A 115,343-nucleotide genomic window follows, 5' to 3' on the forward strand; every position below is an offset into this window, starting at 1 on the left:
GGAATGGTAATACTTCTACCGGCTAAATCGTTGAAATAGGGAAGTGCAATTACTGCAACGATTACGGCTATAATCATGGATGCAAAGGATATCAAACTAGATTCTGTCAGAAATTGAACGATCAGTTGGAATCTATTTGATCCTAGTGTTTTACGTATTCCTACTTCTTTGGCTCTTTTAAGAGAATGTGCCGTGGATAGGTTCATGAAATTTACACAGGCTAGGAAAATCAGAAAAAAGCCTATAAAAGATAAAATATAGACGTTTTGGATCGTTCCTCGTTCGCCCATTTCATTCTGATTATCAGAATAAAGGTGAATGTCTGTTAGTGGTATGGTGTGGTATCTTATATAATTTCCAGAAGCAGCAAAAGATTCTGCGGTCATACCGGGAAATGTTCTTTGAGCCCATGGCAGTACGTACTTTTCCAGGAGCCCATCCAATTGAACCTGAAATTGATCCATGCGCGTTTCTGGCATTAGCTTTACAAAAGTGTAATAGTTGTTGCTGCCCCAGATGTTTTCTCTGGAAGCTACATTCCCTGCCATTGCCATGAATATGCTGTAATCTTTCAAAAGGGAGTTTTTAGGTAAATCCTCCATGACGCCGGTAACGATATACGTATCCTCATTATTCAATAAGAGACTTTTTCCAACCACCTCAATACTGCCAAAATGATTTTCAGCAGCCGTTCTTGTCATCACTAATGTGTTGGTTTCTTTTAGCGCTGTTTTTTCATTACCATCAATAAGTTGAAGACCGAACATTTCAAAAAATGTAGAATCTACATAAGTTGTTGAAAGCTCTTTAATGTTGGCCGTTTTATCAGTACTTCTAAATAAATTGCTGCCTAGAGTTCTAAAGCGCACTGTGTTTTCAACTTCAGCAAAATCTCTTTGTAGAGCCTCGGCCATTGGTGGAGCAGCTTCGGCACTTTTTACTTCTGCACCGCCAAATTTGATTTCCATATCAATACGGTAAATCCGGTCTGAGTCGGCATACATATTGTCATAGTTCAGTTCTTCATGGATGTATAGAGCGATCAATAAACTACCCGCCATACCTATTGCTAGTCCCATTGTGTTGATCAGGGAAAAGAAAGGTTGTTTCTTCAAGCTTCTAAATGCGATTTTGATATAATTCTTGAACATGGTTTATTGTTTAAATGATTGCTTCTATTCCGCTTTCGCGAAAGCATAATTGTACCAGACTTTCTTACACCTCTACTTTAGATTTGTAATCTGATAATATATTTTCTGTCACTTTCTGACCGTCCAGCATTCTGATGATTCTGTGGCTGTATTTGGCATCGTGCTCACTGTGCGTCACCATGATGATCGTGGTGCCTGCAGCATTAAGTTCTGTCAATAAATCCATAACCTCGTTACCATTGCTGCTGTCCAGGTTTCCTGTAGGCTCATCTGCAAGAATAAGTTTAGGTTTATTAACGACCGCTCTTGCCACTGCGACTCGTTGTTGCTGTCCACCAGAAAGTTGTTGTGGGAAGTGCTTGCGACGGTGCATGATCTGCATTTTTTCCAGCACTTCTTCCACACGCTGTTTGCGCTCTGCTGTTTTAACACCGGTATAAATCAAAGGCAATTCGACATTTTCAAAAACGGTCAATTCGTCAATCAGATTAAAACTCTGAAATACAAATCCTATGTTGTGTTTTCTTAGGTCTGCCCGTTTGCGTTCATTAAAACCGGCGACTTCAATTCCATTGAATAAAAAGCTACCGCCATCTGGATCGTCCAGCAATCCTAATATATTTAGCAAGGTGGATTTTCCACAACCAGAAGGTCCCATAATAGCGACGAATTCGCCCTCATTAACAGTAAATGATAGTTTATTGAGAGCAACGGTACGCACTTCTTCTGTTGCGTAGTATTTTTCTAAGTCTGTAATTGTGATCATAAGTAATGTTTTATATTGTTTTTTAACTGCGAGCTGTGAGCTGTTAGCTGTTAGCTGTGAGCTGTGAGCGTTTAGCTTGTTAATTTTTCAATTACCGAGAGCCCCTTTGTCCTGCGGACATTTCCCCAGAGGGGAAAGTCTTGGTAATTATTTCAAGTTTTGTAATAGATTGATTATTGTTTTTTTTAAATTTTACCTCATACCTCATACCTCATACCTCATACCTCATACCTCATCCCTCATCCCTCATTCTTTAAGAACCAACTCCTGTACGTCACCATAATTATCATAACTGCTAGTGATGACTTTATCTCCAGGTTGTAAACCACTTAGGACTTCATAATATTCTGTGTTTTGGCTGCCTAATCTGATGTCCACTTTGTAGGCGGTGGTGCCATCTTCACTTACTTTAAAGATCCAGTTCCCTCCAGTTTGTTGGAAGAAGCCTCCCTTAGGAATGAGCATTGCTTGTTTTTCCTGGCTTAAAGCAAGACGTATTTGTAGGGTTTGACCACGTCTTATACCTTCAGGAATCTCTTGTGTAAATTGCATATCGACTTGAAATCGACCATTCGTCACTTGAGTAAAAACCTTTTTAATTTCTAGCGTGTAACTTTTACCATTAAATTCAAAAGATCCCGTTTGTCCATTGTAAATACGGGAAATGTAGTGCTCGTCAATATCTGCCCGCACCTTAAAGCCGCTCAGGACATCAATTTGTCCTAGACGTTCGCCTTTGTTTTTTGATTGGCCTATTTCTGCATCCAGCGACGTCAATTGTCCATCTACTGGAGCGCGTACAATTAGGTCTGCAACTTTTCTACGCATTAGCTCGAGGGCATTTCGAGTTCGCGCATACGAGTTTTGAGCCTGACCGCTTTCCTGCCGCACAGATAAAGTATCCTGTTTAAGGATTTCTTTTGAAAGTCGCATGCGTTCTTTTTGATAGTTGTAATCATTCTCTGCTTGAATAAATTCTTGTCTAGCAATGACCCCTTTTTCTACCAGCCCTTTGTTGAGATCATACAGACGTTTAGCTTCTATAAGATTACTTTCCACATCTGTAAACTGGTTGACGCGATTAATTGTATTGGTACGAGCGGCATTTTGCGAGATTTGCATTTGGGTCAAAAGGTTATATACCTGCGTTTCTTGATTTACAAGACTCAATTCAAGATCTGTGTTAGAAAGTCTGAGAATAGGATCACCTTTTTTCATTACAGCGCCATCCTCTACAAATTTTTCCTCCACACGACCGCCTTCCAGTGCATCTAGATAAATGGTGGTAATAGGAAGTATAATCCCATTCACGGGAATATTTTCTTGAAAAACCCCTTGAGTAGCGGTATTTATACTAATACGTTCTTTTTCTACATTCAATTTTGAGCCTCCAGAGGAAGCTAAAATCACATAAATTATAAGGGCGATCAAAACAACGGCACCAGCAATTGTCATTATCATTTTTGTACTAAAGCGTTTTTTTTCTAATGGGATGTCCATGGAATGGTATTGGTTTTCAATAATAGATAGCACAATAGTGCCATAATATTAAATAACTGATTGACAGCTAATTATGTAAGTATAAAAAATTATAGGTGTACGATTTTGATACACATACTGTGCGCTGTTGATACACTGATAGGTGTTAGGAATAAATGGGTTTCCGCTTTCGCGAAAGCGGAATAACTATTTGTATTATTGCAGGTATGCAACTTAAGAACGCCTCTATTTTAGTGATTGATGATGATGAAGACGTATTGATCGCCATGCGTCTATTACTTAAATCTAAGGTTAAAGAAGTCGTCGTGAACAAGAATCCGAACACGATCCAAAACCTCATGAAAGGCCAGAATTTTGATCTGGTAATTCTGGATATGAACTTTAACGGACTAGTGAATACGGGTAATGAGGGTATTTTCTGGCTTAACCGTATTAAGGAAGATTTCCCCCTAGTTGACGTTATTCTATTTACCGCTTATGCTGATATCGACCTTGCTATTCGCTCCTTGAAACAAGGCGCTTCTGATTTCATGATCAAGCCCTGGAAGAACGAAAAACTGCTGACTAATATCACGGAATTACTCAACAAAAAAAGCAGCGGCAAGCCCAAAAAGATCAAGCTGGAATCAGAAACTCAAATTGTAGGAGAAAGCAACTCCATGCAGGAGGTTTTTATGAAAGTAACGAAAGTAGCTCCCACAGATGCTAATATTTTAATTTTGGGAGAAAATGGAACTGGCAAGGAACTAATTGCGCAAGCACTGCACGAACAGTCTCATCGCAGTCATATGCCTTTTGTGAAGGTCGATGTAGGCGCATTGACATCGAGCTTGTTTGAAAGTGAGTTGTTTGGTTATAAAAAGGGAGCCTTTACAGACGCTCGCGAAGACCGTAAAGGAAGATTTGAATCTGCTCAGGGAGGAACACTTTTTCTGGACGAAATAGGTAATATAACCTTGCAACAACAGGCAAGATTGCTATCTGTTTTACAAAATAGAAGAGTTACTCCGCTAGGATCTAACGAGTCTATTCCTATTGATATTCGTTTGATTTGCGCTACTAACTTGAATATGCAACATCTTTCTGATGAAGAGCGGTTTCGCAAGGATTTGATGTATAGAATTAATACGGTGGATATACTGGTACCACCATTAAGAGATAGAGAGCGGGACATTGATTTATTAGCAGATCATTTTATAAATCAATATGCAGAAAAGTATGGAAAAGATGTTCCTGAAATGACTCCTAGTTTTTTGAAACGATTGCATTCCCATTCTTTTCCCGGAAATGTGCGCGAACTTCAATACGCTTTAGAACGAGCAATTATTATGTGCGATGGAGCCACGATGGATGCAGATGATTTGACTTTCTCTGCAATGGAAGTTGAGCACAATGTGAGTGAAACTCACAAAATCAGCAATCTGGAAGAACTAGAAAAGGTCACCATTCTCAAGGTGATTGATAAGAATAATGGGAACATTTCTAAAAGTGCTAAAGAGTTAGGACTCACCAGAACGGCACTATACCGTAGATTAAATAAGTATGACTTATAAAGGCTACTCATTTTCTCTTTTTTTAAGAACTCTAGCTATTGTAGGCGCAGCGTTCCTGCTATCCTATGGCTTTCTTAAAGATCATCTTTATTTTAGCATCGGCGGTTCTATAGTTTTAGTGATTGTTTCCATCAACACCTATAAATTTGTTACGCGTCGTTTTATTGAAATGGACGATTTTTTTGAATCGGTTAAATATCGAGATTTTTCAAGATGGTTTGTGGAAGATCGAGGCTCACAGGATATCAGAAAACTTCATAAGGGATTTAACCTGGTAAATGCGACTATAAAGTCCATAAATAACGAACGACAGGCGCAATTTGTCTACCTACAAAAAATTCTTGCTATGGTAGACGTTGGAATTATTGCCTACAACGTGGAGGATGGCGTTGTTTTATGGGCAAATGATTCTTTTTTGAAATTACTGGATTTCCCGGCTTTTAAGAATATTAGTTTTGTGGAAAGTAGAAGACCAGAAACTTATGAAGTGCTCTTTGAACAATATCACGCAACCGTAACTTCCACAACACTTCACCTGCGTCAGGAAGATATAAAAATCCTGATTTCAGACACATTGTTTGAAGTTTCCGAGAATTCTTTCAAGCTTATTGTTGTTCAAAATATTGATGATACACTCAATCATAATGAGAGCGAGGCTTGGAAAAAATTGTTGAGTGTCATGACTCACGAGATCATGAACAGTATTGCACCTATATCATCCCTTGCCGAAACTTTAGAGCAGAGTCTTCTAACAGGAATAGGAGACGAGCAATGTAATACCGCAGACTATGATGATTTGCTCTCCGGAATCCAAAGTATTAAGCGTCGCAGTGAGGGACTAATGAAATTTGCTCAGACCTACCGCAGTTTGAATAAGGTTACACACATTAACAGGACAGAAATACGTGCAGTAGATCTTTTTTCTAGTATTGAAAACCTCCTATTGCCTTCTTTAACAGAGCGGAATATTTCATTGAATTTTAACCTGGCTGATCGGGATTTGATTCTTAAAATAGATAGCTACCTCATCGAGCAAGTGTTGATCAATTTGATCTTGAACGCCATTGAAGCTACAGAAAAAATGACTAATCCGGAAGTGGTAGTCACTGCAAAAGCCTTTTCACAAGATAAAGTTCAAATAACTGTTGCAGATAATGGCTCTGGAATTCCCGACGAGGTTTTAGAAAAGATATTCATCCCGTTTTTTAGTACTAAAAAACGCGGTAGCGGCATAGGTTTGAGTCTTTGTAAACAGATCATGACGTTACATCAAGGTAAGATTCAATTGCGCAATATGGAATCAGGAGGAGTTGAAGCGAGACTTATGTTTTAAATTTTTTTAGGCATGGGTTTTACCATGCTTTGGTTCCTGCGTACTTTATCTACTTATCTAAAACCTCTTTAATAGAATTAACTCAAAAAATCATTTGCAGGGATGGGATCAATACATTTCCACGCTTCTATTAATCAGATTTATCTTGAATATTATCAATTATCTAATTGGAAACCTCTCTATTGGGTATTTGGTCGATCTTTAAACAAGATTATTATTGCCATTTTAAATACATTAAACGTCTTATTTATTAAAGCTAATACATTGATATATAGTTGATAATAAATTATGAATTTGAAAAATTCATGCATTTAAAATCTTCCAGTTATTGAATATTATATTAATTTGAGTTATGTTTAAGTAGTTTCTAGCAATTTTTGATACTCCCATAGTGAACAGTAATTGCGTGTATTCTTTTGTAGATTAAATTGAATTTATATTCTTAGAAAAAATTTGATGCGTAAACTTTTATTATTTTTTAGTTTATCATTATTTCTGTGCGCAAATTTATTTGCTCAGGAAAAACCTCAAGAAGTAATACTTCCAGACCCACCCTACGATTATGCGTTGGAAGAAATGGATTCTATTACAGGGATTGCTATCAAATATTTCTACAACGGGAATTATGAAAAAATAGTAGATCAGGTTCCTGCACTTATAGAGAACGCTACTGCTTTAAAATCTGATAAATATCAAAGTACTTTAAGAGGACTCTTGGGAAATGCTTTTATGCAAATTGATGAATTAGTCAGCGCGGAAGCACTTTTTAATCTTCAACTGGAAACGGCTAAACAAAATAATGATACGGCTGAAGTTTTAAAGTCTTACAATAATTTAGGAATTGTTTATTTCTATACGGATCCACATAAAAGCATTAATTATTTTGAAAAAGGATTAGAGTTTAATGAAGAAAATATTTCTGACAAAGCATTTATCATCGTCACAATCATTAATTACAATCTAGCAGAACTTCACGTAAATACTAAAAACCCGAATCGAGCACAGTACTATCTTAATATTGTAAAAAAGAGACTAAAAGGATCTATCCTTTCTTCTCGAGCTGAAGAGTTTGCAGCCACTTTGAACTTTGTACAAGCAGGAATTTATCTCTTAAGAAAGGAATATGAAAAGTCTATAGAGTATAGTTTATTGTCTCTAGAGACGGGAAAGGGAAACTTAGATCAAAACTATCTTACTGACAATTATAAAAACCTTATTGACGCATACGATAAAACAGGCCAGTATGAAAAGTTGAATGAAGTTCGTAAACCTTATGACTCCCTCAGAGACATTCGCTATGAACAGGAAAAAATAAAGCAGCAACAAATTTCAAGAATACGGTTCAAGATTGAAAGTGTCGAGCAAGAGTTACAGGAGTCAAAAATAGAAAATGAACGTGTCAAAGAAAAGGTAAAACGAGATGGCGCAACACTTCTTGTTTTTGCAATCTTGGGGATCCTTTTAATCGCTTTACTTGTCACTTTACTATATACCAGAGCAAAAAGAAACAAGTTGCTCAAAGACCTAAGAGACAAGAATACGCAATACCTAGAAGCTAAGGAGACTTCAGAAAAATTAGCTAGGAAAAACACTAAGTTCTTATCCACCATAAGTCATGAACTTCGAACTCCGCTTTACGGTATTATAGGTTTGTCATCTGTTTTTCTGAAAAATCCTAAACTTTTAGAATTTTCTGAGGATTTCAAATCACTAAAATTTTCTGCAGATTATCTGTTAGCACTTGTAAATGATGTGTTGAATATCAATAAATATGAATCAAAACAAGGACAAGAATTGCAAGAAAGCTTTTTTAATATTAAACAGTTGAGCACTAGTATTTTACAAACCTTTGTTTTTCTAAATGAAAAGAATAATAATGAAGTTAAATTACACATAGGTTCGTCTGTACCTCAAGTTCTTTACGGAGATAAAACAAAATTATCTCAGGTGATTATGAATTTGCTTAGCAATGCCAGCAAGTTCACCCAGGATGGAACTATAGAATTTTCCATAAAACAGCATAACAACAACGGCAAATCTGCAGAGTTATTTTTCGAAATAAAAGATACGGGAAGGGGAATTCAACCAGAAAATCAAAACACCATCTTCGAGGAGTTTAATCAAGTACCTACGGACATTTATGAGGGTGGAACCGGTCTTGGATTGCCCATATCAAATAAACTTTTAAAAATTTTGGGAAGTAAGTTAAATATGGAAAGCGATTACGGTACGGGTACCATATTTTCATTTCTTATCATGTTAAAAACAGGTTCCCAAAAAGATCTAAAGACAGTTGTAGACCAGGCAGATATTAAAGAATTGAAAGGCAAAAAAATTCTTGTGGTAGATGACAATAAAATCAATCAACTCGTTACTCAAAAGGTGCTGGAGCATTATTTAATGACGCATAATACTGCAAATAATGGTCAAGAAGCAGTCGATATGGTGAAAGACAATAGTTATGATTTCATACTGATGGACATAAATATGCCTGTCATGAACGGAATACAAGCGAGTGGAATCATCCGCGAAATGAATATCGCAACTCCCATTTTAGCCCTTACAGCAGCAGATGATCTCAATCTAGAAAAAGATGTCTACGGTCATGGCATCAATGCTATTTTGGTAAAACCTTATCAGACAGAGCAATTACTTCAACTCATGTTGCAGTTCAATTCTTGATTTAATCGTTCATTACGGCTGTATTCCGCTTTCGCGAAAGCGGCTTCCTAAACTCTCAGGAAAATTGACGTCAAAAACCATATTCAAGAAATCTTCAAAATTGTATGAATCAAGGGTTTTCCTACTTTAATCAATATATTTTTTTAAAAAAACCAGTCTAGAGTGTAGTTTGTCGATGCTTTGCTCTACAAGATTTAAAATCAGTTTTACCTCAATATATAAGATTTCAATTATAACTGTTTAAGGTATAGTCTTTTGAATTGTTGGTATTTAAATTAACAGAGTCAAAACATTAAAATGATATCGTTGAGGTTGTTTATTTTTGACGCGTCCTCTTTTGATCAGCATTTGTAAAGTCTTTAAAAGGAGGATTTAACCCCTAAATGTGGCCAGACCAACAAACGTCTTCTGATACACTTAAATTGCGCCTTACTAGAAATTAAAAAATTCAAAACCCTTGTGTTTTTGCGCTCGCTTATCTTATTAGTTGTGGTTATGTTTGGTTCTTGTGTATCCCTATATGCACAGAAACAAGACCTCGATAAAACTGAATTAATTCCAGACCCTCCTTATCATTTTAAAAAAGGGGAAATGGATTCAGTATACATGGTAGCGCGTAAATATTTCTATGATGGGAATTATGAGCAGGTGATTGAAAAATTTCCAGCGTTGATGGAATATGCACATATGGTAGGTGCAGACGTTGCAGAAACGAGACTGCGAGGGACCTTGGGTGCTGCTTTTGCACAACTAAACGACACGGATAGAGCGGAAGACTTGTATCTAGGAGCCCTAGAAGAAGCAAAAAAGCGAAAAGATACTTTTGAAATATTAAGCTCTTACATCAACCTAGGAAACACTTACTTTCTAAGTGATGGAGATCGGGCGATCAAATATTTAAATGAAGGTTTTGAATACATAGGTGAATATGAACTAGGCGATCGGGCTTTTGTAATTATGCAAAATATACTCGCATCTATCTATGTTCTAAAGGAAGAACCAGAGATGGCCCAAAAGCACGTTGACCTAGCTATGAGTAAATTGGGTATTACCTCGACGGATGCTAGAAGAGATGAAAACCTATCCAACTCTTACCAATCTCAGGGAAGCATTTACCTACTTCAAGGATTGAACTATAAATCTATAGAAAGCACTTTAAAATCTTTAGAGTTGGGTAAGAACATTACCGAAGAAACTTACTTGATCAATAATTATAAAACCTTGATAGAAGCCTATGATAAAACCAATCAGTATGAAAAGCTCAATCAAGTTCGCAAGCCTTATGATTCATTGCGAGATAGACGCTATGAAAAAGAAAAAATCAAACAAGAGCAAATAGCTAGGTTTAAATTTAACGTTGAAAAGTACCAACAAGAACTGCGGGAATCCCAGCTTGAAAATTTACTAGTAGTACAAAAAGCAGATCAAGATAGAATGATCATTATCGGTTTTGCCATCGTTGGAATCATTTTAATTGGGTTGTTGGGGAGTTTATTATTTGCGAGAAACAAGCGAAATAAATTATTGAGAATTCTGAGACAAAAAAACTCTCAATATTTACGGGCAAAAGAAACTTCAGAGAAACTTTCACGTAAAAACACCAAGTTTCTCTCCACAATTAGTCATGAGTTGCGCACACCACTTTACGGTATTATTGGATTGTCTTCTGTGTTTTTAAAGAATCCAAAACTTAAGGATTTTAGTGATGATTTTAATTCGCTCAAATTTTCCGCTGATTATTTATTAGCGTTAATAAACGATGTTTTGAACCTTAATAAGTATGAGTCTAAAAAAGGTCGCGAGCTACAGCCAGAGCATTTTGATTTAAGGAGTCTGGTAAATAGCATCCTACAAACTTTTCAATTTCTCAATGAAAAAAACAACAATAAGGTAGCCTTACATATTGATCCTGATGTTCCTAAGGTGCTTCACGGTGATAAAACTAAATTATCACAGGTGCTAATGAACCTGTTGAGCAATGCCAGCAAATTTACAGTAGATGGGAATATTGATTTTTCAATTAATCAACATAATAATAATGGTAAGTTAGTTGAGTTGTTTTTCTGCATAAAGGATACGGGCAGCGGAATCAAGGAGGAACATCAAAATGAGATTTTTGAGGAATTTATCCAGGTTCCAAATAACATTTCTGATGGCGGTACCGGTTTAGGCCTACCTATTGTAAATAAACTACTCAAGATTCTGGGCTGTCAGCTATTATTAGAGAGTGCCTATGGCGTGGGAACTACTTTTTCATTTTTACTTCCCATGCAATTGGGTTCTCAGAAAAATTTGCAGACTAAAGATGTGGAAGCTGATGTCGATCGCCTTATCAATAAGAAACTGCTCATTGTAGATGATAACAAAATCAATCAACTTGTCACCCAGAAAGTGCTTGAACAATATGGTATGACTCACGACACTGTAAATAATGGTCAAGAAGCAGTAGATATTGTGAAGCATAAAACCTATGATTTTATTCTAATGGATATCAACATGCCTGTAATGAATGGTTTAGAAGCGAGCATGATCATTAGAGAGATGGGGATTGAGACGCCTATTCTTGCGCTGACTGCTGCACATGATCTCAATCTCAAGAAAGAGGTTCATGGCCAGAGAATCAATGATATTCTCGTAAAGCCCTACCACAACGAGCAGCTTTTGAATATGTTAGTCAGTTATTTAGATGACTAGTTAAAACATTTAAATAATTCCGCTTTCGCGAAAGCGAGCTCTCCTCATCACTCATCTTTGACTTCAAAATAGAGCTCATAATGACTTTTTTTGCTTTTCTATAGAGCTAAACTAGTTTCTTTGATGGAACTTTTTGTCACGAGTCACCTCTCACATTTATAGCTAAATATGTATCTTTTACTGCTTTAAAATGATGCTATGAAATTCTTTATTACCGGAATGTTATTCTGTTTAAGTTCAACACTTTTTGCGCAACAGAATGCAGGATGGTTGAGACACAACGCTATTTCACCAGATGGTTCACAGATCGTATTTACATTTAAGGGAGACCTGTATAAAGTAAACGCAAATGGAGGAAATGCTCAGCAATTGACGTTTCATGAAGCCCATGACTACAAAGCAGTATGGAGCCATGACGGCAAGCAAATTGCATTTGCGTCTAATAGGTATGGAAACTTTGATGTGTACGTTATGGACGCAAATGGTGGCAGCGCACAAAGATTGACCTTTCATTCTAATGATGAAGAACCATACACTTTTAATAATGATGATTCTGAGGTAATTTTTGGTGGTGTTCGCATGGATATTGCTAATCACCGTCAGTTTCCTACAGCTTCCCAGCCAGAAGTCTATAGTGTTCCCGCTCGTGGAGGACGTATCGATCAAGTATTTGCCATTCCAGCTGAAGAGTTGACCACTAGTAAGGATGGTAAAACGATTTTGTACCAGGATAAAAAGGGAGGTGAGAATGAATGGCGCAAGCATCATACTTCTAGTATTACCAGAGATTTGTGGTCTTATGATGTGGCTTCTAAAACCCACAAAATGCTAACTAATTTTAACGGTGAAGACCGTCAGCCTGTTTATGGTGCAGATGATAAGACAGTTTATTATTTAAGTGAGAAAAGCGGGAGTTTTAATGTTTATAAAATGGACTTAAACAACCCGACTAAGTCCACTCAAGTTACTTATTTCAAAACACATCCAGTCCGGTTTTTATCTTATGGGAATGGTATTATAAGTTTTGGACATGATGGTAAACTCTACACTATGAAAGAAGGTGAGCAACCTGAAAAACTGATGGTGAACATAACAACACAACAAATAAGTAATAGTGATCAATTTATCTCAGTCAATGGTGGTGTAGGAGAGATGGCCGTTTCACCTAACGGAAAAGAAATTGCATTTATCGCCAGGGGAGAGGTTTTCGTAACTTCTACAGAAGAGTCATTTACAAAGCGCATAACAAACACACCAGAAGCAGAAAAATTTGTTTCGTGGGGACCTGAAGGCAAGTCTGTAGTTTATAGCAGTGAACGCAATGGTAAATGGAGTATTTACAAAAGTGAAATAACCAGAGCTGAAGAGCCGTTCTTTTTTGCTTCAACATTAATTAATGAAACTCCTGTAATAGAAAATGAGAAAGATAATTATCTGGCTCTCTATTCTCCAGATGGTAATAAAATGGGATTCATTGAAGATCGTCGTACTTTGAAAGTAAAGGATTTTAAAACAGGAGAGGAAGTGACTTTATTGACACCCGAGGAATTATTTCACATGAGTGATGGTGACCAGTATTTCAAATGGAGTCCTGACAGTAAATGGTTGTTAGTAGATTGGGGAATAACGTTGAGCAATAGCGACGTTTTACTGATGGCTGCAGATGGATCTAAAAGGATGAATTTAAATGAAAGTGGATATTCTGATTTTCAACCTATCTGGGTCAATGAGGGTAAACAAATGCTATGGTTTTCTAATAGAGATGGCTTGAGATCCTATGCGACAAGCGGTTCTACTCAAAGTGATGTTTACAGTATGTTTTTTACTCAGGATGCGTGGGATGAGTTCAATCTGAGCAAAGAGGAATATGCGTTAGTGAAGGAAATAAAAAAACTATCTGAAAAGGAAGAAGAAGAGGAAAAAGATAAAAATGCCGACGATAAGAAAGGCAAAAAAGACAATAAAAAAGAAGAAATTAAAGAGCTAACATTTGATTGGGAAGAAATGAAAGAGCGTGTCAAACGATTCACGATTCACTCTTCTGATATCAGTGATGCTGTTCTTTCAAAGGATGCCAGTAAACTCTACTACCTCACGAGTTTTGAAGACAAAGTAGATTTGTGGGAAACAGATTTGCGCACAAAGGAAACAAAAATGACCATGAAATTAGGTACCTCCTCAGGAAGTCTGGAGTGGGACCAAGACCGTGAAAATCTCTATTTGTTAAGTGGTGGGAAAATTTTTAAGATTGATCCAGAAAAGCAAAAAAAGGAAGCAGTTGAGATTTCAGGCGAAATGGAATATGATGAAATAGCAGAGCGCCAGGCAATGTTCGATCATGTATGGTTGCGTACTAATAAAGTATTTTACACTTCAAATTTCCACGGTATTGACTGGAACCTGATGAAAAGAGAGTATCAAAAACACCTGCCATACATAGGAAATAGTAATGAGTTTGCAGAGATGCTTTCTGAAATGTTAGGGGAACTCAACGTTTCACACGCTGGTGCCACCGCATCAAATTATTCTATCGATAACGAGGATGCTACGGCAACCTTGGGAATTTTTATGGATTATAATCATAAGGGTAACGGTATCAAAATTACAGAAGTTTTGAATGGCGGACCATTAGATAAAGCCAAGTTTGACATCAAACCAGGAATGATCATTGAAAAAATTGACGGTCAAGAAATAAAAGCAGATACAGATATCGCTCAGTATTTCAATAGAAAAGCTGATAAGTTCACATTACTCGAGTTAATCGATGCTAATTCAAAGAAAAACGTAGTGATTACGGTAAAGCCTATTTCGCTAGGGGAGGAACGCGGACTCCTTTACAAACGATGGGTCAAACAGAATGAAAAAGAGGTCGAGGATAAAAGTAATGGTCAACTGGGATATGTTCACATTCCCGGTATGGGAGATGGGCCATATCGTGATGTATATGAGAAAATGATGGGTAAATATTACAACCGTAAAGGCGTTATCGTGGATACTAGATTCAACGGTGGAGGAGATCTTGTTGCAGACCTTGCAGCATTTTTTACTGGAACCCCTTTTATTAGTTATGAGACGGAGCAGAAAGCTGTAGGCGGTGAACCTACGTCACGATGGACAAAACCTACACTTGCTATAATTAATGAAGCGCAGTACAGCGACGGCCACTGTTTCGCATGTGGTTACACCGATCTAAAAATAGGAAAAACAGTGGGGATGCCTACTCCCGGAACATGTAGCTTTGCCGGGTGGGAACGTCTTCCAGATGGTTCTAGATGGGGAGTTGTTCCTATAAGTGCCAAAGATATCAACGGTAACTGGATGGAAAACAATCAGACAGAGCCTACGATTCAGGTAAAAAATATACCCGGAAAAATTGATAAAGGTATCGATCAGCAACTGGATCGCGCCATTGAGGAATTGCTTAAAGAGGTATAGTAGTAATACCTCCAAAAGAGATACTTCAAATTCTCCCTGTTGGAAAGCAGGAAGAATTTTTTAATAAAAGTCTGTTGTTATACGAGTAGCGTAAAATGGATTAACCATTCCCATTGCTTTCATTCAGAGTCTTAAAATGGATAACACGACACGATGGTATGATTCTCATCTAAAAATATACATATTTAGAGTTGATAGCGCTCATCTCGATGTTTACAATCGATACATCGGGAATGTCTTTTTTTGAACTACCCTCAACACTTGATTACACAACTATCGTCGTAATTACAAGTCTCATTGTTTTTAAATGATTTTAGGTTCTCAGATAATTTGCGAGGTTTTACGAGGTTATTTAATGTTTTAATTTGAAAACCTTTTAGGTCTTTATTTTATTAAGGTCACGTATTTCTTGAAATAAAACAATATATCTAAACGACCATGGTTTTATTCTAAGACAATGTAAGTACTACCTTTATCAAACTCTAGTATATTTACGTGACTTGCTTTTATATCGTATTTCAATTATTTTAAAAAACCTCATTAATATAAATGGATCTCATTTACCAGAATGCTCTAGAAGAAAGTAATATTCATCTTACTGATTTTAATTGTTTACAGAGTTATAAGCTCTTAAAGGCTGGAGAATTTTACAAGATCATATGGGCAAAAGATAAGATAAGTGATATTGAAATTGATGGTTGTTCCTTTGACCTTGAGAAAAACCAAGTCGTATTCTGCACGCCGCTTAACCATATTTATATTCCAAAAAAGCAAGACGGGATTATAGCTATTATTTTTAATAGAGAGTTTTATTGTATCAGAGACAATGATGAAGAAGTTTCTTGCAACGGGTTTCTGTTTTACGGTTCGTCACATCCTGTAATAGTAGATTTAAATGAAAAAGAAATTAATGACTTTGAAATGCTTTATGGAATCTTTCAGGAGGAATTTAGAGTTAAAGATAAATCTCAAGGTGAAATGATTCGCGCAATGCTTAAACGTCTCATAATAAAAGGAACACGTTTGGCCATTATAAAAGATGATAACGAAGACTTATCTACCGAAAAATTTGACTTGATGCGCAAAATGCATTTGCTGGTCGAAAAGAATTTTAAACAGAAACACAAAGTAAGTGAATACGCTGATCTATTGAACAAATCACCCAAAACGCTAGCAAACGTTTTCAAAAAACATGGTAATCAAACTCCTTTGCAAATAATTAATGAACGGCTGGTACTTGAGGCACGTCGTTTATTGCTCTTCTCTGATATGAGTTCTGGGGAAATTGCATTTGAAATCGGCTTTACTGATCCAGGTCATTTTACTACATTTTTCAAAAAAAATGTTAACAGTACTCCCATGAATTTTAAAAAGAACGCCCGCTTAGAGGGCGATTGGTAAAATCTACAATAGTTAGGGAAAGATCTTCATAAGTCCAAAAGGTTCTACTTTATACTTTTGGAAAAATTGCTATCGGAATTGAGATGAGCCGTTTAATGGAACAATTGTTCATAATTGAACGGGAGAAATCAAATCAAATAATCTGATGGTTTAAGAAATCTTAAAAAAAATTACCATGAAAAAATCAATTCTTTCGCTATTCTGCGGGATAGCAATTGTTTTAGCAACCAGTTGTTCAAACAATGACGATTACAATGACAATAATAGCAATACCGTTGCTGGATATCTTTACACTACTACTAACGGCCAGTCCACAAATCAGGTTATTAGGTTTGACCGAATGGATAATGGAATGTTAGCTAATGAAACAGCTTATATTACGAATAGTTTAGGAGGATCTAATGTGTCGGTCGGTGGTGATGCACATGGTGATTTTGACGCACAAGGCGCCATTAAGATCATCGATAACTACCTTTTGAACGTCAATGCTGGCGGTAATACGGTTTCCGTTTTTTCATTGGATAAAAGTAATGGGGATTTATCATTAATAGGTAATACAGATTCGGGTGGAACGCGTCCTGTAAGTATAACAAGTACTCCAGTCAGTGGCAGCACTACAGAGTTTTGGGTTATGGTGGGAAATCAATGGAACAATCCAAACGTTCAGAAAAATGCTCCTAATGTAGAACGTTATCCAAATGATGCATTTCACGCGATGGATCTTACACAGCCCGACGCCTCTGATGCCGAAAGAAATATTGCTTTATTTAGATTCAATACGGCTGATGGAAGTTTGAATTTTCAAGGTGTGATGGACAACTTTGTCCGTGAAAATGGCGGGCCAGTGGAAGTTCTTTTTAGTGAGGACGGGTCAAAACTAGCCGTGTCTTTATGGGGCATCGCTCACTTTTTGAACGATGGCCCTTCATTGGAAGAGCAACATCCTAGTCGTGTTTACATTTATGATTTCTCAAACGGAGTGGTATCTAACCCACGATTTTTTGAAGAAGAAGGTATAGCGGGAACCATAGGTATTAGTTGGGCTCCTAATAGCAACACTACATTATACTCTACCAACTTTAATGTTACTGCTGCAAAAGCAGAAAACAGTATGGTAGTTCTTACTGATACAGGTTCTGCTGTAAATAAAATGGCTAATTTTAATACAGGAAATGGCAGCGATCTTGACGAAGCTTGTTGGACGGTTGTAAGTCCCACTGGCGATAGATTGTATGTTTCAAGTTTCAAAGGAAATATAGTGACTCCTTTTTCTATAGGTTCTGGTGGATCAATTACGGGAACACTTCCTTTTGAAACAAGAAAGGGAGTTATGCCACCGGGAGACTCAAAAGATGTTTACGTGACTGCAGACAATAGGTTCTTATATAATACAGGAGCGTTCCAGTCCTTCTCTATGAATATTTTTGATGTCACAAATGGTGGACTTGAATTTAGACAACAAATATTCTTAGACAATACTCAAAGTGGGTCAGGACAACCAGGAGCATTTAACTTTTTAGGTCTTACAGGTTTCGATTTATAAACCTGGAAAAAAAACAAAAATTTCAAATATGGAAAAGATAACAGGAAAACGATTAACTGAAATTGGAGCCTTTATTATCAGATATGGTTTAGTAATGGTATTGCTATATGTAGGAGCATTAAAATTCACCACCTACGAGGCGGAAGGTATTAAACCACTTATAGAAAATAGTTTTTTGATGTCTTGGGGATATGATATAATGAGCGTTCAAGGATTTTCTATTCTAATAGGTGCCATTGAAATAGTTTTAGGATTGCTTATTGCATTAAGGGAATTTAGCCCAAAATTATCTGCTTTTGGTAGTCTGGGAGCTGCTTTAATGTTTGTGTGCACCCTGAGTTTTCTAATTACTACTCCTGCGGCATGGCAAGCAGGCTATGGTTTTCCATTTGCCTCTCCTATGCCTGGACAATTTATTTTAAAAGATATATTGTCTATAGGGGCAGCACTTTGGACTGCTGGCGAGGCACTCATTGCTTGTAGAAAAATAAACCCCTGAGAGTCTAGATAAATTTTGTAGATGATCTAATCTACAGTTTTCAAAATGGTAAATGAGCCTGAAACAGGTGGGATTCAACCCAGCTGTTTTGGGCTCTTTGCATTTATGCGTGCTGATAATTCACACACTTAAGTAAATTATTCTTGAGACCTAATTCACGTTCCTCATAGCCTTATTGTTTATTTTAATGAATAGATGGAGAACTGAGCACTTTAGCAGTCCAGCATTTATAGCAGTGGCTAACAATAGAATCTTTAGTATAATATCCGCTTTCGCGAAAAAATAAAATTATCAAATTCTAAACGATTAATTGTCACGAGGGATGGAAGAGAAGTTCAAATATGAAATCGTAGGATTAGTTCGACTCAATATAAACACCGTTAATCTGATTTTTAGCATGTATTTCGACGATTAAAAGCAGTAATCAGCGATTTAAAATTCTTATTAGAATAGTTTTGTGTAGATAATAAAAAACACTGCCCCCATAGTCTAACGCAATGAACTTCAATCGCTTTACAAAATCATATCTTTTTTTATGGATGCTGTCATTCTGTTTAGCGGTGGTTCCAATTGAGAAAACGATCCCAAAAGCTAAAGAGGTTACAGCCATTTCGTTGAACACTGAAAGTAAACACCCACGAATTGACGTAAATGTAAATGTTAATTCAGCAGATTTAGTTTGTCCTGAAGATATTATAGTGGATGCGGCAGCGGGAGAATGTGGAGCGGTCGTTCGGTTTGAAGATGCATTTTTTCCTGGCACTCCAGTACTAGAAGAAATCGTTATGCTATTTGATGGGCCTAACGTCAACAGCTCACCCTATATGGAGAAGGGAATGCGATTAGATGGTGTAGGGCGCAGCCATATTGATGCACCTTCCAGCGTTTGTGAAAACCGGGAAGGTGCTTTGATTCACCAGTCTACCTCTAATACCTGGTCTTACAACGACGGACAGCCGTTTACACCCACACGGTTTTATGCATGTTCTACAAATATGCGTTTTACAACTGGAGATTGCGGGACAGAATTTATTCCTACAGAAACTGGAGAGGTCAACTTTCCAGATACACCAGAGTGGAAAAATATCACATCGATGACCTGGGAGGAAACCAGCGGTGAGGCAGATACCAGCATGGATCTTTTTAGATTTATTCCTTCATCAATAAAACAAACCGAAGGGCTAGAGTCCAGTTGTTTCTTTCCAGTTGGAATTACGCCGGTAACTTACACGGCTACTGATGAGAATGGTGTGGTAACCAGCTGTACTTTTAATGTCATCGTAAAAGATGTTGAAAACCCAATAGTCATAACAAAGAATTTCACAATAGCTTTAGATGAAAGCCAACTCGCAGAAATTACAATTGCCGATATAACAGAATCTCTTCCCACCGATAATTGTGGGATTGAATCTTTCACTTTAAGTAAAAATGTTTTCACGTGTTCTAATGTTGGTATGAATACAATTACACTCACGGTAACTGATGTCAACGGTAACATAACTGAAGAAACAGTAAATGTCGCCATAACTGGTAGCGAGACTAACTCAGGAATTGACCCGATTGATGATACAGCGGTGTGTGTGTCTCTGGAGCTGCCTATAATTACAGGTTCAAATCTTTCTGGAAGTCAGCAATACTATACACAGCCTAATGGGGCAGGAGATACTTTTGAAGAAGGTGATGTTCTGCATTTTTCAGATTTCTCATCTTATCCCACTACTTTATATGCATTCGATTCAAAATCTTTAGAAGATTGCAAACCTCAAACTTCATTTAAATTAACAATCAATCAAGCGCCACAGCTGGATGTTCCGTCTCCTATTGAAGCTTGTGATACCTTTACCTTTCCCGCAATTTCAGGAAGAAATCTATCTGGTGCTGAGTCTTATTATACCCAGCCTAATGGTAAGGGAATTGCTTATAATGAAGGTGATGTAATATCTAGGGATGCCTTCTCAAATTATCCCGCTACCATTTACATATACGATGTCACTGCAAAAGCTGGATGCAAAGAAGCCGTTTCCTTTGAGCTCGATCTCACTGTTTGCCCGATGCAAATAACGATTATAACAAGTCAAACAGAAATTTGTGATAATGATTTGACTCCTATAGTCTTGACCGCTATTACAAACCCTGAAAAATCAAAAGGAAGATTTAGTTATAAATGGCGAGAAGTGGGCGGTACAACTGTGCTCGCGAGCAGTAAAGCTTATGAAGTCTTACCAGAAAATTCTACAAATTATGAAGTTACCGTTATAGATGATGGTGAAAGAAATCCAATTAACACCGCTACGGCAACGTTGAATATCGTAGTAAATGAAGCTCCCGTAGTTACAGCACCTTTTAGTATTGAAATTTGCGACAACCCTCAAGATGGTGTAGGTTTAGAATTCATAGACCTCTCCACTTATAATCAAAGAGTGTCGATGAACGCTGCTAATGTCAAAGTTTCATATCACTCCACACAAGAAGAAGCAGACTCAGGCAGCAATGCTTTACCTGATTCTCATCAATTTTCAGTGGGCGAGAGCATCATATTTGTTAGAATAGCTAGTGAATCCACTGGCTGTTTTGAAACTACATATATAAAATTCAACCTCAATGGTTTACCAGAAATATTGTTAGAACCAGAATATGTACTTTGTAAATCAGCAAACAAAAATCAACCCGTAACCACAGCAATATCAACCGGATTAACCGTCTCTAATTATCAATTTTCATGGACTATTGATCAAGGGAACGGGCCCCAAGAACTAGAGGCAAGTCAGGGATCTATTGCCCTGACAGAAATTGGAGATTACACGGTTACCGTTATCGATCGCAACACGGGATGTAGCATTACAGCGACTACCAGCGTTAAGTCAGGCAGTGAGCCTTTAAGTTACGGCGCTACTGCAGATGTATCTGATGTATGGAACTCGCACACGATAACCGCAACTCTAAAAAATAATTTAAACGTACAGAATACTCAATATCAGGTAAGACTGGATAATGGATTATGGTATGATATGGCTCCTAACGGTGACGGTTTAGAGTACAAGTTCCAGAGTGTGGAAACTGGTAATGGGATACATCAGGTGTACTTTAGAGACGTTGGCGGTTGCTGGTCTGACCAGGCTGAAATTATTTTAATAGGGGTTCCTCAATTTTTCACTCCTAATGGTGATGGATTCAACGATCACTGGAATGTTTATGGTCCTACAAATTTATTGCAGGACTCCAGAATATTCATTTTTGATCGATATGGCAAACTTCTAGCACAGATTGAGGGGAATTCTGCTGGTTGGAATGGTACATTTAATGGCGAGCAACTTCCTTCCACAGATTATTGGTTTACGGTCGATCTTCCGGATGGCCATAACTTCAAAGGACATTTTGCAATGAAACGTTAAAATGGTTTAGTAAATGAATGCTATTCCGCTTTCGCGAAAGCGTGCTTATTTAATTTTATAACGTAGATTTTATATCACGGTTACATTAAATAAATTCTACACGTTAAATGAAACCGAACGACGTTTTTTGTTAAACAGCAGATCATAGAAGTAAAGAAAAAGACTTTCATATATTTACTTCACCACCAAAACATTATTTGTGAAAAATTTCCTCGTTGCTTTATTATTTACTCTATTAGGATGTCAGGAAAAATCATCAACGTTTAATATTGAAAATAAAAAGGAGGCAAGCCTAGTGGATCAAATAGATACACCGCAGCTCACGTTAGAAGAAGCTAATAACCTTGCATTGCTGCCGCTTCATTGTGTCGATCAGGAATACCCCAACAAAATGGGGCATGTGACTGCTGCACCAGAAGATCAAAAACGTCCTACAGTTCAACATCCAGTGTTTTATGGCTGTTTTGACTGGCACAGTGCCGTTCATGGACACTGGAGCGCTGTAGCATTGCTTAAAAAGTTTCCAGAAGTAAATAATGCAGCAGCATTAATGGAAAAGCTCAAAGCAAATATTACCTCGGCAAATGTTGCAGTTGAGGTAGCTTATCTAAACACCGAAAATAATACCACATTTGAACGCACTTATGGTTGGGCATGGCTTCTGAAGCTCCAGCAAGAACTGGATACCTGGCAAACACCAGACGGTCAGAATATGGCGGCAGACTTACAGCCGCTGACAGATATAGTGGTGGAGCGTTATGTAGAGTATTTACCTAAACTCAATTATGCCATACGGGTAGGGGAGCATTCAAATACAGCTTTTGGGATGGTCTTTGCCTGGGATTATGCGCTACATGCAAAAGCCGACAATTTAAAAAATGCAATAGAAACCAAAGCACTGGAATTTTATAAAAATGATGTAGACTGCCCGATTTCCTGGGAACCCAGCGGCTATGATTTTCTATCGCCTTGTCTGGAAGAAGTAGATATTATGAGGCGTATCCTTCCCGCGGCAGAATTTCATCCTTGGCTTCAAAAGTTTTTACCTGAAATAGAAAAAGGGAAGCTCGCTATAGAAATAGGAAAAGTTAGTGATCGCAGCGATGGTAAATTAGTTCATATTGATGGGTTAAACCTGAGCCGTTCCTGGGTTCTTTATGGTCTTGCTGCACAGTATGAGCAGTATCAACCCCTCATTGAAATTGCAGATGCACATATTACAAATACATTACCTAATCTAGTGGCAGACGATTATGCAGGCGGTCACTGGCTGGGAAGTTTTGGTATCTATGCCTTACAACAAGCTGGAACCCTTGAAAAAAATCTTTAAAAATATAGGGCCAGGTACATTAGTCGCCGCTGCTTTTATAGGCCCTGGAACCATTACCATTTGTACTAAAGGCGGAGCCACATATGGTTACAGCCTACTCTGGGCCATGTTACTTTCTATGGTAGCAACGATCGTATTGCAGGAAATGGCGGCAAGACTGGGGTTGATTACTGGCAATGGCTTGTCTAAAATTGTTAGAAATAAACTGGAGAACAAAACGGCCCGTATTGCAATGATCTTATTGATGATCAGTGCCATATTTATAGGTAATGCGGCCTATGAAGCAGGTAACATTTCAGGTGGTGTAATTGGAATACAAGTATTAACCAGCGCTGCCTGGTATCATCCTTTGATAATTGGATTGTGTGCGTTTATCCTTTTATTCATTGGGAACTATAAAATTCTCGAAAAAGTACTGATAGGCATGGTACTATTGATGGGAATATCTTTTGTAGCTGTTGCAGTTGCCATTAAACCCGACTTTAATCTAATCCTTGACGGACTTCTTTCTCCCAGTTTTGAGGACGATCAATTATTATTAATTCTGGGATTGATTGGAACCACAGTGGTACCTTATAATTTATTTCTACACGCATCTCTAGTTAAAGAAAAATGGAAACATAACACCGACTTAAAATATGCACGGTGGGATACTATTATTTCTGTTAATTTAGGTGGTATTGTTTCCATGGCGATAATCATTGCCGCAACCGGTTTGCAAGGCCAGGGAATATCATCGCCTGCAGATCTCGCGATGTCGTTGGAGCCTATTTATGGTAGATTTTCCTCTTCCGTTTTTGCTGTTGGAATTATTGCTGCAGGAATCACTAGTGCTATTACAGCGCCATTAGCTGCGGCATACGTTGTTCAAGGCTGTCTAGGCTGGGAAGCTGATCTAAAAAATTGGAAGTTCCGTGCCGTATGGATGGTGGTACTTTGTGTGGGTGTGTTGTTTTCTTCTATAGGATTTAAGCCGTTGAAGGTAATCACCTTTGCTCAAGTGGCAAATGGTTTACTACTCCCCATCATGGCAATTATACTTCTCTGGCTCGTAAATACAAATGTTTTGGGTAGGTTCAAAAACAATTGGATTCTCAACCTGATTGCAGTAGCAGTCGTTTTAATTAGCTTATTTTTAGGTGCCAAAACACTGGCAATTGTTACTGGAATGCTATGAATTATACCATTGATCTCAACTGCGATTTAGGAGAGGGAATGGGCAATGATACCCAAATCATGCCTTACATATCCTCTTGTAACATTGCTTGCGGTGGGCATTTTGGAACGATAGAAAGCATAAAGCAAGCCTTACAATTAGCATTAAAATTCAATGTAAAGGCGGGTGCTCATCCCTCTTTTGAGGATGCCAAAAATTTTGGAAGAGTACAGATGCAATGGTCTCGAGTCCGCTTTCGCGAAAGCGTACTAAAACAACTTCAGCAATTCCAGACAGCAGCGGTAGATATAGGTTCTGAGCTGCACCATATAAAAATGCATGGCGCTTTATATCACGCCACTGCCCATGTACCTGAATATGCTAACTGGACTGTTGAATTATTGCAGGAATTTTACCCTAGTACGCCCATTTATAGTCTTCCAGATTCCTTTTTACATCAAAAGTGTAAACAGCATGGGCAACCATTTATGAAAGAAGCTTTTGCAGATCGAGCTTATAAAGCAGATGGTTTTTTAATTCCCAGAGCTGATGCGGGCGGTGTCTTTACAACTATAAATCAGGTAAAACAGCAGTTAATAGAGCTCATCAAAAATAAAAGGATAGTTGCTAGTGATGGTACTATTATACCGATGGTAGCAGATTCCTTTTGCATTCACGGAGATAATATTGAAATAATCAAACAATTGCCAGAGCTTATTAAGCTACTTGATCAAAATGACATTAGCATTGCATAAACCCTCAATGCAATACAGGTTAGTAGGTACAAAAGCAATTGAGATTTATTGGAAAGAAACCAATCAAGATCTATTATCAGAGCGGCACGCTGCCGCTCAAAGCATTCAAGATTATTATGGCCATAAAGTAGCGGTCAATGAAGGTTACCAAACGATTCTCATTTTATTATTATCTAGTAAATTGAATACAAATACTGTTATACTTGAAGTGAAGGACCTATTGAGTGTTTTGAAAACCAATTTTATATCAAAACCTCAAACCTGGAAGCTACCTGTTTATTATGATGTAGACGGACAAGATTTAATTGAACTAAGCACCTCCTGTCATCTTTCTAGAGAATCTGTTATTGAAAAGCATTTGTTAGGATTGTATCAGGTAGAATTTATAGGCTTTCTACCAGGATTTCCTTATTTATCAGGCTTGTCACAAGAGTTGCAGATTCCAAGAAAACAAACACCTTCCAGATCAATACCCGCAGGAAGTGTAGCCGTTGCGGCTGGGCAGTGCGGTATATATCCACAAGAATCTCCAGGTGGGTGGTATGTTTTAGGGAGAACCCCAGTATCACTTTTTGATGTAAACAGGGCGCAACCTGGATTTTTAGAAATAGCAGATAACGTGAGTTTCTATAAAATAGATAAAGCAGAATTTGAATTTCTAAAGAGTGAAAATCTTAATCCTGAAAAATTCTTAAATGGCTAAAGCAACTATTTTAGAAACAGGATTTTATACCAGCATACAAGATGAAGGTAGATTTCACTATAGACATTTGGGAATACCTCATTCTGGTTGTATGGATCAAGATATGGCAGGTAACGCTAATGCTCTTTTAGGCAACCCAGCGGAATCCGCTATACTTGAAATGATTATTGAGGGCGCTACCATAAAATTTCAAGAGCCTACTCATATAATTGTTATGGGTAAAATTGATACACTTTTATTGAATAATCTAAAAATTAATGCAAACCAACTCATCAAAATTAATGCACTTGACATTTTGAATATAGGACGCGTGACACACGGTCATTTTATCTATCTCGCGATCCAAGGAGGATGGCAAACTCAAATGGTTTTGGGTAGTAGATCCATGTATAGTGGTATTACTTCTAATGGTTTTTTAAAAAAAGATCAGACATTAGAATATCACAGTACTTTAAATACTTCAAAATCTTTTCCAATCAAAGCATTAAACGAAGGTGGTACGATTAAGGTATTTCCTGGTCCTGAATATGCGGACCTGCCAGACTCCTGGAAAGAACGTCTAAAGTTTGAAGAATTTGAACTGTCTGCTTCATGGAACCGGATGGCTTATTCTTTTGCAACCAACGTGTCCGTTGATATTCCTCAAATTAAAACAGCGCCAGTATTGCCAGGAACAGTTCAATTAACTCCCACTGGCAATCTAAATGTTCTAATGCGAGATGCTCAATCTACAGGAGGCTATCCTAGAATTTTACAAATTGCAGATAATGATTTAAATCGTTTATGTAGAATTCAAACTGGTGATAAGATATTCTTAGAAATAGAAAATTATACGGTATAGATTAATCAAATTTACGTAGGGTAAGTAAGATTGTAAAACCATTAATTCAAGTATTCGCATTGTAGAATGAAATCTATCAGTATTCCCTAAATTATCAGATTACTTACTCAACTTGTCGCTTAATCATCTAACCCAACCATCCTAATAAAACTGAATTTTAAGAAGATGATAATAGATTTGCGGTTAAGGTTTATAGAATGAAAAATGAAAATAAACCAACTCTGAAAACTACGTACGACCTCTCATGATTTTAGGTTTTGAGTTCACATAAGGAAAAAGGTAAAATAATTGATCAACCTGAGAAATTTATTAATTGAAATCATGATAATTTAGCTAGGAGTAGAGTGCATGGTTGGTAGTTGACAGTCGGGCATCTAAGAATAGTAAAGATTATTTCTGCACTAGATTGCATGGTATAAAAATGATCTGCAACGATTATTTTGCTGAAGCTATTTATGTTTCAAATATCTTCAATGAAAATGCAGCATACATCTTTTTTAAAGAAAATCTCTTGCCTAAAAATCAGTGAATTAGATGTGCAAATGGTAGCGACTATCTTGTGTGCGGGAATTAAAACTTTCTCTCCGTTAAATTATTGGGTAGCACAAAAGTGGATACAGTCACTATTTTAAGAATTTGCAGATTACGTCACATAGATGTGAAAATAGCAAAAGCTATGTGAGCAAAGAGCGCGGTAATTTCAATGGAAAAGTTCAAGTATTCCAACACAACTAATCATAAATCCATAGTTTCATTGCTTCACAAGAGACGCTAGTGACGGTAAGATTTTAAGAAGTCTAAAATATCTAATCAACAATGTGAGATGTTAAAAAATTCTAGGTTAGTTACAGGTTCTATATTCGGTAGTAATAAGGAATCTCAAATAGTAATGGTTTTCAGTTCAGAGTATGATATATTTCAAGATATTGAAATGATATAGATCAATAAGTTAAAGATACTTTTCAGAAAGTCAAAGTTGACGTGAGATTCAGATATGTTATTAATATGAAATTTAGGTTTTTTGATTAGCTTTTGAATATCAAATCAAAAGCATTAAATTGAGACAAATAAGTGGTTTAAAGTTTGACTAGTTTTTGAACTATTTTTTGCTGGTAATATATATATATTAAAATTTATAGAATTAAAAGGAGATCCGATTATGAAAGATGAAACCTATCATTTTATTGTAGTGGAAAGTTATAGACCTCACAACATGAACGGTCTTTATGGCGAGGTTTTGATTAGACCTATAGCAGGTGAGGAACCATTTACCCAAGACATGCCTGTAGAATGCCCTGATGCATTAAGTCGGGATTATGAGGTAGGAACGCTATTTAAAATTAAAGCCAAAATTGTAAAAAATGAAAATGAAAGACCTTTTATCAAACATGATAGCAATTCGCCATTTGATATATTGCGGATAGAGTAAAACACAAATTGGGCGAACTCTTGTTTATTCAGATTAACTCATAAGACTTCTTTCCCGTTAACCTACGTTATCATCAAAGTGCCGTAAATTTTAATGAAACAGTTCAAAATGCCTATGAAAAACAAAACCACCTTCGCAGATAGAATGATTGCATTTAACAAGCAATTAAATTTACAAGTGAAGTTACCCAAGGACATCAAGGTTATGAATCCGTTTAAGGAAAATAAGGATGCATTATCATTATCCAGTACTTTTTATAAAAAATTCTATGACGATGATGATAAGCGCAGGATGGTTATAGGAATTAACCCTGGACGACATGGTGCCGCTATCACAGGTGTGCCCTTCACTGATCCTAAAAGATTACGAAGTGTTTGTGGCATAAACAGTGACTATCACAATCACGAGCCTTCCAGCGTGTTTATTTACGATATGATTGAGAAGTACGGTGGTGTAGACCAGTTCTACAAAAACTTTTATATCAACTCAGTTTCACCGTTGGGTTTTATCCACAAAAAGAATGATAAATGGCTCAATTATAATTATTATGATAGTAAAGAACTACAAAAGCTAGTGACTCCTTTCATAATCTCAACTTTGCAAAAACAGTTAAACTTGGGAATTGATAGCGAGACTTGCTTTTGTTTAGGGTCTGGAAAAAATCTCAAATTTTTACATCAAATTAATGAAAAGCATTCCTTTTTTAAATCAATTATTCCACTAGAGCATCCCAGATATATACAGCAATACAAGTCAAAATATAAGTCCGATTACATTGATAAATACGTTTCCGCTTTCGCGAAAGGTTAAAGCGTAAAAATTCCTATACTTCCTTTAAACGCAGAGTTTGGCTCACGGTTTTATCAACCTTATGGAATAGTAGTCTAATGGTTTGACACTTTAAGTTTGAGCTTTGAAATACTAAAGTATCCCTGAGTCTAGAAGAATTATTATTAAAGTCGATGGAGGTTTTTGTTTTACAAGTAGATGTATTTATAACGATGTTGAGATATAATATCAATCCATAATTACATAGCTAATCTATTAGCCAAGGAAAATATCTAATTTCAATTCACACAAAACCTGGATCTATGTAAGTTTAAGTCGGCGTTTGAATTCTTACAAATCGAATTATCAGTTGATTTTAGAGACAATATTTCTATAGAAACAACTGTTTATCGATAAAAAATTTCTTATTAGAATCTAGTTCTGATACGATTAAGTATAAGTATCTATATTTCAGCATAATAGGATTTTATAAAATCTTTGATACTTGTCAATCAGATACTTTTAAAATACATTTGATTACCGTTAAATGGTTCTCTTTTGAAGGCATACTACACTTTTTTATTTATCTTCCTATTCTCTTTTACAATTACTGCACAAGTCGGCATTAATACATTCAAGTTGTCACCAGGTTCTGCTTTGCAAATTGACAGCACAACGGGAGGTCTTGTTCCCCCTAGAATGAATACCGAGGAAATGGAGAATATTCCAACACCTCTAACTGGTTCACTTATTTATAACTCGGATACGGGATCATTATGGTCGTACCGGATAACCAGGTGGGTAAATCTCGCTCAAATAGATATTCCCTCGATAGTTTTGAATGCTACCTATGAGACGGGAAACAATTTAATAAATACTCAAACAAACACCTATTATAACTTTCCGTTAGATGCTACTGATGCTATTACCGATGTTGATCCAGTCTTTTTTAAGGTAACTAAGCCGGGTGAGATAACTATTAAGCAGGATGGAATATATCTGATTACTGCAAGTTTTTCGATAGATAATTTCCCTGGAGGATCTCATAAATACATTATTGGTTTATTCATTGATGGTGTAGCGGCTAAAGATTTGAGAGGGTACCTCTCCCGCGGTAATGTTACTTTTCCTCTACCAGATGGCGTTGACTCAACAACTCCTGCAGATAATCAATGGGGAACCAGTGGAGTAATTACTTATCCTGTAATGAAAGATCAAAAAATATCCCTCCGTTATGTTATAAATAATAATTTAGTTAAACTGGACGCGAAAATTATGAATATCGCCATAACAAAGTTGCAATAGCATGCGTCTCTATTTAAACTGCATATCAATCATATTCCTAACAATTGGAGGATTGTCATCTTTCGCCATGAGCGGTCAAAATGCTGTTGGAATTCTTGTAGAAGCAAATGATATCGACGATGGATCTGCACTGGAAATAGGAGGGATCAGTGGGTCCTTAGTTCCACCACGAATGACGGAAGGTCAAATGCGTGCAATTACAGACGTATTAGATGGAACCATGGTATACAACAGCACTGTTGATCTTTATTTTATCAGAACAAATGGTGCATGGAGCCTGTTTGAATATGCCACGGTAAATACGTTGATTTTAAATAAAGTGGGCGGTAATTTACCCACATTAAAAGAAGAATTTTTGAACCTTCCTATAGGTTCAGGAAATGTACTGGTGGGGAATGATAAATTTTATGAAGTATTAGGTGATGGAAAAATTAAAGTTTTACGCACTGGGAATTACATCATAAATGCGGAATTATCAGTAACCAATTTTCCATTTACAAATAGAAACTTCTCTCTTATCGTGAATAAAAATAATGACTTGGTAGGCTATCTCAATAGAGCTCAAGTTAAATTAGAGCCGAACGAACCAAAACAAACAAGAGATTTTTTCGGTGCTACAGGAACTGTAATTATAAACGCAGTAGCCGGTGATGTTTTTGACGTGATGTACAATTTTGACTATGACAGTATGGATTTAATCGTAAAATTCCTCAACATTGGTATCTCTAAGACACTGTAGTTTAATTGTGGATACCGCCAGCGCTAAATCTTCATAGTTATCTTTCTCATCTATTAACCTAAATGGTTTTTTGGGCTAGAATATTGTAATCACATTTAAAACGTAATGGTTTAAAACGATCTAATTTAAGTTTGTGTAATGTGGAAAATTTATGATAATCTAATCCCATAATTTCCCCTCGTAAATAAGGCCTATGGAAGACTTAAAAATGACTTGTCCTTGCCATTCAGCTTATCTATACAAGAACTGCTGCTCCATAGCACACAAGAATATCAAAGCGGTAAGAACAGCAGAGCAATTGATGCGTTCTAGATATAGTGCTTTTGTTCTAGGCAATACCAACTATCTATCACGCAGTCATCATAGTTCACAGAAACCGACAAATGAGGAAATGCGAGAAATTGAATTATGGACTAAGTCCGTTACATGGATCAAGTTAGAAATTACGCAAACGAGCATGGGATTAGAGAATGATGTACTTGGAACCGTTGAATTTACTGCTCATTTTAAAGAAGCAGGGAAGCTACAAACCATTCAGGAACACTCACGATTTTGTAAAGAAAATGGACACTGGGTTTATTTTGACGCTATCGAAAATTAACCCTTTTGAGGGAAACTATGAAACCTTATGCGCCTTGGAAGCTTTAATTATTTCCTTCAAACGTTGCGTGCGTAATTCCTTTTCTGCTCGCAATTTATTTTTCTTTCGATCCATTAGTTTGGAGTGTTTACTCTTGTTCTTGGTATTTTTTTGTTTTCCAGCTTTTGCCATGACGCAAATGTAATTCAAAAGAAAAAAAGACTTGTCTCTAGTAGTTTGAATCATTTATCTTGGTTGGTAACTTTACAGTAGCCGTTTGGTTTGAATATTTTAGCAAACCTTTAAAATAAAGGTTTTAAATTAAAATCAATATCATGCCCTTGATCAGAATCGTCGATTAAATGTTCAACACTTGTGAGATGTAATTGCTGGCTAGAAACAAGTTTATAAAATCTAAGCAATCAATAAAAACTCAAGAAATACCAACATCCAGAAACCCTATCGAAACCGCATTATATCTCATTTTACGAGTTGCCATACTTAGATTCATAAATGGTATTGAAACTTAAAATCATTGTCAAGACTTGTTTGGCCTCGACAGTGATTTAATAAATTAGGTCACCTATAAATTGTGACGGAATAACATAATCGTAATGAAAAATAAGAATCGAACTAAACAAAATAAAATACGTGCTTCTAGAAGTAATATCTAAACTCTAGAATTATAATACTTAAAATTTTATGAGTAATGAGAAACCGATTTACTGAGAATCAACCTTTACCGACGAGAGCTTGCAATCACTAAACGGATTTGAAAAACGCTTATTTCCGTTGATAATTAGAGAGAATCAGATATACGTTATTTTTAAGTTGACGAAATTCCGTAATCAACATCATATACTGATCTCTTCTCTTTTCATGCTCTTTCGCTCTAGCAATATCATAATCTCGCTTACCAAATTCAATTTCTTTTTTAAGCTCTTGTTCGTATTGACAAAGTGAACCCATGACCAGAGTATTTTTTCTGCGCATTCCTTGCAGCTGATTTTCAATGGATACAGTTTTCAGAAGTTGTTTTTCGATAAGTTTCAAATGATCCATTTCTATATTGAAATGTTCAATGCTATCCATCCACTGACTCAGTTCAATCAGGTCTTTTTTAATGCAAAGCCTTCTATAAGCGTCAATTTTATACTGCGATTCAGTTTCCAATAAGTAGTCTTATTATGGTTTGTTGTTGACAAGGCTAAACTTTCCTTGAGCTTTATTGAAGAATTCATCCTTCAATCTTCTGTATTTATCTAAATGATATAGATAACTACGTCTATAGCTCTCATGCTCTGTAATGAAAACCATATCACAATGCGTGTCTTCACATTCAATAATGTCCCTCCTGGAATCCATGTATCTGTGAAGCGCGCTGATCAAATTCTCATTCTCTGAATCTTTCTTTTGAAACTTTTCTAGAACGCTTTGATCTTGCATTTTAGCAATAAGATCGTCACCATACAAACCTATCAAGTTTTGTAATTCTTTCTTGATGTATTTTAAGTGATTGATCCAGTTATCCAGCTCAATACTGTTTATTTTGTGAGTTACATCTACATCGTTATCATGACTGTAGATTTCTTGATTTAATGCTTCCATGATTTTTTAAATTTAAATTGGCATTTCAACTTTACCTGCAGACTCATCTTGAGTAACAGTTTCAATTTTCAATTGCTGGTTACCATTTGGAAACTCCCACTCAACGACATCAGTTTCTGAGTATCCAAAAAGCGCGGCGCCCATAGGAGTAAGAATAGATATCTTTCCTTTCTCAAAGTCTTTCTCCGTGGGAATTACTACTTGTAAATCTTTCTTCCAGCCTTTTTCAGAGGAAACAAGAACTGAACTATTAAAACGTATAACGTCCTTAGGCATGTCTTCTTCATCCACCACCTGCGCGATTTTCAATTCCTCGCTCAGTCTCTGTAACGATTTCTTAATTTCGATATCTTCTGAATAGCCCGATATATTGAGTATGCGTTTTAAATAAACGTACTCCTTCTTTTCCAATATTAAACTTCCGTATTTCATGATTTTAGTTATTAGTTTACAATTATTAAGTTGCAAATAAGAGGTAGAAGGTGCGTGAGAGATCAATATTGAAATATCAATATGTAATCACAAACCCATAACTCAATGCAGGTGGAAGCACCAATTACCAACCTCAGACTTCCAGTCCCACATTTAGAATTATGATGAATGTTCCCACACCCTCTAATAATCCTCTATACTTTTTATTCCCTGAGTTCTCTGTTCCAATCACAGATTTATACCTATAAACAGAGCCTTTTTTTCATTTATAAAACCCTCATTAAACATTCGCATCTTTCATTTTAGGACGCAGTGAATGTGGGAAATGAACATTTGTAATTAGATTTACGTAATTAAACGTATCTCATCACAATCTCAAATCCCGCATCACTTTACTCATTTTTATCTTAAAACTACTGCTCTGTTAAAAACAGTAATTATCAAGATTTATGGGAAAATACCGCGTTGGATATATGCTTTCTCGATACGTTTGATAGCGATACAAAAGGCAGATGTACGTAGATCCATTCCTTCACGTTCAGAATATTCGTAAACCTTATCAAATGATTCTTTCATTTTCTTATCAAGTTTAGCAATTACCTCATCCAGCTGCCACAACTCTCCATTTCTATTCTGTAACCATTCAAAATAACTACCTACAACACCACCAGAGTTACAAAGAATATCGGGTATAATAGTTACACCACGCTTTAGAAGTAGCTGCTCTCCTTCAACATTTGTTGGTCCATTAGCGCCTTCGGCAATTAATGTCGCTTTGATAGTTGGAGCATTTTCTTTTGTGATCTGGTTTCCAAGTGCCGCTGGAATACAGATATCACAATCTGTTGCAAAGAATGCATCCTTATCTGCATTTTCAGCATCTGGGAAATCGACGATACTTCCTTTATTAGATTTGGTATATTCAAAAAGATCTTCAACGGTAATCCCTTTTTGATTCTCTATGCTACCGAAAGCATCTTGAACCGCAACCAGTTTAGCTCCTTCTTTTTCTAAAAAGTGAGATGCCCAATATCCTACGTTACCAAAACCTTGAACGATAAACTTCTTACCCTTCAATTCTACGTTAGTGCGCGCTGCCCAGAATTTGATGTTCAAGAAAACACCATAACCTGTTGCACGATCACGACCCTCAAGACCACCACTACCATCTGGTTTACCTGTAACTACATGCTGGTTTGCAGTACGTTCTGCTGGTGGACGAGTACTCATGTAAGTGTCTGCGATCCATGCCATTGTCTGGCTGTTCGTATTTACATCAGGTGCAGGAATATCATGCTCTGGTCCTATGTTATCTGCAAGTGCAAATGTGAATCTACGGGTAATACGCTCTAATTCGCTTTGAGAATATTTACTAGGATCTAGCTGGATTCCACCTTTTCCACCACCATAAGGCAATCCTGCAAGGGACGTTTTCCAGGTCATCCACATTGCTAGAGCACGAGCTGCATCAATGTCAACTGTTGGATGATAACGCAAACCACCTTTATATGGCCCTAGAGCATTATTATGTTGAACTCGATATCCTGTAAAAATTTCTACATCACCACTATCCATCTTCACGGGAAAATGAACAATAATTTCATTATTAGTAATACTCAGGATCTTGCGAATGTTAGGATGTAGGTCAATGTGGTCAGCAGCACTATTGAACTGCTCCATAACGTTTTCCATCATTCCTCTTAAAGGCACTTTTTTGGACTTCTCCTTTGGTTTTGTCATTGTTGTCATAATAGAAACCCTTGATAGGGGTATTTACGGTTATTAAAAAGCGCTTTGTTTTACGCTTTTATAATTTATAATCTTTTTCTGACTCTCGTCTCATTATTAGATAAATGTTAACCAGTTGAAGCAGAAACTTTAAAGGCTTCACTTTATAACTTATCTATAAATAAAACACAGACTCATAAATATTGTAAATGTAGGAATTGAGTTTATCAAATTAAACCATTGTCACGATTTAAGCGAGCCTGAGTCTAATTTTTTTCCAATTCATAATTCCCTAAAAAAAGTTTGTTTTAGATTGTCTGTGACGTAATCTGCTGGTATTGGAAAATTTATAAGGACTGGGTTGTCCTGTTTCAAAAACCAACTTTTGTTCTTGTGATCGTCTGACTGTTAGTGCTGTTAGTAATGCGTTAAAAATCATAGCTTTATTCTTTTAATATTACGCCGTAGCCATTTGCTGCAGGCGTTTCTTCTGTAAATTGTTTTTTTGTGGTTGAAGATTAGCTGTTGCTACCTTCTCGTCAAAATCACTACATGACCAGACCTGGCTTTTTTCATGAGTAAGCACACAAGTTTCTTTGTGCATGCAGGCAGGACATATATTGAAATCAAGTTTTTTCATAAAAACTAATTGTTCGTTGATAGTCTATAGGCAATGCACGTGCCATTACATTTTAAAAATGTGGTGTAAACAATAAGTGTTTGATTATCAATATTTTAAACGCTTTCGCGAAAGCTTAAAGAATTCAGTAGTCGGTACAAAATGACCCAGTTGAGGTGATTTCTACCGGCTGTATTACACCTTTATTAGCAGAATTAAACCTGAAAGCTTGTTTTAGTTTAAGACGCAGGACTTCACAGCAACAATAATCAACATAATAAGGATTAAATATGTTAGGATTTCTCCTCTACGAACAGATTAGAGGCGATCTTATGAGAAACGCGGAGAGGCTTTCCATTAATTTCTAACTCTAGAGCGTGATCAAACTCTTCCTTGCTATAAAGCTTATATGCTGTACCTAAAGTAATTTTTTCCTTGTCCAAATACTGTAAAAAAGTAGGCGAACTATCTTTCACTCCTACAATGATTCCAGTGCTTCCTATCTCCATATCAGAAAGAAGTTGCTGATTCTTATGTTTGAGATTTCCATTTTTATCAGGGATGGGATCCCCATGCGGGTCCTGAGTAGGATAGCCCAAAAGCTTATCAATCGCCTCAATTAACTGTTCACTTTTAATATGTTCCAGTTGCTCTGCGACCTCATGGACCTCATCCCATTGAAAGCCTAAATGTTGAACTAGGAACGTTTCCCACAAGCGGTGTTTCCTTACCACAGTAAGTGCTTGCTTCATACCGGTATTCGTTAATTCCGCACCGTAATACTTCTTATAGTGGACAAGCTTTTTATCAGCTAACTTCTTTACCATTTCTGTGACTGAAGCCGCTTTTGTATTCAGAATCTCTGCGAGACTGCTCGTAGAAACGCCGCTATCTTCTTCTTGTTGTAGGTTATATATGGCTTTGAGGTAGTTTTCCTCTGAGGTTGTGAACATGATCATGAAATAAATTCAAAGATAACTTTTATTAAACGGTAATAAAATATTAGGTTTGCCTAATAAATATATCATTAAACTAAAAAACATAATTAGGTAGTATGAAAAATACAATTACTTTTCTTATTCTATTGATAGCGGCAACAGCGATCGCTCAAGATAATAAGGCAACTATAAAAGGTACCGTAACAAGCAACGGCAACCCAGTTTCTTTTGCAACCTTGTACATTAAAGGAGGTACAGAAGGAACAAATGCTGACGCAAACGGGAAATTCTCAATGAAAGCGACTTCTGGAAAAGTAACCTTGATAGCACAAGCGCAAGGCTATTCCGCTCAAGGGAAGAATTTAGACCTTACTTCTGGAACTGAAATTACGGTTAATTTTGAACTGGATGAAGGCGGGAATAGTCTGGATCAAATCGTAATAACAGGAACAAGAACTGCAAAGCGAAAAACCGACTCTCCAGTGATAGTAAACTTGATAAGCAGTAAAACACTAGAACAAGTCGTTGCTACAGATTTGTCTGAAGGATTACGATTTCAACCGGGATTGCGAGTAGAAACAGATTGTCAAACTTGTAACTACACCCAGCTTAGGATGAATGGATTGCAGGGTGGTTACTCTCAAATTCTCATTAATGGTCGTCCTATTTTTAGTCCATTAACCGGTCTTTACGGTTTGCAGCAAATTCCTACTAATATGATTGAGCGCATCGAGGTTGTACGCGGTGGAGTTTCTGCATTATATGGATCCAGCGCCATAGGTGGAACCGTAAATGTCATTACTAAAATCCCGAAGAAAAATGGCTACAGCGCTAACTATATGTATGAAAGTATTGATGGATCCTCAGATCAAACTTTGATTAACGGTAATGCCACAGTAGTAACGGATGATCGCAATGCGGGTGCAAATTTTTTCGTGAGCCGTCGTACAAGATCAGCTTACGATGCAAATGATGATAATTATTCTGAATTACCACAGCTTAAGGATAACACATTTGGGATGAATGCATTTTTTCTCCCCACAGATAATTCTAAACTAGAGGCTAGCTTTACCAGTATCTACGAATATCGTTATGGAGGAGAAATTGTTGATAAGCCGGCGTATCTCGCGCAACAGTCTGAAGAACGCACCCACAACGTAATTTTTGGTAGTCTGGATTATCAGATCAATTTTAACGAAGACAAAAGCTCACTCATATTCTATTATGGCGGTCAGCGCACTGATCGAGATCACTATACCGGGATTATTCCTGATGATGCTGCGGGACAACAAGACTTTTTTGCAGATCCTCCTTATGGAATTTCTGACGTAGTAACACATCAAGGAGGTGGTCAATACAACCATAAATTTGATGAATTTCTTGGAGGCAATACGGTTCTAACCGGTGGTGCAGAATATGTTTATGATGATGTCTTTGATGAGATTGAACCTTATAATTACTTGATTGATCAAACAACTAAAAACATAGGCGCATTTCTTCAAAACGACTGGGATATCAATGAAAATTTCAACTTCCTGACTGGCTTTAGAGTTGATAAACACAACCTTGTAGATCATGCTATTGTGAGTCCTAGAGCATCTTTACTCTATAAATTGGCAGAAACTACCCAATTCCGTTTAGGATGGGGAACAGGTTTTAGGGCACCACAATCCTTTGATACCGATTTACACATAGCATTTGCAGGAGGCGGAGTTTCAAGAATTTCCTTATCTGATGACCTTAAAGAAGAACGTTCTAACAGTTATACCGCTTCCGTTAACTACGATAAAGCTACAGAACACTTTATTGCGGGATTTACAGTAGAAGGGTTTTATACACATTTGGATGATGCTTTTTATCAGTTTCCGTTAGGAGCAGATGCGTTTGGGGAACGATTTGAAAAACGCAACGGTGATGGAGCAACGGTAAAGGGATTTACATTGGAAACCAGAGCTAACTTCGATTACGTAGTAGAAGTAGAGGCTGGATTTACCATACAATCTAGTTTGTATGATGAAGCTGTAGAAAACATTGAAGGATTACCTGCCAAAAGAGAATTTTTGAGAACACCTAATGACTATGGCTATGCGACATTGACTTGGAACCCTAACAGAAAACTTAGTGCGAGTGCAAATCTTGTATACACGGGTAAAATGGATATTTCTCACTTTGCTGGTGAGGGAACTGGACAGTTAGTGGATGAGTATGATGTTACTCCTTCCTTTACAGAATTGAGTTTACGACTGGGCTACAAATTTGAAATCCCGAGAGTGAGCACTGGAATGGAATTGTACGGTGGGGTAAAGAACGTCACTAATAGTTATCAGGATGACTTTGATACCGGTAAAAATCGGGATAGTAATTATGTATATGGCCCTGGATCGCCTAGAAGCGTTTACGTGGGATTAAAAATTAATTCCTTATAAATGTTGAAAAATTGTTTTTGTTTTCTTTTGATTGTTTTTGCAATAAGCCAGACCGCTTTCTCCCAAAAAGAGAGAGCGGTTCGCTGGCTTACATTTGAACAGTTGGAAGACTCGTTAGAGATCGCCCCTAAAAAAGTATTTATCGACTTTTATGCAGACTGGTGTGGACCCTGCTTACGTATGCAGAAAGAGGTGTTCACTGATAAAGCCGTTATTGATAAACTCAATAAGGAGTACTATGCGGTAAAGATGAATGTAGAAACGACAGATACCATCCACTTTGGTGGTCAAAAATTCATCAATGAGCGCAGTAAAAGAAGAAATCCAGTACATCAGATTCCTTTATTGATGGCACGTCAGAAAAATAAACCATTCTCGCTACCTGCGATGATTTTTTTAGATGAAAAATTTCTTGCGGAGGCACGTTACTTTCAATATCTAAATAGGGATCAATTCTTAAAAATACTTTCAAAATATTAAATAAAAATCCTATGAGCAAGTCAGAGCTTCTTCATTTAGAAAACGATTGGAAAGAAACTACTATGATGGGAAACGACTTAGTCGATTGTCTAAGCCGTCAAGCTTTGAAAGAATACAGTTCCGCTTTCGCGAAAGCGAAAAAATTAATGGTAAATATCAAGAGTTGTATCAATTTCAATATTCCTATAATGCATATCTATCTCATTTCCTGTAATAATCTTACGGAAGTTTACACTAAACTAGGTCAATGGGATATGGCAGAAACGATATGCCGCAGGTCCGTATTTTACACCATATTTCTTAGAAAAGATAAATCTCATTATTTTCTAGAAGAGGATTTGAATGCCTCTTTGACACGCCAGTTATTAATGTACAAGGAATTAACTATCAAAATAAGCCAGCCTAGTCGTTACAATCAAATTATTGAGGAAATTAAGCTTGATCCAAGTCACGCCTATTTCAACTAACTTGGCATATGAAGCACAACGAATCAAAAATTCATCGTCAAAATACGTTTTCTGGTAAGTTTGAGGCTTATTTAGGAGAGCTGGTTTACGGAGGGATTGATGGCTGTGTAACCACATTTGCCGTGGTAGCTGGAGCAGTAGGGGCAGGTCTGGATAGTTCCATCATTATCATTTTAGGTTTTGCAAACTTGCTCGCAGACGGATTTGCCATGTCCATAGGCGCCTATCTTTCTTCTAAGTCGGAAAAGGATAATTATGAAAAACATAAACAAATAGAATATTGGGAAGTTGATAATTTACCAGAAAAGGAGCGTGAAGAAATAAGAGAAATTTATGCTGCAAAGGGTTTCAATGGTGAGTTGTTAGAACAAATTGTAGATGGAATAACAGCTGACAAAGATCGCTGGGTGGACGTGATGATGAAGGAGGAATTAGAGATGGTAAAAGACGAGCGCTCGCCCATTTTGATAGGAGGAACAACCTATGCCTCGTTTTTGATTGTGGGTATTATTCCACTATTAGCTTACGTCTGGGACTTTGTAAATCCAGTGGCTGGTAATGTATTTATATGGTCCAGTTTTCTAACAGGAATAGGTTTTTTATCTATAGGTGTTTTAAAATCTAAAGTTAATCAAACCAGTCTTTTAAGAGGTGTGATAGAAACTCTTGCTTTAGGAGCAGTGGCCGCACTTGTTTCTTACTATGTGGGTGATTTAATTGAAAGCCTTATTTCTTAAAGTGTAATTTTAAAGGATGAATATTCTAGATTAAACATCACTTAGTCTTCCATTTTCAAACGTATTGTTTTACGATCTATACCTAAAATCTCTGCCGCTTTTGTTTTGTTATTATCGGTAGAATTCAGCACTTTTTGAATGTACCTTTTTTCCATACTTTTAAGAGAAACCAACTCATCTTCGGGAAAACTAATCTGAAATTTTAAGGAGTTGGGTAGGTGTTCGATTTCTATTATTTTATCACACATAATCACGCTGCGCTGGATCACGTTTTCAAGTTCGCGTATATTTCCCGGCCAGTCATAACGTTGTAAAACAGCGCTGGCATCTTTACTTATTTTGACGAATCTATCTTTGTATTCGACTCCATATTTAAAGAGGAATTTTTCAGTCAATAATGGAATGTCTTCCTTGCGCTCTCGTAAAGGTGCGACTTCAATTTCCACTACAGTCAATCGATAAAATAGATCTTCTCGGAAGTGATCCTTTTTAATCATCTCTTTCAAGTCACTATTAGTTGCCGCAATAATGCGAACATCTATTTTATCCGGTTTTTGTGCTCCGACCTTAACTACCTCTTTTTCTTGCAGAACTCTCAATAATCGTGACTGTACGGCTTTAGATGCATTTCCTATTTCGTCTAAAAAGATGGTTCCCCCATTTGCAGCCTGAAAGAAACCATCTCGATTTGTGTCAGCTCCTGTGAAGGCACCTTTGGTATAACCAAAAAGTTCAGATTCTAACAAATTTTCAGGAATCCCACCACAATTAACTGCGATAAAAGGTGCTCTCGCAAATTTTCCCTGATAATGAATCGCTCGAGCGACCAGTTCTTTACCCGTACCGCTTTCTCCTTTAATAAAAATGGTAGCCTTATTATTCTTAACCCGTTCAATGATCTGAATCACATCCTGAATCTTTTCAGAATTCCCTATAATTTCTCCATAAGCCTTAGTTTCTGCAGATTGGGCTTGAGACTTTTCTACAGATGTAGTGCTTTCTTTTTGAACTCCTAAAGATTTAAAAACAGCAGACTCCAGCTCGGCTTTAGTAAATGGTTTTGTCAAGTATTCTACTACCCCAGATTTAATGGCTGCTAGAGAGTCTTGTACCGATGGATAACCAGTTACTACGAGTTTAGGTAACTGCGGGTAATGTTCTGAAACAAATTTGATAAGCTCAGAACCATCAATTTCAGGCATTTTTAAATCAGTAATAAGTAAATCTATATTAGAATCCCGCAAGATCTGGACAGCTTCTTTTACAGATATCGCTTTGTACGTATGATAGTTCCAGGATTGTAAATGCCGTTGCAATAGCTCAAGAATATTGAGATCATCATCGACAATTAAAATATTCTCTTTTTGTAATTGCATGGTTTAGGATTTGGGCAACTCAACCGTAAAAGTCGCACCTTTTTTCTTGTTATTTACGGCGTTGATAGAACCATTATGACTGGCAACAATACCATGAACCACGCTCAAGCCTAATCCAGAGCCTTCTCCAGTGGGTTTAGTAGTGAAAAATGGCTGGAATATTTTATCCATCGCTTGTGGGCTTAAACCTGACCCTTCATCGCTAATTTTTAAAATTATATCCTTATCAGTTTGTTTAGCCTCGATAGTTACTAGACCGTCTTTGGGAGTAAAGTAGATCGCGTTAATAATTAAATTAAAAATGATCTGGGTAAGCTGTATGTTATCTGCTTTCAAAAGCATTTCCTCTTCATCAATTTTTACAATGTACTTTACTTGTTCTTTTCTAAATGTCGCATCTAATAGGGTAATAGCATTTTTAATACTGGGAACGATGTTAGCTTTAATCATTTCCTGTGGCATCTCACAGGCAAAAAACATCAATTTTTTTACTACTTCTCTAGAGAAGATAGCATTGCTAACAATCTTTTCTAAATCAGCAGATACTGTTTGATCTTTTTTAAAATCATCTTGCATCAATTCCGCAAAGCCTAAAATATTTGCAAGAGGCGTATTGAGCTCATGGGCGATGCCTGCCGTCAACTCTCCTAATATCGATAAACGATCAGCACGCTCCATCTGTCGTTTGAGGGATGTTTCATTCTGTTGTATTTCTATACGTTCTAATAAGTTACCGATTTTTTGAGCCACACTTTCTAATAGCTGGCGTTCTTCTATTAAGAATGAACTTCTATCATCTTTAAGCGACGCAGTTATGAAGCCATTTTCTTTATTAAAAACTTTAATTTCTGACGTGAGATTTATCACATCGTTTATGCTTCCAGTTTCAAAATTATAATGAACTGTTTTAATAGAAATTTCAGTCTGCTGCGGAAACTGAAATGCCTTTTTTAAACTTATGGCGATCGCATTAAAAGTTTCTTGAACTTGTGAAACGCCTGCATTCACAATAATTGAGGAGACCTCATAAAGGCAAGTAAGCTCTTTAATTCGTTCCTTTAATGCATCGTCAGTAGTATTCATAAATAAAGATTGATCTATGGTTGATATTATAAGATACTTTTAGATCAGGTCAAATAAGGTGGGCGATAACTGCAGTTCAACGTATAAATTTACCGCATTACATTTTAAAAGTAAGTATGGGAAATTCAGAATGATTTGCAAGATCTTCTGAAACGCTTCCTCTAAAAAACAGACTCAGTCCTTTTCTAGCGTGCGTGATCACTGCAATACAGTCTGCATTTTCTTCTTCCGCAATTTGTACGAGTCCATCCTCCACATTTACTCCTGCGACGAAATGTACTTTTTCATCTCCACCAGCCGCTGTAAATGCTTTGCGTTTTTCGTTGAATTCCCGCGATGTCGTAAACCCTTTTCCTGGGGTATTGATGTAAACGGGATGCACCGTACTTCCTATAGAATTACATAGTTTTTTCGCTTTCGCGAAAGCTGGAACGCTCTTTAAGCTCAAATTAGTCGCTAGAACCACGTTGTCGAGTCTGAATTTACTCGGTTCTGTTTTGATAATTAAAACTGGAGTGGCGCTATTTCTCACCATCTTTTCTGCATTTGATCCTGCAAATATTCCATCACTTATATTGGTGCCATTGGATCCCATTATGATAAGGTCTGCATCGACATCTGCCGCAACAAGATCTACTTCTTTATAGACTTTGTGATGTTTAATCATTGACTTGACCTTCACATCTTTTAGATAGTCTTTATCGAGAAAAGGTTCAAACTTCTTCTTTGCAAGCGCAAGTAGAAAAAGCATTTCGTTTGTATTTTGCGTATTTGAAATGGAATATAAAGAGTCAGAGACTTCTAACATATGTAGTACATGCAACGTGGCATCATGTCTTTTGGCAAGAATAGCACCGGTCTCAAGTGCATATTCTGAATGGAGAGAAAAATCTACTGGAATTATTATATCTTTCATGTCAAGCTGATTTTAAATGTTAGTTTAATTTACGACAGCTTATCTTGAATCTCATTTTCAGTAAAATAGGAAATGGTTTTCATATTAAGGCAGCGCTATACATTCTCTGTAAGATAAGAAGTTCTTTAGAATAGCCAAGTTCAAATAGTACTCTTAAAAGCGATTCAGTATAGATTTTCATTTATTCAATTTAGAAAAATTCAAAATCTCATATTAGAAACCCAATTATTCCTTATCCAACTGCGAACCGATAAAAGGCAGGCGAGGGGCTAGAAAATAACCGGTCAGACTTGCAAAGAGAATAGGTATAAAATAGGAAAAACCAGTCAATGTCGCTAGCAAAATCGTTGTACTCATAGGTGTTCTAGTTACACAAGCATTAATTGCTGCCATACAGCTGATGATTGCTAATGTCAAATTAGTACCTGGAGCAATATGATGGATAATTAAACCCATAGTTGCACCCACAAAAAATAAGGGTATGATGAAACCACCACGCCAGCCTGAAGTTACTGTAACTGCAATAGCGATAATTTTAAAGATCAATATTCCAAATAATAACGAAAGTGGGAAGCTTCCCTGAATCAATACGTTGATCTCATGATGTCCAAAATACCGCGTTAGAGGTAAATAATAAGCAATAGTACCTAGAACAATTCCTCCAATAAGGGTTTTTACATAAATAGGCATTTGACGTTTCTCAAATAGAATCTTAAAGAATTTTGTACAATAGATAAACCCCCAACCTACAGCAGTTGCGATAATAGCAAACAATACGGCATATCCAAAATCGAAGACTCCAGAATATTCATAAGTAGATAAATCCCAAGTCGCACCCAGACCCAATTGAATGATTAAGGCAAAGACGATATAACTAAAACTACTCGCTACTAATGCTGGAATGATAGCTTTGTAATATTCCACGGCATGCTTGTGATGAAGTATTTCTAAGGAAAACAAACTACCTCCTAAAGGCGCACCAAATAGTGCTGTAAATCCAGATGCCATTCCCGCGATACTTAAGGATCTTAATTCTTCTCCTTTGAGCCTGAAAATTTTTCCTAACCAAGATCCTGTGGAACCTGTTACTTGAACTAGTGGTGCTTCTGGTCCTAAACTCCCTCCAGATCCTACACAAAGTAGGGAGGATATAATCATTGATGGGTTATTCTTAGGATCTAGTTTCCCCTTATTGAATCTTATATTGTTGACAATAAGGTGAATCTCGCCTGGATCACCTATAAAATGGATCACGAGTCCAGCAAGTAAACCACTAATAGCCATTACTGGAATCACTAACCAACCGTCAAAAAATGCGAGTTGATGGGTCAACAATTCAAGAACTATCCAGTATAATCCTGCTATTGCTCCTCCCATCAAACCCAGTAATGCCCACAATAAAAACATCCGGCTAAATACAAATGGATTAAAACGTATGGGTTGATCCAGAATGTTTAAATAATTAATCAGTTTACGCCTCCGCTTTAATTTCATGCTACCGTCTTACTAAGAGTTTTTGCAAAAGTGCGAATAATAATGATAAGCGTTAATTACAAACGTTCTAAAATTGATCGGAATGTTTGAACTTGTTAAGCTGTGGTGTTCTCGTCACCCTTTATATAAATGTTTCTAGAAGGATAGGCAAGGTCTATGCCTACGGCATCAAAACGTTCCTTAATAGACTCATTAACGTCGCATTGCAACTGGAAGGAATCCCCAAAACTTCTAGACCACGCCCATGCGCGTATGTTTAAGGTAGAATCGTTAATTTTAGTCAAAGCAGTTCTTACGATAGGATTACCGTCCTTAATCTGAACCTCCGTGCGGTTGTCATAAATCAAAGGGTGTTTTTCACACTCTTCCCGCATGATTAATTTGGCCATTTTAACATCACTGTCATAGGATATCCCCATTTCTACAAACTCGCAACATTTGAGTTCTCCCAGATCATAGTTGATGAGCTTTTCCTTGTTGATAATGGAATTAGGGATAACAATCATTTTATTTTCAAAATTACGAATCACGCAATGACGCAACGTAATATCTGTCACCGTTCCCACCATGGTATCGTTAACCCTAACAACATCTCCTATTTTAAAGGGTTTGAAAGCGATTATAAAAACTCCTCCTACCACATTTGCAAGAGCTTCTTGAGAAGCGACACCAGCAATCAAAGCTAGAATACCAGCACCACCTAATGCCGTCTGAGCAACACCACGCAATGAAGGGAATGCGAGCAAAGCAAATAATATGCCTGTGAAATAAATGATAGCAACGGCTACATACCTAAGAAATTTGTAGCTGGTAGGGTCATCATTCTTCTGCAATTTTTCACGAACCTGTCTTTTAAACCACAGATTTGTGGAAGTAGCTGCAACAATTGTAACAACCCCAAGTATTCCCAGATAAAAGACTAATTGAAAATGACGGATTAATACAGCATCTTTTTCACGATTGACAAATACAAAGCTTATTGCAATCAATCCGAGTATAATCCATAATGTGTTGAGAATCCTTCTTATTAAATAAATTATAGGAGTGTTTTCTCCTGGAAACTCTTCCTGCTCTTTTTTAATCAACCATTTTTGAACCAGATTTGTAACAATCCGTAACACAATTACCATAACGATGACACCCGCTATCCATATAATATGGTCTTTGTAGTCTGTCAAAAAATTGTCCATTTAGAGAAAAAATTATTTAGCAGTTTTCTTTAAGGTGCTCTTGTCAAATCGTAAAATCAAGTAACCTACAGTTCCTGAAATAACCGAGGCTATCAAAATTCCGATTTTTGCCGAGTCAATGTACTCTGGTTTTGATAAGAATGCAAGACTAGAAATAAATATGGCCATCGTAAAGCCTATCCCTGCTAGAAAGGAAACGCCTATGATTTGCTGATTGCTAATATCACTTGGCACCTCAATCAATTTTATCTTCTTTGCAATAAAAATAACGATTGGGATTCCTAGTCCTTTCCCTAAGAAAAGACAGATGATAATTGTGATTATTAAGGCTGTATCTAGTTCAACTCCGCTACTAACCATCACACCCGCGTTTGCTAGAGCAAAGACAGGAATGATAAAATAAGCTACCCAGCCATGTAGAGTATGTTCTAGATGTTGCAGTGGCGATTGAAACCTTGTCGTCCAGCTTTGTAGGTTATCCACATGCTCTATTTGCTCGTTAGACAATATAGGTTTTTGAAGGATGGTTGCTTTTTTAATTCTATCATAGATTCCCTCTAGTTCAATCAAGAAGGTTTTGGTATGGATTTTTTGTCTAATAGGAACAGAGAAAGCCAGCATAATTCCTGCCACAGTAGGGTGTATTCCTGCCTTTAGAAACAAAAACCAAACTATAAATCCGACAAAAATTAAAACAAATTTTGAGTAGTAGCCCTTCCAGCTCATGAAATATAAGGCTGCAAGTAAGGCTAGCGCGATCAATAAAAGGGTAAGATTAAGAGCGCCACTATAGAACAGAGCGATAACCAGCACTGCACCTATGTCATCGACAATAGCAAATGCCGTGAGAAAAATCTTAAGGCTCAAAGGAACTCGCTTCCCTAAACTATTTAATATAGCAAGCGAAAAAGCAATATCCGTTGCCATGGGAATTCCCCAGCCATCTAGCGTTTCTGGGTTTTGATTTAAAAGGAAAAAAAACAAGACTGGAATGACCATTCCACCTACTGCACCAAAAAGCGGGAATGCTATTTTTTTCGCCGTGTTAAGCTCTCCTATTATCAACTCTCGTTTAATTTCAAGTCCTATTAGAAAGAAAAATATAGCCATTAAACCATCATTGATCCACAAAATCAAAGGTTTTGTAAACTCAAAACTATCAGTGGCAATACCTATCTCATATTGCCATAACGCATTATAACTATCACCTAAAGAAGAGTTCGCCCACACAAGAGCTACTATAGTGGCAAATAATAATAGAATACCACTGAAACTCTCAATTTTAATGAATTTTTGGAATGGAGTAAGGAAAACGTTTTTAATCATAATTGGGTTTGGGTGTAAGCGCTACAAAATAAGAATACCGCTGGTTTTTTTTAGACTTATGGCTAACTTTTTATATTATTATTTTTAGTAAGGAACGTGATTTTAATGTGAGGCTTCTCCATTTGTAATAAACCTGTCATCGAGGTGCTTAGCCGGTCTAGTATATTCAGTAAAGAGGTTTTGATGTACATTAAAGGTAGAACCAACGTAATTATTCAAAAATAAAAACCGGCATGTGTACTAATAAAAAGCACACAGCCGGTTTAAATCCTTAAAAAGGTTGTCTCTATTAGAGTTCCAAAAGGAATTGAACCTAAACTTTAGCGACGGTAGCTCTAAACATCCACGCCATCTCTTCATGTTCTTGCATTAATCCCGTTAAAAAATCTGCTGTTCCTACATCTTCAAATTCGTCTTCTATTTTAGCGATGTTTTCACGTAAATACTTGATAATAACGTCGTGATCCTCTAGTAATGCTGCGGTATATTCTAGAGCAGTATTATCTCCATCATATTTCTCGGTAAGGTGGGTTAGATCTAAATATTCTTTTAATGTCGCAGGAGCATAATGGCCTATTTTTCTCATGCGCTCAGCCACACTATCTGTGAATTTTTTGATTGCGTTGTAGTGTACTTCAAAAAATAAATGCTTAGTGTGAAAATCATGGCCTTCAAGATTCCAGTGTGCTTTCAAGGTTTTTGTGTATAGCACAAATTCATCAGCTAGCAATTTTGCAAGTATATCTGCTACTGCTTTTCTATTTTCCTGTGTTATTCCGATATTAGTTTTCATAGTCTTTTTTTTGATTATTAAGTTTTAATTTCAAAATGAGTATCGAACCTCTAGCTCTTATTAAAGCTTTGATAAATCAAAATAGAACCTCGATATCATTCATTACAATTTAACTCGATAGGGAGTGTGTTTGCGTTAAGAGGAGTGTAAATTTATTTAGAATTTTATATGTTTTAACGGTTTGTAAATCCTGTAAAATCTATTCGCATCATAAAACGCAATCGTTGATTTTTAGACTTGAGAAGAAAACAATACGTCTATATAATCGGCCCTTCTGGACCTATATTATGTAGTTCATAAGAATGAGAGTAAATCTCAATGGTATTGCCAAAAGGATCCTCGCCGAAAGCCATTAGATATGGTTTTTCATCAGGATATTCTAGCTGTGGTTCCATAACTATTTTTCCTCCGCCAGCTACAATGCGATCTAATAACTCTGCCGGGTCAGGATGTTGTAAACAGAAATGATGAATTCCTGTTTTGAAAGGGGTGTTAACCGATTCTAATGTTTTATTATCTCCAAATTGGAAAAATTCAAAACCTACTCCAGCACCATTAGATAGATGGGCAAAACGGAATGATCTCCAGCCATTTCCATAAATAAGTTTACTGATACGGTTTAAATTGTTTTCTTGATTTTCCTTCACCTCGATAGGTCCAGAAATGTGATACCATCCCATAACCTCCGTATAAAATGAAATTGCTTTTTCAAGATCTGGAACGGTGATTCCTATATGTGAAAAACTTACTGGTGTTATTTTATTCATAGAGTTCATATTATGCCATGGTATTAACTATTAATCCGATATGTGTAAAATAATTGAACGCGCCGAAAATTAGAAACACTAATCCTAAACCGTAAAGTAGTACGTATGAAACCTTCAACGTGTTATTAATGGAAACCTTTCCAGCAGCAAAGCGACTAAAAACGGAAGGCATTAATAAGGCAGCAATTCCCGTTAGTGCCCACAATCCTGATATAAAAATAGCCTCGACCATAGGGTAATCAGCAAACTGACCGCTGATAGGTTCCTCAGGCGGAGCGGCAAAAAGTTGATATTTAACTCCTGCAACTGCAATTCCTATCAATGCTAAACCCATGCCGTAGAAGAAATATTTCATATGACGAGCTACAGATCCTATGGCAATTAGTGGGTTTTCTGTTGTTTTTAAAAGGTCCGATTGTTTCCAGAAGTACAAAGAGAATGCGAGAAGTAACGTTCCTAGCGCAAGTGATGGTTCACCAAAAACGATATTGTCAAACGGGAAGTATTTTGCCAATGGCCAGGTGAGAGTCATATGTAATCCCGTCAGGAAAAGGATCAATCCTAAAACTCCTAAATTAAGCGCCCACCCAATAGGTTCTGCTTTTTTACCTGACAATAAATCTCTACCTATGACTGTGATGGAGCACAAAGCGGCACCTACTGCCACACACATAATCGTATTGTACGTGGGCATGCTGGCCCAGTCGATAATCAATCCTTGGTCGTCTTGCATTTAGTTTTGAGTTGTTATTATTCTGTATATAATTCCGCTTTCGCGAAAGCGAATTTCTTTCAATATCCAGCCTAAATTTAAAATTATACAATTAGTTTAAATGTTATTAGTACGCTAATGTTTAAATGGAAACAAATTTTCTAATGGTTATTCTTTGAAATTACAGCTAAAAAGAAAACCGGCGTGAAAGCTTGCCGGTTTTACAATTAAAAAGATTACCAATATAGTAATTGATGAAAATCACCTGATCATGATTTTATCTCCACCCGCCACCTAAAGCTTCATACAAATCGACAACGGATTGTAGCTGGCTATTTTTTGCTCCTATTAAATCAAGGCTGGAATTAAGTGCATTTTCCTGCGCTCTTAATACTTCCAGGTAATTTGCTAGACCGTTGTTAAGTAATTCTTGAGAATAGTCAGTAGCCAGACTATAAGCTTCATATTCTTTTTCTTTGATACCTATCTTTTCAGTGGCTGTTTGATAGGAATACATGGCATCTGAAACTTCTTTACTGGCAACTAATAGCGATTGCTTGAAGTTTAATCTAGCTTGTTCCTGCTGCGCCTGAGAAACCTCATACTGCGTGCGTATTTTACGGCCATTAAAAATAGGCTGTGTCAATCCACCTATGATAGTTGCAAATAAAGAGTTCGTATTGAATAAATCCTCAAACTGCAAACTCTGTAAACCACCGGTAGCAGATAAGGTTAAGGATGGATAGAAACTAGCTCGTGCAACATTTGTCAATTCAAAAGCATTGCGCAAGTTATATTCTGCTTGAACGACATCTGGTCTATTGCTCAACAACTGTGAAGGAACCCCTACCATTAAAGAAGTTGTTATTTGCTGATCGCTTAACGCAGATCGCTGGATCACCATAGGCATTTTTCCCAGCAATATGGACATGGTATTTTCTAAAACATAGCGTCTGTTTTTCAAATCTACCAAAATAGCTTTTGCCGTATAAACTTGAGCTTCCGTTTGCTTTACGGCTACTTCAGTAATATTTCCAGCCTCTTTTAATGCTTGAGAAGTTTCTAGACTATTCGTTCTCGTGGTGATTGTTCTTTCTGTGATTGCCACCTGTTCATCCACGGTCAACAATTGATAATAAATCGATGCAATATCTGCAATTAACCTGGTTTTTACTGCTTGATGGGCTGCGATGGTTTGCAAATAATTAGCTTGTTGCGCACGTTCATTACTTCTTATTTTCCCCCAGATGTCTGCTTCCCATGAAAGGGAACCATTCAATTCATATTGATCTAGAGCTGTACTAAAAAAGGAGCCGAACTGGCTGTTTTTTGAAAGCTCTTGATGCGTGTATTGCGCTCTTCCAGAAAGTGTGGGATAGTATCCAGCCTTTCCTTGCTTAAAATAAGCTTCTGAGGCAACTATCTGTTGCAACGCGATCCGGATATCATTGTTGTTTTGAAGTCCTTGATCGATATAGTTGGTCAAAACCGGATCGGTAAAAAGCTCTCTCCAGGAAACTTGCGCCATGCTAAGGGTATCTTGAACTATATTTTCCGTTCGGAAATTAGCTTCAACCAACTCCTCTGTTTGTGGCCTTTCATAATCCTTAGCCACAAAGCATGATTGTAGGGTCATCATTGCAAATGCAATAAGGGATCCTTTTATAATTAATGACTTCTTCATTTCTTTATATTTTGTTTGTGACAATTAAGCTTCAATCGCTTCCATATCCTCATTAGGTTGATCAGCATCTGGTTTAGGTTTAGAACTAACCTTTTCCTGCAACCATTCAAATAACATATAGAGTATAGGGATGATGAAAACACCTAGAACTGTACCTATTAACAATCCACCTACTGCACCAGTACCGATAGCACGGTTACCTTCTGATCCTACACCACTGGCAAATACCAATGGCAATAAACCGAATATAAATGCTAGGGATGTCATTAAAATAGGTCGTAAACGAGCCTTTGCTCCATCCACGGCAGAGTCAAATATGCTTTCCCCTTGTTTACGTCGCTGTATCGCAAATTCAACGATAAGAATGGCATTTTTAGCTAGCAATCCTATCAGCATTATGAGGGCAATCTGGAAATAAATATTGTTTTCCAATCCAGCGAGCTTCGTTGTAATAAACGCTCCGAATATACCCAAGGGTAAGGATAGCAATACTGCAAATGGCAGCAAGTAACTCTCATACTGCGCTGCGAGTAAGAAGTAGACAAATACGATTACAAGTATTAAAATAACCGTTGTTTGATTCCCTGCGGCAAGCTCCTCTCTTGTTAATCCAGAATAAGCCGTATCAAAATTTGAAGGCAATCCCTGACTAACTTCTTCTACCGCTGCAATACCATCTCCAGTACTAAATCCTGGGTTCAATGCTCCAGTTACTTTAGTAGAATTAAACAGGTTGAATCGAGTAACCGATTGTGGTCCATAAACTCGCTCGAGACTAACAAACTGAGTTATAGGAGACATTTCGCCACTTTTTGTTCTCACATACATACTACCCAAATCCTGCTCGCTCGCACGGTCAGAAGGTAACGCTTGAACATAAACGCGATATTGCTTACCAAATTTGGAAAAGTCAGCTGCAAAAATACTTCCTATGTAACCTTGAAGCGTGTTAAAAATATTGTCAATGCTAACTCCATATTCTTTGGCAAGTGGAACATTGATGTCCAGTTTGTACTGTGGGTATTTAGTACTAAAAGAAGACTGGGCATACTGGAATTCTGGTCGCTGTGAAAGTTTGCCGATAAATTCCTGATTTGCTTGATCCAACTCTTCAAAACTACCACCAGAACGATCCAATAAGTTAACTTCAATACCGGCCGAATTACCAAAACCTGGAATACTAGGAGGGGAGAAGAAAATAATATTAGCATCGGGAATAGTTGAAGCTACTCCAAATAAACTTCCGATAATCGCTTCTGAAGAGGTTTCATCTGTATCGCGCTCACTCCAGTTTTGTAATTTGATAAATCCTAGACCATAATTACTACCGGCTCCACTAATTAAACTACGACCATTAATCATAGTGACACTTTCCACACCTGGAAGGTCTTTTACTTTTTCATATAGATCCCGGTTTACTTGGGCTGTTCTGTCAACAGATGCTCCTGGAGGCAATTCTACGTTCACAAATACGAGCCCACGATCCTCATCAGGAACAAATCCAGTAGCCGTTGTTGAAGATGCCCACCATATACCGCCCACTGCAGCTAGTATTACTATAACATTAATCCATTTGTGTTTATATAAAAACCCTAATGATTGCCCATATTTTCTCACCGTGGCATCAAACCCGCGGTTAAAGCCATTATAGAACCTCTGTAAAAAAGTCTGTTTCTTTTCTTCCTCGCTATGTGGCTTCAACAATAAAGCACATAATGCAGGACTCAAGGTCAATGCATTAACGGCCGAAATTATAATCGCCACAATTAGGGTTACCCCAAACTGTTCATAGAAAACCCCTGTAGGTCCGGTGATAAAAGTTACCGGTACAAATACCGCTGCCATTACTAGTGTGATAGATATAATCGCACCAGAAATCTCGCTCATCGCCTCGACGGTAGCCTTTGTCACATCTGTTGCTCCCTCGTCAATTTTGGCGTGCACGGCTTCTACCACTACTATTGCGTCATCCACTACAATACCGATCGCAAGTATTAACGCAAATAGCGTCAATAAGTTAATCGAGTAACCGAAGAGATTCAGGAAGAAGAACGTACCAATAATAGATACAGGAACAGCTATCGCTGGAATAAGTGTGGATCTAAAGTCCTGAAGGAAAATAAATACCACGATAAAGACAAGTATAAACGCTTCAATTAATGTAGTTGTCACTTTCTCAACTGATGCGTTCAAAAATTCATTTGTATCATAAGGAATAACAACCTCTACACCTTCAGGAAAACTACCTTTAAGAGATTCTAATTCGGTTTTAATTTCCTCGATGATTTGTTGTGCATCAGACCCTTTAGTTTGGAAAATACCGATGGCAACACTTGGATATCCCTGTGTATTTGAACTGGAAGAATAGTTTTGTGCGTCCAATTCTATTTTGGCAACGTCTTTCAGTCTCAAGTAAGTTCCCTCACCTAAAGCTTTAAGTACTATATTTTCATATTCCTCTTTTTCGCGAAAGCGGCCATCATAGGTAATTACATAAGAAAATGCTTCACCGTCATTCTGACCTAATGTTCCCGCTGCAGCTTCCTGACTTTGCTCATTCAATGCGGCAGTAACATCTGCTGGCGTCAAGCCATATGCTGCCATTTTATCAGGTTGCAGCCATACGCGCATTGCATATTCTTTAGCTCCAAAAACGCTCACGTTACCCACACCGTTCACACGCTGGAAAGCGGGAACTGCATTGATCGCAAGGTAATTTTGCAGATAAACATCGTCAAACTCTTCGTTCGTACTGTAGAAACTCAAAAACATCAATGCACTAGTCTGCTGCTTCTGGGTAAGTACACCCGTCTGTCTAACTGCTTGTGGCAGTAAAGGGTTTGCTCTTGCAACACGGTTTTGAACGTTTACCGCTGCGATGTCTGGATCTACTTCCTGGTCAAAAAAGACCGTGATCTCTGCCGTACCATTGTTCGTCGCGGTAGAGGTGATGTAGGTCATTCCCTCCACACCATTGATCTGTTCTTCAATGGGAATAATGACACTTTCAAGGATGGTTGCCGCGGTCGCCCCAGGATAGGAAGCCGATACCTGGATGGTAGGTGGCGCAATATCTGGATATTGAGTAACGGATAAGGATTGCAATCCCAAGATTCCCAAAATCACAATGATTATTGAAATCACCGTGGATAATACGGGTCTGGTTATGAACATCTTTAACATTAGTCTGCTATTTTATTTTTTTAACTGGAACTCGGTTGTAATCGGTTTTGCGATGCTGTCAAACGCGGTCATTTGTGGTTTGATCTTCATATCGTTTCGCAATTTGCCCATTCCTTTACCTACGATTACATCGCCTTCAGAAATACCTTCTTTAATTACATAGACATTATTTGATTCACTAATGACCTGGATGGATTGAGAAACTGCAGTAGTATCTTGGGATATTTTATAGACATAACGTTTCCCCTGTTGTTCAAAGGTGGATTCTTGAGGTACGACTACAGCATCTGTAAATACTTTAGGAACCTTGATGGTACCACTGTTCCCAGCGCTCAGTAAACCAGTTGGGTTTGCAAACAATGCGCGAAAGGTTACTGTCCCTGTTCTTGAATTGATTTGTGAATTTATAGTCTCTATTTTACCCTTTTCTGAATACTCGGTTCCATTTGCTAGAACAAGAGAAACTTCTGGGTAGTTTTTGATTTTTTCTTCTTTGGAAGAACCATCGGCATTTTGAAGGAAAGTTAAATACTCACTCTCATTCATGGAGAAATAAGCATACACATTCTCAACGGCAGAGACCGTTGTCAAAGGTTCTGCACTAGGACTAACTAATGAACCCTTACGGAAGCGTATGGTTCCCACATAACCATCCACTGGACTAGTTATAGTACCATAGCCTATGTTTGCCGCAATACCGCTGTAACCGCTTTTGGCCTGTTGTAATTTTGCTTTGGCGGTTTCTAATTGCACGTTACTGATAATATTTTTATCTACCAGTGGTTTTAATTTATCTACTTCTACCTGCGCTGCATTCACATTTGCTTTTGCGGCCGCCGCATCTTGATTTAGAGTTTGAGTTTCCAGCTTAAATAGCTTTTGTCCTTTACGTACTTTCTGCCCTTCATCCACTAGCACGTCTGTTATGTAGCCAGATATTTTCGCTCTTACTTCGCTATTTGTTGTTCCCTCTATGGTAGCGGGATAGTCAGTGTAAGAGGTTACAGTTCTAGTTTCTACTTTAATGGCCGGTACACTAGGTGCTTGCTGGCCTTGTTGAGCGGCAGCAGCTTGATCTGCATCTTTATCACCACAAGAAGCCAAAGCAGCTAGGAATAACAGGGGTAATGTGTTTTTAATAATGGTTTTCATATAGGTATTGTTCTAAGACTGAATTTGTAATGCTTTTACTTTTTCTATTCGTTTTTTTAATCCTTCTCTCATTTCATCCAGGAAATCTTGATAGATGGTTCCCACGGATTCTTGATTTTTAAATTTTTCTGGATTGAATTGCTTGTTGAAGGCATTGATTTTTTCTACAACTCTGGCCTCTTTTTCAAACAGCTCATTATACTTTTCCATGGCAGTTTTTATGTAAGCTCTTGAACTTCTAAAATGTCTTTTGCGTTCTCCAGGCTTCGTGTAATATTCAATGTAATTGAGTTTAACGAGTACATTCAAATTGTTAGAAACGGAACTTTTGCTGGCGTGATGGGCCTCTGTAATTTCTTCAAATGTCATCCCATCTACAGGACAGAGAATTAAACTTGCATAAATTCTTGCCGCTAGTGGTGAAAGATCTGCACGTTCTTCAATGACCATACCTATATCCTCTACCAGTAAACTGTGCTCTTCAGATAATTTGTTCATGACGATTTTTAAGAACTGCAAAAATACATTCAGTTCGGAACAGAATGAACCATATAAATCTAAAATATTGTTAAAAATTTAGAGGTCTATATTTCCCGTTTGCGATTGAGTCGGTAGGATGTGATTAATTTACATTTTTGACTACAAAAAGAACTTAAAATATTACTGCAGAACCATTATTAATATAAAATAAGGCGTCAAAAATTATTGGAGGACTGCTTCAACAACTTTCAAAATTATTCCAAGTCTATTTTTTATCCTAGGAGTTACCTATAAAGAATAACTGTGTTGCAGATTGTCTAAAAATTAGCAGCCTTGAATTGATACCGCTTTCGCGAAAGCGGAATAGCGACAACTAAACGGCAACTTTCTAAGATCCCAATTAACTGCGATCGCGCTTAATTTTTGGTGGACAATTTATAAAATATCAAATGGTTATTATTTGGTTATCTATCCACAAAAAAAATGAGCAGCCTTTCAAAAAAGACTGCTCGTTTAAAACAAATTTTAGGTTCTGGTTATATTACATATCGAGCGTTTGCTCACCGCCACCATTCACAAAGATTACTTGACCACTGGTCCAGCTTGAAATAGGTGCGGCAAAATAGAGAACGGCTCCCGCAATATCCTCAGCTTCACCCAGTCGTTTAATAGGCGTGTGTTTTAACATTGCCTTCTCAAGCTCGGGCGTTAAAACAGTACTCAAAGCATGGGTTTTAGTAGCACCAGGACCGATGGCATTGATGCGGATATTATCAGGGCCGTAATCAAAAGCAAGGTTGCGCGTCATGTGATTGATAGCTGCTTTGGAAGAAGCATAAGCACTGATGGCAGGACTTTTATTGATCGATGCCATGGAAGACATGTTCACAATACTACCATAACCGGCTTTTTTCATGTGCGGTGCGACCAGCTGACATAAACGCCACATACTAAAAACGTTCATTTCAAACACTTTAATAAACTGCTCTAATTTAATATCGTACGGGCTTTCCTTCCCAGCACCGCCACCGCCTACATTATTGACAAGAATTTCAATGCTACCGAATTCTTTTACGGTTTTTTCTACGAGGTTTACCAGTGCCTCATCTTTTGTCACGTCGCAATCAATAGCGATGGCTGTACCGCCGTTGTCATTGATTTCTTTGGCTGTTGCTTTTGCAGCCTCAAGATTGTAATCTGAAACCACAACTTTAGCCCCATAAGCGGCAAGAATTTCGCAACTTGCTTTGCCAATTCCTGCTGCGCCACCGGTAACGATAGCTGTTTTGTTCTTTAAATCAAATAATTTTGAAGTATCCATAATCTATTAATTTAGTTTAGTCCGCTTTGAATTTACGACACATTAGGTTTATTTAATCACTCGGGTTCTGAAACCTGTATCATTTGTTTGCCGATGTTTTCCCCTTTAAATAAACCTATAAAGGCATCGGGAATATTCTCAAACCCGTGGATGAGGTTTTCTTTATATTTTAATTGGTCATTTTGATACCATTGAGCCAATTGTTTTTTTGCCTCATCAAATTCATCTTTGTAATCAAAAACCACAAAGCCCTCCATACGCGCAGAGTATTTAATAAGATCATGCTGTGGTCTGGGACCGGAAGGCGGATTTCCAGAATTATAGTCGGCGATCTGGCCGCAAATTATGATTCTAGCTTTCTGGTTGATGTTAGCAAATATTGCGTCAAATAAATTACCTCCCACATTATCAAAAAACACATCGACTCCCTCAGGACAAGCCTTATTTATAGCCGCTTCCATATCGGCTGTTTCTTTATAATTGATTCCAGCATCTGCGCCTAGATCATCTTTTAAATAACTGATTTTGGCTTGTGAACCAGCAATTCCTACTACTTTACAACCCATGATTTTGGCAATCTGGACAACTGTGCTTCCCACAGATCCGGCTGCTCCAGAAACAACTATCGTTTCTCCCTTTTTAGGTAAACCAATTTTAACCAACCCAAAATAAGCAGCCAGGCCGGTGACGCCCAATAAACTAACTGCGGTAGATATTGGGTCTAGAGATTCATCCACAATTTCTAAATCATCGACATCACTTGTCATTTCTATTTTCCAGGGCAGTCGTCCATGAACAATAGCACCCTTCTTGAATTTTTTCGATTTCGTTTCCAAGACTTGTGCGACCGTTCTGCTGGTTACCGGTTGGCCAATTTCAAACTTTTTACCTTTGGCATCATCAGTTCCTTTGTCCATAAATCCGCGCATCCCGGGATCTACAGAAACATAGAGACTTTTAAGCAACACCTGCCCATCCAGTAAATCAGGTTTTTCTATATCATTGATCTGAAAAGTATCTGAAGTAGGTATGCCTTCTGGATGCTGGGCCAATACAATTTCTTTGTTTTTATAAGCTGCCATGAATTAGTTCTAGGGTATATAATTAGGTTGCGGTGCGAGTTTATTGGCTGAAAATCTGACGGCCATTATAATAAACAGATTCTCTTCTAGGCAATCGGGCGACAGCTTCGGCTGAGCAACTTGCGTTTACAAGTGTAAAGCTGGCTGGCGAACCTTCTCGCGGCCAGACTTGTTTGCCAGCATTGTCTAATGGCATTACATTGTCTGTAGCGAACTGCAGCGCTCTGTTTAAATGATATTCATTTGTCCAACCGTACAATTGCGCACATAATTTTGCTTTTTCTAGCATGTCGCCAGATCCAAAGGGTGAAAAATTATCCATGATATTATCAGTCCCTGCTTTTATAATGACTCCATGTTTTTGCAGCGTTGGTATAGGCAACAGTTGTTTACCCATAGGAATGCGGGACACAATGCCGATCCCGTATTCTGCAAACTGGTTTGACATATCCTCTAAGGATTTTTCATCCATCTGGGATAGGGCATAAGCATGACTTATAAAAGTATTGCCTTGTAGTCGTTTGTTATCCTTCACGCGTTCCAGCATGTATTCCATCACGGCTTTACCGGTGGAGAGGTCTTCATGCAAATGAATGTCAACGCCTTTATCATATTCTAGCGCTATGTCAAACATGATATCAAGTGATTTTGTCATATCACCATCAACAACTGTGGGGTCTAAACCACCTATAAAATCAACATTCATTTGTGCTGCTTCTCTCAGTAAATTTTCAGAATCGGAATGAAGAATACCATGTTGCGGAAAAGCGACTATTTCCCAGCTGAATTCCTCTTTAAAATTTTCCAATGCCCGTTGTAAATGTTCCAAGCTTTTCAAGCCACTCACAGGATCAATATTGCAATGACATCTGGCAAAAGTGGAACCGTAGCTCTGTAGAAGTTGGATACATTTCTCTGCTCGTTCCTGTGAACTGGGGAGCAATTCTGGAATTAATTTTTCTTCCAGCTTGATCATATCCTTTATCCCACCTTCCCAAGGAGCTGCTCTCCAATTACCTCCATAAAATGTTTTATCAATGTGAACGTGCATATCCTTCATAGGAGGGAGAAGAAGAAGTCCCTTCGCATCTATCACCTTTGCATCCTTAGATATCGTTGTTGGATGATTTTTTAGTTGTTTTATAATTCCATCGACAATTTCAAGATCAAAAACATCAGTGGTTGTATGGATGACCTGGTCGTTATCGTCTCGCTCAAATCCTGTTTCTAAGCGCACATTTTTAAGCCAAAATGAACTTTTGGAATGCTGCTGTACGTTGTGATTTAAGTCTTGAGTTTCCATTTGAATCATTATTTATTCATGAGGTAATCTGCTACCGCTTGATAGGCTGGTAGTGATGTGGGATCATTTGCGGCATTAGCAGCCACAGGGTGGGAGGCAAGTCTTACGATAACCATCTCCGCCGTGGGGTCAATGTAGATTGTTTGTCCATGAACACCACGGGCAGCATAGGCTCCGTTTTGGTTTTCAGTGATCCACCACATATTTCGGTAGGACCAGCCTTTTAAGTCTGGATGATCTGATTTCGCGAAAGCGGAAACACTACCTCCACGTTCAATATCCTGTACCGCTTGAGCCGGGAATAGTTGCTCGCCTTGCCAGTTGCCCTGATTGCGCAATAATTCACCGAAGCGCGCCAAATCCCGCAATCCTGCATTGAAACCACCACCTGTAAAAGCGATTCCCTTGCTGTCGACTTGATAATAAGCATCCTGTTCCATACCGATTTTACTCCAGATGCGCTCAGAAAGTAATTGATCCACAGACTTGCCGCTGGCTCTAGCAATGATCCATCCCAATGCATCTGCATTCACGGTTTTATAACCAAAGGCCTCGCCATGATTCCCTTCTTTCTCTACAGTTTCCAAATATTCATAATAACCTTCAGGCCCTTTGTAGTTTTCAGGTTTTGGAAACGGGTTGCCTGCATTTGAAAATTGCCAAACATCTGCGTTAGGATCGGCGTAATTTTCACTGTATTTTAAAGCGGTAGTCATATCCATAACCTCCCGAACGGTAGCATCACCGTAAGCCGAATTTTTAAGTTCTGGAACATAATAGGAGGCAAGTTCGCTAGGATTTAAAGTTCCCTCAGCTACTAGAATAGAGGCTAGAGTTCCATTGAAAGATTTAGTTAATGACATGACCGCATGAACATCACTAGCGGTGAGTTCGCCAAAATAACGCTCGTAAACCACTTTTCCTTGATGTAGAATGATCATGCCATCGGTATAATTTTCCTGGAGCGATTGTTCCCATGTCATTTTTTCCTTGGATTTCCATGGAGAGAACGTAAGTCCATCAATTTTACCATCCAATTGATAATCCAGTTTGCTGGCTTCCTTCAAACCTTTAGAAACGCGCCTTGTGGGTAAAAATTCCCGCATGTGTAACACGCTGTATCTGATAGCGGGAAATTCAAAAAAGGATCCGTCCCAGGCATGTAATACTTTATCTGATGCTGGCGGAAATTCCTGCATCCAGTTAAAATTGCTGGGTTCACTTTCTTTTGCAGAAAGGAATTCCTTTTTGTTTTGAGCATTAACTGGCATCGATAGCATTATTATAAGGAGTATAAATAGGTAACGTTTCATATGCTTTACTAATAACATGGTTTGCTTTTTTTGTTTAGAATTTTAAGTTCATGATGATGCGTTTTTCATGATCCAAAAAATAGTTGTCTATTACCTGATCACCTCTGAAGCCTAAATCAGTGTAAATCTTCATTGCGTGAGGATTATCTGGATATACGGTTAAACTGATGACACTGCAGTCGTGAGCTTGTAAAAGCTGTACTAATCTTTCTGTAAGAAGTTTGCCTAAACCTTTCCCACGTGCATCATTTTGAACTCCTATTGATAGCAACCAGCCATGCTTTTGAGATACGTTAATCCCGCCTATGGCATAACCCAGAACTTTCTCGTCTTCTCTAGCGACGATGAAATAATCGCTGGAAATATCAAATAATTGACGAACTACAAACGGCGGATAACTATCGGTAACAAATATTTTTTGCTCGATGGAAAGTATCGCATCTAAATCAGCTAAAGTTGCCTTCTCTAAAGATATCATACAAAGTTGATTAATAAGTTAGATTAGAAAAGTTACAATTTGTAAAGAACTAGTATTAATAGAAAAATCTAATGAATTAAAGAGATCTCCATCTTAGCATCTGATGTAAAGGAAAATTCGCAATCCTCAAAATCGGGAGCAGAAAGTTTAGGTTTAAAATTGTTCGAGAATGCATAGCCTTCCTTAGGAATTCCCAAGAAATTACGATTACATTTTCCATCTGAGTTTTCATCATGATACATGGAAATAGCATAGTTTCCCTTAGGCAAATCATTGATAATTAGAGTTTCTGTTAAATCATCAACCTTCACGGTATATGTCTTAACAGCTGCACCTTCTTTAAGAAAATCTCCATTCTCATTAAAAACAGCGATAATTAAATTCCCTTTTTTGGCCTTTATATTTTTGACTGAGATAGTCATTTTAGGTGGAGTTGTGCTAGCAATTCCAGCCGTAATCGTTAGTAATAGAAATAATAGTTTCATAGTTAAGAGTTAGAATTAAAATAGTGAGCTACTTCCTTTTTGTCATTGGTTTTGTGAGCAATAAACGGTTCTGACTGTCGCAACAAATACTTCTTTATAGGTTTTTTAAATAAGGATGCTCCTGCTTTCTTTAATGCAGAAACCTTACCAGATTCCATTAAAAAATAATCTTCTATAGAATCTTGTCTAAATCCTACAATATTTTCTAGATCATTTCCATCAACATAATAGCCACAATGAAAATTTTTGTCGGCAAAAGAGTATTTAGGAAAATCTAATTTGCCTAAACCAAAAATATCGAAAGATTTTTGTAGAAAGTCATCATATCTCATCCTGCAACTTTCACCACCGCCCAGATTGTAGATTTTGTAATTTAACTCTTCTTGAAAACCAATAGCATTTACAAAAGCTCTAGCAGTATCCCTAGGTGTTGCTATTTCTAAGGAGGTATTTAAGGGTTGATGAAACATTAATTTGGACATTTTATGACCACCCATAATTGCTGCTAACCTGAAAATAGTCCAGTTTAATTTGCTTTTTTTGATCAAATCCTCTGCAGCTATTTTTGTTATAGCATAAGCATCCCTAGGACTAGGGATTAAAGGATCTCCCACTTCAATCATGGGATCTATGATCCGGTCTCCATAAACAGAAATGCTGGAGCTATAGATCAAAAAGGCTTCCGGTGAATGGGTTTCTAAGAAGTTTAAAAGGTGTTTGGTACCATCTACATTAACCTTTTGGGCAAGTTCTGGGAAGTCATCAGCTACTGGAGGTATTATAGCAGCTAAATGAATAACAGCATCGATAGAACCTTTTATTTGTTTCAAATCTGTAGGCACAGTGATATCACCGAAAATCACATGAGCCTGATTCTCAAAAGAGCGCAGTTTTTTAGAAGACGCTTTAGATTTCTTATCAAACGCAGTTACTTCATATCCTTTTTTAACCAACTGCTTTAAGGCTTCAAAGCCTACTGTTCCAGATGCTCCAGTAAGTAAAATATGTTTTGGTGTCATTAGAGTAACGATAGAGATGGATGAGTTAGTAATTAAAACAAAATAAGAACGATAAACTGCCAGAGTATCAACAATTATTAGAGTTCAAAAGTTTACTAAAGTTTAAAACTTTCTTTCGAACTCTATAAAATCGGCAGTTTTGATCGTTCTATAAATAATTAGCTTTTTAGAAGCCTTAATATTTTGAATCTACTATTGCATATAAATTGCTTCAAATACAACCAAAGGAGCTCTTCTACCCACATTTAGGTTCAAAATATCGCCATTTATGGTATAATTATCTGCAGTGTTAAATACTTCTAGAATTTCAGATTCCTTTATATCTATGTCACCACATGACTTTAAAGAGGTCGCGAGATTGCTAAATTTAATTCGGTTTCCTTTTTCTAGTTGGTATTCTCCACTGATACTATTACATCCTAAAAATCCAGTAATCCGGTTATCTTGGCCTTTCAATGTAAAAAAGACTTCACGTTCTTGATCAGCATTCATAGTCACCTCTTTACCTTCTAGAGTTTTTAATTTCCAATATTTCTCTACGATTTGGTTCTCCATACTAACTTTCTTAAACACGGCAAGTGGTGCTCTGCGTCCTACATTTAGTGACAACATATCGCCATTAATAGTATAATTATCTGCTAAGGCAAAAACATTTAGAAATTCGCTTTCATTTACTACTCCTTCTGGACATGCCATCATAGTGCTAGCCATTGGGCTGAATTTCACCCTATTTCCATCCATAGTTTCATAAGTTCCATTCATAAGATTACATCCAGAAAATCCACTCACAGATTTATCAATATTATTGAGCCTAAACTGGATCCGTTTACCTTCCATTTTAGATTGATCTATGGATCTTCCTTCTAAAGTCACTAATTCCCAAGTGGTAATTGATTCCTGGTCTATAGTTATAGAGCTTCCCATAGTATCGGTTACTTTCTGAGTGCTGTTGCAACTTACTATGGCAAGAGCTAATATTAATAATGTTCCTATTTTCGTTTTCATTCTCTGTTTTTTATTGTGAAGTGACAAAGATAAATATAGTTCGTAACAAAACGAACCTTAAAAAAGTAAATTGCTGTTAAATTACATAGGATCCCTAGGTAATACATTTAACTAACTATTAAACCCATTATATTTTAACTGATATGAAAAGCTTTTCACATTTTCGAGTGCTAATAATTACGATTTACGTACAACGATAAACAGTTGAAAGAAATTTTGATAATTTTCACCTTAAACTGAAATATCGTAATGGTTGATCATAAATTCCAAGTTGACGTATAGATAAGATTAAAATGGAGTAACAGTTTAGCTAGAATTCCGCTAAGCCAAGTTTAAATTTTTCTGGAATAGGTAGAGTATCTTTAGCCAACAAAGGTTTTTTAAAACTTTAAATTTAATGTGCGCATGAAGGAAAGAACTGTATAATACTTTTTGCAAGATGGCTATTGAAGTTCGCTTTCGCGGAAGCGTTTCATTTTTAAAACAGTAGCTTCTACAAGTTTCTGTTTATCAATTAGGTATTGCTGGAATATTTTACCTACTGATTCTTCGTTATTGAATTTCTCTTTGTGATACTTTTTATTGTAAGCATTGATTCGCTTAATCATGCTCATTTCTTTGTCAATATCTTGAACATACATTTCCAAAGACTGTATTTGCGAATATTTTGCAAGTCTGAAATACCTTTTACGATCACCAGGTTTTGTATAAAAACTTATATAATCCAATTGATGGAGAACGTTTATGTTAACAGAAGTTGAACTTTTACTCGCTTGTATTGCTTCTTTAATTTCATCAAATGTGATTCCGTCATAAGAAGATAAAATCAACAAGGCATATATGCGCGAGGCCAGCGGTGAAAGTTTAAGGCGTTCTTCAATCCCAACACCTATTTCCTCAACAAGCTGTAGTTTTTCGTTATTTTCTGTCATAATTGAATGTAGTTAAACTAAAATACCTTTAGTTCGCTTATATACGAACTAAAGGTATGATTAGTTTTACAGTATTAAAATTATGCAGGCATTTTTTCTTTAAAATAAACACCACTGTCTATGGTAGGGTACCATTCCTCATATGTTTTTACATCATCAATAATACGTTTATTTATCAAGTTGCGGTCTAATTCTCTTAAACTAACACATCCAGCAGCGGCAAAAAGCTCTGCAAATTCTTTCAGTGTTTCAGCTTGATAATTTTTAACACGCTCCCATTTTTCGGCTACTACCAGTCCGCGCATAAACGCAGGGTCGTTAGAAGCTACACCTGTAGGGCATTTATTAGTGTCACATTTTAAAGCTTGAATACATCCTAATGCCAGCATCATACCACGAGCACTATTGCAAACATCAGCGCCTATGCATAAAGCCTTAAATATGTCAAAAGCGGTAAAAATCTTAGTAGCGGTAATGATAGTGATGTGATCTTTCAAACGATACCCATTAAGTGTATCAACTACAAATATCAATGCTTCTTCCCATGGCATTCCTACATAATTAGAAAAGTCAATAGGAGCAGCACCTGTACCGCCTTCTGCACCATCCACGGTAATAAAGTCAGGCTGGATACCTGTGATAAGCATCTGCTCACAAATATCTCTGAATTCTTCCTTTCTACCCACACACAATTTAAATCCTACAGGTTTCCCACCAGAAAGTTCCCGAAGTTGCTTTACGAATTTTAGCAAGCCTTCTGCATCTTTAAACGCACTGTGTCCTGGGGGTGATAATACTTCTGTATGCGGTTTTACACCTCTAATTTTTGCTATTTCCTCTGTGTTTTTAGAAGCAGGTAATACACCACCATGGCCTGGTTTTGCTCCTTGAGAAATTTTAATCTCGATCATCTTAACCTCAGGTAGCACTGCGTTTTTTTTGAAATTCTCTGGTGAGAATTCTCCTTCTTCTGTACGACATCCAAAATATCCTGTCCCTATCTCCCATACTAGGTCTCCGCCATGTTTATGGTAATCAGAAATAGCTCCTTCTCCCGTGTTATGGGAAAAATCTCCTGCCTTTGCACCTAAATTGAGAGCCATGATTGCATTCTTACTAAGAGAGCCGTAACTCATCGCAGAGATATTAAAAATAGAAGAAGAGTAGGGTTGTGAGCATTCAGGACCGCCCACTAGTACTCTAGGCTGTTCATGTTGCAACTTAGATGGATAAATACTATGTTTCATCCATTTATAATTATCTGCCTCAACGTTCAATTCTGTTCCAAATGGGTGCGTACTGCGCTCTAATTTTGCTCTTTGATAAACATAAGTTCTACGATTACGGTCGATAGGTTTTCCATCAGTATCATCTTCTATAAAGTATTGATGAATTTCTGGTCCAATCATTTCTAACAGATAGCGCATGTGTCCTATCACCGGAAAGTTTCTGGTAATGGCATGTTTTGTTTGGGTAATATCATAAATACCTAGCCCAAAAACGGCTAATCCTAATATTGAGAATCCGTAGATAGGCCATATCGCAGTGCATACGATAATGGCAACGATCAGAATAATTATGTTTGTAAATAAAATTGCTTTTCTCATAGTGGGTAACGTTTAATACATGATAGTATATCCTTCCATTTGATGTGTAGGAATATCGATCATTGCTGATAATGTTAGTGTTGTAAAATGGTTAACTTCTGAAGGTTTAAAATCTCTTTCTGCTAGAGCCTGACCGCAAACCTCGATAGTAACTCCATAAGTTACTAATTTTTTTAAAAGATCGAGATTAGGATTGTCTCTCTTTAATCTCTCAAGATAAGCCTGGTCGTTCAGTGTTATAGCAGTCGCAGCACCGCTAATTACTGCAATTATATGAATTTGCTCTTTAGGAACTTTTCTTAATTCCATCAAGTTAATAAATCTGGCTATTTTCCATAAAGAAGTATTTACGCCTTCTTTTTCTGCATCTGAAGTGATGTGGAAAAGAACTTTGTATTCTTTATTGGGATCTGGCTGGGCAGCTGCATTTGGAAAATCCACAACCCTTCCGTATCCTTCAATTGCAGGAGTCTGCCATTCTTGGGATTTCATGACCTGGAAATTTAAAAATAAGAAACAACTTGCTAAAAAAATAAAGGGCAATCTCATGAATCCTTTATTTTGAGATAGGAAAGACGGTGCATTTCTTTAATTTGATCCAACAAAGTTCCTGAAAAAGGACCTCTTATTTCTACTTCTTTTAAAATATCTTGAACTGGGAGAAAATGAATAGGTGCTAACGGTCTACCAAATTCATCATACCACTTATTCAGCTGCTTTCCAGATGCGAGATAAACTAAAGTTCCTATTCCAGCCCAACCGTGAGCCGCAGCGCACATGGGGCAATGCTCACCAGTTGTGTACATAGTGGATTGCTGAGATTCTTGACTGGTCAAATTCTCTGAAGCCCAACGAGCCAACTCGATTTCTGGATGAAATAAAATATTGACTTCATTAGTTCTATTGCGAGAAGTAGCAATAACATCTCCTTGCTTATTGACTAAAACGGAACCAAATGGTTCATCGCCAGCGTCTAAAGATTCTTGAGCTAGAACTAAGCATTGTTTCAAATAGCCTAAATCTTTATCTTTATTTTCATTTGATGTTACCATAATTTTAAAATTCTATGTTTTTAGCTTCTAAAAAGGGTTTTTACTAAATCTTTATTTCTAGAAACTACTTTTTTAAAGTGTGCTTAGCTTGTTATGAGATTATAAAGTTAAGTCTCGCTATGGCTTTCTATATTACAGAAATTGCTGTTATTCTTTTTTAATTAACTCCTTTTAGAGTAGGTACAATCCTAAGTCATATATCATTTATTCACAAAATAATTTCTGCTTTATCGTTGCGAAATGTTGGTTTTCCGTTTTTAAAACCTGCTAAAGCTTGTGCTATGGTTCTAATGGCATCGACAGCACTTTTTGCCTCGAGAACCACTAAATCTGCAGGCGCTCCTATTTTGATTTCGGTTTGCTTAGAAAGTAATTTAGCAGCATTTTTTGTAATCATCTCATAAACTTCACGAATAGAATCATCCTTTGATAATTGGGCAACATTAGCATACATGTTTGCCATTCTTACCAGTGATGCATCCCCATAAGGAGTGAAGGCATTCAGAATATTATTGCTGGAAATAGTGGTGGTGATTCCGTGCCCGGCGAGCTCGTTTGCATTCACCATTCCTCTAGGAATAAGTGGATCGTGATCTCTACCATTCAGAAAAATATCTGTTGCAGGCAACACGGTAAGTGCAATATCTCCTTCCTTCAATAGGTGCGCCATAGCGGTACGTTGCTCGACATCCATAGCAGCAAGCTTAGTCACGTGACCTATAGAAACTCTTCCTTGATAGTCGCGCTTTTTAGTTTCCTCTACAATTTTAGGAATACTGGAATTGTTTGGATCCAGGTCAAAATCTAGATGGAAGTCCACATTCACGTCAAACTCTACGGCTAGATCAAAAATCATTTCAATATGCTCATCAGGATTTTCATCTTTATAAGGACAGCCGCCTACCAGGTCTGCACCGTTACTCAGCGCAGTCTTTAATAATTTATGGGTTTCTTTTTCTTGTGTTAATCCTTCTTGAGCAAATGCGCAGATCTCTATATCAATCACATGCGCATAATGTTCCCGCACTTTCTTAATGGCATTGAAAGATCGCAATTCAGTTTTAGGGTCTGTTTCTACAAATGTGCGCAGTGCCATGGTTCCTTTTTTGACGGCCATCTCTACCACTGCGCTGGCACGGGAAAATACATCTTCCTCGGTAAAATCTTTTTTGGCTTTTCCTGTTTCTTTTACTGCTTCATCCAGCGTTCCTTCCTCGATGGTGCATCGGTCTAAAATGCACGCTTTGTCTAAGTGTATGTGGCTTTCATAAAATCCAGTACAGACAAATTGTTCCATGGCATTGTAGGTTGGAACCGCTTTCGCGAAAGCGAACTTACCCAAAGCACTAATCTTCCCATCAGTGATTCCTATGTCCATAGAATTTTCTGCACTATCAATTATGGCATTTTTAATAACAAAGTCATACTTCTGTTCCATATCAGACATTTTTTTTCCTAAAAGCTAAGGTTACAACTACTATTAAAAAAGATAATATTATTCCTAATGTGGACACACCTGTCCAGCCATAATGTTGCCATGCAAGTGCAGCAGTGGTGGTACCTGTTGCTCCTCCTACAAAAAAACCAACCATGTAAATCGTATTCACGCGATTGCGTGCTTCGGGATTTTTAGAAAAGATAATATTTTGGTTTGTTATATGAATGGCTTGTGCTGCTAAATCTATCAAAATCACACCTACAATCAACCCAATAATAGAATGACCTGAATAGAATATAATTACCCAAGAAATAATCAATCCCAATGCAGAATACAACATGATTTTATGCTTGCTGACCCTATCACTCAATTTTCCAACTACAACTGCGGCAAGCGCACCAGCAATTCCAAACAGTCCAAACGCACCTGCTACATCACTTCCATAACCGAAGTTATCCTCCATCAAAAATACCAAGGTTGTCCAAAAAGCACTAAGTCCAGCAAATAAGAGTCCGCCGCGCAATGCCGCTAATCGAACAGATGGTTCTGTTTTGAAATAGTATCCTATTGACTTGAGCAAACTACCGTAGGAACCGTCATATTGAGGCAGGAGTTTTGGCAATTTATATTGAAGCAAGAAAAATAGCAAGATCATTAACGCTGCCGCACCGTAATACATGGAACGCCAGCCGAATTGCTCTCCAACAAGCCCGCTAATGACACGGCTTCCCAGTATCCCAATAAGCAGACCACTCATAACGATTCCTATGGCGCGACCCCTGTTTTTATCCTCTGATAATTGTGCGGCCATGGGAACAAATAATTGAGGCAATACAGCAGATACACCTATAAAAAAACTACTGACAATCAACAGTAATAATGTATTTGAAACAGCAGCTGCTATTAAAGAGGCTATCAACAAGGCAAAATCAAACTGCAATATTTTCTTATTTGACATCTTATCTCCTAAAGGGATGATAAATAATAAACCTGCCGCATAGCCCAACTGTGTTGAAAGTGCAACGTTACTAATAGCAGATTCTGAAACATTAAATGAGACAGACATCTGATGCAGTAAAGGCTGGCTGTAGTAAACATTTGCTACTACCAGACCCGCTGACACACTCATCAGGTACAATATGGGATTTGATAATTGTTTTGTCATTCTTAGGTAATACCCTTAGTTATTTATGAATATCAGTGATTAACTACCTCGATATGTAGAATAACCATAGGCAGATAAAGTGATAGGCACATGATAGTGTTTGTCGTCGATTATTTCAAAAACAACTTCTATAAATGGGTAAAAAGTCTCTTTTTCTAAAGAGTTGTAATAGTCCTTAACAAAAAATGTGAATCGGTAAATTCCATTGTTATGGTTCTTTTTGGGAAGAAAATCATTTACCCTGCCGTTTTCCATAGTTGTCTTTTCAGAAACAAATTCCCAAGTGTCTTTAGGCATATTCTTCTTTTCCAGTTTGATAGTGACTCCCGCAGCAGGCAAACCTTCTGAAATATCTAGAATGTGTGTGGATAATTGATAAGCATCTGTTTGTGCTGTTACAATTGATGTTGTACAAGCAATCAGCATTAATAATAGTATGTTTTTCATCTGTTTGTTATATTAATAATTTAAAGTTTAAAACTCATTCATAATGAACCATAGGGAACTTACTGAAATGATGAGCCATAAGGAGACTCCCAGTATAAAAGGTTTAACACCTGTTTTTTTAAGATCGCTTATGGAAAGGGTACTTCCTACCAGGAATAGGGTTACTATTAAAAAACGTTTAGCTATGGTGGTGATGCTTGTAGTAAGTACGTCTGGCAGATCCAGATAACTGTTAAGCAAAATAGCGGCTATAAAGAGTAAAATAAACCACGGAATTTTAATTTTCCCATCGGTTGATTTGAACATAAACATGGACAAAATCGATAGCGGGATAATCCACAACGTTCTCGATAACTTTACGGTAGTTGCAACTCGCAAGGCCTCGTCACCGTAATTTAAAGCGGCACCGACCACAGAGCTTGTGTCATGAATAGCAACTGCAGCCCATAAACCAAATTGATGTTGACTCATTCCCAATGCATGCCCCAAGGGCGGAAATACAAATAGGGCTACAGAATTTAGTAGGAATACAACCCCTAAAGAAACTGAAATTGTTTTAGGATTTGCTCTTATTACCGGAGCCACCGCTGCGATTGCACTACCACCGCAGATTGCCGTACCAGAAGAAATTAAATGCCCTAAGTGTTTGTCCAGCTTTAGCAGTTTTGTGAGCAACCAGCCTACCACAAGAGTTATGACTATGGTGAAAATAGTAAGTGCTAGTCCATCCATCCCAGTCTTCAACGTCTCATTGATGAACATCCCAAAACCCAATCCTACTACAGAAATCTTTAAAAGCCACTTGATGACGAGATGTGTATATTTTTCAAAAGGCTGACCGAAGATCAACGTAGAAATAAACCCTAACAACAGAGCCAGTGGACTGCTGATTAAACCCGACAAACATAACAAAACTCCCAAAACGAAAAGAAGCTTGATAATACTATTTGATTTCACTTTTGTAGGAGTTTATTCGTCAATATTTCATGCGATACATAATTGTAAGTAGAAATCAATCGGAATGGAATACAAAAGTATATTCAGTTCGTAACTTAGTGAACTTTATGGGCGTAAGGTTTCGTTAAAGTTCCATGTCAAGACATGCCATACAATAATCAAGAATAGCATAACCATTATGCAGGCTGCGAGGAGCTAGAAGCGTGAATAGGATAGCAGATTTCATAAACCTTATTTTGACAGGAAACGGATTCTATAAAGCAATATCAAGACCAGCAACAATGAATAGCTCATGGCCTATGTTTTGTGTGAAGTCAGCAAGGCGGTATTGAACTCCTAATTCGATTTGTGAGGTTGCAGTTAATAGCCAGCTATAAGTGGTAGTAAAACGTTGCTCATATTCCGGTTTGTTAGATAGCGAGAGTTGTAGGAGGGACTCGGTTTCTGTATTAAAAGACGTTGAGTTGTCTGCACTCAATGGAAAACTTGCTGCTAACCGGTATCTGATTCTGTATTTAGTGACATCGGAATAGAATCGTTCTTCCATTCTCAGTCGGCTTTTTAAGGGTAAATCTTGCCATAGGTTTTTCCATTGTAATTGTTGCAAAAATCGTAATTCATCCTCACTGTCAGAATCAAAAACTTCCTTAAAGCGGTATTTTACTCCCAGTCCTATATTCTTATTTCCAGCAATTGCAAGGGTTGAAATATGAGAAATATCGATCTGTTTTACAGTATAGGTTAAATCACCATTTTCGTATATAATATTCCTATTTTCAATCCCAAAACTATGGGAATACTGCGAGGTAACATCATACTCTATTCCTATTTCTGACTCAGAAAAAGAACTAAAATTATCTTGTGATTGTACATATTGTGTAAGAATCAAGCATATAACAAAAGAGACAATCTGTTTCATTCAAAATCTTTTTATGTAAAAAAAGGACTGGCATATACCAGTCCTTTATTCTATAACTGTTAATTGAAGCGTTTTTACTTCAATCCTTATTATTAATATTATTTCCACTCTCTAATTACAATTCCTTTCTCTGACATGATCAGTTTAATATCATCACTAAACCATTTCTCTAGCTCGATTTCATATGTTTTCGTGCCATTCTCCTCTGTGACTTCAACTTCTTCAATATTGTAAGAGTTGTAGTTTTTCTTAAGAGTTGCGGCGATCGATGCTGGCAGTTCAGCCTCGGTGATTTCCATTTCGGTTTTTATTTTTTTACCGTCTTTAGAATACCAGATTTCATGATCCATCCTTCCCATGTCAAATTCAACTTTATAGGTCTCAGCATTCATTTCCCATTCAATATCAGTTGCTTGAGGAAACTCTTTCTGAAAACTATTGTTCAAATCAGAAGGAACTTGATCAGCTCTCAAATCTTGTGCGGTTACAGCTGCCGTTGCAAACATAGCAATTACAGCAATCTTTAAATTTTTCATCTTTCTTTATTTTTGATTATGAGACAAATAAAAGAAGGAATTCTGGAAGAAATTGGTAATAAGGAGCGATGGTTTAAAATAATAATGGTTGTGAGATGATGAAGGGAGTCCCGCTTTCGCGAAAGCGGAACAACTCAACATAACTCACAACCATCTATTAACAAACGGACTGTTCAAAGATGTTTACATGGCAGCTATCTTTGAGAGATCCAACGTTTTGTTAGGACGTGCACGTAGCACCGGCGCCTCTTTTTTTTCATCTAGTAAAAGAGAAGTGACAAATGTTTTCCATTCTTGTGCGATGCCTATTTCACCATTCAATTGTAAACTTTCTTCCTCATTAAAAAGTACGAATCGTTCTGGTGATTCATTGTTTTTAAACTCAAATAATAGAGAGACTTTTTCTATGCTCTCATTCATTCCTTTTTCCATCTTAACCATTGTGGATTGTTTAGAAATAGAGCACGATTTAACGGTGTGTAAATCCACTGTTTTGGCAACTTCAGAAGCATCTGTTTTTCTAAAGAAATAAATTTGCTGGGCATTCTCATCGAGTCCTAGAGCAAAATTTAAGAAAATCTCTTTTTTTGAAAGTGTCCCGTTCTTCTGGGAAGCGAGTGTTTCCAAACCTTTTATAAGTTGTGATTTGCGTTTACTTGAACCAGTAAGCATTAAAATAAAAGGTGTTGAAACTATAGCGATAAGTGTCACTGTGATAGCGATCATTCCTGTATCCATGATATATAAATTTGATAAATTAAATGTGTAGTTGACGCACTGCTAGTTACAGCAATGCTGAGTTTTGCAAGTAATAACTACAATAATTTACCAAAAAGAATGGAAGGGGAAAAGTATTTCCCGAATGAAGTTTTTGTGATAAACCGCATTAAGCCAGAAAGCAGATCTCCCATTTCTAGCGTCACAATAATGTGAGCTTGAATATCCATAATTGCCAGAACCTATCAGGTTTTGACTTGGTGATAGCGGTAATAATTCTGGTAGAATGTGAAGGCTGGCCTCTGAAACGGATAGTTCTGTGCCTAATTTGAACTGCTTTACATGATCAGTATTTCCAGATTTTTCTTTTGATACCGGTTTTTGAATCTCGTGAACTAGTTCGTAAACACTTGCATAACTTATGCTGCTGGTAAAAACCAGTGCAATGAATAAACAAATGATTTTACTAAATGATTTCAAAAGTACTTGCGTAAGGCATTGCAAAAGTCTAAAATATTTTTGGATTTATTCCTAATAAAATTTTCAACAGCGTTAAATTATACAAAAAAGGCATAAAGTCTTTGTGACAATAAATCAGGATCGTCCTTATATTAGGTTTGCGAGCAAGGGTCGAATCTTGATAGAAAATTCCTAATTCTTTATAGTATTCTAATTTATTGTTGCTAAAAATAATCCATCATGAAGATACTAATTATAGAAGACGAACCTGAAATGCTGGACAATATGCGTCAAAGCCTAGAGCGAGAACAATATAATATTGAAGCTGCAACTGATTACAAAACCGCGATGCGTAAAGTAGGCGTTTATGAGTATGACTGCATATTGCTTGATATAGGATTGCCTGACGGTAATGGGCTGGAATTACTAAAACAACTGAAAGACAGCGGTAAAGGTGATGGAGTGATCATAGTATCTGCAAGAGATTCTTTAGACGATCGCTTGACGGGCCTGAATCTGGGAGCTGATGATTACCTATCAAAACCATTTCATATGGCAGAACTGCACGCCCGAGTTAAAGCTGTTTTGAGACGTCGACATTTTGATGGTAGTAAACTGGTAGAGCTGGGAAACCTTACGATTGATCCAGAATCAAGAACGGTTAAAATCGATAACGCTGAAATTATTTTAAACCGGAAAGAATATGACATATTGATGTACCTCATAACTAATAAAACGAGACTTGTGACGAAAGCCGCCCTTGCTGAACATGTTTGGGGAGATCACATTGATCAATCTGACAGTTTTGATTTCATTTACTCACAAATTAAAAACTTGCGCAAGAAACTGGAATCAGCTACCATAAATGTTGAGGCAGTTTATGGAGTAGGGTACAAGCTGGAAGTGGTTTAAAGCGGTTTTACACGGAATGTGCAGAAGGAATTAGTATCTAGCAAATATGATCTTATTTGAAGATTATAGATGATATTTTCGTTTATATTTTAAAACCAGTTTGATTTCAAAAGCACAATTATTTTTAAGAGTTTTAAATTTCAGTTAGGTTTTCAAATGGAATTTAAATAAGCGGACTCATAAAAAAATACAATCAATTAAGTTTAAACAGCCTTAGAATATCACAGCTAACTACGTAAGAATAACATCAAAACTGAAAAAGTTAGTTTTGTGACTAGTAATATTTTATGAAACTACTCAATTACACCACTCAATACCAGGCATTATTACTACTGCCGCTTATAACCATCTGGGCGGTGTTGTTTTACTATACGATGCTGGACGAGATTTATGACAGTCTTGATGATGGATTAGAAAACCAGAAAATCGTGCTGGTTAAACGAGCTGCGGTAGACCCTTCTATCTTGACTCAAGATGATGAAGATTTTGTGAAACACATTTACAACTTCACGCCCATATCTATAACTGCATTTAATTCTTTTCAAGAAAGCTACCGCGATACGTTGATGTATCGCCAGAATGAAGATGACAATGAACCAGTGCGAGTTTATGAGAGCGCTGTACGTTATGAGGATGATTTCTATAAGCTCAAGATCATCACTTCCATGGTGGAAGAAGATGATTTAATTGAGCATTTGATTGTTTATTTAATAGGTCTTTATGTATTTCTTGTTATTAGTATTTTAATATTAAATAACTGGATGTTGCGCAGGATCTGGAAACCATTCTACGGTTTGATAGGGCAGCTGCGCAATTTCAGAATTGAGAAAAACAAAGGGTTTCAAATACCGGAATCAAATATTGAGGAGTTTGAATTGCTCAATACAACGGTAGGGAAGCTCATTAAAAAATCAACGGACAGTTTTGTCGCTCAAAAACAATTTATTGAGAATGCCTCTCATGAATTACAAACACCACTTGCCATAAGCATCAATAAACTTGAGTTGTTTCTTGAAAATAATGAGCTTAAGAAAAAACAGCTCAAAGATATTGCGACAGTGCTGGACAATTTAGGAAAGCTCACCAGGATGAACAAGTCTCTATTGCTGCTTTCTAAAATTGAAAACCACCAATACGAAAATGAGGAACAAGTAGATCTAATTGCATTAACTGATAACATCGTCAGGGACTTTGAAGATATGGCAGATCATAAAAAAATGAAGATCGTCGTTATTTCTAATGGATTATTGCGCTACCAAATGAATGAAGACCTTGCTACGATTTTATTAACTAATCTTATTAAAAACACTCTGATTCATGGGAAGAAAAAAGAGAGTATACAAATTAAAATAAATCAGGACAGTTGGCAAATTAGGAATTTTGGCGAGATGCAGGAATTGGATCAAAGATCTTTATTTACGCGTTTTAAAAAGTCTGCTAATCATAAAAAGTCCACAGGATTAGGGCTCGCAATTACAAAGGCAATCGCAGATCGCTATAGTCTAGAACTAGAATATCAGTTTGAGGGAACACATACCTTTAAAATAGGTTTTCCATAAAAATGCTCCTTAAATAAATGGGTTCCCAAATGTTTCCAGTTTTGGGACAGATATTTGATTAAAATAAAATCATGAAATCATTCAAATATATAATAGTAGGTGTCATAATTGCTGCTGCAATCGCAATAGTGCTGGCATTTACCTTAAATACTTCAGATGTAAATAGTAAAAAATCAGATGATTACATCATTAAAAATACATGGGAACTACCTAAAGTCTTGTCTGAGATAAGTGGTATTACTTGGCTCTCAGATAATAAAATCGCTAGTGTCCAAGATGAGGATGGCGTGATTTTTATCTATGATCTTGAGAAGAAGGAAGTTGTTGAAGAAATTAAATTTGCTGGTTCTGGTGATTATGAGGGGATTGCGGTTTACAAAATTGATGCTTACGTGTTGCGCAGTGATGGTAAAATTTTCAAAGTAGCTCGCTTTCGCGAAAGCGAAAAAGTTACCACAACCAGTTTTGACACAGGTTTTACGGAAAAAAATAACATGGAATCACTAACTCTGGACACTACATCCAGCTTTTTAATTGTTGCCCCTAAGGACCGAGATAGCAGTGATGATTTTAAAGGATTATACCAAGTTAAAATTGATTCAGAAAAACGAGAAGCAAAACCAGCGGTTAAAATTAATATGAATGATGCTGCTCTAAAGGAATTCAAAAATAAGAAGGCTTATAAAACCTTTAGCCCTTCTGACGTCGCAATTCATCCAGTAACTAAGGAATATTATGTTCTTGAAGGTAAAAATCCTAAACTCGTTATATTGAATCGTGACGGAGCCATAAAAAATGTCATCAAGTTAGATAAAGATGATTTTGCCCAACCAGAAGGAATAACGTTTAGTCCAGATGGAACGCTTTACATTTCAAATGAAGCTGGTAAGGGAAAAGCCACTATAGTTCAAGTGGATCTAAGCCTTTAAAGTGAGCAGAAAGGAAACTGCATCTAAAAGTCATTTACCACTATATTTATCCGTTGGGCTCATAATTGCTATCGTTTTATCCTATTACACGATTCCCAGTGTCCAAGAATTTTTGAAGGAAGCCTGGCAGGTATTGACTAGTGATGATGAGCAGGAAATACAGCGTTGGGTAGGAGGTTTTGGTTGGTATGGGCCTATTGTACTCATACTAGCGATGATCTTACAAATGTTTCTAATTGTAATTCCAACGATCTTATTGATGGTGGTTTCAATTCTCGCTTACGGCCCCTACTGGGGAAGCATAATTATTTTAATAGCGGTCTTTGCAGCTTCAACTGTAGGATATGCCATAGGTAAATATTTAAGCCATGCTTTTATTTCTAAAATATTAGGTCCCAAAGCGGGTAACAAAATTGAGGGCTTTATAGAACAATATGGATTTTGGGCAGTGATTGTGACACGGCTAAATCCTTTTCTTTCTAATGATGCCATCAGCTTGGTAGGAGGAATGCTGCGCATGGGATATTGGAAATTTATAGGAGCAACATTGATTGGTATCTTGCCGTTGACCATATTCATAGCAATAATGGGAAGAACGACCGACGGTCTTAAATCGGGTTTATCATGGGGCTCTGTAGTCAGTATAGTTGCTTTTGCAGGGTACATGTTATGGAATAAGAGTAAAAATAAATAACATAATATACTGTAAAACAGTAAATTATAATTTCAATGTAAATTTAAAGTTAACTAAACGTGATTTAAACGTAATAAGTTTCTATATTTGTGATGTAAACTTTTAATTATGAGAACCTATAGAACGCAAGTTGAGAAGAGAGAAGTAAGCGTCTCTCGTTTTGAAAGCATTGTAACACAGTTTAGAACCTATGGCCGTAAATGCCGCAACTTCTATAAACTGACCACGATGATGACCTAATTATTTAACTCAAACCGAGTTTAAAACTGCGAGCCTAAAGATCAAAATCTTTAGGCTCGCAGTTTTTTTAGTTTCAATTAAATGATAAATGTCTGTTCCTATTATCCTTATCCGGATTTAGTATTTCTTGTATTTTAAGTCAGTTTTCTTGGCATGGAGATTTAAATCCAACTCATTATTTGTATTCTAGAATTTAGGAAATTATAATTCTTAGAATTAATAAAGTACCGTCTAACAAGATCTCTCTAGCATGTTAACCTTTATAGAGCCTATAACATTCAGATATCTTAAAATCAAGTTGATCATTTATCAAAAAAAAAGCTTTCAAAATCGCAGATCTAATTCTACCATTTGAAAGCTTTTTAATTATTCTTGAAGAACCCTACTTTTCTTTCTCGCTCTTTTTTTCATCATCCTCAGTGGATACCGACTTTGGATTGAGGTTATCATCTTTGGCAATTCCTTTTGCGTGTGGAATTGGGTGCTTTCCTTTTGTGTCGTCGTAATTGGGAGTTTTCATATGTTTAATTTAATAATCAGCTTAAATCTTTCAACTACAAGTTACTTATTTATAAAGTGATCATCATTGTCACTAACATTTATTTACGAATTTTCCCACTTAATGATGTATTGTATAAATTATTTAAAGAAAAATACTAGAACTATTTCTATCTTGTTTTATGAGGTCACAAAAGGAAGTTGGTTAAAAAATCAGTCACGGTTTCGACTGGCATCTCACAAGGTTTTAGGTAATTCTTTCCTGTTGCTTCATAGTAATTAAAACTTATGAAGTCTTTACCACCCAGTTCCTCCGCATAAACTTTTACACTTCTACCATTATTGAAAAGCTCTTTAGTAACCCCATATTTTTTACCAATATAAATCGCAGTGCTATATCCTAAAGGAATTAAGTCTATGCTATTCTTTAAATCAAGGTCTGTCATTCTTGTTTTTAATGAAAGTAAAAAAAATCCTCATAATTAGTATCGTTTTCAATTGTAGCACGCTCATCATTTTTTTACGTTGACGAATAATAACACATTCTCAAATTATAGTGCTCGTCATTTTAATGGAAGAATGTACCATAAGCTAGGAGCTATGTGTATCATTCAAATGGGCTACTACAGGTAGTTTTGTGCATTAATCATAAAAGGTATAAAATGAAAATAGGAAACTTAATTATTAGAATCGGCATCGGGTTATTATTTGTTTGGGGTGGTGTAGAAAAATTTATTGAAGGGTTCATGGGAGGAGTAGGGTTACAGGCTGTAGCAGACCTTTTTAAATCTAGTGGGCTTGCATTTCTGGGTGATACGGGCACTTACGTCTTAAGCGTCCTATTAGCAACGCTAGAGCTTGTGGCGGGTATATTAGTATTGCTAGGCAAGCAACTTGCATATTCCTATGCTTTTCTAGCTATTGTCATGGTTATGGCTTTTGTGTTAGTACATGCGCCATCAGGAAACTGGATGAATATGATGATTCATATTGCATTGGCGGCAATTTTCATGGGAATGGCAGTGGAGGAACATTCAAAGCTGAGAAACTAGAAGCATTAGATTTAACTATTAAACACATCCGCTTTCGCGAAAGCGGATGTGTTTTTTACATTAGATAAAAATTTGTAGTCTAGAGATTATTAGAAATATGGTGCAAAATTTATCTCAGACAACTTGATTAACTCGATTTAGAGTTGATCAAAACCCTATTTTAAAACGAGATTTCGTCCTGTTTTAAATCGCAGTCAGCTATAATGTTACTAACAGGTATTCATGTTAGAAAAGCTTTTGGTAATGCTGCAATAACCAAAACCATTACAAGTTGGTAAAATTGTACCGTCTCCTATTTAATAGATGACAAAACGAATCGCAAGAGTAATCATTTTAAAATCTCGTCAAAATGACAAGATTTAAGACTTCTTATTCCTTAAATATGAGCATATTCATTTCAACACCGATTTTAAATCCACACTTTATAAAATCAAGAATGGAAAACCGTCATTTCTCTTAACTATTGTTAAATGCAGAATGCAGAACACGTTATTTTTAGGAAAATTCCATTATTTTACTAATAAAATTGTAAAGTTTTTGAAAGATCACTGTCTAAAAGATTGTAAACAACCTTAAAAACAACTTAAATCATGAACACATTATTATTCTTTTCAGAGGTTACCCGTTTGGAATCAAACGATTATGTAGGTTTTACATTCTTCGTGGGCAGTATGGCCATGATGGCTGCTAGTGCCTTTTTCTTTTTATCTATGTCCAGCTTTGACAAAAAGTGGCGCACCTCGATACTTGTATCTGGACTGATCACCTTTATTGCCGCAGTGCATTACTTCTATATGCGGGATTATTGGGCCACGATTCACGAGTCTCCAGTTTTCTTTAGATACGTTGACTGGGTTCTTACCGTGCCATTGATGTGTGTTGAGTTCTTCCTAATTCTCAAGGTTGCCGGCGCAAAAAAATCATTGATGTGGAAACTTATTTTCTTCTCTGTGATAATGCTAGTTACGGGTTACGTAGGAGAAACCTTAGATCGTGACAACGCCTGGTTATGGGGATTAGTTTCTGGTCTTGCATATCTTGCAATCGTTTATGAAATCTGGTTTGGAACAGCTAAAAAGCTGGCTGTTGCAGCTGGTGGTAGTGTATTGTCTGCTCACAAAACACTATGTTGGTTCGTACTGGTAGGATGGGCTATTTATCCTATAGGATACATGGCAGGAACTCCAGGATGGTATGAAGGTATATTTGGTGGTCTTTCACTAGATGTAGTTTACAATATCGGTGATGCAATCAACAAAATAGGCTTCGGTCTTGTGATCTACAATCTAGCGGTAAATGCTAGTAAGAAAGATGTCGTAGTATAAGTAACCATTGCTAATATTTCAAAATGGCTTCCTTAATTTTTAAGAAGGCCATTTTTTTGTGGTGTAGATTTCGCTTTCGCGAAAGCGAAATCTACATCATTATTTATTCTCACTTCTGCGCTTTAGTTGGTCTTATGCAATCAATGTCTTAACAATCATGATATAAAACAATCAATTTTAATTTGATGCTATCATCAGGAATTTACAATCCCTGAAGAGTCAGTTTTTAAAATTTTGGCGATAATAGCCATCCAATCTTTTAGACATGTATTAGTTGTATTAGTACCGCAATTAAGATTGCCATACGGCTTATAGTTATCAATGCGACCCGTAAACAATCCTATGGTAGGCACGCCTGAGGCACTTGCCAAATGCATGATGCCACTATCTGCGCCTATAAACACATTGCAATTTGCCATAACGGAACCTATCTCCATAATATCCTTACTATAAAATGACGTGGCTTCAAAATTTATTTGAGATACGTTTTCCATAGGCAGGATTTCTAAAATATTGCAATGAGGAAAGTCAACTTTGAGCTGCTCGTAAAACAGGCTCCACCATTGTTGCGAATAACATTTACTACCTGTAGCAAATGTAAAAATTGCGATGGTAGATTTTTTGTTATCAAACAGTGTATCAATAATTTCCTTTCCTTTTTCTAATTCACTTTCAGTCAGCTTTAAGTCCAGCAATGGGGTGTCTAAAGTTGTGTTGTCTGAATTATTTAAAGAAAATACACTGCGCAAGGCATAAATAGCTTCAGTGGCATTGTGAGTGGAATCAAGTGGCTTCAATTGATCTTCAATATTTTGAAAGACCTTGTAATTTGAATTGGTAATGAGGGTTAATAATTTACCTGAAGAAGAGCCTTTAACTGCATTAATGATTAAGTCGTAGCGGCTAAATTTCATTCTTAACCATACCATACCATATTTGAAAAGCTCATCAAACGGTCGTCTAGGAAGCAAAATAAATTCATTAAGGCCTTCATAGTTTTTGAGAACAATGGGAGCTAATCCACCTTTTGCTAAAATATCTGTTCTTGCATTTGGAAATCTTAGGCTTATTTCCTGAAGGAGCGGCATGGTAAGCAGCATATTCCCCAACCGATGATTGGGTCTTACTACCAGTACTTTTTTAATAGACTCTATTTGAACACTGTTTAAGGTTTGAATTTTTGAAGTCTTACCAATGTATTTTGTGAGCGAGTGCATCGCCAGTCTTCTAAACTTGTTAATCCCAACGGGTACTTTCATAAGCAAGAAGCTCTAAGCCACATAAAATTATTGCGGAATTTAAGTATAAATTAAGGACATTCTTAAAAAAATGTTAACTAATTAATGATCAATTTAGTTTTAAAAGTAAAGAGTGCTCAAGTTCTACATCTAATCATCATCTCTAGCTCGGAAAACGGACACTTTTGTGGCAGTAATGCCATTTGTTCTAAGAAGTACATTATCATGTTTAACAACTATGCAATTCCTTTTTGAACTTATTGAGCAACGGGTATAAAAACTATTATAATTTTAGTTTAAGGTAACGTCAATAGAGATGACAGTATCAGAATTCCCGGTCTATCACCAGTGTTTTGTGATTTTTAAGTGGTTTAATAGATAAAAGGGTACTCGATAATTTTGCGTTTGGTAGATCTTTTAGAATCTGCGGACTTTTTTGTTGACAAGACTATATATGATTTTCACCTACTACAAGTTTAGAGTTTTAGCTTTTGGTAACTTTTTATCTCTTTTATAATTTTAGATAGCATAAAAAAAGCGGACTCGTTAAAGTCCGCTTTTAAGTTTATCACAATTAATCTTCTAAAGATTGAACTCATACCTAAATGCCAGCCCATAAACGTGAAGGTTAGCTTGAGTGGTGAACCCTGAAGCGCCGTCCTGAACTCTGTCAAGTGCATTCAAAACTGAGGATGAGCGAAAATCAGTAGGGTTCTGAGAATCAAAGCTTATCAACCCATCAGATCGTCCTGGGTTTGAGATGTTGTTCACTCCATATTTCAAAAAGCCTCCTATATAAAGCGCACTTCCAGAAGAGTAGATTTGTTTGATGCCTAATTCCACCGTGGCGTTATAGCTGTTATCTAAATTGAGACCTGCTTCATTGAACTCTTGATCAGCATAAGTTCCAAATCCAGCAAACCTAGGGGCATCTAGTACGGCATTGAACCTAGGGAAAAAGCCGTTAGTGATTAAGCTGGTGGCTCTGGATTCTGATTCCTGGTTGATGAAAAAGTTGGCTTCCACGCCCAGCTTGGTATAGAAACGAACCGTCCCGCTGGTCTCGTACTGAAAGGCTAGAGGAACACTTAAAGCAGTTAGTTTCTGTGTTTCTGAATAGTTGCTTGTGGTGTACCTGAATTCAAAGTCCTCTCCAGAGATATCTGTGGCATCTTGAAAACTGGAATAGCTACCTATAGAATTTCTGCTCTGATAGTAATTCAATCCTACTCCAGAATGAATGCTGAAATGCTCATTCAAGCCTAGAGAAATTCCAGCTGCAATTCCAGCTCCCGGTTCAATAGAACTTTCAAATTTTGAAGACTCCAGTTGGATTTGAGAAAAATGAAATTGAGAACCTACAGAAAATTTAAGGTCAGATTGAGCTTCACTGAAATTACCTGCTAAAAGCGCCACCGCCATAAGGGCAACGCTTTTAAGGATTCTTATTTTTTTAATTGATGGTAATTTATATGTAATCATCTTGATGTTTGGTTTATTTACGAATGAAGTTGATGAACTCACTGCGTTGATCTGTAATTAAAATAAGCTTGTAGACTCCTACCGGCAGATTGTCTGGCAGTTGGATGTTGTTTTCGACTCCGTTAGCAGGAGTAGAGACTACCAACCTTCCATTTAGATCATACACATGGAACATTGCATTATTCAGTTCTTGCTCTGAAAACTGAGCTACGGCCTTAATTGCCGCGCCCTGCGGTACTGGATTTTGAATAATACTCAACCCCTGTTTAGCAGAAAGTTGCACCTTAGAGATACAAGTGCGCAGTTCATCACCTTCTGTAGTGATCATCACCGCTTGATATGTAGCATTGGGATCTAATCGATCACTGGCATTATTACCTTCAGAGAAAGCCTGCTGCTGTGTAACCAATTGTCCGTTTTTGAACCATTTGTAGCTCACGAAGGAATAGCCACCATTAGTTGCTGGATTGTTATCCACGACCAATGTATTGTTGTATTTCTGTACAATAATCGCATCAAAATCAAAGACTTTCTCCACTACAATGATGTAAGTTTTGCTTTGAGTTCCATCTTGTGATGTCACAACAACTGCCTGGCGGTAGATGCCAGGAGTAGGAGCAGCGATGCTAAAATTAGATCCTGTACTTACCTGGGCATTCGCTTCCGTAATAACCGCCACGTCAACGATAGAGGCCCCATTATCACAATCGATCAGATAATACAACTGCGCTGCAGGATTGTTAAACACTTGTCCATCGATGGTAATACTGGATGCAAGTGCGTTTGAACTAGTTATATTCAAAATACGTTCTACTGCTGTAGCTGCTTGATAGTTTGCATTTCCAGCCTGCAAAGCCTTAATTTGAATCTGTCCCGAAGTCTGTAGTTCTACAAAACCACTGGACGCTACCGTAGCGGCTGGTTGTGGAGATGTAAAACTAGAAGTATAAGTCACTGGAAGTCCAGAGGAGGACGTTGCGACCAACTGGAAATCAGTATCATTTTCTAAACTTCGTGTTGCTAACGCATCGAAGGTAATGGCCTGCGAAGCTTTGTTAATGACCAACTGAACATTTTTACTGGTCGCTGCATAATTTGTCGTCTCACTCGCTGCAACAGTTACCGTGTAAGTTCCCGCATTTGTATAACCTTGTTGAGAATCAAAAGTCAATGCAGTTTCAGTATGATTCAAACTAGCAGTTATATTTTTGACAGATCCATCGTAGGTAAACGTTTGGATGGCATCTGCTGTAATTGTAGCGGCTGCTTTATTAATGGTCAATGTTGCATTAAGCACTTGAGCAGCATAATTGGGTCTGGTGACCGTCGCTTTTACCGTATAGGTTCCTATATTTATTTGATCATTGTTTTCATAAACCACGGTTGCATCGCTAGCTTGACCGGTTACAGCAAGTGATTTTGTGATACCGTCATAGAAAAAGTTATTGTCTTCAAATGCCAATCCTACCTGCGTTGCTGGTTCAATAACCAGGCTTACATTTTGAGAAGCAGCTAGATAGTTATCTGTTGCAACTGCGTCTACTTTTATTGCATAGGTTCCTGCATTTGAATAACCTTGTTGCGGACTATAAGTCAATGCAGTTTCAGTATGATTCAAACTAGCAGTCACGTTTTTGACAGATCCATCGTATGTGAACGTTTGGATGGCATCTGCTGTAACAAGAGCTGTTGTTTTATTAATGGTCAACGTTGCTTCTAGTATTGCTGTAGCAAAGTTAGGTCTGGTTACCGTTGCTTTTACCGTGTAGGTTCCTGCATCTGTTTGATCGTTGTTTACATAAACTACCGTAGCATCACTAGCTTGACCGGTTACAGCAAGTGATTTTGTGGTACCGTCATAGAAAAAGTTATTGTCTTCAAATGCCAAACCTGTTTGATCTGGAGCAGTTAACGTTAAATTAAAACTTTCTTCGTCACTACAATTCGGTGTGTTAGCATCATAAATATATAATGTTATTGGATAGACAGTTGCATCTGTGTATTTTATAATATCGCCAGCAGCATATTTTGTACCACCACCAGTTGTTTCTGTATAATAAGCTTCTGTACCTGTTAAGTTGGTTCCGGCAATTGTTGGGAATGTATATTGCGCTTGTACAGAAAGATCTGTTATGTCTGTAATATCACCCGCAAGGCTTCCACCATCTGTAATTGTCCACTTAAAGTCTGTAATTATTTTTTGGCGAGCAGCGGTACCACTACAATATTTACTGTTTCCGCCATTAAAATTTACGTTTTCTTGGAGTGTTTTTTTACTCCAGCCAGTTAATAATGCATCATAATTGGCGGTTGATAAGGTTACGTTTAAAAACATATTAAACATAGTGGTTACATTGCTTACGTCCCATTCGCCAAGATCTTGATCAAAAGCTGTAGCATCTTGAAACATGACTGTCATGCCTGTTACGTTGCTTACGTTCCATGTACTAATATCTTGGTTAAAAGCTGTAGCAGAGCCAAACATACCTAACATATCTGTTACACTGCTCACATTCCAATTTCCTATATTTTTATTGAATTTTTCAGCACCGGCAAACATTACGTTCATATTGGTAACATTGCTTACATTCCAAGTGCTAATGTCTTGGTTAAAGGTAATTGCAAAACCAAAAGTTCCCAGCATGTTCGTAATGTTGGTTACGTCCCAATTACTAATATCTTGGTTAAAAGATGATGCGGCAGCAAACATATAAGACATATCTGTAACGCCAGACAAGTCTGGTTTATCCGTGGAGTTGCCTACTAGGTTTGTACATCCATAAAAAGCTCTTTCCATAGAAACCCAAGAATTTGTTCCCCATTGTTCTATAGCTATTATTTTTTCTTTTTCTCCGGTATTTATGTTTCCGTCATCAGTATCGTCAACATCATTATTGTTGTTATTAAAATAAATTCGTGGAAAACTACCACTTATGGCAACCGTGTACGTTCCTGCTGTTCCATAATCATGCGTACTGTTTCCAGTAAGATTAAACTCATCAAAAACACCATCATTTTCCCAATCTATATCATAACTATAACCAGTGCCTGTTGTTGGTATTGTAATAGATGTGTTGTTGGACTTGCCCTCATTATCTGTTTTCCAAGTTGTGATAAAATAATCGCTGGGGTTAACCGGTTCTGCTTGAAACTCATAAGCACCTATGTCAATAACATCTGGATCTGGTAAGCCCGCAAATAAACGTGAATTTCCTGTTAGGTCTTTGTCTGTGGCTAGCGTACCTGTATATAAGGCATTGTTTCCTGCATTTACCGCTGGGCTATATTTAAACAAACTATAATCGCCATTTGTTGGGTCATTAAATAGGGCTTTTACTGTTAGGTTTGTAGCAGTTTCACTACCATCGCTATCATAACTTTTATCAGCTATAATACTGTTTTTATATACTGGTGTAGCATTATCATTACTAATAGTTCCTGTAACAATGGTGTTGTTAACTATTGCATTTGAATTATCTTGATTTGCCATACCGCTACCATCAGCAGCTAAATTTCCGCTAAAAGTGGTATTGGTAATAGTAGGGGAAGATGAACTATTGTTGAACATACCACCACCTTTACCCTCAGTACTAATAATACTATTGTCAATGAAAGTGGTATTGGTAATAGTTGGTGAAGAATTTAGATTATACATACCACCACCAGCAAATTTAGCCGTGTTTCCAATAAAAACAGTATTAATAATAGTTGGTGAAGAATTTCTATTAAACATCCCACCACCTACAAATCTTCTAATATCTGTATTATTTATACTAAAAGTTCTAGCGTCATTTGCACGACCGCTAGAAACGGTAAAACCGTCTAAACGTGCTGTGCCCACTGCGCCAAAACTCACAACTACATTATTAGCATTGTCTGTGTCATCATTTACAGCACCAATATCTCCGCTTAACGTAGTTTTGTTTGCTGTGATACTTAAATCTCTTTCCGCTAGTATTGATTCTGTACCTGCAAAACCTCCGTACAATTGTACGTTGTTTACCATTAAAAAGGCATTGTCTTTGGTCTCCTCTGCAAAATTTGCACCATCTCTTGCGCTATATAATGGTTTGTACGTACCGCCAGCAACCCAGATTTGTAAAGGTTTTGTGGTAAAGTCTGCTTTGTTATTATCACCCCAAACTAATGCGTCTGCTAATTCTGGGATTGCGTTTACCCAAGAATCTCCCGTTTTATTACCTGTTGCAGTTTTGTTAACGTAAAGAATGTTGTTTGCGTCTGGCGTTAATTTTAATGTAGTAACAGCTACTTTTGTTGGATTCTCTTGCAAGTGAGGAGTGCTTTTATCGTCTTGCGCCACAACATAAACATCATATGCTGTTTCTGGTGTTAAGCCTGTAACACTAAAATCATTGCTAAATGCTCCTGTATTTACTGATGCATTTCCGCTAGCAATGACACTTGCCCCACCATTTCCGGTACCTGATTTTACTTCTGCTGCTGTAGGTGCTGATGCCCCATCTGCTACTACCACATAATAAATGGTTCCGGCGATATCGATATCTGTATTCAATGTAAAACTTGTAGTGCTAGTAATTTCTGAAGAGGGTGTGCTACCTTCAAATAGTGGGAGCTTAAATACTTCAATAGCATCACTTGCCGCAGCTGTACAACCATTAGCATTTGTGTAGGTATAGGTAATGGTGTGTGTTCCTACACCAGCGATTGCTGGATCAAAACTGTAGGTCTTACTGTCTTCATTGTCTGTAACTCCATCTCCAGAATACACCCCTTTAACTGAATTTAAGTTACCCGTTGCCGTACCAGAGGTTATATTTCGTTGATTATTGGAATCAGAATATAGAAATTCTTTAGCTTCACGTGGTAGGATAGGATTTGATACCGTTGTATTAGTAAATGGATTTTCGAAACCTAATCCAAGATCTCTTATCGGGTCTGAAGCTGTGCCAATTCTTACAAATAAAATATTATTACTCGGAAAAAATAAATAGGAATTAGAAGTAGTATAAGTAAATGAAGGTAAATTCCCTCCAGTCACTGTAAGCGACCAGTCTATAACTCTGTTAGTCGCAGGATCGTACTCAAAACGACCACTAACGGTACCACCGTCCTCAAAAGTTATATTATTGAGTTCCCATAGTGTAGTATTCTGTACCACTGGTGCACCACCACTTAAATTTTCCTGAACTCCTGCATCTACAGAGATATCGTCTGGTGCGGTAAAAATTACGGCGGGTAAATCAAAAACTTCGATAGTGTCCGTGGTACTGTTAGAACAGCCAGTATTATTTGTTACTGTATAGGTAAAGGTATGTGTTCCTGCTCCAGCAACAGCTGGGTCAAAAGAATAAGTGCCGTCGCCACCATCTGTTACTCCAGGACCAGAATACACTCCTGTGATTATTTTTAATGTACCAAATGCAGTGCCACTGAGTCTTCCAATACCGAATAAATAACGTTGAGTGCTTTCCGTAACACCAGTAATATTAACAGTTCCTCCTGCTTCTACTAGGGGGTTTGAAAAAGTTAATTCTAAAAATCTTCCAGGACCTAGCAATGTTAAGCTACTGCTTGTACTACCTGGAGATGAATCACCAGAATAAACAAAATTTGGATAGGCACCGCCGGTAACAGCCACATTTAGATTGCTGTAAGTTTGTGTGGAGGCATTAAAAGTAAAACTACCACTTATAATTCTAGAATTAGTAAAATCAAAAGCGTTTATAACGTATTCTGTAAACGAGCCAGCATTTGGGCTACCACCAGATAAACCGGTCTGTATTCCAGCATCCACGCACAGGTCAGCTGGTGCGGTAAAACTTACTTCTTGTAAGGCATTAATAGTAATCTCAAAAGTTGAACTATTCGCAGCCCCTGTCACACCGCTTGTGGTATAGGTCACTGTGTATACCCTTGGATCACTAGTAGTAAGATCTATTACTCCAGTACTCTCGTTAATACTAAGTCCAGTTGTACTTGTAAATACACCTCCCGTAGCACCTGTAATAGTAGGCGTAGGATCTTCGTCGTCTGAACAATAGCTTGCTACATCGTAGCTGAAGGATGCGTCTTCTGGAATCGAAATGACAATATCCTTATTAGCACCCAAAGAACTAGCCTCACCTGGAACCGGTAAGGTCAATACGGCATCCTTACTCGAGGCGTTTTGTATAGTCCCACCGTTAAGCGCAAGAGAATTGGTAGATACATAATCTATATCTACACTGTTATCTCCAGCTTGTACGGTATATAAAAAAGTTAACTGAGCAGTCCCAGAACCACTTACATAATCTACAACGCGATCTGTATCACCTGTTTCTAGGATTAGTTGTGGAAGACCTGTAACGCTTACAGCGTCGCTAAATTCTACTAATATTGTTATTTGTTCACCAGTTTTATAGGTGCCATTTGCTGTGCTTGAACTCACAGATTTTACAGTAGGTGCTGGTTGGGGGGCACTAAAATTACTAATAACAGCTACACCTCTTCCTCCTGCATCGTCCTTTGATTTAATTCTAAAAGCAAATACATCATCTGCAACGACTTGTATATCCATAACGTTTCCACTTGGGTTGTCTTTTGTCGCCACCAGTGTTTCTACTTCATTTAAAACATACAAGAATGTGTCATAATCATCAACATTATATACATATGAAAAGCTAATTGTTCCAGGAGTCATAATCACAGTGGAATAATCATCAGATTGATCACCATCAATATTATCATACGCCTTGCTATTATTACCGTTAAAAGTAATAGAGCTGGGAGCGGACGATATATCTACACTTGCATCACTGTAGGAGCTAACACTGGTAAATGTCCAGTTAGCAGGAGCATAGTCACCGCTAAACTGTGCATTCACATTAATTGTGAATACGAGCATTATTAAAATTGAGTAAATTTTTTTCATATTTAGTTTTTTATTTATAGTGGCAAAATAATGGCTCAAAACCATCAATAAAGTATTGTAAATAAGATATGTTAATTGGGTAAAATTAAAATTGGAACCTTGAAGACGCATTCGTCCGATAGCGTTTTAGAAACCTTGGTGTAAAGTCGTATCATGTAAAAATTATTAATTGGTATTATTTGTAGTGATAGTTGGCTTTCGCGAAAGCGAATAAATTTTATAGTCCTGATATGAAATAGTTATAAGCTTATCAGTGATGAATTAAACGTTGTTGACCTACACTTTAACGGTAAAATTAATATTATGATAAGAATGATTGGAATAAATGTCGCGAATGCACCTAATTATGTCGTGAATGATCAATTTAGGGTTGTTCATAGATAAATGGAGTAAATACCGGGACGAGAGGTAAATTTTCACTATGAAGAACTATTAGAGGACTATCAAGAATACGACGTACATAAAAGACTGGCTCTTTTGATTTAGGTAATTTATATATCGCAGCTGTGTGGAGGGGTTTGCATCTAAAATTTCTTCCCGGTTATAGTGAGATGAATCAAAAAAAGTGGGTTCTCAAATTCCTGCAGTTCCCTACACTTATAACTTAAGACGGTTTATTAAATCCTTTACTTAAACGATTGATCGTCTAAAATATCCTTTGCAAAGGTTTTAGAGATGGGTATGGCATATTCTTCAATGGTGACTTCCTTATTTGTAAATGCCGTCACGTGATTTTTATTGACCACATAGGACCTGTGTACTTGTATAAAGGAACTGGAATTAATTTTATCCAAAAACTGTTGGATACTAGAACGTATCAACTTTTTAGAATCGGTTAAGTGAAGGGAGAGATATTGATCTTCTTTTTTTGCAAATAAAATGTCTTGTCCTGATACTATGATATTTTTATCACGCTCTTTTACAATAATCTGTGAGGAGTTTTTAATTCTATCCATCGCTAATTCTACGGCAATATACAAGTCACTTTCAATAAATGGTTTTACCAGGTAGCTGGATGGTTTTGTAGAAATGGCATCTTTGATGGTTTTTTTATCATTGAAAGCAGTAAGATATATGATGGGTATATCCAGCTGATTTCCCAACCAAACACCCGTTTGTGAACCTTCAACCTTGATATCTAAAATAGCGATATGTGGTTGTAGTACAGCTATTTCTCTTAACGCAGTTTCAGCATTTGTGGACATTCCACAAACGGTAAACTGTAATTTCTCCAAGGTTTCTTTCAAAAGTTCCTGTGTGATAATCTCGTCCTCAAGTATATAGATTTTTATACTATCCATGTGATGGCAAAAGTAAGGTTAAGTGAAAGTTAGACGTTTTTTTGATTTCTATACTCCCTTTGAGTTGCCTGTTCATCATTTCTACGATCCTCATTCCCATAGCTTTTTTCTTATCATCTTCTTGTTTGAAGTTACCATTATCAAAATATTCAAATTTGTAATATTCTCCCATCTGAGTAAAACATATGGTGATTTCTGGATGGTCGATGACATCAAATGCATGCTTATTAGAATTATTGATCAATTCATTTAGTAAAAGTGAGAATGGCGTTGCCTGGTCTGTATTTAGAACCGTGGAGTCAATCTTTAAGTGATAATTCACATCTATAAGGTATAATTTTTTATAGTATCCTATTATATTTTTGACATATTCTTTCACCTCAACCGTATTTTGATTATCAGTGTTATATAACAGGTCGTGAATACCTGCGATGGACATGATCCTGTTTTGGCTATCTTCTAGTTTTAGCTTTAATTCCATGTTATCACTATTTGCCCTTTGCCATCCCAGCAGAGCAGAGACAATTTGAAGATTATTTTTAATTCTATGATGAATTTCTAACATCATATCACTTTTGATATTAGCCTCGTTTAAGGCGATTTCATTTTTGGCATACAGGGTTTGTTTTGATTTGTATTGAGAGAATAGGATTGATAAAATTCCTACGGTAACTATCATTACCAGCATAATAAACCACCAGGTTTTATAAAAAACCTCCTGTGCAATTATCCTGAGTTTTAAAGTATCTCCTATTTTATTTTTTGAGGAATCTAGTGCTTCTATTTGAAGCGTATAAGTACCTGCAGCTAGATTTGCATATAACAGTTCTTTACCGGGATAGCTCGTAAACCAGTCTGAATTACTATCCTTGTTCAACAAACGATATCTGTATTTTACATCCCGAGTACTTACCTCACCAAATACAGAAACAGTCGTGGAGAACCTTCTATACTCTGATGGTAACCTGATTTCCTTAGTATTTTTTAAAAAACCGGGAGCCGTATTGATCTCCCACCTACCTTCTTTTGAATTGAAAAATGATATGGAAGTAATTTGTGGTTTTATAGAAACATTGTTCTGCGCAATTTTGTTTGGATTGAAAAAGCTAAGCCCCTTAAAACTTCCCATAAGGATATTCCCGTCCGGGTCTTTATAGGTGCTAAATCTATTGCCTTCTAGCTCATAGAGACCATCCTTCAACGTGTACCTCACCACCTTGTTAGTCAATGGGTGGAATGAAACGATTCCTGCATAAGTGTTCAACCATAGGTTGTTATTGTCGTCTGCCACCATTCCTACAATCGAGGCATTTAACTCATCCTCGTATAAAAGCTTTAATTTCTTAGTAGTGGTGTCAAAGGTATAAACCTCACCAAATTTCGTAGAAACTAAAACACCATAATTAGGTAGATATTTGATGGATAGTAAGTTATCAGTATCCTCATTTTCAAATTCATAAGTTTGAAAAGTGCCATTAACATATTCAAATATTCCTTGGGAAGAGGTTGCGTAAAGTGTGGTTCCATCTGTAGCAAACTCTCTTATTCTAATGTTTTCCGTATTTTTTATTACCGTGAAGGTTTCATCGTTGACAACTTGTTTAGAGACATTACCATTTTGATTTGCTGTGAAAATGGTGTCTTTGACCTTAATTATTTCCTCCCCTAAAACTTTCTTTTTTTTCTGATCAACCAGATTGTAATTAGAGTCTATGGTATACAGATAATTACTATCTGCTGTGATTATCGTGTTGTTATCTTCTATAAGAATATCCCTAGAGTAATTGATAGGCAGCTCTACGGTTTTATCCATAAATTGAATTTGGCGCTCCGTATTTTTTTTAACGTCTATGATAAAAAAACCCTCACTATCTGTGGCGACTATATACGTGCTGTTGCCTAATCTTTTTATAGTCCTTACACTTTTATCTTTTAAAAAGGTTTTGATTTTGCTTTCTTTGAACGTATAGCTGGTCAACTGATTCCCACTAGTAACCACTAGATCTTTACCAAATTCCTTGAAGTACGTTTCAGATAAATTTTTCATCCTAATTGTGGCGATTTTATCCGTTTTGAAATTTTTAAAATTATAGAGTTGGTAATCGCTATAATCGCTAAAGAGTGCCTTGAAAAAGGCATGCTTATGATCTTCAGTGAATTGCAATCGTTTGTAAAGTTCACTGCATTTTCCCGTGTTTGGTAGTTCTGTAAATCGGTTGTCTTTTTTATCGAATGCAAATAAATTTTGATAGTCATCGAAATAATAATAACAGGTATCGTTGACCTTAAAAGCATTGTGAATTTTATTAGGGAAAAAGTGCATTCCGTTATTATCGATAAAATTAGCTTCAGATAGCTTATTTGTTATTTTGCCGTTGCTATCTAATAAAATGGCTTCCTTTTGAAATAATAATTTTACCATGGAATAATCCTTTGCCGTTCTGGTAAATGCTAAAAAGGGTTCATTAACAGGTTTATCAAAAGGTATGGAATCTATCAATTTTAAATTTTGCTGATCAATCTCGGCACTATAAAACTTATTTTTGGAAGTGATGATGAGTCTGGTATGATCCTCCACTTCATATTCTTCAGCAATGATGTACTTTTTATCTAAGCTGTTGTAAGCATCAACGGCTATCATTTCTAAAGATTCTGTATTGATATAAGACAGCTCTGCTCGCGCCACTTCATAATAAAGTTTTAAATAAATCCCTTTTTCTTTATGTTTGAAAAAGTGTCCTTTCTTTATTTTTTTTCCTGGAGTTTTTGGGATTTTCAAAGAGAAAAAATTAGCACCATCAAATCGCTGTATGATGATTTCTTTTTCACCAAAGACATATTCATTGGAAAGTTTATTCTCTCCCAGGATCCACAACCAGCCACTGTTGTCATAAATTGCATGGTAAGGGCTAGAGATCAAGTACCCATCGCTAGAGGTATAGGTGCTAGAACTGATCAATAGAGAACTTTCTTCTTGCGACCATACGGCCGTACTATATAGAACTATAAAAAGGAATATGTGTTTCAAAATAGAGTATGCCGGAATTAGGTAGTTCAAATGTAAAAAACCTGAGGCAACTTAAATAGAAGTATTCCTGATTGGTTTTACACGAACACGACTGTTAGAACAAAAACCTAATATTTAGGTTTTGTTGATTTCGACGAATTCCAATCTGTTTATTTCCCGATGCAGAATATTAAATCCATTGTTATTACTAGGGTAGAAGCCGATCGGGTGGAGGATAGGTGTACGTTTATCGCTAATAAAGGAGTTTTACAGCTAGACTTTGGCCAACCTTTATTATTGTACTTTATCTAGTACACTACAAGTTTTCAAATCTAATAGAAATAAATTGACGATAATCCCCTTATGATGGAAAATATTTAGCGCTTAAGTGCTCTTTAATTGTTTTAATGGAAAACAACTTAATATTTATAATAGAATTTATTTAGCAATAACCCTGATATAATAGAAAATATTTTGCAATTTTGTTCTTCATAACAGTTTTAATGGAAAAGAACAGTCGGTTACACTTAAAAGAAATTATTTATGCCTCCGCTGACTCCGTTGAGTCACGAAGAATATCAAGGTGGGTGAGTGAAGGCCTTGTACGCAAGATAGCCTCAAGGATTTATACGTCAAACCTTGAAGATACACCGGAGGATATTATACAACGAAATATACTTCCTATTCTCGGAAACCTTTATCCTGGAGCCGTATTAAGTCACAGGTCTGCGTTTGAATACCTACCCACATCAACTCATCAAATATTTGTCACTTATAAGTACACAAAAAAAGTAAAACTTCCAGGAATAACTATTCGTTTTATGGAAGGTTCAGAGGCTATTGAGGGTGACACCTCTTTCTCTGGACACCTTATGGTGTCCCAACGAGAACGCGCTTTGTTAGAAAATTTACAAGTTTCAAGACAGACAGGAGCAGATTCTAAAACACTTGCTTACCCTCAAATAGAAGAAAAGATAGAAAAAATAATCAGAGTAAATGGTGAAGATGAACTCAATGCAGTAAGGGACAGAGCAAGAGAAATTTCTGAGGAACTCAATATGCAAAAAGAGTTTGTAAAACTCAACAAAATAATAAGCGCTCTACTAACTACAAGAACAGCAAGCGATCTTAAATCTCCAGTGGCCATAGCAAGAGCTGCTGGTTTACCCTACGACCAAGCGCGAATTAAGATTTTTGAAATTTTATTTAGAGAATTAAAGCAACAAGAATTTAAGAACCGAGAAGAACAGAATAAAACCACACAAGCCTTTCGCAATTTTGCTTTTTATGAGAGTTATTTTTCGAATTATATTGAAGGAACGGTTTTTGAAATTGATACAGCCAAGCAAATAATTGCTACTCAGCAACCGCTCCCGTCGCGTAATGAGGATTCACACGATGTTTTAGGAACTTATCAAATCCTATCCAATAGGCAAGAAATGAAGATAGTGCCTTACTCGCCAGAGAATTTTATTGAAATTCTTCAATATCGTCACGCCACATTGTTAAGTGCTAGAACAGATAAAAAGCCAGGAAAGTTCAAGGATAAAAATAATCAAGCTGGCGACACTTCTTTTGTTGATATGGAGCTAGTACGTGGTACATTGATACAAAGCTTTGACTTTTATAAAGCGCTTACACACCCATTTGCGAAGGCGGCATTTATAATGTTCGTAGTGAGTGAAGTGCATCCTTTTTTAGACGGTAATGGTCGTATGGCTCGGGTGATGATGAATGCCGAATTGTCTAGTGCGGGACATACTAAAATAATCATCCCTACCGTGTATCGTGAAGATTATCTAGGAGGATTACGCCAACTTACCAGAAATAGTAATCCCAAAGTCTACGTACGGATGTTGGAACGGGCACAAGCATTCAGCCATACCATCCACGGAAGTGATATGGACGCTATGGAGGAAATGATACGTAAAAGCAATGCATTTAAAGAGAGCAATGAAAGCGTTCTTAAAATAACAGTTTAATAAGATCAATATCGGATATCGCGATATGCAACAAAAAACAAATTGGTTTTTAAACATAGGATTCACTGATCCTCACGAAAATTGCACTAATAGGAGAGCGGCCATAGCTACAACAGCTGTGCGGAAAGCCTTAAAGGAAAGGAACTCTTTTGTTCTTGATAATGGCAACAACAAAGACATCATCTAAAGCTATATCAACCAAACGAATACAGTAGAGCGTGGAGCTTGTATTAGAGATAAGCTCAAGAGTATTCTGGATATGTGGCTATCTCTTTGGAAATCGCGACAATGTGAATACAACCATATCAATTCATAATATGCCTTTCTAGTAAAGTGCTCTTCCATCTTTTAATCCTATTTGTAACTGGTTAGTAATAAATGAGATGCTGATTTTAAGCTCTTTTTCTTTCCTTTTACTTCCTTATGTTTCCTTTAACATTTATCTTCATCATCCCCTAAACAATCACTTTTTCCTAAAATTTGGATGCTGTGTTGTTTAGGGTATTTTGTTTAATTAAAATGATAATTAATTTAATAATTTAATATGAAACTATTTTACTTTTTGTTAATAACAACAGTATTATCCTTCTCTTCCCATGCGCAATCGTGTGAAGAACAAATTGAATATTTAGAGGATAATTATTATGGTTCTACTTACACTAGCCCTACAAGTACGGCAATTTCTGAGGTTACTTTTTATGAAGCTACCATAGATTATCGTACGGTTTATTTTGCGGTGGTATGTTTCAAGAGTAAGTATTCATACGGTTGTAGTGAATATTTATATCAAGTCGGTTCAAATACTAAATTTAATTATTCTATGAATTATATAGATAGTGCGGGAAACGCATTTCGGAAATATATAGAGCCGTATGGAGATAATTCACCGTGTGCGCCTGATCTGGATTAATTCGCATACATTATTGCTAACATAGTACTTTTAAATTTTCCGCTTTCGCGAAAGCGAACTAACCACAACCCTTAATGGCCAAAGAGAACCTAGTAAAAGAAAAATCCATTGAAGAATCCCTATGGCAAAGTGCCAACAAACTGCGCGGTAGTGTAGAAAGTGCCGAATATAAGCACGTGGTACTGGGGTTGATATTCCTAAAGTTTGCAAGTGACAAGTTTAGAGTGCGCCGGCAAGAGTTGGTAGCAGAAGGTAAAGAGAAGTACCTAGAAATGGCAGCCTTCTATAATGAGAAGAACGTGTTCTTTTTAGAACCTAGCTCTCGATGGAGTTATATTATTGATAATGCTAAACAGGACGATATCGCTATCAAGATCGATACGGCCTTGCATCAAATTGAGAAGGCAAACCCAAGTCTAAAAGGCGCATTGCCTGACAACTACTTCTCCCGACTGCAACTGGATAAAAGCAAACTGGGTGCCTTGCTGGACACCATTAATAAAATCGATACCCAAAAAGATGAAGCCACAGACATCGTAGGTCGAGTCTATGAATATTTTCTAAGCAAGTTTGCACTGGCTGAGGGAAAAGGTAAAGGAGAATTCTATACGCCTAAAAGCATCGTTAACCTGATTGCAGAATTGATTGAACCTTACGAGGGTATCATCTATGATCCTGCTTGTGGCTCTGGTGGGATGTTCGTACAATCCATCAAGTTTATTGAAAACCATAACGGGAATAAAAAGAACATTTCCATCTATGGTCAGGAATATACCAACACCACCTACAAACTTGCCAAAATGAATCTCGCCATACGAGGTATTGCAGGCAATCTAGGAGCTGTTGCGGCAGATACTTTTGCACGAGATCAACACCCAGATCTTAAAGCAGATTACATCATGGCAAACCCACCTTTCAATCAAAAGGACTGGCGTGCTGAAAACGAATTGACCAACGATCCTAGATGGCAGGGCTATGAAACACCGCCAAAATCCAATGCCAACTATGCCTGGATCTTGAATATGGTGGCAAAGCTATCTGATAATGGCGTTGCCGGGTTTATTCTTGCTAATGGTGCCCTGTCTGGCGGTGGCGAGGAATACAAGATACGCAGGAAGCTGATTGAGAATAATCTCGTCGAAGCTATTGTGATTTTACCACAGAATATGTTTTACACTACGAACATAAGCGTGACCCTTTGGATTCTTAACAAGAACAAAAAAGAGAATACCCGTAACATAGGAACTGTTGAGAGGCATTACCGGGACCGGGAAGAAGAAGTATTGTTTATGGATTTACGTCAGGTAGGTATTCCTTTTGAAAAGAAGTTTATCCAGTTTAGTGATGATAATATCGAGCAGGTCACCACGGCTTATTACCAGTGGCAACAACAGGATACCGATTATAAAGATGTTCCAGAGTTTTGTGCCGCTGTCGCGAAAGCAGAAATTATTAAAAAGGACTTTTCGCTAGTACCTAGTAAATACATTGAGTTCATCAACCGTGATGAACAAGTTGACTTTCACGATAAGATGGAAGAATTGCAAACTACCGTTAAAACGCTTATGGCAGAGAAAACCCAAAATGATACAGCACTAGCTGCTGTATTTAAAAAGATGGGTTATGAAATCTAATTACAGGCGCATAGGCGACTTTATTGAACGTGTAAATACTCGAAATAAAGAAGGGCTTTACAGCGAACTCTTAGGCATCAATATCAACAAATATTTCATGCCATCGGTTGCAAACGTGGTGGGAACAGACCTGACTAAATATAAAGTGGTGGAACACCAGATGTTTGCCTGCAATAGAATGCACGTGGGAAGAGATATGCGATTGCCTATAGCTGTTTCAAAGAGTACAGACCCCTTTTTGGTTTCGCCTGCTTATGATGTTTTTGAGATAACCAAACCAGACCAATTGTTGCACGATTACTTAATGATGTGGTTTACAAGAGCAGAGTTTGATAGAAATACTTGGTTTTTCACTGATACGGATGTTCGCGGAAAGTTGGGTTGGGATTCTTTTTGCGATATGACTTTACCAGTTCCATCTTTAGAAAAGCAGCAGGAGATTGTCGATGATTATCATACGGTTCAAGAGCGCATACGCATCAATGAAGAACTGAATAACGCCTTAGAAGAAACGGCGCAAACTCTTTATAAGCATTGGTTTGATACAGATGAAAATCAAGATAAAGTTTTCATTGATGATTTAATTGAGTTTAATCCAAAACATACTATTCCGAAAGGATTAATGGCGCCATACATCGAAATGAGCGATGTGATTGAAAATAAATTAAGTGTTTCGGGATATCGAATGAGGTCTTTTAAATCTGGTTCAAAGTTTTGTAACAATGATATATTGTTTGCTAGGATTACTCCTTGTTTAGAGAATGGAAAAACGGCAATTGTGAGTGGATTACCTCAAAATAGCCTCGGTTTTGGATCAACGGAATTTATAATTATGCGACCAAAAAAGCCTGCTAATTTTTACTGGGTTTATTGCTTAGCTAGAGACGAGAAATTTCGGAATTATGCAATAAGCAGCATGGTAGGATCATCGGGAAGGCAAAGAGTTCATAGTGATTACCTTAAAGAATTTAAGGTTTCAAGCAAAGTTTTTGATGTTATGGATGAATTCGAGAATACTATAAAACCAGTTATCAACTCAGTAATTCAAAATAGCGAGATGAATAATAAATTAGAGGAGGTGAAAAAACTTTTACTCTCAAAAATGGCAACGGTAATGGATGAAAAAGAGTTTGCAAATTAATTAGAGACTGAAATGGACGAAAGGGAATTTATGTTAAAAGATACGCAGGACTTAAAACTCCTGTTTATGGATAATCTCAAATACAGTACCAGGCGCTATGATGTAGTGAGTTTAATATTTAATGGTTTTGGAATTTATGCTAACTATGAATTGTTTAAATCTGCCAGTAACTTTAATTTAGGAACGGCATTTTTAATGGGTTCAAGCTTAATATTAATAGTACTCGCTTTTGCAAATCTGTATGTGTTGCGATGCGAAAGTAGTTTGCAAAGCAAGTGGTTTACTCTATTTCAAAGCATACCCTACAAACCTGAAAAAGAGAGGAATGCACAATTAGCTAAAGCAAACAAATTTGAAAATAGGCAAGAGCGTAAAAGAGGTGTTATCTATTTGGGATTGATTTTGACAACGGTTTTGACTTTGGTGGGGTTCGTGGTTTTGAATTTAGGGTAAATGGATGATATGAAGAAGCATAGGTTTAATGATTTATTTAGTTCATATCCAGTGATAATTGAAAGCCCAATAAAAATGACCTATCCAAATGAGGTTGTTACTATTTACAAGGGAGTTTTTACTCTTAAAATAAAAGAGATTGAAATAAATCTTGAAGGCAAATTAGAATTTAGATGGTTCCCTCATCCTTCAGTAGCTTATTTGGGAAAACCTGTCGATGACATAACTCATATACACACCTTTATAAAGTATAATGGTGATATATCTGTTTTTATTGATGAAAAATATTTTGGTAAAGGTCCGCTAATAGATATTAACCTAGGTAATCCACAATCTGATTTTTCTTTTAGAGGAATGATTTCACACCCTGCTATTAAAGGTGATCAATTGGTTCCTGTCAACCAAATTATTTTTTCTATTCCTAATTTTGGTGATTTCATTGGTTATAATGTTCAGAAGGTAAGTGGATCTATGAATTCCGCAATTAAAGCTAGATTATCATTGGAATGCAAAGAATATGCAATTTCAATAGATCGACATATCGATTTAAAGGAACGTTTGCGTAATGTCAGTGATAATGGAGGATACCATATTTTAAGCGACGGTTTAGTTGAAAGTAAAATAGGTAAAATCACATTTGAGCAGTCTCAAGAAATAATGTTGTCGCTTAGTACCTTTCTGACATTTGTTAGTGGTAAACGGACAAGTCCAATTTTTCGGATAGGTTATTTAGATAACAAAGAGTCTTGGAAAGACTACTCAAGTTATTTGTTTGATAGTTACCAGTACACTGAAAGCTGGATGCCAAAAAGAATTACCGATGATTTCAAGGGTTTATGGTTAAATTATAGAAAAATCTGGAATGACGAGGATGATAAAGATTTTTTACAAACAGCCATTCACTGGTATATTGAAGCAAATACCAGTAAATTTTTAGACACAGCAATTGTTAATGCGCAAGCAGCCTTAGAATTATTGTATAATTGGTGGGTTGTAGAACAAAAACAAATGATGCTAGGTACTGATAGTGATAGAATTAGTGCTGCGAATAAAATTCGACTAGTTGTCTCTCAAATAGAAATAAGTCAATCCGTACCCAGGGATTTTACTTTTTTGACTAATTACATCAGTAGATTTCCTAATATTCTAGACGGTCCAGACACAATTGTACAAACACGAAATGCTATTGTTCATTCAAAAAAGAAGAACCGAGAAAAACTTAATTCAATTAACAACGAAATCAAACATGAAACAATGCAGTTAAGTTTGTGGTATATTGAATTAGCACTTCTGAAAATCTTAAATTATTCTGGGAAATATATAAATAGGGTTGCGTGTATCACACGTCAAAAACGATGGGAAGAAAATGTACCATGGTTTAATAAAACAAAAACATCATGAGAATTATTAGTTTTTCAGTCAACAATTTTAGAGCGATAAATGGTGGTCTAGAGCAAAATACGATTGAATTTAAAGACTCAAATACAATTTTTATATTGGGTCAAAATAATGTAGGTAAATCAAGTTTTTTGAGAGCATATGAATATTATGCAAAAAGTATTTCATGTAAAATAGAAGATTTTTTTAGGCAGGATATTGATTCTAAAATAGAATTTGAACTTCGACTACAGTTAGACGATTACGATTTTGAAAAGACATCAATTGCTAAAAAAGCTGACTCTTTGAAAGATTGGTTGGATGAAAATAATATTCTTTACATAAGACGTGAAATTAAAGCTAATCAAAAAGGAAAAACAACCACTATAGAAAAAGCTCAAAATTTTACTTGGGATAATAATTTAAACGATTGGGTTGAAAAAAGCTATGGAGGCTTAGGACTCGATACAGTTTTTCAGGCTGCTCTTCCTACACCGATATTTATCAAAGCAATGCCAACAGAAGAAGAGGTTGATGTAATTATAAATGAAATTCTTGCAGCAAAGGCAGCACTAAGACTCAAAGAGAAAGATCGGGAAGAATTAAAAATAGCTCAGGAAAAAATGAGAGAACTTCAGGATAAGCTTTACAATGCAGAATCTATAAAAGCTTATAAAACTGAGGTTAATAATCAATTTAAAAACTTGTTTCCTAATACCACTATAGAGTTAGAGGAAAAAGATAATGTTAAATGGACTCAGAAATCCTTAGAGAAAAAATTTTCGGTCCAATTTAGGCGTAATAATGAAGATGGGAACTTTGATGAAAGTGTTCCAACTAATTATAATCAAATGGGACATGGCGCTGTCAGATCCGCCATATTTTCTTTATTGCTTATGAGAGATATTGCAGATGAGTATGAGCGTGTTGAGAATCAAAAAGATTACATGGTTCTGTTCGAGGAACCAGAGCTTTTCTTACATCCAAAACTTACGAAACAGTTAAGGACTTTAGTTTATTCTGTAAGTAATTCTTCTACGCCATATCAAGTATTATGTGCTTCACACTCTCCTCAAATGATTGATATAACTGAAGAAAAAGCCTCTTTGGTAAGAATGGTTAATAAGAATGATACAACCACCATGTATCAAATAAATGATGAGTTTTTAAAAAGATCGAAAGGAGTAAAAACTAGAATTGAATTAAAGCAAGAGATGAACGAAGTGTTACGATTCAATCCATTTATTTGCGAAGCATTCTATGCAGATGAAGTAATTCTGATCGAAGGGCCTACTGAGGAAATCTTGTTACGTGGTTACCTCTCAAGTTTGGATACTCATAAAGACTTGTTCGTAGTGAATTGTGGTACGGTAAATAACATTCCATTTTATCAGAAATTATTCTCTAAATTTTCTATAAAATATCATGTTATATGTGATACTGACAAAGCTGTTGAAAATGGCATAGATAAATTTAATCTGCCTATTTATAATACAGGAATACAAGGATCAATTTACGAACAGTTTGCCTTAGATAAAGCGATAGAAAACTATGATTCAGGAATTTTGAGCCTTCATAAAGAAACCTTTGAACCAGCGCATCAATCAGAAGATATTCCAGTAGAACTGAGGTATCCGATTGATTATCCTAAAAATAATGGTAAGCCATTAAATGCAAACTTATATTGGAAAGATATTCTCAGTAAGAATCTAGATCATGAGAAAATATCAATGGTGCCAATCATTCGATTTACAAACTTAATTATGAATTCATAAAACAACAAAAATAAATGCTTAGTAGCTCTGCTAAGTGCTTGGCACTGTTTCAGAGTAAATTAAAGTATGGCTATAGAAGATTGTATATTGTTTTCTAAAACGTTACTCTATGCTAGCCCTCGTATTTTCCATAATATACAACAATTTGGGATTATACATTCGATTCGATTCCGGTAGTAATCCGGCCCAGAGTGAAACGCATTTTTTATATTATGAATATTAAAAAATTTGAATATTATTTTTCTGAGCGTGTGCTTCTGAAAATTCTTTGCAGAAAGAGGATTTTATTAGCTAAGAAGGAGCACGATAAATTATTTCACAAGAAAATTTTATTAAAAAAAGGACATGACAACTTAGATGAGCTTTATCAAATATTTCCTAGTCGAAATAAATGGTTACGATTAAATAAAAATGAAAGAAGAGGAAAAAGCGCTTTAGAAATAAACGTAATTCAATTAGAGAGAACAGTTTTGAGAGCTACAGAAAAGTTCAAAAAGAAACCTATTGAGAAATGGCATCAAAACTTAATAGAGATGCTCCTTGCTTTGAGGAGTAATATTTTAAATCATAAATATGAGGTTCCTAAGCCATTAGTATTAAAACAGTTTAAGGAAATTAAGAGTAAAAAAACAATTTATAGACCTATTGCGTATTTTGAATATTTAGATCGAATTATTATAGGTCAGGTTAATAAATATTTAACCGATTGTTTTGATCCATTATTTCTGGATTGTTCCTATGCTTTTCGATCTATTAAAAAAGGTGGTAAGCCTTTTACCCATCATTTAGCAGTCGAAGACATAATCAATTTTAAAAAAGAGCATCATAACGAGGATTTATATGTTGCTGAATGTGATATTAAAAAATTTTATGACTGCGTTAATCATAATAAAGCTAAAGAAATCTTCAAGATAAATATTAAGAAATGTAATTCGCAAGGCATTGAAATTGACAATAGAGCTAAAAATCTATTCTACTCTTATTTAGAATGTTATTCATTTAATGAAGATGTTTTGGCCGCACGATTACCTAAGAATAGTGAATTTGGCTGGGTCAAAACTAGCGACTTGTTAAAAGTAGGGTCTGATTCTACAAATGAATCAATTGGTGTACCGCAAGGCGGCGCTATATCATGCTTAATTGCAAATCTACTAATGCATGAGGTTGATGAAAAAGTCATGAAGTTTATCGATAAAAAAAATACTTTTTATGCACGTTTTTGTGATGACATGGTATTATTGAGTAATTCAAAAGGAGATTGTAAATCGATATTGGAAGTTTATAGCAATACACTTAAAGACATGAAATTACTAAGTCATCCTTTCTCTGAATTTAAAGTTTACTCCAAGGAATTTTGGAAATCCAAATCAAAAGCACCCTATAAATGGGCTAAAAATGATTTTGCTAAAAACGTCAAAAATAATGTGCCTTGGTTATCATTTGTGGGGTATCAAGTTAATAGTGATTTAAAAATTAGAGTAAGGAGATCTTCCTTAAAAAAAGAAATTAATAAGCAATTTAGAGAAACGGGAAAAGTTATAAGCTTGATTAATGGAGGATTTGATTTTAGGATATCTGAGCGAGCAATCAAATATCGTGTTACTCAAAGATTATTGTCAATGTCAGTTGGTCGTAGAAATGTTTTTTACCGTGACCAAAGTATACAAATGTGCTGGACATCTGGATTCAAACTGCTAAGAGAAAGTGACAACATTGTTTTTCAACCTAAACATTTAGATAGGAAAAGAGCAAAGAACTTAGCTAGGTTGGACTCCAAACTTCGTAAAATGGATAAAGCTAACAGACCGGATAGAAATAGAAAAAAAGCAGATATAGATAAGGAGCCAAAATACTATGGACATCCATTTAGTTATTTTTCTCAATTAAAATAAACTTATGACAACAATAAAACTCAACCAAAAACTAAAACGCATCGAGATCCAGAAATTCGAACTCGATAATGCTATCGTATTCAATTATTTTGATAATCTACCAGTAACGGATAGAGATGAAAAATTCATACGGGCACTTTATATAGGTGTACTTGCACTTATGGAAGACCGTATATCATCCTTTCTATCAAAAACCTCCAATGAACTGGGTACTGAGCTGGAAAGTCTAAAGATGATTTTTGAGATGAAAAAAGAATTGTTCTATAAGTCAACTATCAAGGGTACACTTGCAGAAGATGAATTAGCAAACGCACTCAACGAGTATTTCAAAAGTAAGCGTATGCCAGATCAAGCATTGTTAACTGGCAACAGCGCTGGAGAACTCGCAAGAAATAAAACGGGAGATATAATTTGTCAAATAGGCAATGACGGCGATCTCAAAATAGCGATTGAATGTAAGTTCGATAAAAGTATCAAACTGGGTCCTATTGATGGTAAGGATTTATTTATTAGAAAGTCAGATACGGCTTGGAGTCAACTTATAGAATCAAATGCGAATAGAAATTCTAAAGTGAGCATTATCGTTTTTGATATTTCGTTAGTAGATAATTCTGTTCTAAAGTTTACAGAAAATGTAGGTTTCATTCCTGAAATAGGATTTGTTGCTATCATTGATTCTCAAAGAGGAGATTATTCAAATCTGATCATCGCTTATATGCTGGCACGCGATATTGCCATGAGTGCGAAAGATTTGGATATCGATAAGGATATTCTTTCCATTCTTGTAACCCGTATTTTGAAAGATATCAATGAAATACGTACGGTCAAGAATCTGGTAGAAAGGAACATCGATAACAATAAAGATATCCTCAAACAGATTGAGAAATCTATTCTCTTGATGGAGTTTAATCAAAAGTATCTAGCTCAATTTTTGGAAACAGGAACGCTTACTAAAAAGGATTTATTGGATTTCTATATGGGTGAGGATGTAAAGGATCAATTTAAATTGATAGAAAAGGATATTCTTAAATTATAGATCATTTAGAAATCAAAATTCCAATAATAATACACTTACATGGCAAAATACTCCGTTCACCAGCAACCCGTAGACACATTACTCAGTTGGATTAAATCTGGCGAGATCGCTATACCGGAGATACAAAGGCCCTTTGTATGGAAAGCGGCCAAAGTACGCGACCTCATAGATTCTCTATATCAAGGTTTTCCAGTAGGGTATATCATTACCTGGCGTAATCCTGATGTGAAATTGAAAAATGGTGAACTCTCAGCAGGTAAGAAAGTTTTGATAGATGGACAGCAACGCATTACAGCTTTAACGGCTGCCATTGTGGGTCAGCGAGTCTTAAATAAGAATTACAAAGAGATCAACATACGTATTGCTTTTAACCCGCTGCTGGAGCGTTTTGAAGTTCTAAATAAGGCTTATGAAAAAAGTCCAGAATGGATTAATAATATCAATCCAATCGTAAATGATGAGATATCCATTACGAAGGCCATTAGGAATTATATAGAATTGAATCCTGATGTAAGTGAGGATCTGGTAGAAGATAGGATAGAAAATCTTAAACGCATTAAGAATAAACAAGTCGGTATCATAGAATTAGATCATTCTTTAGACATTGATACCGTTACAGAGATCTTCATACGCATCAATCAAAAAGGTGTCGTATTGAGCAACGCTGATTTTGTAATGTCAAAAATCGCTTCAGACGAGCAGTATGGTGGTAATAAACTGCGCAAGCTCGTCGACTATTTCTGTAGGCTAATAGTCGATAAGGATTTCAATAGGCATATCATTGATAACGATAAGACTTTTGCAGCAAGCGATTACTACAAAGGGATTGAATGGATGGCAACAGGACAAGATGATCTGTATGTGCCAAACTATATTGATGTGTTAAGGGTAGCATTTACCAATAAATTCAGCAGAGGGAAATTTAGCGATTTGGTCGCCTTGCTATCCGGTCGAAATTTTGAATTACGCACCTATGAAGGCGATATCGCAGAGGCGAGTTATAAAAAGCTTTCTGAGGGATTAATGGATGTGGTCAATAAAAGCTATTATCAACGGTTTTTAATGATCATTAAATCTGCTGGTTTTATCAGCAACAAACTCATCTCATCAAAAAATGCATTGAATTTCTCTTATGCCTTGTATTTAAAACTGCGTAATGAAGGAGTTGGAGAAAACGAAACACAGTACTACGTTAAAAAATGGTTGGTCATGTCGCTATTGATAGGTCGTTATTCTGGTTCGTCAGAGTCTATGATTGACGAGGATATCAAACAGATCAATGAAAAGGGAATAGAGGAATATCTCGCGCAAATGCAGAGAACTCATTTGGGAGACGGTTTCTGGGACTTCGGGATTATTTCAGACCTAGAGAGTACTAGTGTAAATAACAACGCATACAACGTCTATCTGGCGGCACAGTGTAATGAGCAAAGCGTAGCCTTTTTATCCAAGAGTATGAAAATAAGTAGCCTTATCGAGCAACGCGGAGACATTCATCACATCTTCCCTAAAAAGTACTTATCAGATAATGGCTATGTACTCAGACAGTACAATCAAGTAGCTAATTATGTGTATACAGAACAGGCAACAAACATTAAGGTAGGAAAGCTTCCTCCCATGGATTACCTGAGTAAAGTACAAGAAGAAATAGTCAATGGAGTCATTAAAATTTCAACTATTGATACTCAGGAAAATTTAGTTCAAAACCTCGAAGCAAATGACATACCACTAGCACTTCTTGACTACACGCATGAAAACTTTAAAGACTTTTTAGTAGAGCGACGGAAGTTGATGGCTGCTAAGGTTCGTAGGTATTATGAAAGTTTATAACACACTAGAAACCGATTTAATAATGAAAGAACTAAACCAATTACAAGATTTTCTTGATCAAAATGAAATACCCAAATCAAAAAAGCGGCCGAAGACTTTTTTAGGTATTGCAAAGCAACCTCATTATGAGAATGTGTTGAGCAATATGTATGCTTTCTTCTTTGATGAAAATGAGGTCCATGGTTTTAAGGATTTATTTACCACTAGTCTCATGCAACTTATTGAGCAAAAGACTCAGAACAAGCTGTTGTTTCAATGGAATAATAAGAACTTTTCTCAATTTCAAAACTTCATTCCAAGAACTGAGGTAAATACAGGAAATGGCCGAATTGACCTATTATTAGACAATGGAGAACAAGCAATCATTATCGAGAACAAAGTATATCATCACTTAAATAATGACCTGCAAGACTATTGGAACAGTATAGAATATAACGATGAGTTTAAAATAGGCATAGTACTTTCATTACAACCTATTCCATTTATTCAATATGACAAGTTTGAAAGTTCGCCTCATTATATAAACGTCACACATTTAGAATTAGTTAATCAAATCGAGAAAAATATAGGTAGTTACTTATTAGATGCAAATCATAAGTATCAAATTTTTCTAACCGACTTTATTCAAAACATTATCAATATGAGTACACCAGTTTTAACATCTAAGGAAATAGCGTTCTATTTTGAAAATCAAGAGAAAATAAATGATGTAGTGTCTTTTAAAAAAAATCTAAGAGATCACATCATTGCTGAAGTAGAGAAAGCAAATACCATATTAGAAGTTTTTAATTACAACGCTCCAAGAGTTAATTCTTTTAACGACAAGAGAGCACGTTATTTTGTGTCGCCTAATCATCCTAACTTAATGATTGTTGTGGTGTTTGCTAATATGGTAGATGAAAATAAGAACGGAACGATGCATATAGCCGTTGAGCTTACTAATTCATTACTTAAAGATCGAGAGCAGTATCGCAGTATCAAATTCACGCCAGAAGAAGAAGAAATCGCTTTTTGTGAACACTTCACTAGTACAAATGAAAGCTGGTCTCATTTTGCTGTAAAGCATTACCACCCAACGAATGCAGAGATCGCAAACCTTGGTGAATTTGTTGCAGATTGGATTAGAGATGATCACTTATTATCTATTTATCATAAAATAGATAGTTATTTAACAGAGAAGAAAAATAAAGGATAGTGAGATAGGCTTTCGCGAAAGCGAAATATAAATCAGTGTATGCAAAAATTCACAGAAGCACAATTAGAACAAGCATTTGCCGAGCTGATCGCTCAAGAAGGATATGTGCATGTCTTAGGCGAACAATTAAATAGAACTGCCGAGGATGTTCTCATTGAAGAAGATCTATGGTCCTATTTGCACAAACGTTATGCTCATAAGAATATCACCAAAGGAGAAATAGAAACCATTCTATTTGATCTAAAACGATTGCCTGCCTCCGACCTTTATGAGACCAATAAAATCATCATGAAGCGTTTACGCGATGGGTTTATCATAAAGCGGGAAGATTATACGCAAAAGGATTTTCATGTATATCTCATCGATTATGCGGGACTTGAGGAGCAGGTGGATAGCGCAAATGTCGATATGGTTGTGGCAGATCCAGGTGCTCCTTATAACAAGGATGCCAACATATACAAGTTTGTGACCCAGATGAAGATTGTGGAGAATCATCCAGCAGGCCGTATCCCAGATGGGATTTTATATATCAATGGGTTGCCATTAGTGGTTTTTGAATTCAAAACAGCCATTCAGGAGGATTGTACGATTCACGACGCCTTCAAACAAATTACTACTAGGTACGACCGAGATATTCCGTCGCTTTTTAAATACAATTTATTCTGCGTTATTAGTGATGGAGTAAACAACAAAGCGGGTTCTTTCTTTGCGCCTTATGAGTTCTTCTATGCCTGGAGACGTATAGCTGGTCTAGCTGCAGATGTAGATGGAATCAACAGCATGTTTACCCTAGTGCAGGGGATGCTGCATAAAAACAGGTTGCGTGACATTGCTCGCAATTTCATCTTTATGCCGGATAGTAGTAAGAAAGACATGAAGATTGTATGTCGCTATCCTCAATACTATGCTGCTCGTGCGTTGTACGATAATATCAAATTAGTACAGCGTCCAGATGGTAATGGAAAAGGAGGTACGTATTTCGGAGCCACTGGTAGTGGAAAGAGTTTTACCATGCTTTATCTAGCCAGGCTATTGATGAAGAGTATTCATTTCAATAACCCTACTATTATTTTAATAACAGATCGCACCGATCTAGATGATCAACTTTCAGAGGATTTCACGAATGCAAAAGGATTCTTAGGAGACGATAACATCATAAGTGTTAACAGCCGATTGCATTTGAGAGAGCTACTTCAAGGGATAGAAAGCGGTGGTGTATTTCTAACGACCATCCATAAGTTTACAGAGGATACTAAAATCCTAACGGATCGTAACAATGTGATCTGCATAAGCGACGAGGCGCACCGCAGTCAAACCAATCTAGATCAAACCATAAAGGTCACAGAAGAAGGAGTCAAAAAAACGTATGGCTTTGCCTATTATTTGCATCAATCACTCCCTAACGCTACTTATGTAGGTTTTACAGGTACGCCAGTAGATGCTACTCTAGATGTTTTTGGAAAAGTAGTAGATGTTTATACCATGACGGAGTCTGTTCGAGATGAAATTACCGTTCGATTGGTTTATGAGGGACGAGCCGCTCTTGTCAATTTGAAAAATAGCAAGCTGCTGGATATTGAACAATACTATCAAGAAGCAGAGCAGGCTGGAGCAAACACTTATCAAGTGGAGCGCAGCAAGGAGCAAAGCGCCAGTATGAAAGCGATTTTAGGCGATCCTGATCGTCTAAAAGAAGTGGCGAAGGATTTTGTAAACCACTATGAAACCAGAGTTAAGGAGGGTGCCACTGTAAAAGGCAAAGCGATGTTCGTGAGCAGCAGTCGAGAAATCGCATATGATTTCTATAAAGAACTCATCGCATTAAGACCTGAGTGGGCAGAAACCAAAGTTGCTGAAGAAGGAGCCCAACTAACCGAGCAAGAAAAGAAGGAAATCAAACCTATGGAACGGGTAAAGCTTATCATGACCAGGAATAAGGACGATGATAAAAAGCTTTATAATATGCTGGGAACTAAAGATTATCGTAAAGAATTGGATCGACAATTCAAAAATGAGAAATCTAATTTCAAGATAGCTATCGTTGTCGATATGTGGCTTACTGGTTTTGATGTTCCGTTTTTAGATACGATCTACATAGACAAACCGGTACAGGAACATAATCTGATCCAGACCATCTCACGTGTGAATCGTAAATTCTCTGGTAAACAAAAGGGACTGATTGTCGATTACATAGGCATCAAAAAGAGAATGAATATCGCTTTGAAAAAGTATGGAGAAGGCGAGGAGGATAACATGGAGGAAGTTGAAAAGTCACTCGTGGCCATGCGCGACATGCTAGACCTTCTGTCTCGATTCTTTCACACTTTTGATAGCAAGGCCTATTTTACAGGTTTACCTATGGAGCAACTACTGACCTTGAATAAGGCGTCAGAATTTGTAATGCAGGAAGAAAAGAAGGAGAAGCGCTTCATGGATATAGCCAAACGTCTTAAAGCGGCATATGATATTTGTTGTGGTAGCGAAAAGGTAAAACAAGCCGAGCGTGACTACATTCACTATTATCTAGCTATACGAAGTATAGTTTTCAAACTAACTAAAGGCAACGCTCCAGATACTGCACAAATGAATGCCAAGGTACGGGAGATGATTAAAGACGCGCTAGAAAGTGATGGAGTTCACGAAATCTTCAAAATAGGTGAAGGCGATACCTCAGAATACGATCTGTTTGATGAAGATTATATAGCAAAGATCAACAAGATCAAACTACCAAATACAAAAATCAAGTTGCTGCAACAACTTCTCGCCAAAGCAATAGGTGAATTAAAGAAGAACAACAAAGTTGCAGGGGTTGACTTTAGTAAGAAAATGGAAGCCTTAGTCCAGCGCTATAATGAACGAAAAGAGGATACTTGGCGTAGTGAAGCCATGGACGAATTTGCAGACGAAATTACAGAGTTGATTTGGAAAATAAAGGAGGAGTTTGAATCTGGTGATGAAATGGGAATCAGCTTTGAAGAAAAAGCATTTTACGATATTTTGAAATCACTTTGCGAGAAATATGACTTTAACTACCCTGATGACAAATTGATAGAGCTGGCTAAGGAAACTAAAGAATTAGTAGATTCTCAGGTCAAATATCCAGACTGGAGTACTAGGGATGATATCAAAGCAGCTTTGAAAGTTGGCTTGATATTATTGCTAGATAAGTGGGGTTACCCACCTGTCGAGCGAGATGAAGTTTATCAAGATATTTTTGAGCAAGCCGAGAATTTTAAGAAGAATAGGTAGGTTGAATATAAATATTTTCAATTTTCTAAAAATAACTTATCGCTTTCCATGAAATCAGTCTCGAGTCTATTTATAATTATTCTACAAAAGCACCTTTTGATTATAAAGGACTTTCAAGATATAAGAAACAGAATAAATAATTGGTGTAGCCTTTATCTTAATCTTAACCGTTTACAAATTTTATTAAATTGAAAATTAACGAGTATTATAAATATTTTGATTTAAACCCTTCAACATTAAAAAAGTTGTTGGAAGAGTACGAAATGGACTCAAGTATTCGAGCAATTAAGGTAGTTCCAGAAAAGTGGATAAAAATTGCTTCAAAATATCGAGGTAAGAAGATTCCAATAGAAGAAGAA

At 36.8% G+C, this 115,343-nt stretch carries 93 protein-coding genes (2 of these 93 running past the window's edge); 43 read left to right on the plus strand and 50 right to left on the minus strand.

Annotated elements, in window-relative coordinates; translation table 11 throughout:
- The 3 genes from IQ282_RS12690 to IQ282_RS12700 all read right to left on the minus strand — a co-directional run.
- Positions 1–1,151 carry the 5' end (the start) of an ABC transporter permease gene (locus tag IQ282_RS12690; RefSeq protein WP_194852244.1) on the minus strand. The gene continues 1,282 nt to the left of window position 1, outside the view, so only the first 1,151 of its 2,433 coding nucleotides appear in the window; its start codon is at positions 1,149–1,151; its stop codon lies beyond the left edge, outside the window.
- 64 nt (positions 1,152–1,215) lie between these two features.
- Positions 1,216–1,917: an ABC transporter ATP-binding protein gene (locus IQ282_RS12695; RefSeq protein ID WP_194852245.1), complete on the minus strand. Its 702-nt coding sequence runs from the start codon at positions 1,915–1,917 to the stop codon at positions 1,216–1,218.
- Between the two features lie 246 nt (positions 1,918–2,163).
- On the minus strand, positions 2,164–3,417 hold the full coding sequence (locus IQ282_RS12700; RefSeq protein WP_194852246.1) for an efflux RND transporter periplasmic adaptor subunit: 1,254 nt from the start codon (positions 3,415–3,417) through the stop codon (positions 2,164–2,166).
- Between the two features lie 206 nt (positions 3,418–3,623).
- On the opposite strand from IQ282_RS12700, the gene IQ282_RS12705 reads away from it, so the two are divergent.
- The 19 genes from IQ282_RS12705 (at position 3,624) to IQ282_RS12795 (ending at position 31,576) form a co-directional block, all read left to right on the plus strand.
- Positions 3,624–4,970 carry a sigma-54-dependent transcriptional regulator gene (locus IQ282_RS12705; RefSeq protein ID WP_194852247.1) on the plus strand — a complete coding sequence of 449 codons (1,347 nt, stop codon included), beginning with the start codon at positions 3,624–3,626 and terminating at the stop codon, positions 4,968–4,970.
- On the plus strand, positions 4,960–6,303 hold the full coding sequence (locus tag IQ282_RS12710) for a sensor histidine kinase (RefSeq protein ID WP_194852248.1): 1,344 nt from the start codon (positions 4,960–4,962) through the stop codon (positions 6,301–6,303). Before IQ282_RS12705 ends, IQ282_RS12710 begins: the two co-directional genes overlap by 11 nt.
- A 456-nt stretch (positions 6,304–6,759) precedes the next feature.
- Positions 6,760–8,985, plus strand: coding sequence for a tetratricopeptide repeat-containing hybrid sensor histidine kinase/response regulator (locus IQ282_RS12715; RefSeq protein ID WP_194852249.1), 2,226 nt, complete (start codon positions 6,760–6,762; stop codon positions 8,983–8,985).
- A 591-nt stretch (positions 8,986–9,576) separates the two neighbouring features.
- The gene (locus tag IQ282_RS12720) at positions 9,577–11,679 is read left to right on the plus strand and encodes a response regulator (RefSeq protein ID WP_194852250.1); all 2,103 of its coding nucleotides are present in this window, start codon (positions 9,577–9,579) and stop codon (positions 11,677–11,679) included.
- A 198-nt stretch (positions 11,680–11,877) separates the two neighbouring features.
- A complete protein-coding gene (locus tag IQ282_RS12725) occupies positions 11,878–15,114 on the plus strand; it encodes a S41 family peptidase (protein ID WP_194852251.1) in 3,237 nt (1,078 codons plus the stop codon).
- Positions 15,115–15,663: 549 nt separating this feature from the next.
- Entirely contained in the window at positions 15,664–16,515 is an 852-nt protein-coding gene (locus tag IQ282_RS12730; protein ID WP_194852252.1) for a helix-turn-helix domain-containing protein, read from the plus strand.
- A gap of 175 nt (positions 16,516–16,690) precedes the next feature.
- The gene (locus IQ282_RS12735) at positions 16,691–18,058 is read left to right on the plus strand and encodes a lactonase family protein (RefSeq protein ID WP_194852253.1); all 1,368 of its coding nucleotides are present in this window, start codon (positions 16,691–16,693) and stop codon (positions 18,056–18,058) included.
- Positions 18,059–18,086: 28 nt separating this feature from the next.
- Positions 18,087–18,557, plus strand: a complete 471-nt coding sequence (locus IQ282_RS12740; RefSeq protein ID WP_194852254.1) for a YkgB family protein — start codon at positions 18,087–18,089, stop codon at positions 18,555–18,557.
- Positions 18,558–19,096: 539 nt separating this feature from the next.
- Positions 19,097–21,949, plus strand: a complete 2,853-nt coding sequence (locus IQ282_RS12745; protein WP_194852255.1) for a T9SS type B sorting domain-containing protein — start codon at positions 19,097–19,099, stop codon at positions 21,947–21,949.
- A 199-nt stretch (positions 21,950–22,148) separates the two neighbouring features.
- Positions 22,149–23,279, plus strand: a complete 1,131-nt coding sequence (locus IQ282_RS12750; protein ID WP_194852256.1) for a DUF2891 domain-containing protein — start codon at positions 22,149–22,151, stop codon at positions 23,277–23,279.
- Positions 23,263–24,456: an Nramp family divalent metal transporter gene (locus IQ282_RS12755; protein WP_228547326.1), complete on the plus strand. Its 1,194-nt coding sequence runs from the start codon at positions 23,263–23,265 to the stop codon at positions 24,454–24,456. The genes IQ282_RS12750 and IQ282_RS12755 overlap by 17 nt, the downstream gene beginning before the upstream one ends.
- On the plus strand, positions 24,453–25,190 hold the full coding sequence (locus tag IQ282_RS12760) for a LamB/YcsF family protein (protein WP_194852258.1): 738 nt from the start codon (positions 24,453–24,455) through the stop codon (positions 25,188–25,190). Before IQ282_RS12755 ends, IQ282_RS12760 begins: the two co-directional genes overlap by 4 nt.
- Before the next feature lie 7 nt (positions 25,191–25,197).
- Positions 25,198–25,893, plus strand: a complete 696-nt coding sequence (locus IQ282_RS12765) for a 5-oxoprolinase subunit B family protein (protein WP_194852259.1) — start codon at positions 25,198–25,200, stop codon at positions 25,891–25,893.
- Complete coding sequence (locus tag IQ282_RS12770) at positions 25,886–26,734, plus strand: 5-oxoprolinase subunit C family protein (protein WP_194852260.1); 849 nt, start codon at positions 25,886–25,888, stop codon at positions 26,732–26,734. Before IQ282_RS12765 ends, IQ282_RS12770 begins: the two co-directional genes overlap by 8 nt.
- A gap of 1,159 nt (positions 26,735–27,893) precedes the next feature.
- Entirely contained in the window at positions 27,894–28,163 is a 270-nt protein-coding gene (locus IQ282_RS12775) for a hypothetical protein (RefSeq protein ID WP_194852261.1), read from the plus strand.
- Positions 28,164–28,256: 93 nt separating this feature from the next.
- A complete protein-coding gene (locus IQ282_RS12780; protein ID WP_228547327.1) occupies positions 28,257–28,973 on the plus strand; it encodes a uracil-DNA glycosylase family protein in 717 nt (238 codons plus the stop codon).
- A gap of 516 nt (positions 28,974–29,489) precedes the next feature.
- The gene (locus IQ282_RS12785; RefSeq protein WP_194852262.1) at positions 29,490–30,236 is read left to right on the plus strand and encodes a hypothetical protein; all 747 of its coding nucleotides are present in this window, start codon (positions 29,490–29,492) and stop codon (positions 30,234–30,236) included.
- Between the two features lie 67 nt (positions 30,237–30,303).
- Positions 30,304–30,975, plus strand: coding sequence for a hypothetical protein (locus IQ282_RS12790; protein ID WP_194852263.1), 672 nt, complete (start codon positions 30,304–30,306; stop codon positions 30,973–30,975).
- A gap of 193 nt (positions 30,976–31,168) precedes the next feature.
- The gene (locus IQ282_RS12795; protein ID WP_228547328.1) at positions 31,169–31,576 is read left to right on the plus strand and encodes a YchJ family protein; all 408 of its coding nucleotides are present in this window, start codon (positions 31,169–31,171) and stop codon (positions 31,574–31,576) included.
- A gap of 15 nt (positions 31,577–31,591) precedes the next feature.
- Here the strand turns inward: IQ282_RS12795 and IQ282_RS12800 are convergent, their stop codons facing one another.
- The 7 genes from IQ282_RS12800 to IQ282_RS12830 form a co-directional block, all read right to left on the minus strand.
- On the minus strand, positions 31,592–31,747 hold the full coding sequence (locus tag IQ282_RS12800; protein ID WP_194852264.1) for a hypothetical protein: 156 nt from the start codon (positions 31,745–31,747) through the stop codon (positions 31,592–31,594).
- A gap of 591 nt (positions 31,748–32,338) precedes the next feature.
- Positions 32,339–32,728: a hypothetical protein gene (locus IQ282_RS12805; RefSeq protein ID WP_194852265.1), complete on the minus strand. Its 390-nt coding sequence runs from the start codon at positions 32,726–32,728 to the stop codon at positions 32,339–32,341.
- Positions 32,729–32,740: 12 nt separating this feature from the next.
- Positions 32,741–33,163, minus strand: coding sequence for a hypothetical protein (locus IQ282_RS12810; RefSeq protein WP_194852266.1), 423 nt, complete (start codon positions 33,161–33,163; stop codon positions 32,741–32,743).
- A 12-nt stretch (positions 33,164–33,175) separates the two neighbouring features.
- The gene (locus IQ282_RS12815) at positions 33,176–33,595 is read right to left on the minus strand and encodes a GreA/GreB family elongation factor (RefSeq protein WP_194852267.1); all 420 of its coding nucleotides are present in this window, start codon (positions 33,593–33,595) and stop codon (positions 33,176–33,178) included.
- 447 nt (positions 33,596–34,042) lie between these two features.
- Positions 34,043–35,344, minus strand: a complete 1,302-nt coding sequence (locus tag IQ282_RS12820; protein ID WP_194852268.1) for a Glu/Leu/Phe/Val family dehydrogenase — start codon at positions 35,342–35,344, stop codon at positions 34,043–34,045.
- Between the two features lie 436 nt (positions 35,345–35,780).
- Entirely contained in the window at positions 35,781–35,963 is a 183-nt protein-coding gene (locus tag IQ282_RS12825; RefSeq protein WP_194852269.1) for a hypothetical protein, read from the minus strand.
- A gap of 272 nt (positions 35,964–36,235) precedes the next feature.
- Entirely contained in the window at positions 36,236–36,895 is a 660-nt protein-coding gene (locus IQ282_RS12830; protein ID WP_194852270.1) for a metal-dependent transcriptional regulator, read from the minus strand.
- A 101-nt stretch (positions 36,896–36,996) separates the two neighbouring features.
- Between IQ282_RS12830 and IQ282_RS12835 the strand changes: the two genes are divergently transcribed.
- Genes IQ282_RS12835 through IQ282_RS12850 form a run of 4 tightly spaced genes read left to right on the plus strand, consistent with a single transcriptional unit; the run spans position 36,997 to position 40,990 of the window.
- Positions 36,997–39,306 (plus strand): TonB-dependent receptor, encoded by a 2,310-nt coding sequence (locus IQ282_RS12835; RefSeq protein ID WP_194852271.1) that lies wholly within the window; start codon positions 36,997–36,999, stop codon positions 39,304–39,306.
- Positions 39,307–39,786: a thioredoxin family protein gene (locus IQ282_RS12840; protein ID WP_194852272.1), complete on the plus strand. Its 480-nt coding sequence runs from the start codon at positions 39,307–39,309 to the stop codon at positions 39,784–39,786.
- Between the two features lie 11 nt (positions 39,787–39,797).
- Entirely contained in the window at positions 39,798–40,253 is a 456-nt protein-coding gene (locus tag IQ282_RS12845; protein WP_194852273.1) for a tetratricopeptide repeat protein, read from the plus strand.
- An 8-nt stretch (positions 40,254–40,261) separates the two neighbouring features.
- Complete coding sequence (locus IQ282_RS12850) at positions 40,262–40,990, plus strand: VIT1/CCC1 transporter family protein (protein WP_194852274.1); 729 nt, start codon at positions 40,262–40,264, stop codon at positions 40,988–40,990.
- 41 nt (positions 40,991–41,031) lie between these two features.
- On the opposite strand, the gene IQ282_RS12855 is transcribed toward IQ282_RS12850, so the two are convergent.
- The 33 genes from IQ282_RS12855 to IQ282_RS13015 all read right to left on the minus strand — a co-directional run bounded on the left by IQ282_RS12855 (position 41,032) and on the right by IQ282_RS13015 (position 75,402).
- Positions 41,032–42,366, minus strand: coding sequence for a sigma-54-dependent transcriptional regulator (locus tag IQ282_RS12855; protein WP_194852275.1), 1,335 nt, complete (start codon positions 42,364–42,366; stop codon positions 41,032–41,034).
- 3 nt (positions 42,367–42,369) lie between these two features.
- The gene (locus tag IQ282_RS12860) at positions 42,370–43,449 is read right to left on the minus strand and encodes a sensor histidine kinase (RefSeq protein ID WP_194852276.1); all 1,080 of its coding nucleotides are present in this window, start codon (positions 43,447–43,449) and stop codon (positions 42,370–42,372) included.
- Positions 43,450–43,546: 97 nt separating this feature from the next.
- Positions 43,547–44,365, minus strand: a complete 819-nt coding sequence (locus IQ282_RS12865) for a universal stress protein (RefSeq protein ID WP_194852277.1) — start codon at positions 44,363–44,365, stop codon at positions 43,547–43,549.
- Positions 44,366–44,590: 225 nt separating this feature from the next.
- A complete protein-coding gene (locus IQ282_RS12870; RefSeq protein WP_194852278.1) occupies positions 44,591–45,859 on the minus strand; it encodes a chloride channel protein in 1,269 nt (422 codons plus the stop codon).
- A gap of 95 nt (positions 45,860–45,954) precedes the next feature.
- Positions 45,955–47,049 carry a mechanosensitive ion channel family protein gene (locus tag IQ282_RS12875; protein WP_194852279.1) on the minus strand — a complete coding sequence of 365 codons (1,095 nt, stop codon included), beginning with the start codon at positions 47,047–47,049 and terminating at the stop codon, positions 45,955–45,957.
- A gap of 12 nt (positions 47,050–47,061) precedes the next feature.
- A complete protein-coding gene (gene nhaA, locus IQ282_RS12880) occupies positions 47,062–48,375 on the minus strand; it encodes a Na+/H+ antiporter NhaA (RefSeq protein WP_194852280.1) in 1,314 nt (437 codons plus the stop codon).
- A 313-nt stretch (positions 48,376–48,688) separates the two neighbouring features.
- Positions 48,689–49,168, minus strand: a complete 480-nt coding sequence (locus IQ282_RS12885) for a Dps family protein (RefSeq protein WP_194852281.1) — start codon at positions 49,166–49,168, stop codon at positions 48,689–48,691.
- A gap of 257 nt (positions 49,169–49,425) precedes the next feature.
- Positions 49,426–49,935 carry a VOC family protein gene (locus tag IQ282_RS12890; protein WP_194852282.1) on the minus strand — a complete coding sequence of 170 codons (510 nt, stop codon included), beginning with the start codon at positions 49,933–49,935 and terminating at the stop codon, positions 49,426–49,428.
- Positions 49,936–49,945: 10 nt separating this feature from the next.
- Positions 49,946–50,668 (minus strand): DUF981 family protein, encoded by a 723-nt coding sequence (locus IQ282_RS12895; RefSeq protein WP_194852283.1) that lies wholly within the window; start codon positions 50,666–50,668, stop codon positions 49,946–49,948.
- A 256-nt stretch (positions 50,669–50,924) separates the two neighbouring features.
- On the minus strand, positions 50,925–52,331 hold the full coding sequence (locus tag IQ282_RS12900; protein WP_228547329.1) for an efflux transporter outer membrane subunit: 1,407 nt from the start codon (positions 52,329–52,331) through the stop codon (positions 50,925–50,927).
- Between the two features lie 24 nt (positions 52,332–52,355).
- A complete protein-coding gene (locus IQ282_RS12905; protein WP_194852284.1) occupies positions 52,356–55,514 on the minus strand; it encodes an efflux RND transporter permease subunit in 3,159 nt (1,052 codons plus the stop codon).
- A gap of 12 nt (positions 55,515–55,526) precedes the next feature.
- On the minus strand, positions 55,527–56,666 hold the full coding sequence (locus tag IQ282_RS12910; protein ID WP_194852285.1) for an efflux RND transporter periplasmic adaptor subunit: 1,140 nt from the start codon (positions 56,664–56,666) through the stop codon (positions 55,527–55,529).
- 12 nt (positions 56,667–56,678) lie between these two features.
- The gene (locus tag IQ282_RS12915) at positions 56,679–57,164 is read right to left on the minus strand and encodes a GbsR/MarR family transcriptional regulator (RefSeq protein ID WP_228547330.1); all 486 of its coding nucleotides are present in this window, start codon (positions 57,162–57,164) and stop codon (positions 56,679–56,681) included.
- Positions 57,165–57,687: 523 nt separating this feature from the next.
- Positions 57,688–58,467: a glucose 1-dehydrogenase gene (locus IQ282_RS12920; protein WP_194852286.1), complete on the minus strand. Its 780-nt coding sequence runs from the start codon at positions 58,465–58,467 to the stop codon at positions 57,688–57,690.
- A 56-nt stretch (positions 58,468–58,523) separates the two neighbouring features.
- On the minus strand, positions 58,524–59,549 hold the full coding sequence (locus IQ282_RS12925) for an NADP-dependent oxidoreductase (protein WP_194852287.1): 1,026 nt from the start codon (positions 59,547–59,549) through the stop codon (positions 58,524–58,526).
- A gap of 40 nt (positions 59,550–59,589) precedes the next feature.
- The gene (locus tag IQ282_RS12930) at positions 59,590–60,852 is read right to left on the minus strand and encodes an amidohydrolase (RefSeq protein ID WP_228547331.1); all 1,263 of its coding nucleotides are present in this window, start codon (positions 60,850–60,852) and stop codon (positions 59,590–59,592) included.
- A gap of 8 nt (positions 60,853–60,860) precedes the next feature.
- Positions 60,861–62,183, minus strand: a complete 1,323-nt coding sequence (locus IQ282_RS12935) for a serine hydrolase domain-containing protein (protein WP_228547332.1) — start codon at positions 62,181–62,183, stop codon at positions 60,861–60,863.
- Between the two features lie 16 nt (positions 62,184–62,199).
- Positions 62,200–62,643, minus strand: a complete 444-nt coding sequence (locus IQ282_RS12940; RefSeq protein WP_194852289.1) for a GNAT family N-acetyltransferase — start codon at positions 62,641–62,643, stop codon at positions 62,200–62,202.
- 68 nt (positions 62,644–62,711) lie between these two features.
- Positions 62,712–63,128 (minus strand): DUF2141 domain-containing protein, encoded by a 417-nt coding sequence (locus IQ282_RS12945; protein ID WP_194852290.1) that lies wholly within the window; start codon positions 63,126–63,128, stop codon positions 62,712–62,714.
- Positions 63,129–63,130: 2 nt separating this feature from the next.
- A complete protein-coding gene (locus IQ282_RS12950) occupies positions 63,131–64,147 on the minus strand; it encodes an NAD-dependent epimerase/dehydratase family protein (protein WP_194852291.1) in 1,017 nt (338 codons plus the stop codon).
- 192 nt (positions 64,148–64,339) lie between these two features.
- Entirely contained in the window at positions 64,340–65,152 is an 813-nt protein-coding gene (locus IQ282_RS12955; RefSeq protein WP_194852292.1) for an META domain-containing protein, read from the minus strand.
- Positions 65,153–65,595: 443 nt separating this feature from the next.
- A complete protein-coding gene (locus IQ282_RS12960; protein WP_194852293.1) occupies positions 65,596–66,084 on the minus strand; it encodes a GbsR/MarR family transcriptional regulator in 489 nt (162 codons plus the stop codon).
- An 80-nt stretch (positions 66,085–66,164) separates the two neighbouring features.
- Entirely contained in the window at positions 66,165–67,691 is a 1,527-nt protein-coding gene (locus IQ282_RS12965) for an FMN-binding glutamate synthase family protein (protein WP_194852294.1), read from the minus strand.
- Between the two features lie 12 nt (positions 67,692–67,703).
- Positions 67,704–68,183 (minus strand): DsrE family protein, encoded by a 480-nt coding sequence (locus IQ282_RS12970; protein WP_194852295.1) that lies wholly within the window; start codon positions 68,181–68,183, stop codon positions 67,704–67,706.
- A 53-nt stretch (positions 68,184–68,236) separates the two neighbouring features.
- Positions 68,237–68,743 (minus strand): nucleoside deaminase, encoded by a 507-nt coding sequence (locus tag IQ282_RS12975; RefSeq protein WP_194852296.1) that lies wholly within the window; start codon positions 68,741–68,743, stop codon positions 68,237–68,239.
- 208 nt (positions 68,744–68,951) lie between these two features.
- The gene (locus IQ282_RS12980; RefSeq protein ID WP_228547333.1) at positions 68,952–70,181 is read right to left on the minus strand and encodes an amidohydrolase family protein; all 1,230 of its coding nucleotides are present in this window, start codon (positions 70,179–70,181) and stop codon (positions 68,952–68,954) included.
- A 1-nt stretch (position 70,182) separates the two neighbouring features.
- Complete coding sequence (locus tag IQ282_RS12985; RefSeq protein WP_194852298.1) at positions 70,183–71,346, minus strand: MFS transporter; 1,164 nt, start codon at positions 71,344–71,346, stop codon at positions 70,183–70,185.
- A 39-nt stretch (positions 71,347–71,385) separates the two neighbouring features.
- The gene (gene uraH / locus IQ282_RS12990; protein ID WP_194852299.1) at positions 71,386–71,793 is read right to left on the minus strand and encodes a hydroxyisourate hydrolase; all 408 of its coding nucleotides are present in this window, start codon (positions 71,791–71,793) and stop codon (positions 71,386–71,388) included.
- Positions 71,794–71,820: 27 nt separating this feature from the next.
- On the minus strand, positions 71,821–72,750 hold the full coding sequence (locus IQ282_RS12995; protein WP_194852300.1) for a YeiH family protein: 930 nt from the start codon (positions 72,748–72,750) through the stop codon (positions 71,821–71,823).
- 253 nt (positions 72,751–73,003) lie between these two features.
- Positions 73,004–73,669, minus strand: a complete 666-nt coding sequence (locus IQ282_RS13000; protein WP_194852301.1) for a DUF2490 domain-containing protein — start codon at positions 73,667–73,669, stop codon at positions 73,004–73,006.
- Positions 73,670–73,767: 98 nt separating this feature from the next.
- Positions 73,768–74,205 (minus strand): PepSY-like domain-containing protein, encoded by a 438-nt coding sequence (locus IQ282_RS13005; RefSeq protein ID WP_194852302.1) that lies wholly within the window; start codon positions 74,203–74,205, stop codon positions 73,768–73,770.
- Positions 74,206–74,388: 183 nt separating this feature from the next.
- Entirely contained in the window at positions 74,389–74,943 is a 555-nt protein-coding gene (locus IQ282_RS13010) for a hypothetical protein (protein WP_194852303.1), read from the minus strand.
- 87 nt (positions 74,944–75,030) lie between these two features.
- Positions 75,031–75,402, minus strand: a complete 372-nt coding sequence (locus IQ282_RS13015; protein ID WP_194852304.1) for a hypothetical protein — start codon at positions 75,400–75,402, stop codon at positions 75,031–75,033.
- Positions 75,403–75,621: 219 nt separating this feature from the next.
- Between IQ282_RS13015 and IQ282_RS13020 the strand changes: the two genes are divergently transcribed.
- The 5 genes from IQ282_RS13020 to IQ282_RS15050 all read left to right on the plus strand — a co-directional run bounded on the left by IQ282_RS13020 (position 75,622) and on the right by IQ282_RS15050 (position 79,715).
- The gene (locus IQ282_RS13020) at positions 75,622–76,293 is read left to right on the plus strand and encodes a response regulator transcription factor (protein ID WP_194852305.1); all 672 of its coding nucleotides are present in this window, start codon (positions 75,622–75,624) and stop codon (positions 76,291–76,293) included.
- Positions 76,294–76,580: 287 nt separating this feature from the next.
- The gene (locus IQ282_RS13025) at positions 76,581–77,852 is read left to right on the plus strand and encodes a sensor histidine kinase (protein ID WP_194852306.1); all 1,272 of its coding nucleotides are present in this window, start codon (positions 76,581–76,583) and stop codon (positions 77,850–77,852) included.
- A 71-nt stretch (positions 77,853–77,923) separates the two neighbouring features.
- Complete coding sequence (locus IQ282_RS13030) at positions 77,924–78,781, plus strand: SdiA-regulated domain-containing protein (protein WP_194852307.1); 858 nt, start codon at positions 77,924–77,926, stop codon at positions 78,779–78,781.
- A 1-nt stretch (position 78,782) separates the two neighbouring features.
- Complete coding sequence (locus tag IQ282_RS13035; protein WP_194852308.1) at positions 78,783–79,475, plus strand: TVP38/TMEM64 family protein; 693 nt, start codon at positions 78,783–78,785, stop codon at positions 79,473–79,475.
- Between the two features lie 108 nt (positions 79,476–79,583).
- Complete coding sequence (locus IQ282_RS15050) at positions 79,584–79,715, plus strand: hypothetical protein (RefSeq protein WP_262893101.1); 132 nt, start codon at positions 79,584–79,586, stop codon at positions 79,713–79,715.
- Positions 79,716–80,097: 382 nt separating this feature from the next.
- Here IQ282_RS15050 and IQ282_RS13040 read toward each other — a convergent pair whose 3' ends face one another.
- On the minus strand, positions 80,098–80,235 hold the full coding sequence (locus tag IQ282_RS13040) for a hypothetical protein (protein WP_194852309.1): 138 nt from the start codon (positions 80,233–80,235) through the stop codon (positions 80,098–80,100).
- A 166-nt stretch (positions 80,236–80,401) separates the two neighbouring features.
- On the minus strand, positions 80,402–80,659 hold the full coding sequence (locus IQ282_RS13045; protein WP_194852310.1) for a peptide methionine sulfoxide reductase: 258 nt from the start codon (positions 80,657–80,659) through the stop codon (positions 80,402–80,404).
- A 216-nt stretch (positions 80,660–80,875) separates the two neighbouring features.
- Here IQ282_RS13045 and IQ282_RS13050 point away from each other — a divergent pair, with 216 nt between their 5' ends.
- Complete coding sequence (locus IQ282_RS13050; protein ID WP_194852311.1) at positions 80,876–81,265, plus strand: DoxX family protein; 390 nt, start codon at positions 80,876–80,878, stop codon at positions 81,263–81,265.
- A 590-nt stretch (positions 81,266–81,855) separates the two neighbouring features.
- Positions 81,856–82,590 carry a bacteriorhodopsin-like gene (locus IQ282_RS13055; protein ID WP_194852312.1) on the plus strand — a complete coding sequence of 245 codons (735 nt, stop codon included), beginning with the start codon at positions 81,856–81,858 and terminating at the stop codon, positions 82,588–82,590.
- Positions 82,591–82,784: 194 nt separating this feature from the next.
- Here IQ282_RS13055 and IQ282_RS13060 read toward each other — a convergent pair whose 3' ends face one another.
- The 5 genes from IQ282_RS13060 to IQ282_RS13080 all read right to left on the minus strand — a co-directional run bounded on the left by IQ282_RS13060 (position 82,785) and on the right by IQ282_RS13080 (position 96,531).
- A complete protein-coding gene (locus tag IQ282_RS13060; protein ID WP_194852313.1) occupies positions 82,785–83,849 on the minus strand; it encodes a glycosyltransferase family 9 protein in 1,065 nt (354 codons plus the stop codon).
- 561 nt (positions 83,850–84,410) lie between these two features.
- Entirely contained in the window at positions 84,411–85,310 is a 900-nt protein-coding gene (locus tag IQ282_RS13065) for a hypothetical protein (protein WP_194852314.1), read from the minus strand.
- Between the two features lie 13 nt (positions 85,311–85,323).
- Positions 85,324–92,202 (minus strand): BspA family leucine-rich repeat surface protein, encoded by a 6,879-nt coding sequence (locus tag IQ282_RS13070; RefSeq protein ID WP_194852315.1) that lies wholly within the window; start codon positions 92,200–92,202, stop codon positions 85,324–85,326.
- A 626-nt stretch (positions 92,203–92,828) separates the two neighbouring features.
- Positions 92,829–93,503 carry a LytR/AlgR family response regulator transcription factor gene (locus tag IQ282_RS13075; protein WP_194852316.1) on the minus strand — a complete coding sequence of 225 codons (675 nt, stop codon included), beginning with the start codon at positions 93,501–93,503 and terminating at the stop codon, positions 92,829–92,831.
- Positions 93,496–96,531 carry a histidine kinase dimerization/phosphoacceptor domain -containing protein gene (locus IQ282_RS13080; protein ID WP_194852317.1) on the minus strand — a complete coding sequence of 1,012 codons (3,036 nt, stop codon included), beginning with the start codon at positions 96,529–96,531 and terminating at the stop codon, positions 93,496–93,498. Before IQ282_RS13080 ends, IQ282_RS13075 begins: the two co-directional genes overlap by 8 nt.
- Positions 96,532–97,097: 566 nt before the next feature.
- Between IQ282_RS13080 and IQ282_RS13085 the strand changes: the two genes are divergently transcribed.
- The 13 genes from IQ282_RS13085 to IQ282_RS13145 all read left to right on the plus strand — a co-directional run.
- Positions 97,098–98,492, plus strand: coding sequence for a Fic family protein (locus IQ282_RS13085; RefSeq protein ID WP_317174207.1), 1,395 nt, complete (start codon positions 97,098–97,100; stop codon positions 98,490–98,492).
- A 562-nt stretch (positions 98,493–99,054) separates the two neighbouring features.
- Positions 99,055–99,402: a hypothetical protein gene (locus IQ282_RS13090; protein ID WP_228547334.1), complete on the plus strand. Its 348-nt coding sequence runs from the start codon at positions 99,055–99,057 to the stop codon at positions 99,400–99,402.
- 74 nt (positions 99,403–99,476) lie between these two features.
- The gene (locus IQ282_RS13095; protein ID WP_194852320.1) at positions 99,477–101,036 is read left to right on the plus strand and encodes a type I restriction-modification system subunit M; all 1,560 of its coding nucleotides are present in this window, start codon (positions 99,477–99,479) and stop codon (positions 101,034–101,036) included.
- Positions 101,026–102,177: a restriction endonuclease subunit S gene (locus IQ282_RS13100; RefSeq protein ID WP_194852321.1), complete on the plus strand. Its 1,152-nt coding sequence runs from the start codon at positions 101,026–101,028 to the stop codon at positions 102,175–102,177. Before IQ282_RS13095 ends, IQ282_RS13100 begins: the two co-directional genes overlap by 11 nt.
- Positions 102,178–102,243: 66 nt before the next feature.
- Positions 102,244–102,630 carry a hypothetical protein gene (locus IQ282_RS13105; protein WP_194852322.1) on the plus strand — a complete coding sequence of 129 codons (387 nt, stop codon included), beginning with the start codon at positions 102,244–102,246 and terminating at the stop codon, positions 102,628–102,630.
- Positions 102,631–104,031, plus strand: coding sequence for a hypothetical protein (locus IQ282_RS13110; RefSeq protein ID WP_194852323.1), 1,401 nt, complete (start codon positions 102,631–102,633; stop codon positions 104,029–104,031).
- Complete coding sequence (locus tag IQ282_RS13115) at positions 104,028–105,782, plus strand: ATP-dependent nuclease (RefSeq protein ID WP_194852324.1); 1,755 nt, start codon at positions 104,028–104,030, stop codon at positions 105,780–105,782. Before IQ282_RS13110 ends, IQ282_RS13115 begins: the two co-directional genes overlap by 4 nt.
- 212 nt (positions 105,783–105,994) lie before the next feature.
- Complete coding sequence (locus IQ282_RS13120) at positions 105,995–107,674, plus strand: reverse transcriptase domain-containing protein (protein ID WP_194852325.1); 1,680 nt, start codon at positions 105,995–105,997, stop codon at positions 107,672–107,674.
- A 4-nt stretch (positions 107,675–107,678) separates the two neighbouring features.
- Positions 107,679–108,710, plus strand: a complete 1,032-nt coding sequence (locus tag IQ282_RS13125; protein WP_194852326.1) for a hypothetical protein — start codon at positions 107,679–107,681, stop codon at positions 108,708–108,710.
- A gap of 39 nt (positions 108,711–108,749) precedes the next feature.
- The gene (locus tag IQ282_RS13130; protein WP_194852327.1) at positions 108,750–110,540 is read left to right on the plus strand and encodes a GmrSD restriction endonuclease domain-containing protein; all 1,791 of its coding nucleotides are present in this window, start codon (positions 108,750–108,752) and stop codon (positions 110,538–110,540) included.
- 22 nt (positions 110,541–110,562) lie between these two features.
- Positions 110,563–111,735 carry a PD-(D/E)XK nuclease family protein gene (locus IQ282_RS13135; protein ID WP_194852328.1) on the plus strand — a complete coding sequence of 391 codons (1,173 nt, stop codon included), beginning with the start codon at positions 110,563–110,565 and terminating at the stop codon, positions 111,733–111,735.
- Positions 111,736–111,774: 39 nt separating this feature from the next.
- Entirely contained in the window at positions 111,775–114,984 is a 3,210-nt protein-coding gene (locus IQ282_RS13140) for a type I restriction endonuclease subunit R (protein ID WP_194852329.1), read from the plus strand.
- 188 nt (positions 114,985–115,172) lie between these two features.
- On the plus strand, positions 115,173–115,343 hold the beginning of the coding sequence (locus IQ282_RS13145; protein ID WP_194852330.1) for a DEAD/DEAH box helicase. Its footprint extends 3,951 nt past the window's final position; the window shows 171 of its 4,122 coding nt (coding positions 1–171); it begins with the start codon at positions 115,173–115,175; its stop codon lies beyond the right edge, outside the window.

Source organism: Nonlabens antarcticus (assembly GCF_015356755.1).
In the GTDB taxonomy this organism is placed as follows: Bacteria; Bacteroidota; Bacteroidia; order Flavobacteriales; family Flavobacteriaceae; genus Nonlabens; species Nonlabens antarcticus.

What these genes read in the sequence shown, in the direction of transcription:
- nhaA (WP_194852280.1), bottom strand. Translation starts at nt 48,375, where the DNA reads ATGATTAAAAACGTTTTCCTTACTCCATTCCAAAAATTCATTAAAATT.
- IQ282_RS12835 (WP_194852271.1), top strand. Translation starts at nt 36,997, where the DNA reads ATGAAAAATACAATTACTTTTCTTATTCTATTGATAGCGGCAACAGCG.
- IQ282_RS13070 (WP_194852315.1), bottom strand. Translation starts at nt 92,202, where the DNA reads ATGAAAAAAATTTACTCAATTTTAATAATGCTCGTATTCACAATTAAT.
- IQ282_RS12980 (WP_228547333.1), bottom strand. Translation starts at nt 70,181, where the DNA reads ATGGAACAGAAGTATGACTTTGTTATTAAAAATGCCATAATTGATAGT.
- IQ282_RS13020 (WP_194852305.1), top strand. Translation starts at nt 75,622, where the DNA reads ATGAAGATACTAATTATAGAAGACGAACCTGAAATGCTGGACAATATG.
- IQ282_RS12855 (WP_194852275.1), bottom strand. Translation starts at nt 42,366, where the DNA reads ATGCAATTACAAAAAGAGAATATTTTAATTGTCGATGATGATCTCAAT.
- IQ282_RS13030 (WP_194852307.1), top strand. Translation starts at nt 77,924, where the DNA reads ATGAAATCATTCAAATATATAATAGTAGGTGTCATAATTGCTGCTGCA.
- IQ282_RS12890 (WP_194852282.1), bottom strand. Translation starts at nt 49,935, where the DNA reads ATGAATAAAATAACACCAGTAAGTTTTTCACATATAGGAATCACCGTT.
- IQ282_RS13130 (WP_194852327.1), top strand. Translation starts at nt 108,750, where the DNA reads ATGGCAAAATACTCCGTTCACCAGCAACCCGTAGACACATTACTCAGT.
- IQ282_RS12725 (WP_194852251.1), top strand. Translation starts at nt 11,878, where the DNA reads ATGAAATTCTTTATTACCGGAATGTTATTCTGTTTAAGTTCAACACTT.
- IQ282_RS13100 (WP_194852321.1), top strand. Translation starts at nt 101,026, where the DNA reads ATGAAATCTAATTACAGGCGCATAGGCGACTTTATTGAACGTGTAAAT.
- IQ282_RS12800 (WP_194852264.1), bottom strand. Translation starts at nt 31,747, where the DNA reads ATGGCAAAAGCTGGAAAACAAAAAAATACCAAGAACAAGAGTAAACAC.
- uraH (WP_194852299.1), bottom strand. Translation starts at nt 71,793, where the DNA reads ATGAAAAACATACTATTATTAATGCTGATTGCTTGTACAACATCAATT.
- IQ282_RS13045 (WP_194852310.1), bottom strand. Translation starts at nt 80,659, where the DNA reads ATGACAGACCTTGATTTAAAGAATAGCATAGACTTAATTCCTTTAGGA.
- IQ282_RS12935 (WP_228547332.1), bottom strand. Translation starts at nt 62,183, where the DNA reads ATGTTATTAGTAAAGCATATGAAACGTTACCTATTTATACTCCTTATA.
- IQ282_RS13105 (WP_194852322.1), top strand. Translation starts at nt 102,244, where the DNA reads ATGGATAATCTCAAATACAGTACCAGGCGCTATGATGTAGTGAGTTTA.
- IQ282_RS12820 (WP_194852268.1), bottom strand. Translation starts at nt 35,344, where the DNA reads ATGACAACAATGACAAAACCAAAGGAGAAGTCCAAAAAAGTGCCTTTA.
- IQ282_RS12810 (WP_194852266.1), bottom strand. Translation starts at nt 33,163, where the DNA reads ATGGAAGCATTAAATCAAGAAATCTACAGTCATGATAACGATGTAGAT.
- IQ282_RS12940 (WP_194852289.1), bottom strand. Translation starts at nt 62,643, where the DNA reads ATGATATCTTTAGAGAAGGCAACTTTAGCTGATTTAGATGCGATACTT.
- IQ282_RS12875 (WP_194852279.1), bottom strand. Translation starts at nt 47,049, where the DNA reads ATGGACAATTTTTTGACAGACTACAAAGACCATATTATATGGATAGCG.
- IQ282_RS13060 (WP_194852313.1), bottom strand. Translation starts at nt 83,849, where the DNA reads ATGAAAGTACCCGTTGGGATTAACAAGTTTAGAAGACTGGCGATGCAC.
- IQ282_RS12815 (WP_194852267.1), bottom strand. Translation starts at nt 33,595, where the DNA reads ATGAAATACGGAAGTTTAATATTGGAAAAGAAGGAGTACGTTTATTTA.
- IQ282_RS12740 (WP_194852254.1), top strand. Translation starts at nt 18,087, where the DNA reads ATGGAAAAGATAACAGGAAAACGATTAACTGAAATTGGAGCCTTTATT.
- IQ282_RS13110 (WP_194852323.1), top strand. Translation starts at nt 102,631, where the DNA reads ATGGATGATATGAAGAAGCATAGGTTTAATGATTTATTTAGTTCATAT.
- IQ282_RS12860 (WP_194852276.1), bottom strand. Translation starts at nt 43,449, where the DNA reads ATGAATACTACTGACGATGCATTAAAGGAACGAATTAAAGAGCTTACT.
- IQ282_RS12795 (WP_228547328.1), top strand. Translation starts at nt 31,169, where the DNA reads ATGGAAGACTTAAAAATGACTTGTCCTTGCCATTCAGCTTATCTATAC.
- IQ282_RS13065 (WP_194852314.1), bottom strand. Translation starts at nt 85,310, where the DNA reads ATGATTACATATAAATTACCATCAATTAAAAAAATAAGAATCCTTAAA.
- IQ282_RS13125 (WP_194852326.1), top strand. Translation starts at nt 107,679, where the DNA reads ATGACAACAATAAAACTCAACCAAAAACTAAAACGCATCGAGATCCAG.
- IQ282_RS13025 (WP_194852306.1), top strand. Translation starts at nt 76,581, where the DNA reads ATGAAACTACTCAATTACACCACTCAATACCAGGCATTATTACTACTG.
- IQ282_RS12975 (WP_194852296.1), bottom strand. Translation starts at nt 68,743, where the DNA reads ATGGTAACATCAAATGAAAATAAAGATAAAGATTTAGGCTATTTGAAA.
- IQ282_RS12865 (WP_194852277.1), bottom strand. Translation starts at nt 44,365, where the DNA reads ATGAAAGATATAATAATTCCAGTAGATTTTTCTCTCCATTCAGAATAT.
- IQ282_RS13055 (WP_194852312.1), top strand. Translation starts at nt 81,856, where the DNA reads ATGAACACATTATTATTCTTTTCAGAGGTTACCCGTTTGGAATCAAAC.
- IQ282_RS15050 (WP_262893101.1), top strand. Translation starts at nt 79,584, where the DNA reads ATGAGAACCTATAGAACGCAAGTTGAGAAGAGAGAAGTAAGCGTCTCT.
- IQ282_RS12905 (WP_194852284.1), bottom strand. Translation starts at nt 55,514, where the DNA reads ATGTTAAAGATGTTCATAACCAGACCCGTATTATCCACGGTGATTTCA.
- IQ282_RS12840 (WP_194852272.1), top strand. Translation starts at nt 39,307, where the DNA reads ATGTTGAAAAATTGTTTTTGTTTTCTTTTGATTGTTTTTGCAATAAGC.
- IQ282_RS12845 (WP_194852273.1), top strand. Translation starts at nt 39,798, where the DNA reads ATGAGCAAGTCAGAGCTTCTTCATTTAGAAAACGATTGGAAAGAAACT.
- IQ282_RS12910 (WP_194852285.1), bottom strand. Translation starts at nt 56,666, where the DNA reads ATGAAAACCATTATTAAAAACACATTACCCCTGTTATTCCTAGCTGCT.
- IQ282_RS13135 (WP_194852328.1), top strand. Translation starts at nt 110,563, where the DNA reads ATGAAAGAACTAAACCAATTACAAGATTTTCTTGATCAAAATGAAATA.
- IQ282_RS12710 (WP_194852248.1), top strand. Translation starts at nt 4,960, where the DNA reads ATGACTTATAAAGGCTACTCATTTTCTCTTTTTTTAAGAACTCTAGCT.
- IQ282_RS12720 (WP_194852250.1), top strand. Translation starts at nt 9,577, where the DNA reads ATGGATTCAGTATACATGGTAGCGCGTAAATATTTCTATGATGGGAAT.
- IQ282_RS12950 (WP_194852291.1), bottom strand. Translation starts at nt 64,147, where the DNA reads ATGACACCAAAACATATTTTACTTACTGGAGCATCTGGAACAGTAGGC.
- IQ282_RS12970 (WP_194852295.1), bottom strand. Translation starts at nt 68,183, where the DNA reads ATGAAATCCCAAGAATGGCAGACTCCTGCAATTGAAGGATACGGAAGG.
- IQ282_RS12955 (WP_194852292.1), bottom strand. Translation starts at nt 65,152, where the DNA reads ATGAAAACGAAAATAGGAACATTATTAATATTAGCTCTTGCCATAGTA.
- IQ282_RS12730 (WP_194852252.1), top strand. Translation starts at nt 15,664, where the DNA reads ATGGATCTCATTTACCAGAATGCTCTAGAAGAAAGTAATATTCATCTT.
- IQ282_RS12895 (WP_194852283.1), bottom strand. Translation starts at nt 50,668, where the DNA reads ATGCAAGACGACCAAGGATTGATTATCGACTGGGCCAGCATGCCCACG.
- IQ282_RS12770 (WP_194852260.1), top strand. Translation starts at nt 25,886, where the DNA reads ATGGCTAAAGCAACTATTTTAGAAACAGGATTTTATACCAGCATACAA.
- IQ282_RS12705 (WP_194852247.1), top strand. Translation starts at nt 3,624, where the DNA reads ATGCAACTTAAGAACGCCTCTATTTTAGTGATTGATGATGATGAAGAC.
- IQ282_RS13005 (WP_194852302.1), bottom strand. Translation starts at nt 74,205, where the DNA reads ATGAAAAATTTAAAGATTGCTGTAATTGCTATGTTTGCAACGGCAGCT.
- IQ282_RS12830 (WP_194852270.1), bottom strand. Translation starts at nt 36,895, where the DNA reads ATGTTCACAACCTCAGAGGAAAACTACCTCAAAGCCATATATAACCTA.
- IQ282_RS12790 (WP_194852263.1), top strand. Translation starts at nt 30,304, where the DNA reads ATGAGCGGTCAAAATGCTGTTGGAATTCTTGTAGAAGCAAATGATATC.
- IQ282_RS13095 (WP_194852320.1), top strand. Translation starts at nt 99,477, where the DNA reads ATGGCCAAAGAGAACCTAGTAAAAGAAAAATCCATTGAAGAATCCCTA.
- IQ282_RS12760 (WP_194852258.1), top strand. Translation starts at nt 24,453, where the DNA reads ATGAATTATACCATTGATCTCAACTGCGATTTAGGAGAGGGAATGGGC.
- IQ282_RS12745 (WP_194852255.1), top strand. Translation starts at nt 19,097, where the DNA reads ATGCTGTCATTCTGTTTAGCGGTGGTTCCAATTGAGAAAACGATCCCA.
- IQ282_RS12870 (WP_194852278.1), bottom strand. Translation starts at nt 45,859, where the DNA reads ATGAAATTAAAGCGGAGGCGTAAACTGATTAATTATTTAAACATTCTG.
- IQ282_RS13000 (WP_194852301.1), bottom strand. Translation starts at nt 73,669, where the DNA reads ATGAAACAGATTGTCTCTTTTGTTATATGCTTGATTCTTACACAATAT.
- IQ282_RS13115 (WP_194852324.1), top strand. Translation starts at nt 104,028, where the DNA reads ATGAGAATTATTAGTTTTTCAGTCAACAATTTTAGAGCGATAAATGGT.
- IQ282_RS12715 (WP_194852249.1), top strand. Translation starts at nt 6,760, where the DNA reads ATGCGTAAACTTTTATTATTTTTTAGTTTATCATTATTTCTGTGCGCA.
- IQ282_RS12775 (WP_194852261.1), top strand. Translation starts at nt 27,894, where the DNA reads ATGAAAGATGAAACCTATCATTTTATTGTAGTGGAAAGTTATAGACCT.
- IQ282_RS12920 (WP_194852286.1), bottom strand. Translation starts at nt 58,467, where the DNA reads ATGGATACTTCAAAATTATTTGATTTAAAGAACAAAACAGCTATCGTT.
- IQ282_RS12960 (WP_194852293.1), bottom strand. Translation starts at nt 66,084, where the DNA reads ATGACAGAAAATAACGAAAAACTACAGCTTGTTGAGGAAATAGGTGTT.
- IQ282_RS12915 (WP_228547330.1), bottom strand. Translation starts at nt 57,164, where the DNA reads ATGAACAAATTATCTGAAGAGCACAGTTTACTGGTAGAGGATATAGGT.
- IQ282_RS12700 (WP_194852246.1), bottom strand. Translation starts at nt 3,417, where the DNA reads ATGGACATCCCATTAGAAAAAAAACGCTTTAGTACAAAAATGATAATG.
- IQ282_RS12850 (WP_194852274.1), top strand. Translation starts at nt 40,262, where the DNA reads ATGAAGCACAACGAATCAAAAATTCATCGTCAAAATACGTTTTCTGGT.
- IQ282_RS13140 (WP_194852329.1), top strand. Translation starts at nt 111,775, where the DNA reads ATGCAAAAATTCACAGAAGCACAATTAGAACAAGCATTTGCCGAGCTG.
- IQ282_RS13075 (WP_194852316.1), bottom strand. Translation starts at nt 93,503, where the DNA reads ATGGATAGTATAAAAATCTATATACTTGAGGACGAGATTATCACACAG.
- IQ282_RS13010 (WP_194852303.1), bottom strand. Translation starts at nt 74,943, where the DNA reads ATGGATACAGGAATGATCGCTATCACAGTGACACTTATCGCTATAGTT.
- IQ282_RS12765 (WP_194852259.1), top strand. Translation starts at nt 25,198, where the DNA reads ATGCAATACAGGTTAGTAGGTACAAAAGCAATTGAGATTTATTGGAAA.
- IQ282_RS12825 (WP_194852269.1), bottom strand. Translation starts at nt 35,963, where the DNA reads ATGAAAAAACTTGATTTCAATATATGTCCTGCCTGCATGCACAAAGAA.
- IQ282_RS12965 (WP_194852294.1), bottom strand. Translation starts at nt 67,691, where the DNA reads ATGAGAAAAGCAATTTTATTTACAAACATAATTATTCTGATCGTTGCC.
- IQ282_RS12930 (WP_228547331.1), bottom strand. Translation starts at nt 60,852, where the DNA reads ATGGAAACTCAAGACTTAAATCACAACGTACAGCAGCATTCCAAAAGT.
- IQ282_RS13040 (WP_194852309.1), bottom strand. Translation starts at nt 80,235, where the DNA reads ATGAAAACTCCCAATTACGACGACACAAAAGGAAAGCACCCAATTCCA.
- IQ282_RS13120 (WP_194852325.1), top strand. Translation starts at nt 105,995, where the DNA reads ATGAATATTAAAAAATTTGAATATTATTTTTCTGAGCGTGTGCTTCTG.
- IQ282_RS12900 (WP_228547329.1), bottom strand. Translation starts at nt 52,331, where the DNA reads ATGAAGAAGTCATTAATTATAAAAGGATCCCTTATTGCATTTGCAATG.
- IQ282_RS12695 (WP_194852245.1), bottom strand. Translation starts at nt 1,917, where the DNA reads ATGATCACAATTACAGACTTAGAAAAATACTACGCAACAGAAGAAGTG.
- IQ282_RS13050 (WP_194852311.1), top strand. Translation starts at nt 80,876, where the DNA reads ATGAAAATAGGAAACTTAATTATTAGAATCGGCATCGGGTTATTATTT.
- IQ282_RS12780 (WP_228547327.1), top strand. Translation starts at nt 28,257, where the DNA reads ATGAAACAGTTCAAAATGCCTATGAAAAACAAAACCACCTTCGCAGAT.
- IQ282_RS12945 (WP_194852290.1), bottom strand. Translation starts at nt 63,128, where the DNA reads ATGAAACTATTATTTCTATTACTAACGATTACGGCTGGAATTGCTAGC.
- IQ282_RS12885 (WP_194852281.1), bottom strand. Translation starts at nt 49,168, where the DNA reads ATGAAAACTAATATCGGAATAACACAGGAAAATAGAAAAGCAGTAGCA.
- IQ282_RS12735 (WP_194852253.1), top strand. Translation starts at nt 16,691, where the DNA reads ATGAAAAAATCAATTCTTTCGCTATTCTGCGGGATAGCAATTGTTTTA.
- IQ282_RS12925 (WP_194852287.1), bottom strand. Translation starts at nt 59,549, where the DNA reads ATGGCAGCTTATAAAAACAAAGAAATTGTATTGGCCCAGCATCCAGAA.
- IQ282_RS12985 (WP_194852298.1), bottom strand. Translation starts at nt 71,346, where the DNA reads ATGACAAAACAATTATCAAATCCCATATTGTACCTGATGAGTGTGTCA.